General features: G+C 71.2%; 118 protein-coding genes, 4 tRNA genes and 2 pseudogenes (1 of these 124 running past the window's edge). 38 read left to right on the forward strand and 86 right to left on the reverse strand.

Going from position 1 to position 111377, the window contains the following annotated elements; translation table 11 throughout:
- The 30 genes and pseudogenes from K7862_RS10335 to rpsJ all read right to left on the reverse strand — a co-directional run.
- Positions 1 to 303, reverse strand: a pseudogene (locus K7862_RS10335) (DNA-directed RNA polymerase subunit alpha); the annotation flags it as partial.
- A gap of 131 nt (positions 304 to 434) precedes the next feature.
- Positions 435 to 1061, reverse strand: coding sequence for a 30S ribosomal protein S4 (gene rpsD / locus K7862_RS10340; RefSeq protein ID WP_222962190.1), 627 nt, complete (start codon positions 1059 to 1061; stop codon positions 435 to 437).
- A 26-nt stretch (positions 1062 to 1087) separates the two neighbouring features.
- On the reverse strand, positions 1088 to 1492 hold the full coding sequence (gene rpsK, locus K7862_RS10345) for a 30S ribosomal protein S11 (RefSeq protein WP_093786119.1): 405 nt from the start codon (positions 1490 to 1492) through the stop codon (positions 1088 to 1090).
- Positions 1493 to 1562: 70 nt separating this feature from the next.
- Positions 1563 to 1943, reverse strand: coding sequence for a 30S ribosomal protein S13 (gene rpsM, locus K7862_RS10350; RefSeq protein ID WP_222962191.1), 381 nt, complete (start codon positions 1941 to 1943; stop codon positions 1563 to 1565).
- A gap of 193 nt (positions 1944 to 2136) precedes the next feature.
- Positions 2137 to 2250: a 50S ribosomal protein L36 gene (gene rpmJ, locus K7862_RS10355; RefSeq protein ID WP_003956441.1), complete on the reverse strand. Its 114-nt coding sequence runs from the start codon at positions 2248 to 2250 to the stop codon at positions 2137 to 2139.
- Between the two features lie 28 nt (positions 2251 to 2278).
- Positions 2279 to 2500: a translation initiation factor IF-1 gene (gene infA / locus K7862_RS10360; protein ID WP_003956442.1), complete on the reverse strand. Its 222-nt coding sequence runs from the start codon at positions 2498 to 2500 to the stop codon at positions 2279 to 2281.
- A gap of 153 nt (positions 2501 to 2653) precedes the next feature.
- Complete coding sequence (gene map / locus K7862_RS10365; RefSeq protein ID WP_222962192.1) at positions 2654 to 3490, reverse strand: type I methionyl aminopeptidase; 837 nt, start codon at positions 3488 to 3490, stop codon at positions 2654 to 2656.
- 152 nt (positions 3491 to 3642) lie between these two features.
- Positions 3643 to 4296, reverse strand: coding sequence for an adenylate kinase (locus K7862_RS10370; RefSeq protein WP_222962193.1), 654 nt, complete (start codon positions 4294 to 4296; stop codon positions 3643 to 3645).
- Entirely contained in the window at positions 4296 to 5612 is a 1317-nt protein-coding gene (gene secY, locus K7862_RS10375) for a preprotein translocase subunit SecY (protein WP_222962194.1), read from the reverse strand. Before secY ends, K7862_RS10370 begins: the two co-directional genes overlap by 1 nt.
- Positions 5613 to 5834: 222 nt before the next feature.
- Complete coding sequence (gene rplO, locus K7862_RS10380; RefSeq protein WP_069462142.1) at positions 5835 to 6287, reverse strand: 50S ribosomal protein L15; 453 nt, start codon at positions 6285 to 6287, stop codon at positions 5835 to 5837.
- A 2-nt stretch (positions 6288 to 6289) separates the two neighbouring features.
- The gene (rpmD, locus tag K7862_RS10385; RefSeq protein WP_037912396.1) at positions 6290 to 6472 is read right to left on the reverse strand and encodes a 50S ribosomal protein L30; all 183 of its coding nucleotides are present in this window, start codon (positions 6470 to 6472) and stop codon (positions 6290 to 6292) included.
- A complete protein-coding gene (gene rpsE, locus K7862_RS10390) occupies positions 6472 to 7077 on the reverse strand; it encodes a 30S ribosomal protein S5 (protein WP_031524774.1) in 606 nt (201 codons plus the stop codon). The genes rpmD and rpsE overlap by 1 nt, the downstream gene beginning before the upstream one ends.
- A gap of 44 nt (positions 7078 to 7121) precedes the next feature.
- Positions 7122 to 7505 carry a 50S ribosomal protein L18 gene (rplR, locus tag K7862_RS10395; RefSeq protein WP_222962195.1) on the reverse strand — a complete coding sequence of 128 codons (384 nt, stop codon included), beginning with the start codon at positions 7503 to 7505 and terminating at the stop codon, positions 7122 to 7124.
- 2 nt (positions 7506 to 7507) lie between these two features.
- Positions 7508 to 8047, reverse strand: a complete 540-nt coding sequence (gene rplF / locus K7862_RS10400; RefSeq protein WP_222962196.1) for a 50S ribosomal protein L6 — start codon at positions 8045 to 8047, stop codon at positions 7508 to 7510.
- 21 nt (positions 8048 to 8068) lie between these two features.
- Positions 8069 to 8467 (reverse strand): 30S ribosomal protein S8, encoded by a 399-nt coding sequence (gene rpsH / locus K7862_RS10405; protein WP_093713219.1) that lies wholly within the window; start codon positions 8465 to 8467, stop codon positions 8069 to 8071.
- Positions 8468 to 8693: 226 nt separating this feature from the next.
- Complete coding sequence (locus K7862_RS10410; protein WP_030890724.1) at positions 8694 to 8879, reverse strand: type Z 30S ribosomal protein S14; 186 nt, start codon at positions 8877 to 8879, stop codon at positions 8694 to 8696.
- A gap of 3 nt (positions 8880 to 8882) precedes the next feature.
- A complete protein-coding gene (rplE, locus tag K7862_RS10415) occupies positions 8883 to 9443 on the reverse strand; it encodes a 50S ribosomal protein L5 (protein WP_069462146.1) in 561 nt (186 codons plus the stop codon).
- Positions 9443 to 9766 carry a 50S ribosomal protein L24 gene (rplX, locus tag K7862_RS10420; RefSeq protein WP_222962197.1) on the reverse strand — a complete coding sequence of 108 codons (324 nt, stop codon included), beginning with the start codon at positions 9764 to 9766 and terminating at the stop codon, positions 9443 to 9445. The genes rplE and rplX overlap by 1 nt, the downstream gene beginning before the upstream one ends.
- Before the next feature lie 3 nt (positions 9767 to 9769).
- Positions 9770 to 10138, reverse strand: a complete 369-nt coding sequence (gene rplN / locus K7862_RS10425; protein ID WP_069462148.1) for a 50S ribosomal protein L14 — start codon at positions 10136 to 10138, stop codon at positions 9770 to 9772.
- A 110-nt stretch (positions 10139 to 10248) separates the two neighbouring features.
- Positions 10249 to 10536: a 30S ribosomal protein S17 gene (gene rpsQ, locus K7862_RS10430; RefSeq protein ID WP_222962198.1), complete on the reverse strand. Its 288-nt coding sequence runs from the start codon at positions 10534 to 10536 to the stop codon at positions 10249 to 10251.
- Positions 10536 to 10760, reverse strand: a complete 225-nt coding sequence (rpmC, locus tag K7862_RS10435) for a 50S ribosomal protein L29 (protein ID WP_222962199.1) — start codon at positions 10758 to 10760, stop codon at positions 10536 to 10538. The genes rpsQ and rpmC overlap by 1 nt, the downstream gene beginning before the upstream one ends.
- Entirely contained in the window at positions 10760 to 11179 is a 420-nt protein-coding gene (rplP, locus tag K7862_RS10440) for a 50S ribosomal protein L16 (RefSeq protein ID WP_069462151.1), read from the reverse strand. Before rplP ends, rpmC begins: the two co-directional genes overlap by 1 nt.
- 7 nt (positions 11180 to 11186) lie before the next feature.
- Positions 11187 to 12020, reverse strand: a complete 834-nt coding sequence (gene rpsC / locus K7862_RS10445; protein WP_222962200.1) for a 30S ribosomal protein S3 — start codon at positions 12018 to 12020, stop codon at positions 11187 to 11189.
- Positions 12020 to 12367 (reverse strand): 50S ribosomal protein L22, encoded by a 348-nt coding sequence (gene rplV, locus K7862_RS10450; protein ID WP_222962353.1) that lies wholly within the window; start codon positions 12365 to 12367, stop codon positions 12020 to 12022. Before rplV ends, rpsC begins: the two co-directional genes overlap by 1 nt.
- A gap of 47 nt (positions 12368 to 12414) precedes the next feature.
- Entirely contained in the window at positions 12415 to 12696 is a 282-nt protein-coding gene (gene rpsS, locus K7862_RS10455) for a 30S ribosomal protein S19 (protein ID WP_014054167.1), read from the reverse strand.
- A 12-nt stretch (positions 12697 to 12708) separates the two neighbouring features.
- The gene (rplB, locus tag K7862_RS10460; protein WP_222962201.1) at positions 12709 to 13545 is read right to left on the reverse strand and encodes a 50S ribosomal protein L2; all 837 of its coding nucleotides are present in this window, start codon (positions 13543 to 13545) and stop codon (positions 12709 to 12711) included.
- A gap of 47 nt (positions 13546 to 13592) precedes the next feature.
- The gene (gene rplW / locus K7862_RS10465) at positions 13593 to 13919 is read right to left on the reverse strand and encodes a 50S ribosomal protein L23 (protein WP_222962202.1); all 327 of its coding nucleotides are present in this window, start codon (positions 13917 to 13919) and stop codon (positions 13593 to 13595) included.
- Entirely contained in the window at positions 13919 to 14569 is a 651-nt protein-coding gene (rplD, locus tag K7862_RS10470) for a 50S ribosomal protein L4 (protein ID WP_222962203.1), read from the reverse strand. The genes rplW and rplD overlap by 1 nt, the downstream gene beginning before the upstream one ends.
- A 4-nt stretch (positions 14570 to 14573) precedes the next feature.
- Positions 14574 to 15218: a 50S ribosomal protein L3 gene (gene rplC / locus K7862_RS10475; RefSeq protein WP_222962204.1), complete on the reverse strand. Its 645-nt coding sequence runs from the start codon at positions 15216 to 15218 to the stop codon at positions 14574 to 14576.
- A 14-nt stretch (positions 15219 to 15232) separates the two neighbouring features.
- Complete coding sequence (gene rpsJ, locus K7862_RS10480) at positions 15233 to 15541, reverse strand: 30S ribosomal protein S10 (protein WP_014144312.1); 309 nt, start codon at positions 15539 to 15541, stop codon at positions 15233 to 15235.
- Positions 15542 to 16070: 529 nt separating this feature from the next.
- On the opposite strand from rpsJ, the gene K7862_RS10485 reads away from it, so the two are divergent.
- Complete coding sequence (locus tag K7862_RS10485) at positions 16071 to 17861, forward strand: PIG-L family deacetylase (protein ID WP_222962205.1); 1791 nt, start codon at positions 16071 to 16073, stop codon at positions 17859 to 17861.
- A gap of 129 nt (positions 17862 to 17990) precedes the next feature.
- Here K7862_RS10485 and tuf read toward each other — a convergent pair whose 3' ends face one another.
- The 6 genes from tuf to K7862_RS10515 all read right to left on the reverse strand — a co-directional run bounded on the left by tuf (position 17991) and on the right by K7862_RS10515 (position 23670).
- Positions 17991 to 19184: an elongation factor Tu gene (gene tuf / locus K7862_RS10490; RefSeq protein ID WP_222962206.1), complete on the reverse strand. Its 1194-nt coding sequence runs from the start codon at positions 19182 to 19184 to the stop codon at positions 17991 to 17993.
- Positions 19185 to 19354: 170 nt separating this feature from the next.
- A complete protein-coding gene (gene fusA, locus K7862_RS10495) occupies positions 19355 to 21481 on the reverse strand; it encodes an elongation factor G (RefSeq protein ID WP_222962207.1) in 2127 nt (708 codons plus the stop codon).
- A gap of 39 nt (positions 21482 to 21520) precedes the next feature.
- A complete protein-coding gene (gene rpsG, locus K7862_RS10500; RefSeq protein WP_222962208.1) occupies positions 21521 to 21991 on the reverse strand; it encodes a 30S ribosomal protein S7 in 471 nt (156 codons plus the stop codon).
- A gap of 2 nt (positions 21992 to 21993) precedes the next feature.
- Positions 21994 to 22365, reverse strand: coding sequence for a 30S ribosomal protein S12 (gene rpsL, locus K7862_RS10505; RefSeq protein ID WP_014144289.1), 372 nt, complete (start codon positions 22363 to 22365; stop codon positions 21994 to 21996).
- A gap of 340 nt (positions 22366 to 22705) precedes the next feature.
- Positions 22706 to 23149 carry a DUF1707 and DUF4190 domain-containing protein gene (locus tag K7862_RS10510; protein WP_222962209.1) on the reverse strand — a complete coding sequence of 148 codons (444 nt, stop codon included), beginning with the start codon at positions 23147 to 23149 and terminating at the stop codon, positions 22706 to 22708.
- 50 nt (positions 23150 to 23199) lie between these two features.
- Complete coding sequence (locus tag K7862_RS10515; protein WP_222962355.1) at positions 23200 to 23670, reverse strand: helix-turn-helix domain-containing protein; 471 nt, start codon at positions 23668 to 23670, stop codon at positions 23200 to 23202.
- A 217-nt stretch (positions 23671 to 23887) separates the two neighbouring features.
- On the opposite strand from K7862_RS10515, the gene K7862_RS10520 reads away from it, so the two are divergent.
- The 7 genes from K7862_RS10520 to K7862_RS10550 all read left to right on the forward strand — a co-directional run bounded on the left by K7862_RS10520 (position 23888) and on the right by K7862_RS10550 (position 27795).
- Positions 23888 to 24343 (forward strand): hypothetical protein, encoded by a 456-nt coding sequence (locus tag K7862_RS10520; RefSeq protein ID WP_222962368.1) that lies wholly within the window; start codon positions 23888 to 23890, stop codon positions 24341 to 24343.
- The gene (locus K7862_RS10525; protein WP_222962210.1) at positions 24340 to 25122 is read left to right on the forward strand and encodes a hypothetical protein; all 783 of its coding nucleotides are present in this window, start codon (positions 24340 to 24342) and stop codon (positions 25120 to 25122) included. The genes K7862_RS10520 and K7862_RS10525 overlap by 4 nt, the downstream gene beginning before the upstream one ends.
- Positions 25122 to 25313 carry a hypothetical protein gene (locus K7862_RS10530; RefSeq protein WP_222962211.1) on the forward strand — a complete coding sequence of 64 codons (192 nt, stop codon included), beginning with the start codon at positions 25122 to 25124 and terminating at the stop codon, positions 25311 to 25313. Before K7862_RS10525 ends, K7862_RS10530 begins: the two co-directional genes overlap by 1 nt.
- Before the next feature lie 373 nt (positions 25314 to 25686).
- On the forward strand, positions 25687 to 26097 hold the full coding sequence (locus K7862_RS10535; RefSeq protein WP_222962212.1) for a hypothetical protein: 411 nt from the start codon (positions 25687 to 25689) through the stop codon (positions 26095 to 26097).
- Positions 26098 to 26275: 178 nt separating this feature from the next.
- Positions 26276 to 26860 (forward strand): phage tail tube protein, encoded by a 585-nt coding sequence (locus tag K7862_RS10540; protein ID WP_222962213.1) that lies wholly within the window; start codon positions 26276 to 26278, stop codon positions 26858 to 26860.
- A 240-nt stretch (positions 26861 to 27100) separates the two neighbouring features.
- The gene (locus K7862_RS10545; protein WP_222962214.1) at positions 27101 to 27391 is read left to right on the forward strand and encodes a hypothetical protein; all 291 of its coding nucleotides are present in this window, start codon (positions 27101 to 27103) and stop codon (positions 27389 to 27391) included.
- Positions 27392 to 27486: 95 nt separating this feature from the next.
- Complete coding sequence (locus tag K7862_RS10550; protein WP_222962215.1) at positions 27487 to 27795, forward strand: hypothetical protein; 309 nt, start codon at positions 27487 to 27489, stop codon at positions 27793 to 27795.
- A gap of 45 nt (positions 27796 to 27840) precedes the next feature.
- Here the strand turns inward: K7862_RS10550 and K7862_RS10555 are convergent, their stop codons facing one another.
- Positions 27841 to 28800, reverse strand: a complete 960-nt coding sequence (locus tag K7862_RS10555; RefSeq protein WP_222962216.1) for a hypothetical protein — start codon at positions 28798 to 28800, stop codon at positions 27841 to 27843.
- Positions 28801 to 29076: 276 nt separating this feature from the next.
- On the opposite strand from K7862_RS10555, the gene K7862_RS10560 reads away from it, so the two are divergent.
- The 12 genes from K7862_RS10560 (at position 29077) to K7862_RS10615 (ending at position 40188) form a co-directional block, all read left to right on the forward strand.
- The gene (locus tag K7862_RS10560; protein ID WP_222962217.1) at positions 29077 to 29232 is read left to right on the forward strand and encodes a hypothetical protein; all 156 of its coding nucleotides are present in this window, start codon (positions 29077 to 29079) and stop codon (positions 29230 to 29232) included.
- Between the two features lie 958 nt (positions 29233 to 30190).
- Positions 30191 to 31390, forward strand: a complete 1200-nt coding sequence (locus K7862_RS38435) for a phage tail family protein (protein ID WP_372461553.1) — start codon at positions 30191 to 30193, stop codon at positions 31388 to 31390.
- Complete coding sequence (locus tag K7862_RS10570) at positions 31387 to 32652, forward strand: hypothetical protein (protein ID WP_222962219.1); 1266 nt, start codon at positions 31387 to 31389, stop codon at positions 32650 to 32652. Before K7862_RS38435 ends, K7862_RS10570 begins: the two co-directional genes overlap by 4 nt.
- A gap of 126 nt (positions 32653 to 32778) precedes the next feature.
- Positions 32779 to 33699, forward strand: a complete 921-nt coding sequence (locus K7862_RS10575; RefSeq protein ID WP_222962220.1) for a phage distal tail protein — start codon at positions 32779 to 32781, stop codon at positions 33697 to 33699.
- A gap of 76 nt (positions 33700 to 33775) precedes the next feature.
- Entirely contained in the window at positions 33776 to 34969 is a 1194-nt protein-coding gene (locus K7862_RS10580) for a hypothetical protein (RefSeq protein ID WP_222962221.1), read from the forward strand.
- A 90-nt stretch (positions 34970 to 35059) separates the two neighbouring features.
- Complete coding sequence (locus tag K7862_RS10585) at positions 35060 to 36151, forward strand: hypothetical protein (RefSeq protein WP_222962222.1); 1092 nt, start codon at positions 35060 to 35062, stop codon at positions 36149 to 36151.
- Positions 36148 to 37353, forward strand: a complete 1206-nt coding sequence (locus K7862_RS10590; protein WP_222962223.1) for a hypothetical protein — start codon at positions 36148 to 36150, stop codon at positions 37351 to 37353. The genes K7862_RS10585 and K7862_RS10590 overlap by 4 nt, the downstream gene beginning before the upstream one ends.
- Entirely contained in the window at positions 37353 to 38060 is a 708-nt protein-coding gene (locus K7862_RS10595; RefSeq protein ID WP_222962224.1) for a hypothetical protein, read from the forward strand. The genes K7862_RS10590 and K7862_RS10595 overlap by 1 nt, the downstream gene beginning before the upstream one ends.
- A gap of 28 nt (positions 38061 to 38088) precedes the next feature.
- Positions 38089 to 38466: an ATP-binding protein gene (locus K7862_RS10600; protein WP_222962225.1), complete on the forward strand. Its 378-nt coding sequence runs from the start codon at positions 38089 to 38091 to the stop codon at positions 38464 to 38466.
- Between the two features lie 101 nt (positions 38467 to 38567).
- Entirely contained in the window at positions 38568 to 39449 is an 882-nt protein-coding gene (locus K7862_RS10605) for a peptidoglycan-binding protein (RefSeq protein ID WP_222962226.1), read from the forward strand.
- A gap of 33 nt (positions 39450 to 39482) precedes the next feature.
- Positions 39483 to 39929, forward strand: a complete 447-nt coding sequence (locus tag K7862_RS38440) for a hypothetical protein (RefSeq protein ID WP_372461551.1) — start codon at positions 39483 to 39485, stop codon at positions 39927 to 39929.
- Complete coding sequence (locus K7862_RS10615; protein ID WP_308011928.1) at positions 39922 to 40188, forward strand: hypothetical protein; 267 nt, start codon at positions 39922 to 39924, stop codon at positions 40186 to 40188. The genes K7862_RS38440 and K7862_RS10615 overlap by 8 nt, the downstream gene beginning before the upstream one ends.
- A gap of 126 nt (positions 40189 to 40314) precedes the next feature.
- On the opposite strand, the gene K7862_RS10620 is transcribed toward K7862_RS10615, so the two are convergent.
- The 7 genes from K7862_RS10620 to rplK all read right to left on the reverse strand — a co-directional run bounded on the left by K7862_RS10620 (position 40315) and on the right by rplK (position 52220).
- On the reverse strand, positions 40315 to 44214 hold the full coding sequence (locus K7862_RS10620) for a DNA-directed RNA polymerase subunit beta' (RefSeq protein ID WP_222962227.1): 3900 nt from the start codon (positions 44212 to 44214) through the stop codon (positions 40315 to 40317).
- A 95-nt stretch (positions 44215 to 44309) separates the two neighbouring features.
- Positions 44310 to 47795 carry a DNA-directed RNA polymerase subunit beta gene (gene rpoB, locus K7862_RS10625; protein WP_222962228.1) on the reverse strand — a complete coding sequence of 1162 codons (3486 nt, stop codon included), beginning with the start codon at positions 47793 to 47795 and terminating at the stop codon, positions 44310 to 44312.
- A gap of 556 nt (positions 47796 to 48351) precedes the next feature.
- Positions 48352 to 48738 carry a 50S ribosomal protein L7/L12 gene (gene rplL / locus K7862_RS10630; RefSeq protein WP_222962229.1) on the reverse strand — a complete coding sequence of 129 codons (387 nt, stop codon included), beginning with the start codon at positions 48736 to 48738 and terminating at the stop codon, positions 48352 to 48354.
- A gap of 112 nt (positions 48739 to 48850) precedes the next feature.
- Entirely contained in the window at positions 48851 to 49381 is a 531-nt protein-coding gene (rplJ, locus tag K7862_RS10635; protein ID WP_222962230.1) for a 50S ribosomal protein L10, read from the reverse strand.
- A gap of 287 nt (positions 49382 to 49668) precedes the next feature.
- The gene (locus K7862_RS10640) at positions 49669 to 50646 is read right to left on the reverse strand and encodes an SCO4651 family lipoprotein (RefSeq protein ID WP_222962231.1); all 978 of its coding nucleotides are present in this window, start codon (positions 50644 to 50646) and stop codon (positions 49669 to 49671) included.
- A 140-nt stretch (positions 50647 to 50786) separates the two neighbouring features.
- On the reverse strand, positions 50787 to 51512 hold the full coding sequence (gene rplA / locus K7862_RS10645; RefSeq protein WP_222962232.1) for a 50S ribosomal protein L1: 726 nt from the start codon (positions 51510 to 51512) through the stop codon (positions 50787 to 50789).
- Positions 51513 to 51785: 273 nt separating this feature from the next.
- Positions 51786 to 52220 carry a 50S ribosomal protein L11 gene (gene rplK, locus K7862_RS10650; RefSeq protein ID WP_069462611.1) on the reverse strand — a complete coding sequence of 145 codons (435 nt, stop codon included), beginning with the start codon at positions 52218 to 52220 and terminating at the stop codon, positions 51786 to 51788.
- Between the two features lie 192 nt (positions 52221 to 52412).
- Between rplK and K7862_RS10655 the strand changes: the two genes are divergently transcribed.
- Positions 52413 to 53210 (forward strand): SGNH/GDSL hydrolase family protein, encoded by a 798-nt coding sequence (locus K7862_RS10655; protein ID WP_308011929.1) that lies wholly within the window; start codon positions 52413 to 52415, stop codon positions 53208 to 53210.
- Positions 53211 to 53336: 126 nt separating this feature from the next.
- On the opposite strand, the gene nusG is transcribed toward K7862_RS10655, so the two are convergent.
- From nusG to K7862_RS10670, 3 genes are all read right to left on the reverse strand, one after another.
- Complete coding sequence (gene nusG, locus K7862_RS10660; protein ID WP_222962234.1) at positions 53337 to 54227, reverse strand: transcription termination/antitermination protein NusG; 891 nt, start codon at positions 54225 to 54227, stop codon at positions 53337 to 53339.
- Positions 54228 to 54303: 76 nt separating this feature from the next.
- Positions 54304 to 54597, reverse strand: coding sequence for a preprotein translocase subunit SecE (secE, locus tag K7862_RS10665; RefSeq protein ID WP_222962235.1), 294 nt, complete (start codon positions 54595 to 54597; stop codon positions 54304 to 54306).
- Between the two features lie 97 nt (positions 54598 to 54694).
- Positions 54695 to 54767 (reverse strand) — tRNA-Trp (locus K7862_RS10670).
- 170 nt (positions 54768 to 54937) lie between these two features.
- Here K7862_RS10670 and K7862_RS10675 point away from each other — a divergent pair.
- Positions 54938 to 56197, forward strand: a complete 1260-nt coding sequence (locus K7862_RS10675; protein WP_222962236.1) for a pyridoxal phosphate-dependent aminotransferase — start codon at positions 54938 to 54940, stop codon at positions 56195 to 56197.
- 79 nt (positions 56198 to 56276) lie between these two features.
- The gene (locus K7862_RS10680) at positions 56277 to 57371 is read left to right on the forward strand and encodes an adenosine deaminase (RefSeq protein WP_222962237.1); all 1095 of its coding nucleotides are present in this window, start codon (positions 56277 to 56279) and stop codon (positions 57369 to 57371) included.
- Between the two features lie 83 nt (positions 57372 to 57454).
- Here the strand turns inward: K7862_RS10680 and K7862_RS10685 are convergent, their stop codons facing one another.
- The 8 genes from K7862_RS10685 to K7862_RS10720 all read right to left on the reverse strand — a co-directional run bounded on the left by K7862_RS10685 (position 57455) and on the right by K7862_RS10720 (position 62477).
- Positions 57455 to 58510, reverse strand: a complete 1056-nt coding sequence (locus K7862_RS10685) for a UDP-N-acetylmuramate dehydrogenase (protein ID WP_222962238.1) — start codon at positions 58508 to 58510, stop codon at positions 57455 to 57457.
- Between the two features lie 189 nt (positions 58511 to 58699).
- Entirely contained in the window at positions 58700 to 60151 is a 1452-nt protein-coding gene (locus K7862_RS10690) for a DHA2 family efflux MFS transporter permease subunit (protein WP_222962239.1), read from the reverse strand.
- Positions 60152 to 60225: 74 nt separating this feature from the next.
- A complete protein-coding gene (locus K7862_RS10695) occupies positions 60226 to 60780 on the reverse strand; it encodes a TetR/AcrR family transcriptional regulator (protein WP_222962240.1) in 555 nt (184 codons plus the stop codon).
- Positions 60781 to 60949: 169 nt separating this feature from the next.
- Positions 60950 to 61378, reverse strand: coding sequence for a MaoC family dehydratase (locus K7862_RS10700; RefSeq protein ID WP_222962241.1), 429 nt, complete (start codon positions 61376 to 61378; stop codon positions 60950 to 60952).
- Positions 61378 to 61848 carry a MaoC family dehydratase N-terminal domain-containing protein gene (locus K7862_RS10705; protein WP_222962242.1) on the reverse strand — a complete coding sequence of 157 codons (471 nt, stop codon included), beginning with the start codon at positions 61846 to 61848 and terminating at the stop codon, positions 61378 to 61380. Before K7862_RS10705 ends, K7862_RS10700 begins: the two co-directional genes overlap by 1 nt.
- A 188-nt stretch (positions 61849 to 62036) precedes the next feature.
- A complete protein-coding gene (rpmG, locus tag K7862_RS10710; protein WP_004571794.1) occupies positions 62037 to 62201 on the reverse strand; it encodes a 50S ribosomal protein L33 in 165 nt (54 codons plus the stop codon).
- Positions 62202 to 62285: 84 nt separating this feature from the next.
- Positions 62286 to 62358: transfer RNA gene (locus tag K7862_RS10715), tRNA-Met, on the reverse strand.
- Positions 62359 to 62404: 46 nt separating this feature from the next.
- Positions 62405 to 62477 (reverse strand) — tRNA-Thr (locus K7862_RS10720).
- A 276-nt stretch (positions 62478 to 62753) separates the two neighbouring features.
- Here K7862_RS10720 and K7862_RS10725 point away from each other — a divergent pair.
- Positions 62754 to 64001 (forward strand): amidohydrolase family protein, encoded by a 1248-nt coding sequence (locus K7862_RS10725; RefSeq protein WP_222962243.1) that lies wholly within the window; start codon positions 62754 to 62756, stop codon positions 63999 to 64001.
- Between the two features lie 9 nt (positions 64002 to 64010).
- Positions 64011 to 64670, forward strand: a complete 660-nt coding sequence (locus tag K7862_RS10730) for an NAD(P)H-binding protein (protein WP_222962244.1) — start codon at positions 64011 to 64013, stop codon at positions 64668 to 64670.
- An 88-nt stretch (positions 64671 to 64758) separates the two neighbouring features.
- Here K7862_RS10730 and K7862_RS10735 read toward each other — a convergent pair whose 3' ends face one another.
- From K7862_RS10735 to K7862_RS10745, 3 genes are all read right to left on the reverse strand, one after another.
- Positions 64759 to 65730, reverse strand: a complete 972-nt coding sequence (locus K7862_RS10735; RefSeq protein WP_222962245.1) for an aldo/keto reductase — start codon at positions 65728 to 65730, stop codon at positions 64759 to 64761.
- A 403-nt stretch (positions 65731 to 66133) separates the two neighbouring features.
- The gene (locus K7862_RS10740; RefSeq protein ID WP_222962246.1) at positions 66134 to 66487 is read right to left on the reverse strand and encodes a hypothetical protein; all 354 of its coding nucleotides are present in this window, start codon (positions 66485 to 66487) and stop codon (positions 66134 to 66136) included.
- 527 nt (positions 66488 to 67014) lie between these two features.
- A tRNA-Tyr gene (locus tag K7862_RS10745) sits at positions 67015 to 67096 on the reverse strand.
- Between the two features lie 409 nt (positions 67097 to 67505).
- Between K7862_RS10745 and K7862_RS10750 the strand changes: the two genes are divergently transcribed.
- A complete protein-coding gene (locus K7862_RS10750; protein WP_075017196.1) occupies positions 67506 to 67994 on the forward strand; it encodes a YajQ family cyclic di-GMP-binding protein in 489 nt (162 codons plus the stop codon).
- 55 nt (positions 67995 to 68049) lie between these two features.
- On the opposite strand, the gene K7862_RS10755 is transcribed toward K7862_RS10750, so the two are convergent.
- From K7862_RS10755 to K7862_RS10815, 13 genes are all read right to left on the reverse strand, one after another.
- Positions 68050 to 68508 carry a peroxiredoxin gene (locus tag K7862_RS10755; RefSeq protein WP_222962247.1) on the reverse strand — a complete coding sequence of 153 codons (459 nt, stop codon included), beginning with the start codon at positions 68506 to 68508 and terminating at the stop codon, positions 68050 to 68052.
- Positions 68509 to 68690: 182 nt separating this feature from the next.
- Positions 68691 to 69083 (reverse strand): YccF domain-containing protein, encoded by a 393-nt coding sequence (locus K7862_RS10760; protein ID WP_222962248.1) that lies wholly within the window; start codon positions 69081 to 69083, stop codon positions 68691 to 68693.
- Positions 69080 to 69940 (reverse strand): zinc metalloprotease HtpX, encoded by an 861-nt coding sequence (htpX, locus tag K7862_RS10765; RefSeq protein WP_222962249.1) that lies wholly within the window; start codon positions 69938 to 69940, stop codon positions 69080 to 69082. Before htpX ends, K7862_RS10760 begins: the two co-directional genes overlap by 4 nt.
- A gap of 160 nt (positions 69941 to 70100) precedes the next feature.
- Positions 70101 to 71732 carry an NADH-quinone oxidoreductase subunit N gene (locus K7862_RS10770; protein ID WP_222962250.1) on the reverse strand — a complete coding sequence of 544 codons (1632 nt, stop codon included), beginning with the start codon at positions 71730 to 71732 and terminating at the stop codon, positions 70101 to 70103.
- On the reverse strand, positions 71732 to 73264 hold the full coding sequence (locus tag K7862_RS10775; protein WP_222962357.1) for a complex I subunit 4 family protein: 1533 nt from the start codon (positions 73262 to 73264) through the stop codon (positions 71732 to 71734). The genes K7862_RS10770 and K7862_RS10775 overlap by 1 nt, the downstream gene beginning before the upstream one ends.
- A 42-nt stretch (positions 73265 to 73306) precedes the next feature.
- The gene (locus K7862_RS10780; protein WP_222962251.1) at positions 73307 to 75304 is read right to left on the reverse strand and encodes an NADH-quinone oxidoreductase subunit 5 family protein; all 1998 of its coding nucleotides are present in this window, start codon (positions 75302 to 75304) and stop codon (positions 73307 to 73309) included.
- A complete protein-coding gene (nuoK, locus tag K7862_RS10785; protein ID WP_222962252.1) occupies positions 75301 to 75708 on the reverse strand; it encodes an NADH-quinone oxidoreductase subunit NuoK in 408 nt (135 codons plus the stop codon). Before nuoK (K7862_RS10785) ends, K7862_RS10780 begins: the two co-directional genes overlap by 4 nt.
- Entirely contained in the window at positions 75708 to 76280 is a 573-nt protein-coding gene (locus K7862_RS10790; protein WP_222962253.1) for an NADH-quinone oxidoreductase subunit J family protein, read from the reverse strand. The genes nuoK (K7862_RS10785) and K7862_RS10790 overlap by 1 nt, the downstream gene beginning before the upstream one ends.
- Complete coding sequence (locus tag K7862_RS10795; RefSeq protein WP_222962254.1) at positions 76277 to 76921, reverse strand: NuoI/complex I 23 kDa subunit family protein; 645 nt, start codon at positions 76919 to 76921, stop codon at positions 76277 to 76279. The genes K7862_RS10790 and K7862_RS10795 overlap by 4 nt, the downstream gene beginning before the upstream one ends.
- A gap of 2 nt (positions 76922 to 76923) precedes the next feature.
- Complete coding sequence (locus K7862_RS10800) at positions 76924 to 77886, reverse strand: complex I subunit 1/NuoH family protein (protein WP_222962255.1); 963 nt, start codon at positions 77884 to 77886, stop codon at positions 76924 to 76926.
- Positions 77883 to 78950 carry an NADH-quinone oxidoreductase subunit C gene (locus tag K7862_RS10805; protein ID WP_222962256.1) on the reverse strand — a complete coding sequence of 356 codons (1068 nt, stop codon included), beginning with the start codon at positions 78948 to 78950 and terminating at the stop codon, positions 77883 to 77885. The genes K7862_RS10800 and K7862_RS10805 overlap by 4 nt, the downstream gene beginning before the upstream one ends.
- The gene (locus K7862_RS10810; RefSeq protein WP_222962257.1) at positions 78947 to 79588 is read right to left on the reverse strand and encodes an NADH-quinone oxidoreductase subunit B; all 642 of its coding nucleotides are present in this window, start codon (positions 79586 to 79588) and stop codon (positions 78947 to 78949) included. Before K7862_RS10810 ends, K7862_RS10805 begins: the two co-directional genes overlap by 4 nt.
- Positions 79579 to 79947, reverse strand: coding sequence for an NADH-quinone oxidoreductase subunit A (locus K7862_RS10815; RefSeq protein ID WP_222962258.1), 369 nt, complete (start codon positions 79945 to 79947; stop codon positions 79579 to 79581). The genes K7862_RS10810 and K7862_RS10815 overlap by 10 nt, the downstream gene beginning before the upstream one ends.
- Positions 79948 to 80175: 228 nt before the next feature.
- On the opposite strand from K7862_RS10815, the gene K7862_RS10820 reads away from it, so the two are divergent.
- On the forward strand, positions 80176 to 81408 hold the full coding sequence (locus K7862_RS10820; RefSeq protein ID WP_222962259.1) for a sensor histidine kinase: 1233 nt from the start codon (positions 80176 to 80178) through the stop codon (positions 81406 to 81408).
- 199 nt (positions 81409 to 81607) lie between these two features.
- The gene (locus K7862_RS10825; RefSeq protein WP_262412947.1) at positions 81608 to 82945 is read left to right on the forward strand and encodes a sensor histidine kinase; all 1338 of its coding nucleotides are present in this window, start codon (positions 81608 to 81610) and stop codon (positions 82943 to 82945) included.
- 124 nt (positions 82946 to 83069) lie between these two features.
- On the opposite strand, the gene K7862_RS10830 is transcribed toward K7862_RS10825, so the two are convergent.
- Positions 83070 to 84026, reverse strand: a complete 957-nt coding sequence (locus K7862_RS10830; protein WP_222962261.1) for a quinone oxidoreductase family protein — start codon at positions 84024 to 84026, stop codon at positions 83070 to 83072.
- Between the two features lie 156 nt (positions 84027 to 84182).
- Between K7862_RS10830 and K7862_RS10835 the strand changes: the two genes are divergently transcribed.
- The 4 genes from K7862_RS10835 (at position 84183) to rarD (ending at position 89222) form a co-directional block, all read left to right on the forward strand.
- Positions 84183 to 84842 carry a LuxR C-terminal-related transcriptional regulator gene (locus K7862_RS10835; RefSeq protein WP_308011935.1) on the forward strand — a complete coding sequence of 220 codons (660 nt, stop codon included), beginning with the start codon at positions 84183 to 84185 and terminating at the stop codon, positions 84840 to 84842.
- Between the two features lie 183 nt (positions 84843 to 85025).
- A complete protein-coding gene (locus tag K7862_RS10840) occupies positions 85026 to 86966 on the forward strand; it encodes a 2-oxoacid:acceptor oxidoreductase subunit alpha (protein ID WP_222962263.1) in 1941 nt (646 codons plus the stop codon).
- A complete protein-coding gene (locus K7862_RS10845) occupies positions 86959 to 88029 on the forward strand; it encodes a 2-oxoacid:ferredoxin oxidoreductase subunit beta (RefSeq protein ID WP_222962264.1) in 1071 nt (356 codons plus the stop codon). Before K7862_RS10840 ends, K7862_RS10845 begins: the two co-directional genes overlap by 8 nt.
- 233 nt (positions 88030 to 88262) lie before the next feature.
- Positions 88263 to 89222 (forward strand): EamA family transporter RarD, encoded by a 960-nt coding sequence (rarD, locus tag K7862_RS10850; protein ID WP_222962265.1) that lies wholly within the window; start codon positions 88263 to 88265, stop codon positions 89220 to 89222.
- 25 nt (positions 89223 to 89247) lie between these two features.
- On the opposite strand, the gene K7862_RS10855 is transcribed toward rarD, so the two are convergent.
- The 5 genes from K7862_RS10855 to K7862_RS10875 all read right to left on the reverse strand — a co-directional run bounded on the left by K7862_RS10855 (position 89248) and on the right by K7862_RS10875 (position 94516).
- On the reverse strand, positions 89248 to 89661 hold the full coding sequence (locus K7862_RS10855; protein ID WP_222962266.1) for an SRPBCC family protein: 414 nt from the start codon (positions 89659 to 89661) through the stop codon (positions 89248 to 89250).
- A gap of 152 nt (positions 89662 to 89813) precedes the next feature.
- On the reverse strand, positions 89814 to 90809 hold the full coding sequence (locus K7862_RS10860; protein WP_222962267.1) for an ABC transporter permease: 996 nt from the start codon (positions 90807 to 90809) through the stop codon (positions 89814 to 89816).
- Positions 90796 to 91761: an ABC transporter ATP-binding protein gene (locus K7862_RS10865; RefSeq protein WP_222962268.1), complete on the reverse strand. Its 966-nt coding sequence runs from the start codon at positions 91759 to 91761 to the stop codon at positions 90796 to 90798. The genes K7862_RS10860 and K7862_RS10865 overlap by 14 nt, the downstream gene beginning before the upstream one ends.
- Positions 91762 to 91829: 68 nt before the next feature.
- Positions 91830 to 93083 carry a LolA family protein gene (locus tag K7862_RS10870; protein WP_222962269.1) on the reverse strand — a complete coding sequence of 418 codons (1254 nt, stop codon included), beginning with the start codon at positions 93081 to 93083 and terminating at the stop codon, positions 91830 to 91832.
- Between the two features lie 413 nt (positions 93084 to 93496).
- Positions 93497 to 94516 carry a polyprenyl synthetase family protein gene (locus K7862_RS10875; RefSeq protein WP_222962270.1) on the reverse strand — a complete coding sequence of 340 codons (1020 nt, stop codon included), beginning with the start codon at positions 94514 to 94516 and terminating at the stop codon, positions 93497 to 93499.
- Between the two features lie 428 nt (positions 94517 to 94944).
- Between K7862_RS10875 and egtA the strand changes: the two genes are divergently transcribed.
- The 4 genes and pseudogenes from egtA to egtD all read left to right on the forward strand — a co-directional run bounded on the left by egtA (position 94945) and on the right by egtD (position 99725).
- Entirely contained in the window at positions 94945 to 96309 is a 1365-nt protein-coding gene (gene egtA, locus K7862_RS10880) for an ergothioneine biosynthesis glutamate--cysteine ligase EgtA (protein ID WP_222962271.1), read from the forward strand.
- 273 nt (positions 96310 to 96582) lie between these two features.
- Positions 96583 to 97890, forward strand: a complete 1308-nt coding sequence (egtB, locus tag K7862_RS10885; protein WP_308011931.1) for an ergothioneine biosynthesis protein EgtB — start codon at positions 96583 to 96585, stop codon at positions 97888 to 97890.
- A pseudogene (locus K7862_RS37460) lies at positions 97890 to 98522 on the forward strand (class II glutamine amidotransferase domain-containing protein); the annotation flags it as partial. The gene egtB and the pseudogene K7862_RS37460, both read left to right, overlap by 1 nt.
- 225 nt (positions 98523 to 98747) lie before the next feature.
- Positions 98748 to 99725: an L-histidine N(alpha)-methyltransferase gene (egtD, locus tag K7862_RS37465; RefSeq protein ID WP_262412967.1), complete on the forward strand. Its 978-nt coding sequence runs from the start codon at positions 98748 to 98750 to the stop codon at positions 99723 to 99725.
- A 102-nt stretch (positions 99726 to 99827) separates the two neighbouring features.
- Here the strand turns inward: egtD and K7862_RS10895 are convergent, their stop codons facing one another.
- Positions 99828 to 100340 (reverse strand): DinB family protein, encoded by a 513-nt coding sequence (locus K7862_RS10895; RefSeq protein WP_222962274.1) that lies wholly within the window; start codon positions 100338 to 100340, stop codon positions 99828 to 99830.
- Between the two features lie 58 nt (positions 100341 to 100398).
- Here K7862_RS10895 and K7862_RS10900 point away from each other — a divergent pair, with 58 nt between their 5' ends.
- Both K7862_RS10900 and K7862_RS10905 read left to right on the forward strand, forming a co-directional pair.
- Positions 100399 to 101223 carry a class I SAM-dependent methyltransferase gene (locus K7862_RS10900; protein WP_222962275.1) on the forward strand — a complete coding sequence of 275 codons (825 nt, stop codon included), beginning with the start codon at positions 100399 to 100401 and terminating at the stop codon, positions 101221 to 101223.
- A gap of 17 nt (positions 101224 to 101240) precedes the next feature.
- Entirely contained in the window at positions 101241 to 101741 is a 501-nt protein-coding gene (locus tag K7862_RS10905; RefSeq protein ID WP_222962276.1) for a hypothetical protein, read from the forward strand.
- Positions 101742 to 101844: 103 nt separating this feature from the next.
- Here the strand turns inward: K7862_RS10905 and nuoN are convergent, their stop codons facing one another.
- The 8 genes in view from nuoN to K7862_RS10945 are tightly spaced (at most 13 nt apart) and all read right to left on the reverse strand, a layout consistent with a single transcriptional unit that may run on beyond the window.
- Positions 101845 to 103503, reverse strand: coding sequence for an NADH-quinone oxidoreductase subunit NuoN (gene nuoN, locus K7862_RS10910; RefSeq protein WP_222962277.1), 1659 nt, complete (start codon positions 103501 to 103503; stop codon positions 101845 to 101847).
- Positions 103500 to 105107 carry an NADH-quinone oxidoreductase subunit M gene (locus K7862_RS10915; protein WP_222962278.1) on the reverse strand — a complete coding sequence of 536 codons (1608 nt, stop codon included), beginning with the start codon at positions 105105 to 105107 and terminating at the stop codon, positions 103500 to 103502. Before K7862_RS10915 ends, nuoN begins: the two co-directional genes overlap by 4 nt.
- Before the next feature lie 7 nt (positions 105108 to 105114).
- Positions 105115 to 107019, reverse strand: a complete 1905-nt coding sequence (gene nuoL / locus K7862_RS10920; protein ID WP_222962279.1) for an NADH-quinone oxidoreductase subunit L — start codon at positions 107017 to 107019, stop codon at positions 105115 to 105117.
- 13 nt (positions 107020 to 107032) lie between these two features.
- Positions 107033 to 107332 carry an NADH-quinone oxidoreductase subunit NuoK gene (gene nuoK, locus K7862_RS10925; RefSeq protein ID WP_069461686.1) on the reverse strand — a complete coding sequence of 100 codons (300 nt, stop codon included), beginning with the start codon at positions 107330 to 107332 and terminating at the stop codon, positions 107033 to 107035.
- The gene (locus K7862_RS10930) at positions 107329 to 108240 is read right to left on the reverse strand and encodes an NADH-quinone oxidoreductase subunit J (protein ID WP_222962358.1); all 912 of its coding nucleotides are present in this window, start codon (positions 108238 to 108240) and stop codon (positions 107329 to 107331) included. The genes nuoK (K7862_RS10925) and K7862_RS10930 overlap by 4 nt, the downstream gene beginning before the upstream one ends.
- Positions 108240 to 108914: an NADH-quinone oxidoreductase subunit NuoI gene (gene nuoI, locus K7862_RS38445; RefSeq protein ID WP_372461552.1), complete on the reverse strand. Its 675-nt coding sequence runs from the start codon at positions 108912 to 108914 to the stop codon at positions 108240 to 108242. Before nuoI ends, K7862_RS10930 begins: the two co-directional genes overlap by 1 nt.
- Entirely contained in the window at positions 108907 to 110304 is a 1398-nt protein-coding gene (gene nuoH / locus K7862_RS10940) for an NADH-quinone oxidoreductase subunit NuoH (protein ID WP_222962280.1), read from the reverse strand. The genes nuoI and nuoH overlap by 8 nt, the downstream gene beginning before the upstream one ends.
- On the reverse strand, positions 110301 to 111377 hold the final stretch of the coding sequence (locus K7862_RS10945) for an NADH-quinone oxidoreductase subunit G (RefSeq protein ID WP_222962281.1). 1425 nt of this gene lie beyond the right edge of the window; 1077 of the gene's 2502 nt are visible here — the last part of the coding sequence; the start codon falls outside the window, past its right edge — the gene reads right to left on this strand; it ends in the stop codon at positions 110301 to 110303. The genes nuoH and K7862_RS10945 overlap by 4 nt, the downstream gene beginning before the upstream one ends.

Raw genomic sequence — 111377 nt, forward strand, 5'->3', positions numbered from 1 at the left:
CCCCTGCTTGCGCAGGTACATCACGACCGGCTCGTCGTGCTCCGAGGAGACGACCAGCTGCTTGATGTTGAGGATGACGTCGGTGACGTCCTCCTTGACGCCCGGCACGGTGGTGAACTCGTGCAGGACCCCGTCGACCCGGATCGAGGTGACGGCGGCACCCGGGATCGAGGACAGGAGCGTACGGCGCAGGGAGTTGCCGAGGGTGTAGCCGAAGCCCGGCTCCAGCGGCTCGATCACGAACCGGGAGCGGAACTCGTCGACGACCTCTTCGGTCAACGAGGGACGCTGAGCGATCAGCATGTGTTCGGTCCTTCTGTCGTGGGCGCCCGCTATTTGACGCCCCCTGTACTACGAGGGTACGGGCGGCACGGACCGGATCCCCCGAAAGGGGCCCGGAACCGTACCGCCCGTGACCGTGAGCGCTGCTCCGTTTACTTGGAGTAGAGCTCGACGATCAGCTGCTCCTGCACCTGGGTGTCGATCACCTGGCGCTCGGGCAGGCTGTGCACGAGGATCCGGAGCTTGCCGGCGTTCGCCTCCAGCCAGGCCGGGACGGTCTTCTCGCCGGCCTCGCCCTGGGCGACCTGGAACGGAACCAGGCTCCGGGACGACTCGCGGACCTCGACGATGTCGTTCACGGCGACGCGAGCCGACGGGATGTCGTTCTTGCGGCCGTTGACGGTGATGTGTCCGTGACGCACCAGCTGACGGGCGTGGTCGCGGGACTTGGCGAAGCCGGCCCGGTACACCACGTTGTCGAGGCGGGACTCGAGGATGCGCAGAAGGTTCTCACCGGTCTTGCCGGTCTTCTGGTTCGCTTCCTTGTAGTAGTTCACGAACTGCTTCTCGAGGACACCGTAGATACGCGCGCACTTCTGCTTCTCACGCAGCTGAAGCAGGTACTCGCTGTCCTTGGTGCGCCCGCGCCCGTGCTCACCCGGGGGGTAAGGACGGATCTCGATCGGGCACTTCGCGCTCTCGCACTTAGCTCCCTTGAGGAAGAGCTTCTGCTTTTCCCGACGGCAACGCTTGCAGTCGGCCCCGGTGTAACGCGCCATTGTCTCGTATCTCCTGTATCAGCTGGTCAGACGCGGCGGCGCTTCGGCGGGCGGCAGCCGTTGTGCGGGGTCGGGGTGACGTCCTGGATGGACCCGACCTCGAGGCCGGTGGCCTGCAGCGAGCGGATCGCGGTCTCACGGCCGGAGCCGGGACCCTTCACGAAGACGTCGACCTTGCGCATGCCGTGCTCCTGCGCGCGGCGGGCGGCCGACTCGGCGGCCATCTGCGCGGCGAAGGGGGTGGACTTGCGCGAGCCCTTGAAGCCGACGTGGCCGGCGGAGGCCCAGGAGATCACGTTGCCCTGCGGGTCGGTGATCGAGACGATGGTGTTGTTGAACGTGCTCTTGATGTGGGCGTGCCCGTGAGCGACGTTCTTCTTTTCCTTGCGGCGCACCTTCTTGACTGCGCCCTGACGGCCCTTAGGAGGCATGTCCTGGTTTCTCCCGGTGGAGGTGGTCGGTCCTACAGCGAAGACCGCTTATGGCGTGGTCCGCTGAGGACTACTTCTTGCCCGGCTTCTTCTTGCCGGCGATCGCGCGACGCGGGCCCTTACGGGTGCGGGCGTTGGTGTGAGTGCGCTGGCCGTGCACCGGCAGGCCGCGACGGTGGCGCAGACCCTGGTAGCAGCCGATCTCGACCTTGCGGCGGATGTCAGCCTGGATCTCGCGACGGAGGTCACCCTCGGTCTTGAAGTTGGCGTCGACGTACTCGCGCAGCTTGACGAGGTCTTCCTCGGTCAGGTCGCGGACGCGGGTGTCCGGGTTCACACCGGTTTCCTTCAGCACCTGCTGCGAGAGCGAGCGGCCGATGCCGAAGACGTAGGTGAGGGCGATCTCCACGCGCTTCTCGCGCGGAAGGTCAACGCCTGAAAGGCGTGCCATCTTCTGGGCTCCTGATGATTGCGGAGGTCTTCCACAGCACCGGATCCCGTTCGCCGTATGAGGTACGAGTCGGGTCCCCGGCCTCCTCCGGGGGTGTCATCGCCCTGTCGTGCCCAGGGGCGGGGCGATGGGTGCTGCGTATGTACATGTTGTGCGTCGCGCGAAGTCTGCGAATGCAGGTCGGTCGGTCGCGTCAGCCCTGGCGCTGCTTGTGGCGCAGGTTGTCGCAGATGACCATGACCCGGCCGTGACGGCGGATCACCTTGCACTTGTCGCAGATCTTCTTGACGCTCGGCTTGACCTTCATGGGTCTGAGGTTCTCCGGGTCGTGAGATCTACTTGTATCGGTAGACGATCCGTCCGCGCGTCAGGTCGTAGGGAGACAGCTCCACGACGACCCGGTCATCCGGCAGGATCCGGATGTAGTGCATCCGCATCTTGCCGCTGATGTGCGCGAGGACCTTGTGACCGTTCTGCAGCTCCACCTTGAACATCGCGTTCGGCAGAGACTCGATCACGGTGCCCTCGATTTCGATGGCGCCTTGCTTTTTGGCCATGTCCTGCTTTCGGGATCGGCTACCGGGGTCGGCTCCGGACATGCCGGAAGACACGCGGGGCCGACGTATGAGTCTACGCGAGGCTTCGCCGAAACACGAATCGGGAAGTCTGCCCACGCAGAGTGATCGCTACGCCTCCCGGGGGGCGCGGCGTCAGGCGAGCGGGTCGGGTGCCGCGGTGATGCCGAACTCGGCGAGCTTGGCCCTGCCGCCGTCGGGCGCGGTCAGCACCAGGGGACCCTGCTCGGTCAGCGCGATGGAGTGCTCCCAGTGCGAGGACCAGGAGCCGTCGTCGGACTTCACCGTCCACTCGTCCTCGAGCACGTGGGTGTGCGGGGAGCCGAGGGTCACCATCGGCTCGATCGCCAGGCATACCCCGGGGACCAGCTTGATCCCGCGGCCGCGCTTCTTGGTGACGTAGTTCAGCAGGTGCGGGTCCATGTGCATCTGGCTGCCGATGCCGTGGCCGCCGTACTCCTCGACGATGCCGTACTTGCCGGTGGCCGGCCGCGGCTGGCGGCGGATGTAGGTCTCGACGGCGCGGGAGATGTCCTCCAGCCGGTTGCCCTTGCGGAACGCGGCGATGCCGGCCCACATGGACTCCTCGGTGACCCGGCTCAGCTCGATCAGCTCGGGCGCGTGGCCGGACCCGACGAAGCAGGTGAAGGCCGCGTCGCCGTGCCAGCCGTCGACGATCGCGCCGGCGTCGATGGCGATGATGTCGCCGTCCTTGAGCACGGTCTCGCGGTCGGGGATGCCGTGCACGACGACGTCGTTGACCGAGGTGCAGATGTTCCCGGGGAAGCCGCCGTAGCCGAGGAAGTTGGGCTTGGCGCCGTGGTCGGCGATCACCTTGGCGGCGATCTCGTCCAGGTCCTTGGTGCTGGCGCCGGGCACCGCGGCAGCGCGCGTCGCCTCGTGGATCGCCGCGACGACCAGCCCGGCCGCACGCATCTTCGCGATCTGCTCCGGGGTCTTGATCTCCACCATCGCGGCTGACGCCTTCCTCACCCTGTACCGGCCCCGGGAGACCGGGGTTTCCTGCCTGTTCAACCATACGGCCGTGGCGCCCTCGCGGGCACCACGGCCGTATGCCGTGCTCTCTCTCCGGCCGGCCCCGCCGGGGCCGGCACCGCGCGCGGCTACTCGCCGCGGTGCAGGGCCGCCATGGCCCGCTGCGTCACCTCGGCCACCGCGCCGAGCGCGGAGATGGTGACCACGAGGTTCTGCTGCTTGTAGTAGTCGATGATCGGCTCGGTCTCGCGGTGGTAGACCTCGAGACGGTTGCGCACCTTGTCCGGGGTGTCGTCCGAGCGCTGGTACAGCTCACCGCCGCACGTGTCGCAGACGCCCTCGACGGCGGGAGGCGTGTAGTCGACGTGGAAGACGTGCGCGCTGTCGTTGCGGCACACCCGGCGGCCGGCGATCCGCTTGACCACCTCGTCCTCGGGGACCTCCAGGTCCAGCACGCCGTCCAGCGCGATGCCGTGGGACGCCAGGTACGCGTCCAGCGCCCGCGCCTGGAACTCGTTGCGCGGGAATCCGTCGAGCAGGAAGCCGTCTGCGGCGTCGGCCTGGTCGAGCCGGTCCTCCGCCATGCCGATGGTGACCTCGTCGGGCACCAGGTCGCCGGCGTCCATGAAGGACTTGGCCTTCTTGCCGAGGTCGGTGCCCTGGCTGATGTTGGCGCGGAACAGGTCACCCGTGGAGATGTGCGGGATCGACAGGTTCTTGGCGAGGAACGCGGCCTGCGTCCCCTTGCCGGCGCCGGGCGGCCCGACCAGGACGATTCGCATCAGCGGAGGAACCCTTCGTAGTTACGCTGCTGGAGCTGGCTCTCGATCTGCTTCACGGTCTCCAGACCCACACCGACGATGATGAGGATGCTGGTGCCGCCCAGCGGGAAGTTGCCGTTGCTCCCGTTGAAGATCGCGATGGCGACCGTCGGAACGAGGGCGATGAGACCCAGGTACAGCGAACCCGGCCACGTGATGCGGTTGAGCACGTAACTCAGGTATTCGGCGGTGGGGCGGCCTGCCCGGATACCCGGGATGAACCCACCATACTTCTTCATATTGTCGGAGACTTCTTCGGGGTTGAAGGAGATCGCGACGTAGAAGAAGGCGAAGAAGACGATCAGCAGGAAGTAGGCGGCCATGTAGATCGGGTGGTCGCCCTTGGTCATGTTGCGGCTGATCCACTGCGCCCAGCCGGCCGTCGATCCGGAGAACTGGACGATGAGCGCCGGGATGTAGAGCAGCGACGAGGCGAAGATGACCGGGATCACACCCGCCTGGTTGACCTTCAGCGGAATGTAGGTCGACGTGCCGCCGTAGGAACGCCGGCCGATCATGCGCTTCGCGTACTGCACCGGGATGCGGCGCTGGGCCTGCTCGACGAAGACCACGAGGCCGACGATCGCGAGGCCGATGGCGATGACCGCGAGGAACTCGACCCAGCCGCCGGCGATCTTGCCGGAGACCTTGATCGCCCACAGCGAGCCGGGGAAGCCGGCGGCGATGGCCACGAACATCAGCAGCGACATGCCGTTGCCGACGCCGCGGTCGGTGATCAGCTCACCGAGCCACATGATCATCACGGTGCCCGCGGTCATGCAGGTCACCATGGTGATGGTGGTGAAGATCGACTGGTTCGGGACGATCTGCGAGGCCTGGGTGCAGTTCGAGAACAGGCTGCCGGAGCGGGCGGTGGCCACCAGGCCGGTGCCCTGCAGCACGGCGAGCGCCACCGTCAGGTACCGGGTGTACTGCGTGATCTTCGCGGTGCCGGCCTGGCCCTCCTTCTTGAGGGCCTCGAGACGGGGGATCACGACGGTCAGCAGCTGAAGGATGATGCTGGCCGTGATGTACGGCATGATCCCGAGCGCGAAGATCGTCAGCTGGAGCAGCGCGCCGCCGCTGAACATGTTCACCAGGCCGAAGAGGCTGTTGTTGCCCTTCGTGTCCTTGATGCACTCGTTGACCACGGTGTAGTCGACGCCCGGCACCGGCACATGCGCGCCCAGCCGGTAGACCACCACGATGCCCAGCGTGAAGAGCAGCTTCTTGCGCAGGTCGGGCGTCCTGAACGCCCGGGCGAACGCGGTGAGCACGGTGCCTCCTGCACCCCCCGCGCCACGGCGGAAGGACGGTCTGATGAGGTTCGGGAAAGAGCAGCGTTGGCCACCTTACCGGCGAGGCGGCCCCGGTGAGAATGACCAGCCGCCCGCCAATGGCCCCGGCCCTGCCCACAGTCGGGGCACAGAAGCCGGTGAAGCGCCGAACCGGGGATGCCCGATGGTGCTGGACATCCCCGGTTCGTTGTGACACAGACCTCAGACGAGCTCGGTCACGCTGCCGCCGGCGGCGGCGATCTTCTCCTTGGCGGAGCCGGAGACCGCGTCGACGGTCACCTGCAGCGCCACGGAGACCTCGCCGGTGCCGAGCACCTTGACGAGCTGGTTCTTGCGCACGGCACCCTTGGCGACCAGGTCGGCCACGGTGACCTCACCACCCTCGGGGTAGAGGGAGGCGAGCTTGTCCAGGTTGACGACCTGGTACTCGGTGCGGAACGGGTTCTTGAAGCCCTTGAGCTTCGGGAGACGCATGTGGAGGGGCATCTGCCCACCCTCGAAGCGCTCCGGAACCTGGTAGCGGGCCTTGGTGCCCTTGGTGCCACGACCGGCCGTCTTGCCCTTGGACGCCTCACCACGACCCACGCGGGTCTTGGCGGTCTTGGCGCCGGGGGCCGGACGGAGGTTGTGGATCTTGATCGGGTTGTCACCCATGATCAGTCGACCTCCTCGACCGTGACGAGGTGGCGGACGGTGTGGACCATGCCGCGGATCTCCGGGCGGTCCTCCTTGACCACCACGTCGTTCAGCCGCTTCAGGCCGAGCGAGCGCAGGGTGTCACGGTGGTTCTGCTTGCTGCCGATGTAGGACTTGGTCTGGGTGACCTTCAGACGCGCCATCAGACACCCACCCCGGCACGCGCACGCAGCAGGGCCGCCGGCGCGACGTCCTCGATCGGCAGACCACGACGGGCCGCGATCTCCTCGGGCCGCTGCAGGCCCTGGAGCGCCGCCACCGTGGCGTGCACGATGTTGATCGCGTTGTCCGAGCCGAGGCTCTTGGACAGCACGTCGTGGATGCCCGCGCACTCCAGCACGGCACGCACCGGGCCACCGGCGATCACACCGGTACCGGGGGAAGCCGGCTTGAGCAGGACGACGCCCGCGGCCTTCTCGCCCTGGATGGGGTGCGGGATGGTGCCCTGGATACGGGGGACCTTGAAGAAGTGCTTCTTGGCCTCCTCAACACCCTTGGCGATGGCGGCCGGCACCTCCTTGGCCTTGCCGTAGCCGACACCCACGGTGCCGTCACCGTCGCCCACCACGACCAGCGCGGTGAAGCTGAAGCGACGACCACCCTTCACAACCTTGGCGACGCGGTTGATCGCGACGACCCGCTCGACGTAAGCGGTCTTCTCGGCCTGCTGGCCGCCGTCCCGCCTGTCCTTACGGTCCCGTCGCTCGCCGCCACCGGCACCGCTTCCGCGGCGCTGGGGTCCAGCCATTGGAATTACCTCTCTATCGTTTTCCGCTAGCTAACGGAACCGGCTCAGAACTTCAGGCCGGCTTCGCGGGCGGCGTCCGCCAGGGCGGCGATGCGCCCCGCGTACTGGTTGCCGCCACGGTCGAACACGACAGCCTCGACGCCCTTGGCCTTGGCACGCTCGGCCACGAGCTGGCCGACCTGCTTCGCCTTGGCGCTCTTGTCGCCTTCGCCGCCGCGGATGGACGTGTCGAGGGTCGACGCCGACGCGAGCGTGTGGCCCGCGAGGTCGTCGATGACCTGCGCCACGATGCCGCGGTTGGACCGCGTCACCACCAGGCGCGGGCGCTCGGCCGTACCCGAGATCCGCTTGCGGACCCGGATGTGGCGGCGCTTGAGAGCGGCACCCTTGTAGGCCTTGCCCTTGGCGATCTTCACACCGTATGCCATGGCTACTTACCAGCCTTTCCGACCTTGCGGCGGATGACCTCGCCGGCGTACTTGACGCCCTTGGCCTTGTACGGGTCGGGCTTCCGCAGCTTGCGGATGTTGGCGGCCACCTCGCCGACCTTCTGCTTGTCGATGCCCTCGACCGTGAACTTGGTGGGGGACTCGACCTTGAAGGAGATCCCCTCGGGGGCCTCGACGAGGATCGGGTGGCTGTAGCCCAGCGCGAACTCCAGGTTGGAGCCCTTCGCCTGGACGCGGTAGCCGACACCGCTGATCTCGAGCGCCTTGCTGTAGCCCGCGGTCACGCCGGTGATCATGTTCGCCACCAGCGTGCGGGACAGGCCGTGCAGGGCCTTCGAGACACGCTCGTCGTTCGGACGGGTGACGAGCAGGGTGCCGTCCTCGCCCTTTGCGATCTCGATCGGCGCGGCGACGGTGTGGGTGAGCGAGCCCTTGGGGCCCTTCACCGCGACCGTGCGGCCGTCGATGGTGACGTCCACTCCGGCGGGAACCGAGATGGGCAGCTTGCCGATGCGCGACATTGCTATACCTCGCTTTCCCGGTTACCAGACGTAGGCGAGGACTTCCCCACCCACGCCCTTCTTCTGCGCCTGCTGGCCGGTGAGCAGACCGTGCGACGTGGAGATGATCGCCACGCCCAGGCCGCCGAGCACCTTCGGCAGGTTGGTGGACTTTGCGTAGACCCGCAGACCCGGCTTGCTGATCCGCTTGATGCCGGCGATCGAACGCTCGCGGTTGGGGCCGAACTTCAGCTCGAGGACGAGGTTCTTGCCGACCTCGGCGTCCTCGACCTTCCAGCCGGTGATGTAGCCCTCCTGCTGGAGGATCTCCGCGATGTGCGACTTGATCTTGCTGAACGGCATCACGACATCGTCGTGGTATGCCGAGTTCGCGTTCCGCAGACGCGTCAGCATGTCTGCGATGGGGTCGGTCATGGTCATGAGTTGGCCCTGGGCCTCTCTCGCCGGGGTTTCCAGGTGCTCCGTCCCTCTCCCCGAGAGGTACCCGCGGGGCGGGTACGTCGGGACGGGTGCGATGCGGTGGACCTACGGCGTAGTAAGTCGATGCGGGCGGCGAGCGCCCAACCCTTCTACCCTACGGGATGAAAGGCTGGGGTCTCGCCGGCCATCTGCTTACCGAGAGCTTCCGGGAATCCCCTGTCGGGGACTACCAGGAGCTCTTGGTCACGCCCGGCAGCTCGCCGCGGTGAGCCATCTCACGAAGGCACACACGGCACAGGCCGAACTTGCGGTACACGGAGTGCGGCCGGCCACAGCGCTGGCAGCGGTTGTAGGCGCGCACAGCGAACTTGGGCTTGCGAGCGGCCTTGGCAATGAGAGCCTTCTTCGCCACGGCTCACGCCTCCTTGAACGGGAAGCCGAGGTGACGAAGGAGCGCGCGGCCCTCAGCGTCGTTGGTCGCCGTGGTGACCACGGTGATGTCCATACCCCGGACGCGGTCGATCTTGTCCTGGTCGATCTCGTGGAACATGACCTGCTCCGTGAGACCGAAGGTGTAGTTGCCGCGGCCGTCGAACTGCTTGGGGGACAGACCGCGGAAGTCGCGGATGCGCGGGAGCGCGAGCGACAGCAGGCGGTCCAGGAACTCCCACATGCGGTCACCGCGGAGGGTGACGTGGGCACCGATCGGCTGACCCTCACGCAGCTTGAACTGCGCGATGGACTTACGGGCCTTGGTGACCTGCGGCTTCTGGCCGGTGATCGTGGCGAGGTCGCGGATGGCGCCCTCGATCAGCTTGGAGTCGCGGGCGGCGTCGCCCACACCCATGTTGACCACGATCTTGGTGAGACCGGGGATCTGCATGACGTTCTCGTACTTGAACTCGTCACGCAGCTTGCCCGCGATCTCCTCGCGGTAGCGCGTCTTCAGACGCGGTGCCGTAGTGGTGGCAGTCATCAGATGTCCTCACCGGTCCGCTTGGCAACACGGATCTTGTTGCCCTCGTCGTCGAAGCGGTAGCCGACGCGGGTCACGACCTTCTTGCCGTCCTTCTCAACAACCAGCTGCACGTTGCTGATGTGGATCGGCGCCTCGGTGGTGATGATGCCGCCGGTCTTGGAACCGCGGTCGGTCTGGCCGGCCTTGGTGTGCTTCTTGACCCGGTTGACACCCTCGACCAGGACGCGGTCCTGAGCCGGGTAGGCCACGATGACCTTGCCCTGCTTGCCCTTGTCCTTACCGGTGATGACCTGGACCAGGTCGCCCTTCTTGATCTTCATCGGTTACAGCACCTCCGGCGCGAGCGAGACGATCTTCATGAACTTCTTCTCGCGCAGCTCACGGCCCACCGGGCCGAAGATACGGGTGCCACGCGGGTCGCCATCGTTCTTGAGGATGACGGCCGCGTTCTCGTCGAAGCGGATGTACGAGCCGTCGGCACGGCGGCGCTCCTTGACGGTGCGCACGACGACAGCCTTGACGACCTCGCCCTTCTTCACGTTGCCACCGGGGATCGCGTCCTTGACGGTGGCGACGATGACGTCACCGATGCCCGCGTAGCGGCGACCCGAGCCACCGAGAACACGGATGCAAAGGATCTCCTTGGCACCAGTGTTGTCGGCGACGCGAAGTCGCGACTCCTGCTGGATCACGTCTATCTCCTGTTTGTCGCGTCGGTTCCCGGCGGGGGCGTGTTGCCACGCCCACCGCCGAGCCTGACGGAACGGTCCTGAGCGGACACCCGCTCAGGGATTACTCGGCCTTACTTGGCCTTCTCGAGGATCTCCACGACGCGCCAGCGCTTCGTCGCCGAGAGCGGCCGGGTCTCCATCAGGAGGACGCGGTCGCCGATGCCGGCGGCGTTCTGCTCGTCGTGCGCCTTGAGCTTGTTGGTGCGGCGGATGACCTTGCCGTACAGGGCGTGCTTGACACGGTCCTCGACGGCGACCACAACGGTCTTGTCCATCTTGTCGCTGACCACGAGACCCTCACGGGTCTTGCGGAAGCCGCGCTGCTCGTCGGTCGTCTCAGTCACATTCTTCTCGCTCATCAGGCGCTCTCCACCGTCTCGATGCCCAGCTCGCGCTCACGCATCAGGGTGTAGATCCGGGCGATGTCCTTACGGACGGTCTTGAGCCGGGAGTTGTTCTCCAGCTGTCCGGTGGCCGCCTGGAAACGGAGGTTGAACAGCTCCTCCTTGGCCTCACGCAGCTTGCCGACGAGCTCCTCGTCGCCCAGCTGGCGCAGCTCGGTCGCCGTGGTACCGGCCGCCATCACAGCTCACCTGCCTCGCGCCGCACGATGCGGCACTTCATCGGAAGCTTGTGCGCGGCGCGGGTCAGCGCCTCACGAGCAACCTTCTCGTTCGGGAAAGACAGCTCGAACATCACCCGACCGGGCTTGACGTTCGCGATCCACCACTCCGGCGAACCCTTACCGGAACCCATGCGGGTCTCGGCCGGCTTCTTGGTGAGCGGACGGTCCGGGTAGATGTTGATCCAGACCTTGCCGCCACGCTTGATGTGACGGGTGATGGAGATACGAGCGGACTCGATCTGCCGGTTGGTCACGTAGGCGGGGGTGACGGCCTGCAGGCCGTACTCACCGAACGCCAGCTCCGTGCCGCCCTTGGCCATGCCGTCGCGCTTCGGGTGGTGCTGCTTGCGGTGCTTGACCCTACGGGGGATCAGCATGGGTTACTCAGCCTTCCGTTCCGGGGGTCTCCGCGGCCGGAGCCTCGACGGCGGCAGTGGCCTCGGCCTTGGGGGCCGAAGGAGCACTGTCACCCTGAGGACGACGGCCACGGCCACCGCGCTCGCCACCGCGGCGCTGCGGACGCTCGTTGCCCCCACCACGGGCCGGACGGTTGCCGGCGCGGGCGGCGGCGTTGTCGGCGCGGACCTCGGCGATGTTCTTGACGTCGCCCTTGTAGATCCACACCTTCACACCGATGCGGCCGAAGGTGGTCTTGGCCTCGAAGAAGCCGTAGTCCACGTTGGCGCGCAGGGTGTGCAGAGGCACCCGGCCCTCGCGGTAGAACTCCGAGCGGGACATCTCGGCGCCGCCGAGACGGCCACCGCACTGGATCTTGATGCCCTTGGCGCCGGCCTTCAGCGTGCCCTGCATGCTCTTGCGCATGGCACGGCGGAAGGAGACGCGGGAGGAGAGCTGCTCGGCGACGGCCTGGGCCACCAGCTGAGCGTCCATCTCCGGGTTCTTGACCTCGAGGATGTTCAGCTGGACCTGCTTGCCGGTCAGCTTCTCCAGGTCACCGCGGATACGGTCGGCCTCCGCGCCGCGACGGCCGATGACGATGCCCGGCCGGGCGGTGTGGATGTCGACGCGCACACGGTCACGGGTGCGCTCGATCTCCACCTTGGAGATGCCCGCCCGCTCCATGCCCTGCGTCATCATCCGGCGGATGGCGACGTCTTCCTTGACGTAGTCCTTGTACAGCTTGTCGGCGTACCAGCGGGACTTGAAGTCCGTGGTCACCCCGAGGCGGAACCCGTACGGGTTAACCTTCTGGCCCATTACCGGGTCCCTTCCTTGCTGGCGACGACCACGGTGATGTGGCTGGTCCGCTTACGGATCCGGTAGGCGCGGCCCTGGGCACGCGGACGGAACCGCTTCAGGGTCGGCCCCTCGTCCACGTACGCCTCGCTGATGTACAGCGACTCGGCGTCCGTGTGGTCGTAGTTGTGCGCGGCGTTGGCAATGGCGCTGTCGAGCACCTTGCCCACCGGCACGCTCGCGGCCTGCGGCGTGAATCGCAGGACCGCCTGAGCCTCCGTGGCGTTCATGCCACGGATGAGGTCCACCACGCGGCGGGCCTTCATGGGCGTGACGCGGATGTACCGCGCCTGGGCCCTGGCTTCCATGGTTGTCCCTTCAGTGTCTGTCATGGTCTGGCGTTCCTTGCCGCTGATCAGCGACGACGCGACTTGCGGTCGTCCTTCTCGTGGCCGCGGAAGGTGCGGGTCGGCGCGAACTCGCCGAGCTTGTGGCCGACCATCGACTCAGTGACGAACACCGGGACGTGCTTACGGCCGTCGTGCACCGCGATCGTGTGGCCCAGCATCGCCGGGACGATCATCGAGCGGCGGGACCAGGTCTTGATGACGTTCTTGGTGCCTGCTTCGTTCTGGACGTCCACCTTCTTGCTCAGGTGGTCGTCGACGAAGGGCCCCTTCTTGAGACTGCGCGGCATCTACACCCGCTCCTAGCGCTTCTTGTTCGTCTTGCGGCGGCGGACGATGTACTTGCTGCTCGCCTTCTTGGGAGAGCGCGTACGGCCCTCCTGCTGGCCCCACGGGGAGACCGGGTGGCGACCACCGGAGGTCTTGCCCTCACCACCACCGTGCGGGTGGTCCACCGGGTTCATGGCGACACCACGCACGGTCGGGCGGACGCCCTTCCAGCGCATACGGCCGGCCTTGCCCCAGTTGATGTTCGACTGCTCGGCGTTGCCGACCTCACCGATGGTGGCGCGGCAGCGGACGTCGACCATCCGGACCTCGCCGGACGGCATGCGAAGGGTGGCCATGTTGCCTTCCTTCGCCAGCAGCTGCACCGAAGCGCCCGCGGAGCGGGAGATCTTCGCGCCGCCGCCGGGCCGCAGCTCGATCGCGTGGATCGTGGTACCGACGGGGATGTTGCGCAGCGGCAGGTTGTTGCCCGGCTTGATGTCGGCGTTGGCGCCGTTCTCGATCCGGTCACCCTGCTGCAGGCGGGCCGGCGCGAGGATGTAGCGCTTCTCGCCGTCCGCGTAGTGCAGCAGCGCGATGCGCGCGGTGCGGTTGGGGTCGTACTCGATGTGCGCGACCTTGGCGGGCACGCCGTCCTTGTCGTGCCGACGGAAGTCGATCACACGGTAGGCGCGCTTGTGGCCACCGCCCTGGTGGCGGACGGTCACACGGCCGGCGTTGTTACGGCCGCCCTTGCTGTGCAGCGGGCGGACCAGCGACTTCTCCGGCGTGGACCGCGTGATCTCGACAAAGTCGGCGACGCTGGAGCCACGACGGCCCGGAGTCGTCGGCTTGTACTTGCGGATACCCATTTCTCAGTCCTCGGAATATTCCGGACTTCGACTCGATCCGGCCTCCGTCAGGAGACCGGGCCGCCGAAGATGTCGATGCGGTCGCCCTCGGCGAGGGTCACGATGGCGCGCTTGGTGTTGGCACGCTTGCCGAAACCGGTGCGGGTGCGCTTGCGCTTGCCCTGCCGGTTGATCGTGTTGACCCCGGTGACCTTGACCTGGAAGACCGCCTCGACGGCCTGCTTGATCTGGGTCTTGTTCGCACGCGGGTCGACGACGAACGTGTACTTGTTCTCGTCCAGCAGCGCGTAGCTCTTCTCGGAGACCACCGGCTTGACCAGGACGTCACGGGGGTCCGTGTAGGTCTTGCTGGTGATCGCGGTCTGCTCGGCCATCAGGCGTCGCTCCCTTCGGTTTCGGCGGCGCCGTTACCGGTGAAGCGGTCGAAGGCGGCCTTGGTGAAGACCACGTCGTCGGAGACGAGCACGTCGTACGTGTTCAGCTGGCCGGCGTCCAGGATGTGCACCTGCGGCAGGTTGCGGGCCGACAGCCACGCGGCCTCGTCGGCACGCTCCACGACCAGGAGCAGGTTCTTGCGCTCGCTGATCTTGCCGAACAGCGTCCTGGCCGACTTGGTCGACGGGGCCTCGCCCTCGACGATGCCGGTCACGACGTGGATGCGGTTGTGGCGCGCCCGGTCGGTGAGGGCGCCACGCAGCGCGGCGGCCTTCATCTTCTTCGGGGTCCGCTGCGAGTAGTCGCGCGGCACGGGGCCGTGCACGACGCCACCGCCGGCGAACTGCGGCGCACGGGTCGAACCCTGACGGGCGCGGCCGGTGCCCTTCTGGCGGTACGGCTTCTTGCCACCACCGCGGACCTCGCCACGCGTCTTGACCTTGTGCGTGCCCTGACGGGCAGCGGCCAGCTGCGCGACGACGACCTGGTGGATCAGCGGAATGCTGATCTTGGCGTCGAAGATCTCGGCCGGGAGCTCGACGGTCCCGGCGGTGTCGCCGGCAGGCGACAGAAGGTTAATGGTGCTCATATCCTCAGGCCCCCTTGGCCGCGGTGCGGACCAGGACGAGGCCGCCGTTCGGACCGGGAACCGCGCCCTTGATGAGCAGCAGGCCCTTCTCCGCGTCAACGGCGTGGACGGTCAGGTTCTGGGTGGTGACCCGCTCGTTGCCCATGCGACCCGCCATACGGAGGCCCTTGAACACGCGACCCGGGGTGGCGCAGCCGCCGATGGAGCCCGGGGAGCGGTGCTTGCGCTGCACACCGTGGCCCGCGCCGAGGCCGCGGAAGTTGTGCCGCTTCATGACACCGGCGAAGCCCTTGCCCTTGCTCTTGCCGGTGACGTCGACCTTGACGCCCGCCTCGAACACCGAGGCGGTGATCTCCTGGCCGAGCGAGTACTCGCCGGCGTCGGAGGTGCGCAGCTCCACCAGGTGGCGGCGCGGGGTGACGTCGGCCTTCGCGAAGTGGCCCTTGAGGGGCTTGTTCACCTTGCGCGGGTCGATCTCGCCGAAGGCGATCTGGACCGACTCGTAGCCGTCGGTGTCGTTGGTACGCACCTGGGTCACGACGTTGGGGCCGGCCTTGACGACGGTCACGGGGACGACACGGTTGTTCTCGTCCCAGACCTGGGTCATGCCGAGCTTCTCGCCCAGGATGCCCTTGATCTGCTTAGCCATCTTCTCCGCGCCTCTCAGAGCTTGATCTCGATGTCGACGCCGGCCGGCAGGTCCAGGCGCATCAGCGAGTCAACGGTCTTGGGCGTCGGGTCGAGGATGTCGATCAGGCGCTTGTGCGTCCGCATCTCGAAGTGCTCGCGCGAGTCCTTGTACTTGTGCGGCGACTTGATGACGCAGTACACGTTCTTCTCAGTGGGCAGCGGCACCGGGCCCGCGACCTGCGCACCAGTACGGGTCACCGTCTCGACGATCTTCTTCGCCGAGGAGTCGATGACCTCGTGGTCGTAGGCCTTGAGCCGGATGCGGATCTTCTGTCCCGCCATGGCTACTCCGTAGTCCTTGTCTCTATATACGCCCTGGCATCCGCTTCCCCGACCCACGCGGTCGGGCGTGTCGCGCCCCTCGCACATGATTTTCCGCATGGGAAAGCCCTGAGCCAGGGGGTTGCGTGGGAGAGGTTCCCACCGGATGCCTGGTCGGAGCCGCGCTGGTGCTTCCCGGAAGATTCCCGTACGTCCGCCTCAGCGCTGCCCAGAGGGCAGATAAGGCGACGAGTACTGTGGGACTCGCTTCCGGTCCCCCCGACGGGAGGCGCGCAGCATCGGCGCTCGACCGAGCAACTTGGCTAGTGTGCCATATGGGACATGCGCCGCGCCAATCGGGCCCGGCAGCATACCCCGCCCCCCCATCAGGTCAAACCCAGGCCTTCCGAACCACCCCCACGGACAAGCCCCGTTGGGCTCCGCGCCCCACAACGGCGCCGCGCGCGAAGGCCGGGCCGGCACCCGGCACCCGGCACGGATCACACCCCGTGGAGGGAACGCTTCCGCCCCCACAGCACTCAGACGGCGTGTGAACGACACGTCACCGAGACCGCCGTCCCGCCGGGCGCTGCTGGGTGCCGCGGGCGCTGCGGCAGCCGGCTTCGCGCTGACCGGGTGCGGCCCGAGCGGCCCGCGGCCGAGCCCGCCGGCCGCGCCCGCGGCCCCCCAGTCCTACCGCACGGGCGCCGCGCCGCTCGTCCTGCAGATCCTCGCGCACCCCGACGACGACCTGTACTTCATGAACCCGGACACCCTGCACACCCTGCAGTCCGGGGTGCCCGTGGTGTCGGTGTACGTCACCGGGGGCGAGTCGACGGGCGTGAACCACGAGCCGGACGAGAAGCGCAAGCACCGGCACCGGCACGACCGGGGCGCCTACTCCTCCGCGCGGCACCAGGGACTGCGCCAGGCGTACGCCACCATGCTCGGGCTGCCGCACTTCACCCCCTGGCGCCGCGAGGTCGTCACGCTGCTGCCGGGCGAGGGCCCCTTCGCCGAGGTCGACACGCTCTCCAACGGGCGGGTCAAGGCGACCCTGGTGTTCCTCCAGGTCTCCATGCACGAGCCGGACCCCGGCGCGAGCCTGCCGCTGATGTGGGCGAAGCCGGGCGTCACCCTGCCGTACGTGGTCGCCGAGGGCGCCCCCTCCCCCGCCGACCAGGCCGGCCAGTGGACGCACGACACCCTGGTCGCCGCGCTCGCCGGGCTCCTCGACCACTACCGGCCGACGCTCATACGCACCCTCGACCCGGACCCCGACATACAGGTCCACGACCGCACCCACCCCAAGGACAGCGACCAGCCCGGCTACTCCGACCATCGCGACCACACCGCCGCCGCCCTCTTCGCCTGGAAGGCCGTCACGCACTGGGTGTCCCGCGCGACCACCCGCGACGGCGTCGCCCCGGACTTCGGCACCGCCGTCTACCGCGGCTACTACAACCAGCGCTGGCCGTTCAATCTGCCGCCCGCCACCGTCGCCCTCAAGGGCCGGCTGCTCTTCCAGTACGGCGGCGACGAGAACTGGGCCTGCGGCAACCCCGGCGGCTGCGGCGACTACGGTCAGGGCCGCAACCAGCCGATGACCAACCGCAAGGGCTGGGTGCGCTCCACCCACCAGCGCTATCCCGCCACCCCGCCCACCGCCGTCACCGGCACTCCCGGCCGCCGCACGTCCTTCGAGGTCCGCGGCACCCGCGTGGTCCGGCGCGCGGAGACCGCGGCGGGCGTCTGGGGGCCGCCGCAGGACCTGGGCGGCGGGCCGCTGGCACCCGCCCTGTCCGCGGTGCCCCAGCCGGACGGCGGCACGCTGCTGTTCGCCCTGCGGTTCGCCGCCCTGGAGGGCAACGGCGGGCCCAACACCCGGGACGTCGTGCAGTGGCGCGCGGGCCGCTGGACGTCACTGGGCAACCCCGAGCGCGGCGACCGCGCCCGGCGCACAGGGGCGCCGGTCGCCCTGACCACACCCGACGGGCGGGTGCACCTGTTCGTCAGGAACGCCTCCAAGGGACTGAGCACCCGCGTGCTCGACGCGACCGGCTGGGGTCCCTGGCAGGACCTGCGCGGCGGCGAGATCCAGGAGGGCCTGGCCGTGCTCACCGACCGGTCCGGCCGCGCGCACGTGCTGGCCGCCGGCCACGACACGATCCACCACTGGGCGCAGGAGCTGCCGGGCGGCCCGGTCGTCCTCCGGCCGCCGACCGGACTGCCGCGCCCCGGCGACCATCCGGTGGCGGTGCCCACCCCGGACGGGGCCATAGACGTCACCTACCGCCGCCCGGCGAGCACCCGCTTCGTGCACGCCCGTATCGCCGTCTGAGCCGGACCCGTGCCGGGCCCTCGCCCGGCCCGGGTCCGGCGGCGGACCCCGCCCGGACACGCCGAAGGGCCCCGAGTGCCGAAACACTCGGGGCCCTTCGTACGGCTCAAGCCCGCAGCGGGGCCGAGGTCACTTGTTGATCTTGGTGACCTGGCCGGCGCCGACGGTCCGGCCACCCTCACGGATGGCGAACTTCAGGCCCTCCTCCATGGCGATCGGCTGAATCAGCTGAACCGACATGGCGGTGTTGTCGCCCGGCATGACCATCTCGGTGCCCTCGGGGAGGGTCACGACGCCGGTCACGTCCGTGGTACGGAAGTAGAACTGCGGGCGGTAGTTGTTGAAGAACGGCGTGTGGCGGCCGCCCTCGTCCTTGGACAGGATGTACGCCTGCGCCTCGAACTCGGTGTGCGGGGTGACCGAACCCGGCTTGATGATGACCTGGCCGCGCTCGACGTCCTCGCGCTTGATGCCGCGGAGCAGCAGACCGACGTTCTCACCGGCCTGGCCCTCGTCGAGCAGCTTGCGGAACATCTCGATGCCGGTGACCGTGGTGGTGGTCTTCTCCTGCTTGATACCGATGATGTCCACGGTCTCGTTGACCTTGAGGATACCGCGCTCGATACGACCGGTGACGACGGTGCCACGACCGGTGATCGTGAAGACGTCCTCGATCGGCATCAGGAACGGCTTGTCGACGTCACGCTCGGGGGTCGGGATCGCCTCGTCCACGGCGGACATGAGGCTGAGGAGCTTCTCGCCCCACTCCTTGTCGCCCTCGAGGGCCTTGAGCGCGGAGACGCGCACGACCGGCAGGTCGTCGCCCGGGAACTCGTACTCGGAGAGCAGCTCACGGACCTCGAGCTCGACGAGCTCCAGGATCTCCTCGTCGTCCACCATGTCGGCCTTGTTCAGGGCCACCACGATGTAGGGGACGCCGACCTGGCGGGCCAGGAGCACGTGCTCCTTGGTCTGCGGCATCGGGCCGTCGGTCGCGGCGACCACCAGGATCGCGCCGTCCATCTGCGCGGCACCGGTGATCATGTTCTTGATGTAGTCCGCGTGACCGGGGCAGTCGACGTGGGCGTAGTGACGCGACTCGGTCTGGTACTCGACGTGCGCGATGGAGATGGTGATACCGCGCTGGCGCTCCTCAGGAGCCTTGTCGATCTGGTCGAAGGCCGAGGCCTCGTTCAGGTCCGGGTACGCGTCGTGCAGCACCTTGGTGATCGCCGCGGTAAGCGTGGTCTTACCGTGGTCGATGTGACCGATGGTGCCGATGTTGACGTGCGGCTTAGTCCGCTCGAACTTCGCCTTCGCCACTGGGGTCCTCCTGGGAGTGGATCTGTACGCCTTGCTTCATCGGCGCCAGGTGATCTTTGCTGGATTGCCGACTGCCGGGGTATCTCCGGTACTTCCGGTACGAACGCACCGGAAATACCCCGAAGCCTGCTGTCAAGCCTAAAGGGTGGGGCACACCGCCAAAGGCGGTGTTACTCGCCCTTGGCCTTCGCGATGATCTCCTCGGCGACGTTCCGCGGAACCTCGGCGTAGGAGTCGAACTGCATGGAGTAGCTGGCCCGGCCCGAGGTCTTCGACCGCAGGTCACCGACGTAGCCGAACATCTCCGACAGCGGAACCAGGCCCTTGACGACCCGGGCGCCGCTGCGCTCCTCCATGGCCTGGATCTGGCCACGGCGGGAGTTGAGGTCGCCGATGACGTCACCCATGTAGTCCTCGGGCGTGGTGACCTCGACGGCCATCATCGGTTCGAGGAGAACGGGGCTGGCCTTGCGCGCGGCCTCCTTGAAGGCCTGCGAGCCGGCGATCTTGAAGGCGAGCTCGGAGGAGTCGACCTCGTGGAAGGCGCCGTCGTGCAGGATGACCCGCACGCCCACCATCTCGTAGCCGGCCAGGATGCCGAACTTCATGGCCTCCTGCGCACCCGCGTCCACCGACGGGATGTACTCGCGGGGGATGCGGCCACCGGTGACCTTGTTGACGAACTCGTAGGAAGCGTCGCCGCCCTCGATGGGCTCGATGCCGATCTGCACCTTCGCGAACTGACCGGTACCACCGGTCTGCTTCTTGTGGGTGTAGTCGACCCGCTCGACCGCCTTGCGGATGGTCTCGCGGTACGCGACCTGCGGCTTGCCGACGTTGGCCTCGACCTTGAACTCACGCCGCATACGGTCGACCAGCACCTCGAGGTGCAGCTCGCCCATACCGCCGATGATGGTCTGGCCGGTCTCCTCGTCCGAGTGGACCTGGAAGGAGGGGTCCTCCTCCGCGAGACGCTGGATGGCGACACCCAGCTTCTCCTGGTCGCCCTTGGACTTGGGCTCGATCGCGACCTGGATGACCGGCGCCGGGAAGTCCATGGACTCCAGGATCACCGGGTTCTTGTCGTCGCAGAGCGTCTCACCGGTGGTGGTCTGCTTCAGGCCCATGACGGCGACGATGTCGCCGGCGCCCACCGAGTCGATCTCCTCACGCTTGTTCGCGTGCATGCGGTAGATCTTGCCGATGCGCTCCTTCTTGCCCTTCACCGAGTTCAGCACGGCCGAACCCGCCTCGAGGCGACCGGAGTAGATCCGGACGAAGGTGAGCTTGCCCAGGTGCGGGTCGCTCATGATCTTGAAGGCCAGAGCCGACAGCGGCTCCCCGTCCGACGGCTTGCGCGTCACGACCTGCTCCGCGTCGTTCACCGCGTGGCCCTCGATGGCCTCGATGTCGACGGGAGAGGGCAGGTAGCGCACGACCGCGTCGAGCAGGGGCTGGACGCCCTTGTTCTTGAAGGCGGTGCCGCAGAACACGGGGGTGACGGTGGTACCGCCGCCCTTGCCGGAGTTGATGGTGATGCGGCGGATCGCCGCGTACAGCTGCTCCTCGGAGGGCTCGGTGCCCTCGAGGTACAGCTCCATCATCTCGTCGTCGTTCTCGGCGACGGCCTCCAGCAGCTTGCCGCGCCACTCGTCGGCCGCCTCGGTGTGCGTGGCCGGGATGTCGACGACGTCGTACATCTCGCCCTTGGTCGCCTCGGCGGACCACACCAGGGCCTTCATCTGGACGAGGTCGACCACGCCCTTGAAGTCGGCCTCGGCGCCGATCGGCAGCTGCATGACGATCGGGGTCGCGCCCAGGCGGTCCACGATCATGTCGACGCAGCGGTGGAACTCGGCGCCGGTGCGGTCGAGCTTGTTGACGAAGCAGATGCGGGGCACGCCGTAGCGGTCGGCCTGCCGCCAGACCGTCTCGGACTGCGGCTCCACACCGGCGACACCGTCGAACACCGTGACGGCGCCGTCGAGGACGCGGAGCGAACGCTCCACCTCGACGGTGAAGTCGACGTGGCCCGGGGTGTCGATGATGTTGATCGTGTGGTCGACATCATTCAGCGGCCAGTGACAGGTCGTCGCGGCGGACGTGATCGTGATGCCGCGCTCCTGCTCCTGCTCCATCCAGTCCATCGTGGCAGCGCCGTCGTGGACTTCACCGATCTTGTAGGAGACACCGGTGTAGAACAGGATCCGCTCGGTGGTCGTCGTCTTGCCCGCGTCGATGTGGGCCATGATCCCGATGTTGCGGACCCTGGCCAGGTCAAGCGAAGTGGTGGCCATGTGGCTCAGTCTTCTCTCGGTTCTCGATGGGGTTGCTGACTACCAGCGGTAGTGCGCGAAGGCCTTGTTGGACTCGGCCATCTTGTGCGTGTCCTCGCGGCGCTTCACGGAGGCGCCCAGACCGTTGCTGGCGTCGAGGATCTCGTTCATCAGCCGCTCGGTCATGGTCTTCTCGCGACGGGCGCGGGAGTAGCCGACCATCCAGCGCAGCGCCAGCGTGTTCTGGCGGCCCGGACGGACCTCGACCGGCACCTGGTAGGTCGCGCCGCCGACGCGGCGGGACTTGACCTCAAGGGTCGGCTTGATGTTCTCGAGCGCGCGCTTCAGCGTGATGACCGGGTCGACCCCGGCCTTCTCGCGAACGCCCTCGAGAGCGCCGTACACGATGCGCTCGGCGGTGGAGCGCTTCCCGTGCAGGAGGATCTTGTTGACGAGGGACGTCACCAGCGGGGAGCCGTAAACCGGGTCGACGATGACCGGGCGCTTCGGGGCGGGGCCCTTACGAGGCATTCTTACTTCTCCTTCTTGGCGCCGTAGCGGCTGCGGGCCTGCTTACGGTTCTTGACGCCCTGCGTGTCGAGCGAACCGCGGATGATCTTGTAGCGAACACCCGGCAGGTCCTTCACACGGCCACCGCGCACGAGCACGATCGAGTGCTCCTGCAGGTTGTGGCCCTCACCCGGGATGTAAGCGGTGACCTCGATGCCGCTGGTCAGACGCACACGCGCGACCTTACGCAGCGCCGAGTTCGGCTTCTTCGGGGTGGTCGTGTACACACGCGTGCAGACGCCGCGGCGCTGGGGCGAGCCCTTCAGCGCGGGCGTCTTGTTCTTCTCGACCTTGTCCTGCCGGCCCTTTCGGACCAACTGCTGGATCGTAGGCACCGTTTCTCCGGTTTCTGTGTGCCGATCTCGATAAAACTAACCTGGGGACCGACCCACGCGGTCGGGTGTGTCGCGCACCCCGCACGTATTCCGAAAGCCCCGGAAGAGTGCGGAGTGGCGGGTGTCACGGGCCTCGGGGTTCCCATGCGGTCCGATGGCACGCACAAGAACCCGGGCACACCCCAGGCACAAAGTCAGAGAGTACCTAGCCCACCTGCTCCGGTCAAAACAGATGGTGACCGGCTTCCCGGCGCAAATCCCGGCGGCTTGCGCACAGACATCCACCATACGGCCGGGAAGCGGCCGGCGGGTTTCCGGGGAACGCCGCCGTCACGCTCCGTCACCCCGGGTCCTGGGCCACCACGACCAGGAGCACGACGAAGAGGGTGAGGAAGACCAGCATCACGGCCGAGACGAGATACCCCAGCACGAGCCCGGCCACCGCCAGACCGTCCCCCTGCTCGCCGGTCCGCCGTATCTGCCGGCGGGAGATGTGGCCCAGCACCACGGCGGGAACCGCCGGCAGCCCCAGGAAGGTGCCCGCGATACCGCACACCAGGGAGGCGACCGCGTAGGCGTTGGTGCGCGACGACCCCGTCACGGGAGGACGGAACGGCATCGGCCGCGGCACGTCGGAGACCAGCACGTCCAGTTCCCGGTAGGTCCGCGCCCGGTAGAGGCGCTCGATGCGCTCCTCGTACTCGCCCTGCGTCAGCCGGCCCTCGGCGAAGGCGTCCTTCAGGACCTCCGCCACGCGATCGCGATCCGCATCCCCGGCGAGCATGTCTCCATCATGCCTCCGCCGGGCGGTCTTTGACGGCCCGAACGCGGCGGTCAGTCCGAACCGGCGGGGTTGCCCATGCGGCCGCCCTGGTCGCCCGAGGCCTCCGCCTCCCCCGGCAGGAACTGGCCCACGACCCGGACGAACATCTTGCGCTGGTCGGCCGGGACGCCCAGCACCTCGGCCAGCTCCTCCAGGGACGGAGGACGGTCCGCGCTGGCCGGACGTCCGCCGACCGCGGCCGCTCCGGCGGCCGGCAGCGGCAGTTCCTCGGCGGTCAGCCGCCCCGAGCGGATGAGCATGTCCCGCACCGGGACGCCCAGGACGCGCGCCAGCCGCCGGGTGGTCTCCAGATCGGGCATGCTCTGCCGCTGCAGCAGCCGCGTCACCGCCGCGCGGTGCACCCCGGCGTCGTCGGCGATCCGCGACTTGCCGCCGCCGCGCGGACTGTCGATGTCGTAGCCCCGCCGGCGCATCAGCTCTTCGATCCAGGCCGCGAAGGCATCCAGTTCATTAGAGGTCATGCCTGCCTGCCTCTCCATGGGTCCACCATCGTAGCGCGCTTGCGCGCACGGAATTACCAGCTATGAGCGGGACACCTTCCCATGGACGCCATCATTCCGGGAAAACCGGGGGGCCGGGTGGCCACGATGTGAAGATTAGTTGCGCGTCCGCGCGCAATCTGCGACGGTGAGGGCGCTCCCGGGCCACCCGTCCGGGTCCTCTCCCCAGGGAGGTCAGATGTCCCTACCCGTCATGACCCGGCAGACCCAGCAGACGCAGCAGACCGAGCGAACCCGGCAGACCCGGCATACACAGCCCTCCGCGGCTCCGGCGCCCGGGGCGGCGACGGCCGCCCCGCACGGCACGGCCGTCGCCGCCGTCTGGTCCGCGCGGCCGGCCTGCGCCGGACTCGACCCGGGCGTGGTCTTCGCCCGCCGCGCCAAGGACGCCGCCCCCGCCCTGCGCGCCTGCGCACGCTGCACCCTGCACCAGGCCTGCGAGGCCGTGGTGGCCCCGGCCGAGACCTGGTTCGACGGCGTGTGCGCCGGGCGGCTGTGGCGCAACGGCCGCCCGGTCGCGGCCCTCGACGCCCGGTCGCCCGCCCCGGGGCCGCTCCCGGCGCCGTCCGCCCGGGCCGGCTCCACCACCCCTGCCGGGCCCGCGCTCCGGTCCGTCCGGCGGGAGCGCCCGTGACGCACCGGACCACCTCAGACGCCGCCGTCTGGATCGGCACCCTGATCAGCCAGTTCCCCGAGCTGGTGGTCGAGCTCGCGCCCGGTTCCGGTTCGCCCGCCGCCCGCGGCGCGGGCACGGCCGACGGTTCGCACGACCCGCTCGACCGGCTGACCGACGCGCACCGCGAGCGCCTGGCGCGGCGCCGCGAGGACGAGCGCCGCGACGCCCTGCTGCTCCAGCAGCGCCACGGCCTGGCGGTGCCCGGTCACAGCGCCGCGCCGATCCGCCTGCACATCTCCGACACCATCCGCGACGTCACCGACGGCGTCGTGGAACTCGACGAGGCCGTGCACGCCAAGCTGGGTCTGGGGCGGCCGCGCCGCGCCGGCGTCCCCGAGCGGCTGCGGCGCGTCGCCGCGCTGCTCGACGGCGTGGCCGCCGACCCCGTCCTCGCGCGGCACGTCCGCGACGAGACGAGGCGGATGGCCCGCCGGGTCGCCCGCGCCCTCGGCGACACCGAGGCGCTGGTCCGGCTGCCCGGGCGCTGCCCCTGGTGCGACTCCGTCTCCCTGCGCTCCGCGCCGGCCCACGGGACCGTGCTGTGCGTCAACCCGGCCTGCCGCTGCGACGATCCCGCCTGCGGCTGCCACGACGACCCGGCCTACCGGCACCTGTGGTCGCAGGACGCGTGGGACGCGCTGGAGGTCGCGGCCCAGGTACCGGCCCAGGTACCGGCTCAGGTCTCCGCTCAGGTCTCCGCCCAGGGAGCGGCACCGCGGGGAGGGGAGGTCCGGTGATGGCGCGGCCGACGCTGATTCCTGGGACGCTGGCCGCCCACGAGGCGGGCGTCGTCCCGGCGACCATCCGCAAGTGGGTGCAGCTCGGGCATCTGCGGCCCGCCGGACGGTCGGGGCGGACGCTGATGTTCCGCCTGGAGGACGTGTTCGCCGCCGAACGGGCCGCACGCCGCAAACCGACGCCGCCCTGACCCGGCCGCCCGGCCGGGCCCCACCGAGGGACGCCGCCCGAGCACCATGCGTGCGCGTACGCACCCCCTGTCCCTGCCGCCCCTCTCCCGGGCCCCTTGAACGCCCCGCCGCGCCCCACCCGCGGCGGGGCGTTCGTCGTGCGGGGAGAGCCGGTCGGAGAGCCGGAAGGAAAGTCAGCGACCGTATGAGTTGCGCGCGCGCACGATCTCAATCACACTGAATGCAGCGGCGGAGCTGTGCCCGGGACCGGGGACGGCCCGCCGTTCGTCGTTCCCGGGCACAGCCGGGCCGGACCCGCGCTCGTGCCCGGGCCGGGCCGGAACCGCGCCCACGGCACGTCTCCCCATCCGCCGCCGTCCGAGGTGACCCGCCATGACCACACCACCCCCGAGCACCTTCCCCGACGTCGAGGCGATGGTCGTCGACGTCCTGAAGGCCGATTCCGGCCTGTCCGCCGCGACGGTCGCGGTCCACCCGCCGGCCGGGTTCGACGGCACGCAGCCCGTCGTCCTGGTCAACCGCCGCGGCGGCGCCTGGATCAGCGACCTGCACCTGGACCAGCCGCTGATCGAGCTGGAGTCCTACGGTCCGGACAAGACCACCGCCCTGAACCTGGCCAACGCCGGGCGCCACGCGCTCCTCGGCGCCGCGGGCCACGTGTACGGCACCTCGCGCGTCACCGAGGTGCTGGAGCAGGACGGGCCGCACTGGCTGCCCGACTACGTCTACAGCGGGGCCAACCGCTACGTGACCCTGCTCAAGGTCTTCATGACCGGCTCCTGACGCCCCCGCGCGGCGCCTCCGCACCGAGGAGGACGCCGCCCCCAAGACCGGGCCCCGCCGTCGGCGGGGCCCTCGCCGTGTCCGCAGCCAGCCGGCCCGGCACCGCCCCCCGGGGCAGCACCCCGCGCACCACCCACCCGGCACCACCCAGCGCACATCCCCTGACAAGGAGACAACCATGGCAGTCGCAGGCAACAACAGCTCCGAGATCCGCGTCGCCGGCACCGGCCGCATCCTGGTCGCCGCGGTCGGCGCCCTCGCCCCGACCGACACCGGCACCCCCTGGGACGCGGCCTGGACGGACCTCGGCTACACCTCCGCCGACGGCGTCACCTTCAGCAAGAAGGACAAGCTCGACCCCGTCGACACCTGGCAGGCCGTCAGCCCGGTCCGCTTCATCTACTCCGACCGCGAGCTGACCCTGAAGTTCTCGCTGATGCAGTTCAACGGCGACACCTTCCCGCTCTACATGGGCGGCGGCAAGGTGGCGGCCCCGGACGCGACCAAGCCCTCGGTCCAGGGCTACCAGCTGGGCGACGGCCCGCAGTTCGACGAGCGGGCGCTCGGCCTGGAGTTCTCCGACGGGACCGACGTCACCTACCGGTTCGTCATCCCGCGCGGCCAGGTCACGGCGACCGACGACATCAAGCTGGCCCGCAAGGCCGCGGCCCTGCTCGGTGTCACCTTCACCGCGCTGTCCAACGGCCCGTCCGCCCCGCTGGCGAGCTTCGTCATGACCGACCCGGCGTACACGGCGAGCTGATCCGGCACCGGCCGCGGCTCCGCGGCCGGACCCCCGGGGGTGGCGGGCCCTGTGCCCGCCGCCCCCGCCCGCGCGTCCCCCGCTCCACCGCGCACCCGCTCCCCCGCGCACCACGCCAGCGGCGCTCCCGAGCGGAGCGCCCCGCACGCACAGCGCCCCCGCACCACCGCTCGCCGCGCCTGCGCACTTCCCCCGGCGCCGCGTCGTCACGCGCGCGTCACCCCGAAGAGAGGAACTCCCATGGCCGCCTTCAACGTCAACGCCGCCCGCGCCCAGCGTCTCGAAGCACTGGGCCGCACCTGGTCCTTCGACCTCGACGGCGAGACCTTCGAGCTCCCGACCGAGCTGAGCCGGACGACCGCCAAGGCGCTGCGCAGGCTCGACGACAGCGACATCGACGGGCTGCTGCGCCTGCTGCTCGGCGAGCAGCAGTTCGAGCGGTTCAACGCCTGCGACGTCACCATGCAGGACGTCGCCGCGATCCTGGAGGCCTACGGCAAGGAGACCGGGCTCGGCCTGGGGGAAGACTGAGCCTCGACGCGTTCGCCGAGGAACACGCCGAGGCCCTCGAAGCCGACCTGCTCCGCTTCTACGGCGCCGACCTGCTCGACTGGCACCGCGGCCGGATGACCTCGCGCCGGCTGTCGGTCCTGGTCCGGCATCTGCCGCGGGACAGCGCCGTCGGCAGGGAACTGCACGGCGAGGCCGCCGAGTGGTCGGTGGGCGACCATCTGCTCGCCGCGGCCGTGGACCATCTGGCCGCGGCGAACTGGATGTTCGCCTGCGTGAACACCGCCGAGGACGCCGACCAGCCGGACCCGCCGGAACCGGTCCCCCGCCCGGGGGCCGGCGCGGACGGGCCGGACGCCGCGGATTCCGCGGGCGCCCGCCCGGCGCAGCCGTCACCCAACGAGCTGGCCGGGTTCTTCCACTGAGCGGCCGGCGCGGCGGCCGGCGCCCTGCGGGGGCCCGGACGTCCGCTACGCCGGCCCGTCCGGCGGCGGTGTGCCGTCCGGCCCCCGGCCGGGCGGCCGCTGCGGCGGCGCCAGGCGCGGGATGGTGGGCGCGCGCGACCAGCGGCTCTTGGCCGGGAGCGAGGGCCGCGGCGGCTGCGGCGCCCGCTGCTGTCCGGCGCTATCCGGCCGGCCGGTCACCTCGCCGTGCGACCGGGTCGCGGACGGCTCCTCGCCGTGCGCCGGCTCGTCCTCGTCGCGACCGCCGTGTGCCGAGTCGTCGTGGGCGTGCGGACCGGACGGGCGCTGCCCGCCCGTCCCCGGCCGGACGTCCCGGCGGGCCGTGCCGTCGACCTGGCCGGCCCCGGGATCCGGGTCCGGCCGCGTCTCGCGGCCGGGGCCGTGACCCCGGTCCTGCGGCACGTCGTACCCGGGGGCACGGCCACGCTCCTGGGCCGCGTCACGGCCGGCGCCGTACCCGCGGTCGCGGTCGGCCTCCGGTCCGGTGTCGTGCCCGGCGTCCAGACCGCCGTCCCAGCCGTTGACGCCGTTGACGCCGTTGACGACGGCGTCGTCGGCGGACGGGTGCGGCGCCGGATGCGCGTACTGCCGGGCGACCGGGAACGGGATGACGTCCCCGGGGCCGTTCAGCACCCGCAGCGGCCGCCACCGTCCGAGCCATCCGTCCCGGCGGGCGGCCGCCACCCGGGGCGTGAACTCCGCGGCGGCGTCCTGCCATCCGGCGGCATAGGCGTTCAACTCCCGCCGCTCGGCCTCCGTCCGGGCCATCGCGACCACGCCGGCCGGGCCGTGCAGCGCGATGAGCTGCCCCAACCTGGCCATCAGGCGCGGGAGTTCGTCCTCCCAGTCGGCCTGTGCGACCTCGTCGTCGCACGTGTCGTATCGGTCATGGCCGTTCGTCTGGCCATCGGGGACCCCGTCGTCCCACTGCCCGTCCAGGACCTCATGGTCGTGCAGGGCGTCCATGTCGCCCCGGTCCCCGAACGATCCGGGCTCGAAACTCCGCCCGGGTCCCACCCCACTGTCCCCACCCACCAGCATCACCCTCGGCTCCGTACCCCCCGTGCGGCGTGCCCACCCGCTGGCCCGGTGTCACTTCCTTTCCTCTTTGCTGCCGCGCCTGACCTGGAACTTCACACGCTGCACACAAGACGCTCAAGTTTACCCCTCGCCGCCCAGGCACCCCAGACCCGCGGACACCTGTTCGACGCGGGCGACGGCTCAACGGAAAGCGGTGGACACGTGCCCGTGGAACCCGTCTCGCATCCCTCCACCCCGGAACCCGACCCCCCGGTCCTCACCCTGACGCGCGCCGAACTCCACGCCCGCGAAGCCCGCGCCTACGCCGCCGGCTGGCGCGACGCCCTCGCCGCCGCCCGCCCCGCGCCGCAACGGTAACCCGACTGACGGCTGATCAACATCACTTTGTACGCCGCGAGTTGGTCTCACCGCAGGCCCCGCTTCACCGGCCGAGCGCCCGCCGTCCGACCCCGGCCGCCCCGCGGCCGAAGGAGGCACCATGACCACCGCATCACCCGAGCAGGTCCTCACCGACTTCCGGCAGGGCCTCGCGAACACCACCACGGAGGTCCAGCTCTCGCTGGGCAAGGTCGAGCAGTCCATCACCCGCGTCGGCAAGGCCGTGACGGGCGTCGCGCGGTCCGTCGACACCCTGAACCGGGCCGTCACCCGGCTCACCGGATCCACCGCCGCGCTCGGCAGGTCCGTCGCGACCGTCGCGGCGTCGCTGGCCGCGAGCATCGAGAAGCCGCTGGCGAAGATCGGCGCGGCCGTCACCGCGCAGATCAAGAAGATCGTCGCCGGCGTCGGCCGGGCCGTCGCCACCGAGGTCGGCGCGACGCTGACCAAGATCGGCGCCTCCGTCAAGCGGCTCGGCACCGACATCGCCTCGGCCGTCACCAAGCCGCTGGGCACCATCACCACGGCGATCGCCAAGGCCGGCAAGTCGGTCGGCGCGGTGGCCAAGCAGATCGCCACCGACATCGCCGCTGCGATCAAGAAGGTCGGCACGTCCGTCAAGGGCCTGGGCACCGACATCGGCGAGGCCGTCGCCAAGCCCATCAGGACCGTGGCCGGCGCCATCGGCTCGGTGGGCGACGCGATCGGGAAGATCGCCACCGGCATCAAGGACGTCGTCTCCTCGATCGACGGCATCGGGGACGCCATCGGCAACATCGGCGACGGCATCCGCAAGGTGGCCGACGCGGTCCGCGACGTCGGCTCGTCGCTGCGCAACTTCGCCCAGTCCGTCGGCAGCACGGGCAAGAACATCCGGTCGCTGGCCTCCTCGCTGCTCACCCTCGGTAAGGCCCTGGTGCAGCTCGGCCGCGACGTGGTGACGTTCGCCGGCTCGCTGAAACAGGCGGTCGGCTCGCTGCGGGAGTTCGTCACCCAGGCCACGGCCGCCGGGCGCTCGGTGAAGACCCTCGGCACCGACGCGGGCTCCGCGGACGGTCAGCTGAAGAAGCTCAAGACCTCCGCGCACGGTTCGGCCGGCGACCTGAAGACCATCAAGTCCGCCGCCGACCAGGCCGAGAAGTCCATGACGAAGGCCGGCCGCACCGGGACGACCAGCGGCAGGAGCCTGGGCACCTTCGAGTCCGGCGCCAAGAAGGCCGGCAAGGGCATGGACGGCCTCAACAAGTCCATGAAGGGCAACCTTCTCGGCCTGCTGCTGCAGCTGCTCACGCCGCTGATCCAGAAGGTCGTCGACATGGCGCTGCACTCCAGGACGATGCAGCAGGTCATGCAGAAGGCGTTCAGCGTCATCCGGTCGGTGATCAGCGCGGCGATGAAGGTCGTCGGCCCGGTGATGAAGGAGGCCGGGGCGCTGGTCAAGCAGGTCTGGAACGGTATCAAGTCCGCGATCACCACCGTGGTCAAGGCCGTCGCGACCGTCATCTCGACCTACTTCACGATCTACAAGACGGTCATCACCACCGTGCTCAAGGCCGTCAAGGCCGTGGTGAGCAGCGCCTGGAACGGCATCAAGAGCGTGATCTCCCCCGTGGTGAACTGGGTCAAGTCGGCGATCCCGCAGGCCTTCCAGGCCGTCAAGGACAAGCTGTCCAGCATCTGGGGCGGGCTCAAGGGCATCGCCGGGAACGCGTTCAGCGGGATCAGGAGCGCGGTGTCCGGACCCATCAACGGCGTCATCGGGCTGATCAACCGGGCGATCGGCGCGCTCAACAGCGTGCACGTGTCGATCCCCGGCTGGGTGCCCATGGTCGGCGGCAAGTCGTTCGGCGTGCACATCCCGACCATTCCGATGCTGGCCGCGGGCGGCGTCGTGATGCCGCGGACGGGCGGCGTCCCGGCGATCCTGGCCGAGGCCGGCGAGGCCGAGGCGGTGCTGCCGCTGAGCAAGCTGAACCGGCTGCTGGCCGGCAGCGCCGCGAACCGCACCGGGTTCGCCGCCACCGCGGACGCCGGCACCGGCTCGGCGCTGCACATCGAGAACTACTACGCCGCCAGCACCGGTGACGCGCAGAGCACCGCGAACTCCCTGATGTACCTCGCGAAGGCCCGCGGATGAGCGCCGAAGGCGCCTCGCTGGGCGGCGTCGGCGCCGCCGTGGACCTGATGCTGCTGCCGGCGGTGGCGGCCCGCGGGCCGCTGGACGCCCTCGGCGCCGCCCTGACCGGCGCCCGGGAGACCGCCGGCCGGATCCGCTCGTCCGCGGGCGAGGCCGTGGGCATCCTGCGGCAACTCAAGGCCGAGGCCGACGCGGGCGCCCGCAGTGTCGTCGCCGCCGCACGCGGCGCCACGTCGGCCGCGACCGGCCTGACGTCCCTGTCGGCGTCCGCGAAACGGATCAAGACCGGTCTGCGCGCGCTCGACGGGAAGGTCGGCGGCCTGCTCTCGCTGGTCAGCGGCATGGTGCTGGCCGTGCCCCAGGTGGCCAAGCTGATGGACGCCTTCGGCAAGGCCATGACGATCGCGTCCGCGGTGATGACGGCGGTCAACCTGCTGTCGAGGACGACGCCGATCGGCGCGATCACCGGCCTGCTGCTGCCGCTGGCCTCGCAGCTCATCGACCTGGCCGTCAACTCCGAGACCGGCCAGAAACTCATGGAGCAGGTCGCGACGGCCGTGCTGCAGGGCATCCCCGCCCTGCTGAAGATCATGGGGCCGGTCCTGAAGATCGCGGCGACCGTCGTCGGAACGTACTTCACCGTCTATCTGACCGTGGTCGTCGACGTCCTCAAGGTCCTCGCCGCGGTCGTCAAGGGCGGTTTCGAGGTGATGCACGCCCTGCTGACCGGCGACGTCGGCCGGCTGCGCTCCATCGCCTCCGGGGCCCTCCAGGGGCTGCGGGACGCGGTGCGCCCGGTGACCGACTGGTTCACCCGCGGCATCCCGGACGCCTTCACACGGGTGAAGGACGCCGTCTCCCACGCGCTGAGCGCCGCCGGCGGCATCCTCGAGACCGGCGCGCAGAGCGTCGCCGGCGTGGCGAAGGCGCCGCTGCAGGGGCTGATCGCGTTCGTCAACTGGATCATCCGCGGCCTGAACAAGCTCAGCTTCTCCTTCCTGGGCAAGCACTTCGGCGTCCACCTCTCGGAGATCCCGATGCTCGCCGAGGGCGGCATCGTGCTGCCCGGCGCCGCGCAGGACGCGCACCGCGTCCTGCCGCTGACCGCCCTCGACCGGCAGCTCGCCCTCGCCGCCTCGCTGCACCGCACCCGGCCCGCGACCGGCCGGCGCCGGATCCAGCAGTACCGCGAGACCGCCACGCTCGGCGCCCGCGGGACCGCCGAGGAACTGCTGTTCCTCGCCGCCCTGCCCGCCGCGTGACCCGGCCGCGCCGCGCCGCGCTGCCGTCAGGCCGCCCGTCGGCACAGGTCAGCCCACCTCTCAGCCCACCCCCTCAGCCCACCGCTGAGCCCACACAGACGCATCCCCAAGTGAGGTGACGGCCCGATGGCCGAGACCCAGACCACGTACACCGACGACGTACCACCCGGCTCGCTGATCACCCAGGACGGGCAGATCCAGTGGGCCGGCCTGCTGATGGGACCCGGCACCTCCTTCGGGGTCGACAGCAGCGGGCTGACCGGCTGGGAGGACCTGCCGGAGATCCAGAGCGGTGACGCCGACCGGCCCACCGACCACGGCGCCTGGCCCGGCGCCCGCTACGCCAAGTCCCGCCTGGTCGGCGGCCAGGTGTGGCTGCTGCCCGACCCGGTGGGCGGCGAGGACGCCGCGCTGGACACCGTCAGGACGCTGCGGCGGGCGCTGGCGCTGCGCGACGAGGAACGCTGGCTCGCGGTCCGCGTCCACGGCGAGACCCTCGCGGTGCGCGCCCGCGTCAACCAGCGGGTGATCCCGACCGACCAGGCCTACGCCACGCAGGGCGTGGCCAAGGCCGCGGTGCAGTGGATCGCCACCGACCCCCGCCGCTACCAGCCCACCGAGCGGGTGGTCGGCACCCCGCCGCCGGAGCCCGAGGTCGGCCTGACCTGGCCGCTGGTGTGGCCGCTGGACTGGGGCCAGGCCACCAGCACCGGCGACGTCATGGCGGAGAACGACGGCTCGGCGCCAGCGCACCCGGTGATCACCTTCCAGGGGCCGTGCGCCCGGCCGTCGGTGACGCAGCAGGGCACCGGGCGCAAGCTGAGCTACGACATCCAGCTGGCGGACACCGACCAGCTCGTGGTGGACACCGGCGAGGGCACCGTCACCCTCAACGGCACCGCGTCGCGCCGCTACACCGCGACGCCGGACAGCGGCCCGGAGGAGCTCTTCACCTTCGACTCCGGCGTGTCCGAGCTGTCCTTCCGTGCCGACACCAGCACCCCCGCCGCGCGGATGACCGTGACCTGGCGCAGCGCCGAGTGGTGACCCGGACACCCCCGCCCCGGGCCGCCCGGTCCGCCGGGGCCCGCCCCGACCCGACCTCCCCGAACGGAGTGACCCCATGAGCGCGACCGTACGATCGTCCTGGCTGCTCGACAGCGGCCAGACCCGCGAAGACACCCGGCTCACCCAGCTCGGCGCGACGCTGCCCGCCGATCCGGTGAAGGTGCAGAGCGGCATCCTGCCCGGCTCCACCGACGGCGGCGCCTCCCGTGTGGGGGCGTTCTGGCTCAAGAACCAGACGGCCATGGGCGCGACCGTGCTGCCCGGACGCGCCGTCATCCAGGGCCTGGCGACGCAGGGCGCCTACGCGGTGACGCTCGCCGAACCGGTCGTCCTGACCTTCCAGGACGGCGAGCAGCAGGACCGCATCGACCTGGTGTGCCTGCAGGTCCTGGACTCCTCCTACGACTCCAGCGTGCAGACGTCCGTGAGTCTGCAGATCATCAAGGGCCAGTCCGGCGCGACCCCGCAGCCGCCCGCGCTGCCGGCCCTCGCGCTGCCGCTCTACCACGTCCGGGTCCCGGCGGGCGCCAGCGCGGGCAACACCGGCATCCTGTGGGCCTCGGCCGTCGAGGACCTGCGGGTGACGACCGTCTCGACCGGCGGCGTCCTGCCCGTGTACGGCAACACCGCGGTGCCCGGCGCCTACTACGGCCAGCTGCGCGACCGCGGCGACCTGCTGGAACGCTGGGAGAACGGCGCCTGGGTCGCGTACTCGCACGCGCTGGGCGGCATCATCCCGACCGGGTCCGGCATAGCGCCCACCTACGTCGGCCAGTACCGCGACAGCAGCGGCAAGCTGCAGCGCTGGAACGGCACGGCATGGGACACCGTGCTCCCGGTCACGCTGGCGTTCGTGAACTCGGCGGACGCCGGCAGCGTCTCCTCCACGACGTACGGGACCGTCCTGGGCGACCGGCCGGCGGGCGCGTTCACCGCCTCGTTCACCGCGCCGCCCACCGGCGCGGTGCTGGTGACGCTGGGGGCCGCGATCCACACCACCGGCGACAACGCCACGACCGGTTACATGACCGCGCAGGTGACGCAGGGCAGCACCGTGATCGCGGCCGCCAGCGACGACCGGGCCGCGCTGGGGACGGGCGCCTACTCGACGTCCGCGGTGACCACCTTCCGGGTCGGCGGACTGACGCCCGGCGCGGCCAGTCAGGCCACGGCGTACTTCCGCTCGACCGATGCCACGAAGAGCACCTGGTTCGACAACCTCTTCATCCGCATCGAGCCCGCGGTGTAGCCCCGCGGGCCCGGGCCCGGCACCCCCCCGGTGCCGGGCCCCCGGCACGCCCGCCACCGGTCCGATCGACCTCTCGTGCAAGGAGACCCCATGACCGTCCGCAGTTCCTGGCTGCTCGACAGCGGCCAGACCCGCCAGGACACCCGTCTGTCGCCCCTGGGCACCTTCACCCCCACCTCCCCGCTCGCCACCCGCTCCGGCGTCATCCCGGGCTCGGCCGACGGCACCACACGCCTGTCCGGCTTCACCGCCACCGGCACCGGCATGACCGTCACGGTCTTCCCCGGGCGGGCCGTCGTCCAGGGCTCCGAGCTGCAGGGCGCGTACCCGGTGGCGCTGACCGAGCAGGTGTCCCTGACCGTCCCGGACGGCGACCCGCAGCCGCGGATCGACCTGATCGTGCTGCGCGTCTACGACAACCTCTTCGACTCCAAGGGGCTGTACGAGGCGTCGGTGGAACTGATCGGCGGCGCCGCCGGCCCCCTCCCCCAGCCGCCGCCGCTGCCCGCCGGCGCGCTCGCGCTCTACCAGATCACCGTCCCGGCCGGGGCGAGCGCCGGCACCAAGCCCATCCAGTGGGAGACCGCGCTGAGCGGGCAGCGCACCGCCACCGTCGCGGTCGGCGGCATCCTGCCCGTCACCAGCGACACCACGCCCGGCGCCTACCCCGGCCAGTACCGGGACGCGGGCGGTTCGCTGCAGCGCTGGGACGGCACCGCCTGGCAGCCGTACCCGCCGGTGCCGCAGTGGCAGGACTGGACACCGGTGTGGACCACCTCCACCGGCAGTGCCCCGCCCTCCTTCGGCAACGCGCAGCTCAAGTGCCGGTACGTCCAGGACGGCCCGACCGTGCACGCGAAGGTCGACATCCAGTTCGGCAGCAGCACCGTCTTCGGCGCAGGCGCGACCTACTCCGACAACTGGACGTTCTCACTGCCGGTGCCGGCCGTGGCCGGTGTGGCCGGCGGGGGCTTCGCCGAGATGGAGGCCAATTCCGCGGGCTCGATCTGCATCGCCCGGCTCTACGTGCTGGACACCCATCACTGGGGCCTGGCCACCTCCTCCGGCCGGGTCGACGGCACGGCGATCACCACCACCGGCTACGTGGACTCCGTCACCCCCTGGATCTGGGCGAACCAGCACACCATCCGGGGGACCTTCAGCTACGAGGCGGCGGTATGAGCACCCCCGCCGGCCCGGTGACCACCCCGTACCGGGCGATCTTCTGCGACCTGCGCACGGACGAGACCATCGACGTCCTGCCGCTGTCACAGGTCTCCTTCGACGACTACATCGGCAAGCCCGGCTCGCTGGACGGCACCATGCCGCTGCCCAACGCCGCGCTGGCCGCCCGGGCCCAGCACGTGGTGGAGGGCCGCACCGCGGTGTACATCGAGCGCGGCGGCGACCTGTGGTGGGGCGGCATCGTCTGGACCCGCACGCTGGCCAGCGACACCTCGGGCATCCTGACCCTCGGCATCCAGGCGGCGACCTTCGACTCCTACGCCGCTCGCCGCGTCATCCGCCGCCCGCTGGCGTACAACCAGATCGACCAGCTGCAGATCGTCCGCGACCTGTGGGACTACATGCAGAAGCCGCCGCCGGGCGACCCCCAGGGCCCCGGCGACCCGGGCACCCCGGCCGACCCGTTCTACGGCGGCGACATCGGCGTCACCTACGACGACTGGGGCTCCACCGTCTTCACCTCGGCGTCCTGGAACGACGGGGACGAGACGGTCGTCGCCGACGCCGTCGACACCCTGGCGAACACCGACACCGGCTTCGAGTACCACATCGCGGTCTACCGCGACCCGGTCACCGGCCTGCGGGTACGGCGGCTGCAGCTCGGCCGCCCCGACGACACCGACGCGTCGCCGACCGGGCAGGTCGCCAAGATCCGCAACGGCACCACCGACCTGGTCCTGGACCAGCCCGGCGCGATCCTGTCGTACACGCTGCCCTACGACGCCACCCGCGGCGGCACCACCGCCCGGGCCCGCGGCGCGGACGTCAGCGACGACCAGTCGACGCAGGGCGGCCCGATCATCTGCCCGGAGGTCGTCGCCGCGGACCTGCTGCAGGGCGGCTTCCCGCGCATCGACCTGTCGTCGGACAACAGCACGGTGACCGACGTCCCGACGCTGACCTCGCTCGCCAAGGCCCAACTGGCCACGTCCCGCGGGTCGGTGATGATCCCCGACATCGTCATCCGGCTCGACGACCTGGTGCCGCCGGCGCTCCTCGGCCGCACCGCCCGGGTGCGGATCACCGACCCCTGGTTCACCGACGGGCTGGACGCGCGCTACCGGATCATCGGCGTCAAGGTCACCCCGCCCGAACGCGGCGCGCCGGAGACCGCGGAACTGTTCCTGGAGGACGTCTGATGCCCGCACTCCCCGAGGACATCATCGACCGGCTCCGCGCCCTGGAGAGCCGCGTCAAGCAGCTCTACACCGCGGCCAACAGCCGCCCGCCGCTGAACAAGTTCACCAACGGCACCCTCCAGGTCTTCGCGCCCGGCGCGACCGACCCGATCTTCGAGGTGGGCCACGGCACAGGCCAGGAGTACGGGCTGTCGCTGCGGCGGCAGACCGGGGAGCCGGTGCTCGACGTGTGGAGCGGCTCCGCCTCGGCCACCGCCACCACCCTGCAGCCGTTCCGCATGCACGACCCCTTCGACCACGAGCTGATCTCGGACGACATCAAGACCGGCGGCCTGGCCCGGCCCTGGCTGGCCATGCTCGCCCCGCAGGACACCTCCCACCCGCACTGGCCGCAGACCACGGCGACGACGTGGACGACGGTCGCCCGCTCGCAGAACCCCCTGTGGCAGCCGAAGATGCGGCTGCTGATCGCCACGGCCACCTCCACCGGCGCCACCGGGCAGGTCCGCGTGCTGGTCAACGGCACTCCCTGGGGCGACCCGGTCAACGCCGGCGCCAACCTGGACCGCACCGACTTCACCGTTCCCGCCGCGAGCTTCACGACGGCCTTCGGCACCTCGTTCACCGTCGAGATCCAGGCGATGCTCACCAGCGCCGCCGGAACGATCTACGCCCAGACGGTGGCGATGTACGGCACCCAGTCCTGACGTCCCTCCAGCACGAGGAGATCCAGCCATGGACATCGACACCACCCAACCGTGGGGCGTCGCGATCGACTACGCGGGCCGCGCCACCGTCACCGACTCCGGGCACACCGTCTTCCTGCGGATCTACGACAACAGCCTCGACCCGGTCGCCGAACCCGACTCGCTCACCGGGCAGTACCCGCCGGTGTACGTCACCGCGCAGATCAGCGAGGACGGCGACCTCGGCAGCCAGGTGCGCGGCTTCGGGCAGATCGTGGTCCCGCCCACCGGCACCGACCCGGTGACCCCGGACCAGCGGGCCGCCCAGTCCGCGGTGGCCGCCGCCGTCGCCGACTTCGACGCCCGCGTCGCCGCTTACGCGGCGCTGTGCACGCAGTGGACCGCCACGCCGCCGACCGGCGGCTGACCCGGCGGCCCGCCGCACCCACACCGCTCCCGGCCCGCCCGGCACGCCCGGGCCCGCCGGGAGCACCCCTTCTGGGGACCACCCACCTCGGGAGAACCACCATGGCCACACCCCTGTCCGCCGACGTCCTGGTCGCGGCCCTGAAGCACGAGGGCGTCACCGTCGTCGAACACCTCGGCTGGCGCACCCACAACCGCGCCGGCCACGGCCCCTGGGGGCCGGTGCACGGCGTCGTCATCCACCACACCGTCACCTCCGGCACCGACGGCAGCGTCGCCCTGTGCTGGAACGGCCGGTCCGACCTGCCGGGTCCGCTGTGCCACGGCGTCATCGCCAAGGACGGCAGCGTCCACCTGGTCGGCAACGGCCGCACCAACCACGCCGGGCTCGGCGACGGCCAGGTCCTGGCGGCCGTCGTCGCCGAACGCCCGCTGCCGGCGCCGCGCGTCAACGACACCGACGGCAACCGGTCCTTCTACGGCTTCGAGTGCGTCAACATGGGCGACGGCAAGGACCCCTGGCCCGAGGCCCAGCTCGACGCCATCGAGCGGGTGTCGGCCGCGATCTGCCGCGCCCACGGCTGGCACGCGCCCTCGGTCATCGGCCACAAGGAGTGGACCGACCTCAAGGACGATCCGCGCGGCTTCTCCATGGACACCCTGCGGTCCCGGATCGCCACCCGCCTGGGACACGCCGCCGCCGGTACCGCCACGCCTCCCCCGCCCGCTCCCGCGTACCAGCCCTACCCCGGAGCCGAGTGGTTCAGGAAGCAGCCCGACTCCCCGATCGTCACCGCCATGGGCCGGCGGCTGGTCGCCGAGGGCTGCTCGGCGTACCGCGTCGGTCCCGGCCCGCAGTGGAGCCAGGCCGACCGTGACAGCTACGCGGCCTGGCAGCGCAAGCTCGGCTACCGCGGCGCCGACGCCGACGGCTGGCCCGGAGCGTCCTCGTGGGCCGCGCTGAAGGTCCCCCGGACGGCCTGACCACTGTCATCCCCGAAGCGAAAGGTGGACACCATGTCCGATGCCGCACAGCGCACCCTGCGCACCGTCGTCCAGACGCTGGTCGCCGTGTGCGTGCTGCTGCCGTCCGCGGTCTCCTCGTCCGGGCTGACGGCGACGCTGCCGTGGGCGGCGGGCGCGGTCGCGGTCGCCGGCGCGCTCAGCCGGGTGATGTCGCTGCCCGGGGTCCAGGCGCTGCTCCCGTCGTGGCTCGGCACCGGCCCGGCCGTCAACGGGGACCGCGCGCTGCGTGCCCTGCCCGACCCCGCGCCCGTCGACGCAGACGGGAACGCAGACGGGAACGGAGACGGTGATGCGCCCGCCGCCTCCGACGGCGATGCCGCGGCGGCCGCGCCCAAGGCCGGTTTCGGCTTCACCGCCGGCACCGCGCCCGCGGCCGCGTCCGGCGGCGGCACGCAGGGCGGGACCGACGGCGGAACCGAGGAGGGCAGCGGTGCTTGATGACCGGAGTCTGTCCGATCCGGCCACCGTGGCCCTGGAACTGGAGCGGCTGCGCGGCACCGTGGAGGCCGGCTTCGCCCGGGTCGACGGCGCTCTCGCCCTGCTCGTCCAGCGCAGCGACCAGACCGACCGGCAGCTCGCCGACCACGAGGCCCGCCTGGACTCGCTGGAGCGCGCCCGCTGGCCGCTGGCCAGCATCGGCGCGCTGGCCGCGGTGGCGACGGTCGTGGTGGCGGCGCTGGAGATCCTGGCGCACTGAGCCCGGCCCGCCGGGCCGCGCCGCCGGCGGACGGCACGCACGAAAAAGGGGGCGGCGCCCCGGGACCGAGTCCCGGGGCGCCGCCCCTTTTCGCGTTGCGCGCTCTCCTGCCGGAGGCTGCGACGGTCAGCCGTTGTACGGGCCGTAGTCGTAGTCCTCCAGGGGCACGGCCTGGCCGGACCCCGTGCCGAACGGGCTGTAGTCGATGTCGTCGTAGCCGACGGCCGAGTACATCGCGGCCTTGGCCTCCTCGGTCGGCTCCACCCGGATGTTGCGGTAGCGGGACAGGCCCGTACCGGCCGGGATCAGCTTGCCGATGATGACGTTCTCCTTCAGGCCCAGCAGCGAGTCCGACTTGGCGTGGATCGCCGCGTCCGTCAGCACCCGGGTCGTCTCCTGGAAGGACGCCGCCGACAGCCACGACTCGGTGGCCAGCGACGCCTTGGTGATACCCATCAGCTGCGGACGACCCGAGGCCGGGTGACCGCCCTCGGAGACCACACGCCGGTTCTCGGTCTCGAACCGGCCGCGCTCGACCAGCTCGCCGGGCAGCAGCTCCGCGTCGCCCGACTCGATGATCGTCACCCGGCGCAGCATCTGCCGGATGATGATCTCGATGTGCTTGTCGTGGATCGACACACCCTGCGAGTTGTAGACCTTCTGCACTTCCTGCACCAGGTGGATCTGCACCTGACGCTGGCCCAGGATGCGCAGCACGTCGTGCGGGTTGGTGGCACCCACGGTCAGCTTCTCGCCGACCTCGACGTGGTCGCCCTCGCCCACCAGCAGACGGACACGCTTGGAGATCGGGTAGGCGATCTCGTCGGCGCCGTCGTCCGGGGTGACGACGATCTTCTTGGTCTTCTCGGTCTCCTCGATCCGCACCCGGCCGGCCGCCTCGGAGATCGGGGCGACACCCTTCGGGACACGGGCTTCGAAGAGCTCGACGACACGCGGCAGACCCTGCGTGATGTCCTCACCGGCGACACCGCCGGTGTGGAAGGTACGCATGGTCAGCTGGGTACCGGGCTCACCGATCGACTGGGCCGCGATGATGCCGACGGCCTCGCCGATGTCCACCAGCTTGCCGGTGGCCAGCGAACGGCCGTAGCAGTACGCGCAGGTGCCGACGGCCGACTCGCAGGTGAGGATCGAGCGGGTCTTGACCTCCTCGACACCGTGCTGGATGAGCTGGTCGATCAGCACGTCGCCCAGGTCGACGTTGGCGGGGGCGATGACCTTGCCGTCCACCACGACGTCCTCGGCGAGCATGCGCGCGTACACGCTGGTCTCGACGTCCTCCGTCTTGCGCAGCGAGCCGTCCTCGCCGCGCTCGGCGATCCGCAGCTTCAGACCGCGCTCGGTGCCGCAGTCCTCCTCGCGGATGATGACGTCCTGCGAGACGTCCACCAGACGACGGGTCAGGTAACCCGAGTCGGCGGTACGCAGCGCGGTGTCGGCCAGACCCTTACGGGCACCGTGCGTGGAGATGAAGTACTCCAGCACGGACAGGCCCTCACGGAAGGACGCCTTGATCGGACGCGGGATGGTCTCGTTCTTGGCGTTCGAGACCAGACCACGCATACCCGCGATCTGACGCATCTGCATCATGTTTCCGCGGGCGCCCGAGTCGACCATCATGAAGATCGGGTTGGTCTTCGGGAAGTTGGCGTTCATGGCCGCGGCAACCTCGTTGGTCGCCTTGGTCCAGATGCCGATGAGCTCGTCCGACCGCTCCTGCTTGGTGATCAGACCGCGCTCGTACTGCTTCTGGACCTTCTCGTCCTGCGCCTCGTAGGAGGCGATGATGCCCTTCTTGGCCTCGGGCACCACGACGTCGGAGATGGCCACGGTCACGCCGGACCGGGTCGCCCAGTGGAAGCCGGCCGCCTTCAGGTTGTCGAGCGTCGCCGCCACGATGACCTTCGGGTAGCGCTCGGCGAGGTCGTTGACGATCTCGGAGAGCTGCTTCTTGCCGACCGCGTAGTCCACGAACGGGTAGTCCTCGGGCAGCAGCTCGTTGAAGAGCGCGCGGCCCAGGGTCGTCCCCAGCCGGATGCTGTCGCCCAGCTGGTACGGGTCCTCACCCTCGGCGGGCTCCGGCGGGGTCCAGCCGCGCGGCGGGACGGTGCCCACCGGGAAGCGGATCTCGACCGGCGCCTGCATCGACAGCTCGCGGTTGTCGAACGCCATGATCGCCTCGGCGGTCGACCCGAACGCCCGGCCCTCGCCCTTGACCTCGCGCTCCTCGGAGTCCGTGGTCAGGAAGAACAGGCCGAGCACCATGTCCTGGGTCGGCATGGTGACCGGGCGGCCGTCGGCCGGCTTGAGGATGTTGTTCGAGGACAGCATCAGGATGCGGGCCTCGGCCTGCGCCTCCGCCGACAGCGGCAGGTGCACGGCCATCTGGTCACCGTCGAAGTCCGCGTTGAACGCGGTGCAGACGAGCGGGTGGATCTGGATGGCCTTGCCCTCGACCAGCTGCGGCTCGAAGGCCTGGATGCCCAGGCGGTGCAGGGTCGGCGCACGGTTCAGCAGCACCGGGTGCTCGGCGATGACCTCTTCCAGCACGTCGTACACGACCGTGCGGCCGCGCTCGACCATGCGCTTGGCCGACTTGATGTTCTGCGCGTGGTTCAGGTCCACCAGGCGCTTCATCACGAACGGCTTGAAGAGCTCCAGCGCCATGGCCTTGGGCAGGCCGCACTGGTGCAGCTTGAGCTGCGGGCCGACGACGATCACCGAACGGGCGGAGTAGTCGACGCGCTTGCCGAGCAGGTTCTGACGGAACCGGCCCTGCTTGCCCTTGAGCATGTCGGACAGCGACTTCAGCGGACGGTTGCCGGGGCCCGTCACCGGGCGGCCGCGGCGGCCGTTGTCGAAGAGCGCGTCGACGGCCTCCTGGAGCATGCGCTTCTCGTTGTTCACGATGATCTCGGGCGCGCCGAGGTCGAGAAGCCGCTTCAGGCGGTTGTTGCGGTTGATGACGCGGCGGTACAGGTCGTTCAGGTCGGAGGTCGCGAAGCGGCCACCGTCGAGCTGCACCATCGGACGCAGGTCCGGCGGGATCACCGGGACGCAGTCCAGCACCATGCCGTTGGGCTTGTTGGTGGTCTGCAGGAACGCCGAGACGACCTTGAGGCGCTTGAGCGCACGGGTCTTCTTCTGGCCCTTGCCGGTGCGGATGATCTCGCGGAGGCGCTCGGCCTCCTCGTCCAGGTCGAAGGACTCCAGGCGCTTCTGCAGCGCCGCGGCACCCATCGAGCCCTGGAAGTACGTGCCGAAGCGGTCGCGCAGCTCGCGGTAGAGCAGCTCGTCGCCCTCCAGGTCCTGGACCTTGAGGTTCTTGAAGCGGGCCCACACCTCGTCGAGCCGGTCCAGCTCGCGCTGGGCGCGGTCGCGCAGCTGCTTCATCTCGCGCTCGGCGCCCTCGCGCACCTTGCGGCGCACGTCGGCCTTGGCGCCCTCGTTCTCGAGCTCGCCGAGGTCCGCCTCCAGCTTCTTCTGCCGGCCCTCGACGTCGGCGTCGCGGCGCTGCTCGACCTGCTGGCGCTCGACGGAGACCTGGGCCTCCAGCGACGGCAGGTCGCGGGTGCGGCGCTCGTCGTCCACCCACGTGATCATGTACGCCGCGAAGTAGATGACCTTCTCCAGGTCCTTCGGGGCGAGGTCCAGCAGGTAGCCGAGGCGCGACGGAACACCCTTGAAGTACCAGATGTGGGTGACCGGCGCGGCCAGCTCGATGTGGCCCATCCGCTCACGGCGCACCTTGGCGCGGGTCACCTCGACGCCGCAGCGCTCACAGATGATGCCCTTGAAGCGGACACGCTTGTACTTGCCGCAGTAGCACTCCCAGTCCCGGGTGGGGCCGAAGATCTTCTCGCAGAAGAGCCCGTCCTTTTCCGGCTTGAGGGTGCGGTAGTTGATGGTCTCCGGCTTCTTCACTTCGCCGTGCGACCAGGTCCGGATGTCGTCCGCGGTGGCGAGGCCGATCCGCAGCTCGTCGAAGAAGTTGACGTCGAGCACTGTGTCGTCAATCCCTCTCAGGGTTGATTCTCAAATGGTCTGAACGGGTCGTGGGGTCCGCCCGGCCCTCGGGTGGAGGGCCGGGCGGCTACCCGTCAGACCTCTTCGACGCTGCTCGGCTCGCGCCGGGACAGGTCGATTCCGAGCTCTTCCGCGGCGCGGAACACGTCCTCGTCGGTGTCCCGCATCTCGATGGACATGCCGTCCGAGGACAGCACCTCCACGTTGAGGCAGAGGGACTGCATTTCCTTGATGAGCACCTTGAAGGACTCGGGAATGCCGGGCTCGGGGATGTTCTCGCCCTTGACGATGGCCTCGTACACCTTCACGCGGCCGAGGACGTCGTCGGACTTGATGGTCAGCAGTTCCTGGAGTGCGTATGCGGCGCCGTACGCCTCCAGCGCCCACACCTCCATCTCGCCGAATCGCTGCCCGCCGAACTGCGCCTTACCACCCAGCGGCTGCTGGGTGATCATCGAGTACGGACCGGTGGACCGGGCGTGCAGCTTGTCGTCCACCAGGTGGTGCAGCTTCAGGATGTACATGTACCCGATCGAGATCGGGTCCGGGAACGGCTCGCCGGAGCGGCCGTCGAACAGCCGTGCCTTACCGGAGGGCAGGACCAGGCGGTCGCCGTCGCGGTTCGGGATCGTCGACTCGAAGAGACCGGCGATCTCGTCCTCGCGGGCACCGTCGAAGACCGGGGTGGCCACGTTGGTGTCCGGGGCGACCTGGTCGGCCTCGATGGCCTGCAGGCGGCGCGCCCACTCCTCGCCGATGCCGGAGACGTCCCAGCCCTGCTTGGCCAGCCAGCCCAGGTGGATCTCCAGCACCTGTCCCGGGTTCATGCGGGACGGGACGCCGAGCGGGTTGAGGATGATGTCGACCGGGGTGCCGTCCTCCAGGAACGGCATGTCCTCGACCGGCAGGATCTTGGAGATGACGCCCTTGTTGCCGTGGCGGCCGGCCAGCTTGTCGCCGTCGGTGATCTTGCGCTTCTGCGCCACGTAGACGCGCACCAGCTGGTTCACGCCGGGCGGCAGCTCGTCGCCCTCCTCGCGGTCGAAGACGCGCACGCCGATGACCTTGCCGGTCTCGCCGTGCGGCACCTTCAGCGAGGTGTCGCGGACCTCACGGGCCTTCTCACCGAAGATCGCGCGCAGCAGCCGCTCCTCCGGGGTCAGCTCGGTCTCGCCCTTCGGGGTGACCTTGCCGACCAGGATGTCGCCGGCGACCACGTCGGCGCCGATCCGGATGATGCCGCGCTCGTCGAGGTCGGCCAGCACCTCCTCGGAGACGTTCGGGATGTCCCGGGTGATCTCCTCGGGGCCCAGCTTGGTGTCACGGGCGTCGACCTCGTGCTCCTCGATGTGGATCGAGGACAGGACGTCGTCCTGCACGAGGCGCTGCGACAGGATGATCGCGTCCTCGTAGTTGTGGCCCTCCCACGGCATGAACGCGACCAGCAGGTTCTTGCCGAGCGCCATCTCGCCGTCCTCGGTGGACGGGCCGTCGGCGAGCACCTGGCCGGCCACCACGCGGGCGCCCTCGTCCACCAGGACCTTCTGGTTGAAGGAGGTGCCCTGGTTGGAGCGGTTGAACTTGGCGATCCGGTAGGTGGTGTACGTGCCGTCGTCGTTGGTGACCGTGACGTAGTCGGCGGACACCTCCTGGACCACGCCGTCCTTCTCGGCCTTGATCACGTCGCCGGCGTCGACCGCGCAGCGGTACTCCATGCCGGTGCCGACCAGCGGCGACTCCGCCTTGATCAGCGGCACGGCCTGGCGCATCATGTTCGCGCCCATGAGGGCGCGGTTGGCGTCGTCGTGCTCGAGGAACGGGATCATCGCGGTCGCGACCGACACCATCTGGCGCGGCGAGACGTCCATGTAGTCGACGTCGTCACCGGGGATGTAGTCGATCTCGCCGCCACGGCGGCGGACCAGCACGCGGGACTCGGCGAACCGCAGGTCGTCGGTGAGCGGCGCGTTGGCCTGCGCGATGACGAAGCGGTCCTCCTCGTCGGCGGTCAGGTAGTCGACGTCGTCGGTCACGACACCGTCGACGACCTTGCGGTACGGCGTCTCGATGAAGCCGAACGCGTTGACCCGCCCGTAGGAGGCCAGCGAGCCGATCAGACCGATGTTCGGGCCTTCCGGCGTCTCGATCGGGCACATGCGGCCGTAGTGCGAGGGGTGGACGTCACGGACCTCGAAGCCGGCCCGCTCACGGGACAGACCACCAGGGCCGAGCGCGTTCAGGCGGCGCTTGTGCGTCAGGCCCGACAGCGGGTTCGTCTGGTCCATGAACTGCGACAGCTGGCTGGTGCCGAAGAACTCCTTGATGGAGGCGACGACCGGCCGGATGTTGATCAGGGTCTGCGGCGTGATCGCCTCGACGTCCTGGGTGGTCATGCGCTCGCGCACGACGCGCTCCATCCGGGCCAGACCGGTGCGGACCTGGTTCTGGATGAGCTCGCCGACGTTGCGGATGCGGCGGTTGCCGAAGTGGTCGATGTCGTCGACCTCGACCATGATCGAGCGGCCCGAGGCGCCGACCGTCTCGGCCTCACCGGCGTGCAGCTTCACCAGGTACTTGATGGTGGCGATGACGTCGTCGGTGGTGAGCACGCCGGCGTCCAGCGGCTCGTCCGCGCCGAGCTTCTTGTTGACCTTGTAGCGGCCGACCTTGGCCAGGTCGTAGCGCTTGGGGTTGAAGTACAGGTTCTCCAGCAGCGTCTGCGCGGCCTCCTTCGTCGGCGGCTCGCCCGGGCGCAGCTTGCGGTAGATGTCGAGCAGCGCGTCGTCCTGGCCCTGGGTGTGGTCCTTCTCCAGGGTGGCGCGCATCGACTCGTACTCGCCGAACTCCTCGAGGATCTGCTCGGTGGTCCAGCCGAGCGCCTTGAGCAGCACCGTGACCGACTGCTTGCGCTTGCGGTCGATGCGGACACCGACCATGTCGCGCTTGTCGATCTCCATCTCCAGCCAGGCACCCCGGGACGGGATGATCTTGGCGGAGAAGATGTCCTTGTCGGACGTCTTGTCGATCTGGCTGTCGAAGTAGACACCCGGCGAGCGGACCAGCTGCGAGACGACGACACGCTCGGTGCCGTTGATGCAGAAGGTGCCCTTGCTCGTCATCAGGGGGAAGTCACCCATGAAGACGGTCTGGGACTTGATCTCGCCGGTCTCGTTGTTGGTGAACTCGGCGGTGACGAAGAGCGGGGCGCCGTACGTGAAGTCGCGCTCCTTGCACTCGTCGAGCGAGTTCTTCGGCGGCTCGAAGCGGTGGTCACGGAACGTGAGTGACATCGACCCGGAGAAGTCCTCGATCGGGGAGATCTCCTCGAAGATCTCCTCCAGACCGGACTTCCTGGGGACGTCCTGCCCACTTTCCAGGGCCGCCTCGACCCGGGCCTTCCACGCGGCGTTGCCGAGCAGCCAGTCAAAGCTCTCGGTCTGGAGTGCGAGGAGGTTCGGAACTTCGAGCGGTTCACGGATCTTCGCGAAAGAGATGCGCAGCGGGGCAGTGCTTGCGCCGTTGTTCGAATTGGCAGTCGAGGCGTTGCGCGAGGCGGCCAAGAGGGGGTCCTTCCGAGGGCTCGGACTCACTACGCGCATACCGGTCCGCCCCTGAGCGTTGAGGAAAAGCCCTGATGACAGGCTTCCTCAGTGATGCTCAGACAGGGGCATGCCGCTGGTGACGGGCCAGGCAGCAGCTAACAGGCAGCGCAAAGGGTCAGTGTAGCCACTTGGCCCACTGATGTCCAGGCTGAGATTCGGAGTACCGAATCGTCGCCCCCTCTGCCCGTCTCGCGGGCCCGGCTCCCCCTCGGAATCGGGACCCGGATCCGCTCTCGTCACGCTGCATCCCCATGCATTCCCGCATCTCCGCCGATCCATGCATCGGACCCACAAGAAGGTGCCGGAGCCGCGGGGAGTCCTGGCGAACCCTGCTGCGACCTGCTGCCTGCGGCGCCCCGGCCCGTTCCGACCCGTGCGGCGACGCGTCCTGAGAATTGCGCGATGCGTGCCGTACGTCAAGGGCCTGCCGTCCGGGAGATCGAAAACGCCCGAGGGCGGCCACCCGATCGGGTGGCCGCCCTCGGGCGGGTGGAGCAGGCGCTCCCCGGAGGTGTTACTTGACCTCGACCGAGGCGCCGGCGCCCTCGAGCGCCTCCTTCGCCTTGTCCGCGGCCTCCTTGTTGGCCTTCTCCAGGACGGGCTTCGGGGCGCCGTCCACGAGGTCCTTGGCCTCCTTCAGACCCAGGGAGGTCAGCTCGCGCACGACCTTGATGACCTGGATCTTCTTGTCGCCGGCGCCGGTGAGGATGACGTCGAACTCGTCCTTCTCCTCGACGGCCTCGGCGGCGGCGGCACCCGCGCCACCCGCGGCCGGGGCGGCGGCGGCGACGGCCGCGGTGACGTCGAACTTGTCCTCGAACGCCTTCACGAACTCGGAGAGCTCGATGAGGGTCATCTCCTCGAACTGCGCGAGCAGGTCGTCCTGGCTGAGCTTCGCCATGGTGGCGGTCCTTCCACTAATTCGGCTGGTGCCGGATGTACATGTCGGCGGGCAGTCGGCCCGCTGTGACCGGTGCCTGCTAGGTCAGGCGGTGGTCAGAGTGCGAGCCGAATTACTCGGCACCGCCCTGCTCGGCCTTCTTGGCGCGAAGCGCGTCCGCGGTGCGGACGAACTTCGAGGGAAGCGCCTGGAAGAGCGCGGCAGCCTGCGACTGCTTGCCCTTCAGGGCGCCCGCCAGCTTGGCGAGCAGAACCTCGCGGGACTCGAGGTCCGCAAGCTTCTTGATCTCGTCGGCGGACAGCGCCTTGCCGTCAAGGACACCGCCCTTGATGACGAGAGCGGGGTTGTCCTTGGCGAAGTCGCGCAGACCCTTCGCCGCCTCGACCGGGTCACCGGTCACGAAGGCGACGGCCGACGGACCCGCGAACAGGTCGTCGAGCAGGTTGATCCCGGCCTCGTTGGCCGCGATCTTGGTCAGCGTGTTCTTCACCACGGCGTACGTGGCGTTCTCACCGAGCGAACGGCGCAGCGTCTTGAGCTGCGCCACGGTGAGACCGCGGTACTCGGTCAGCACTGCGGCGTTCGAGGAGCGGAACTGATCCGTCAACTCGGCAACCGCGGCAGCCTTGTCGGGCCTCGCCATGAGTCTCGGCCTCCTTCCGGGTGATTGCGGACCGCCCGGCAGTGAAGGAGGGGACTCGAAACGACGAACGCCCCGGGCGCAGGCGCACGGGGCGTGACTCGACGGAAGTGACGAGCACTCCCGGAGTAACGTTCCAGAGTCACCTGCGCGGGCCGTCCGCATCCAGCGGATCCTTCGGCCGTCCCACCCCGAGCGGGGCATGACGGCAACCAGCGGTCTTTGGCTTCCCCGAGAGATTACGGGACCCGCCCCCCGCGGGGCAAATCGCCCCCGGGAGGCCGGGCCGCTCAGGCCTTCGCGGGGGTCCGCCCGCCGGGCCGCTCAGGCCTTCGCGGGGGTCCGCCCGCCGGCCAGCTCGGCGAAGTCAGCTCGGCGAAGTCCGCGGTGTCGGACGCCGGCGGAGCCGTCACCCGTACGGTCAGCCCGAAGTGGGCGTAGTAGACGGTGGCGCTCATCGTGCCGGACTTCGTCGTCGTCCGGGTCACCGCCTTGACCGGCAGGCCGTCCTTCGACACCCAGAGGTCGATGGACTCGGTCGACGCCCCCTCGGCGCGGAGCTGCTCCCTGAGCTTGGCCCGGTCGGCCGCGCTCACCCCGGGCACCTGCCGGTCGGCGATCTGCGCGGTGTCCAGCGTGCCCGTGTAGTGGGTGGCCGTCACCCCGCGCACGTTCTCCACCCCGACCTTCCGCACGTTCGGCGAGGAGAGCGCCAGCTGGACCGACTGGGCCGGGTCCGCGTTCTTGGCCATGCCCTTCACGTACGAGCCGCTCGCGCCCGCCCGTGCCGAGAGGTCGTTCCAGCCGTAGCGGATCCAGTGCTTGCCGTGGAGCTGCGCGGTGATCGCGGGCACGCTCATCCGCACGTAGTACGCGTCCGGCGTGTACCTCACCTGCTCGGTGGTCGACATGCCCTGCTTCCGCAGCATCGACGCGAGCCGGCCCCCGGTGAAGCTCATCGTCATGGCCGAGTGCACGCCGTCCGACCAGTCGTACGCGCCCTTCATCGTCATCGACATGACGTTGCCGTACGACAGGGTGCTCTCGACCGCGGCCGAGTGGACCGTGCCGGTCTTCTTCTGCACGAGCGCCAGCGCCTGGACGGCCTGCGTCGTGACGTCGCGGCCGGCCGGGGTGGCGGCCGGCTTCCCCGCGGGGATCGTGGCGCCGCCGGACGAGGCCGAGGTGCCCAGCGGCCCGCAGGCGGCCAGGGACAGCAGGACGGCGGCGGAGGCCGCCGCGGACGCGGCGGCTCGGACGGTACGCATGGGTTCCCCCCCAACGCGTGGGAGGCCCGCTGCCCCCCGGAGCAGCGGAACCCTATCGCACACCCCGCGCAACGCGGCGGCGCCCCGCGCCCGGATGACCGGGAGCGGGGCGCCGCGGGAAACGCTGCGAACCCCGGGCGTCAGACGGACGCCGGGTCCTCCTCGACGAGGAGGTTGCGGGTGCGGTTCGGGTCGACCTGGATGCCGGGGCCCATGGTCGTGGAGACCGCGGCCTTCTTGACGTACCGGCCCTTGGCCGCGGACGGCTTCAGACGCAGGATCTCGTCCAGCGCCGCCGCGTAGTTCTCCACCAGCTTGGAGTCGTCGAAGGACACCTTGCCGATGATGAAGTGCAGGTTCGAGTGCTTGTCGACGCGGAACTCGATCTTGCCGCCCTTGATGTCCGTGACCGCCTTCGCCACGTCGGGCGTCACGGTGCCGGTCTTCGGGTTCGGCATGAGGCCACGGGGACCGAGCACGCGGCCCAGGCGGCCGACCTTGCCCATCAGGTCCGGGGTGGCGACGACGGCGTCGAAGTCCAGCCGGCCCTTCGCCACCTCGTCGATCAGTTCGTCGGAGCCGACGATGTCGGCTCCCGCGGCTTCCGCGGCCGCGGCACGGTCACCGGTCGCGAAGACCAGGACCCGGGCGGTCTTGCCGGTGCCGTGCGGGAGGTTCACGGTGCCACGGACCATCTGGTCGGCCTTGCGCGGGTCGACACCCAGGCGGAAGGCGACCTCGACGGTCGAGTCGAACTTGGTGGTCGCGGTCTCCTTGGCGAGACGGACGGCCTCCAGGGGCGCGTACAGGCGCTCCCGGTCGATCTTGGCGTCCGCAGCGCGGAGAGACTTGCTGCGCTTGCTCACTGCTGCTCCTACGTTTCTCGGAGTCGTGGTCCAGGCCGAGCAGGCCCTGCCACTGGTGCTTGGTCGTACGGGGTGATCACGCGAACGAAGGCGTCAGCCCTCGCCTCATTTCGCTCGGGCTTCCTGCTCGCTCGCTCCGCGGACGGCCTCGTTCCTCGGCCGGCCACTTCGCGAGCTCGGGCGTCAGCCCTCGCCTCATTTCGCTCGGGCTTCCTGCTCGCTCGCTCCGCGGACGGCCTCGTTCCTCGGCCGGCCACTTCGCGAGCTCGGGCGTCAGCCCTCGACCGTGATGCCCATCGAACGCGCGGTACCCGCGATGATCTTCTCCGCGGCGTCCAGGTCGTTCGCGTTGAGGTCGGGGAGCTTGGTGGTGGCGATCTCCCGGACCTGGTCGCGCGTCAGCTTGGCGACCTTGGTCTTGTGGGGCTCGCCGGAGCCCTTGTCCACGCCCGCGGCCTTCAGGATGAGCTTCGCGGCCGGCGGGGTCTTGGTGATGAACGTGAAGGTCCGGTCCTCGTAGACCGTGATCTCCACCGGGATCACCATGCCGCGCTGCGACTCGGTGGCCGCGTTGTAGGCCTTGCAGAACTCCATGATGTTCACGCCGTGCTGGCCCAGCGCGGGGCCGACCGGCGGGGCCGGGTTGGCCGCACCAGCGTTGATCTGGAGCTTGATCAGCCCCGTGACCTTCTTCTTCTTGGGAGGCATTGCTCTCTCTCCGGGTCTTGTTGAGAGTTTCCATGCCTGCGAGCAGGCATACCGCACCACGATAACGGGTAACGCCCCGTGCTCCTAATGAACGAAGGGTCTACGCGTGGAGAATCTTTGACATGAACACTTCCCATGGCCGGGTTCCGCTTGCTACTAAGTGGTAGCCAGCTTTCCTGCCATGGAGGTTCCGTGAGACTGACCAAGTCGTTAGCAGCCTTCGCCACACTCGTCCTCGCCGTCGTCTTCGGCGTGGTCGCCGCAGGTCCGGCCAACGCGGCCGGGCCTGCTTACGTGGCACTGGGGGACTCGTACTCGGCCGGCAACGGCGCGGGGAACTACGACAGCGCCAGCGGCAACTGCCACCGCAGTTTCAGCGCGTACCCCTACCTGTGGAAGAACGCGCACTCCCCCTCCTCGTTCGCCGACACCGCGTGCTCGGGTGCGGTGACGACGGACGTGACCAACAGCCAGCTCGGTCCGCTCAACTCCTCGACCGGCCTGGTCTCGATCACCATCGGCGGTAACGACGCGGGCTTCTCCGACGTCATGACCACCTGTGTGACCGGCTCCGACAGCGACTGCGTCAACCGCGTCAACACGGCCGAGAACTACGTCAGGAACACCCTCCCGGCCCGGCTGGACGCCACCTACAACGCGATCCGCTCGCACGCGCCCAACGCGCGGGTGGTCGTGCTGGGGTACCCGCACATGTACGACCTGTCGGCGTGGTTCTGCGTCGGCCTGAGCGACACCAAGCACCAGAAGATCGACGAGGCGTCGGACGTGCTCGACTCCATGCTCGCGTCGCGTGCCGCCGCCCACGGCTTCGCCTGGGGTGACGTGCGCTCCACGTTCAACGGCCACGAGCTCTGCTCCGGCGACGACTACCTGCACTCCCTGGTCGTCTCCCCGAGCTGGGAGTCCTACCACCCCACCGCCACCGGCCACTCCGCCGGCTACTACCCCGTCCTCAACGCCAACGACTGACCCTTTCTCCACCCCCGCCAGGGCCCACCCCTGGCGGGGGTCAACCGGCCTCGGCGCCGCCGATGCGAAAGAGCCCCCGTCCAACGGCGAACCGCTGGGCAGGGGCCCTTTCGGAGCTGAGAGAACCTAGTTCTTCTGGATCTGGTCGAAGCTGAGCTCGACCGGGGTCTCGCGGCCGAAGATCTCGACGAGGCCCTTGACCTTCTTCGAGTCGGCGTTGATCTCGTTGATCGTGGCCTGCAGGGTGGCGAAGGGGCCGTCGGTGACGGTGACCGAGTCGCCGACCTCGAAGTCCAGCACCTGGACCTCGACCTTGCGCGGCTGAGCGGTGCCCTCGGCGATCGCCGCGGCCTCGGCGGCGGCCTCCACCTCGGGGGCGAGCATCTTGACGATCTCGTCCAGCGTCAGCGGGTACGGGTCGTAGGCGTTGCCGACGAAGCCGGTGACACCCGGCGTGTTCCGGACGACACCCCACGACTCGTTCGTCAGGTCCATGCGGACCAGCACGTAGCCGGGGAGCTTGTTCTGCCGGATCGTCTTGCGGTCGCCGTTCTTGATCTGGACGACCTCTTCCTGCGGCACCTCGGCCTGGTAGATGTACTCCTCGACGTTCAGCGAGACGGCGCGCTGCTCGAGGTTGGCCTTCACCCGGTTCTCGTAACCGGCGTAGGTGTGGATCACGTACCACTCGCCGGGCAGGGTCCGCAGCTCCTCGCGGAACGCCGCGACCGCGTCCACCGGCTCGGCGGCCTCGCCGTCACCGGAACCCTCGGGCGCCTCCGCGGCTTCGTCGTCGGCGGCCTCGGCCGATGCGCCGTCCTCGACGGATGCGCCGGCCTCCGCGGACTCGTCCTCGTCCGCAGCCTCGGTCTGCGACGCCTCAGCGGACTCCGCGGCCTCGTCGTGCTCGGCGGCCTCGGCCTCGCCGTCCGCAGCCTCGACGGACTCGAGAGCGAGCTCGTCGCCTTCGGCAGACTCGTCGGTGGCGGCGCCGTCGTACACGTTCGGGTCAGACACGGTGACTGCTTCTTCCTGACTTCGTGGGGTGGTTCGTGCGGGCGGGCACCTCGAAGGCGGGCGCCCCCCGCGGGGATCAGCCGAAGACGTGCGAGACGAGCTTCGAGAATCCCCAGTCAACCACGCTGACGAACGCGATGATGACCACAACGAAGACAATCACCACGGTGGTGTACGTCATCAGGTCGTTGCGACTCGGCCAGACGACCTTGCGGAGCTCCGCGATGATCTGGCGGTAGAAGAGAGCGAGGCGGCCGAGGGGACCCTTCTTGCCGCGCTTGCCTCCGCGGCGGCCCTTCTTCTCGGTCTCCTGGTCATCCTGAGTCGTGCCAGGCTCAGGGACGTCGATGGAGTCCGTGATCTCAGTCACTCGTCCTCACCTGACTCCGGTCGTGGCCATGCCGCGCCCGTCGCGCGGTACGGCGAGTGCTTATCCTGCCCACGCCCTAGGTGCCGGACGCGTGGAGCAGGGCCGGAGGGACTTGAACCCCCAACCGCTGGTTTTGGAGACCAGTGCTCTACCAATTGAGCTACGACCCTTCGACTCCCCCAACGTACAGCAGCTCAGCCGTCGGGAGGGCCATCGACGGATGAGTGTACGTGTTCAGCGGCTCCCCGTCGAACGCCTTGCTTCCGATAAGCCCGAACGGGGTCGTTCAACCCCTGGAACTCCCGTGCCGAGGGCCCTCCAGGTCTGGGACCATGCAGACATGAGCGCAGCTACTCCCGCAGCCACTCCGTCAGAACCGCCGGCCGGTCCGGCGACCCAGCGGCGGGTATCGGCCCGCGTCGGGTCGATCTCGGAATCCGCGACCCTCGCCGTGGACGCCAAGGCCAAGGCCCTCAAGGCCGCCGGGCGCCCGGTCATCGGCTTCGGCGCCGGCGAGCCCGACTTCCCCACGCCCGGCTACATCGTCGAGGCAGCGGTGGAGGCGTGCCGCAACCCGAAGTACCACCGCTACACGCCGGCCGGCGGCCTGCCCGAGCTGAAGGCCGCCATCGCCGCCAAGACGCTCCGCGACTCCGGCTACGAGGTCGACGCCTCCCAGGTGCTGGTCACCAACGGCGGCAAGCAGGCCATCTACGAGGCGTTCGCCGCCATCCTTGACCCGGGTGACGAGGTCATCGTCCCCGCGCCGTACTGGACCACGTACCCCGAGTCGATCCGGCTCGCGGGCGGCGTGCCCGTCGAGGTCGTCGCCGACGAGACCACCGGCTACCGGGTGTCGGTCGAGCAGCTGGAGGCGGCCCGCACCGCGCGCACCAAGGTCGTGCTGTTCGTCTCCCCGTCCAACCCGACCGGCGCCGTCTACAGCGAGGCCGACTCCGAGGCCATCGCCCGCTGGGCCGTCGAGCACGGCCTGTGGGTGCTCACCGACGAGATCTACGAGCACCTGATCTACGGCGACGCGAAGTTCACCTCGCTGCCGGCGATCGTCCCCGAGATCCGCGACCGCTGCATCGTCGTCAACGGCGTGGCGAAGACGTACGCCATGACCGGCTGGCGGGTCGGGTGGATCGTCGGCCCCAAGGACGTGGTGAAGGCCGCGACGAACCTGCAGTCGCACGCGACCTCCAACGTCTCCAACGTGGCCCAGGTCGCCGCGCTGGCCGCCGTCACGGGCGACCTGACGGCCGTCGCCGAGATGCGCGCCGCGTTCGACCGCCGCCGGCAGACCATCGTGCGGATGCTCAACGAGATCGACGGCGTCGTCTGCCCGGTCCCCGAGGGCGCGTTCTACGCCTACCCGTCGGTGAAGGCGCTGCTCGGCAAGGAGATCCGCGGCAAGCGCCCGGCCACCTCCAGCGAGCTGGCCGCCCTCATCCTCGACGAGACCGAGGTCGCGGTCGTGCCCGGCGAGGCGTTCGGCACCCCCGGCTACCTGCGGCTGTCCTACGCGCTGGGCGACGAGGACCTGGTCGAGGGCGTCTCCCGGCTGCAGAAGCTGCTCGGCGAGGCGACCGACTGACGCCCGCTTTCCTTTTCGGGTGGCCCCCGTTCGGAGAAACGGGTTCCGGGCGGGGGCCGTCGTGGAGCAGGATCTTGGAATGGAAAGCACGGCACGTACGGCCCGGGAAGTCCGGCGCCTTCCCAAAGCACACCTGCACCTGCACTTCACCGGGTCGATGCGGCCCGCCACCCTGCTGGAGCTGGCCGACCGCGACGGGGTCCACCTGCCCGAGGCGCTGACCTCGGGCGAGCCGCCGAAACTGCGCGCCACCGACGAGCGCGGCTGGTTCCGCTTCCAGCGGCTCTACGACATCGCCCGCTCGTGCCTGCGCACCCCGGAGGACATCCAGCGGCTGGTCCGCGAGGCCGCCGAGGAGGAGGTGCGGGACGGTTCGGGCTGGCTGGAGATCCAGGTCGACCCGACCTCGTACGCGCCGCGGCTCGGTGGCCTGATCCCGACCCTGGAGATCATCCTCGACGCGGTGCACACCGCCTCGCGGGACACCGGGATCGGCATGGCCGTGGTCGTCGCCGCCAACCGCATGAAACACCCGCTGGACGCCCGCACGCTGGCCCGCCTCGCGGTCCGCTACGCCGACAGCGGGGTGGTCGGCTTCGGCCTCTCCAACGACGAACGCCGGGGCCTGGCACGGGACTTCGACCGCGCCTTCGCCATCGCCCGGGAGGGCGGCCTGCTGGCCGCCCCGCACGGCGGGGAGCTCGCCGGGCCGTCCAGCGTCCGCGACTGCCTGGACGACCTGCACGCGCAGCGGGTCGGCCACGGGGTGCGGGCCGTGGAGGACCCGGCGCTGCTGCGCCGGCTCGCCGACGCCGGTGTGACCTGCGAGGTCTGCCCGGCCTCCAACGTCGCCCTCGGCGTCTACGAGAAGGCCGAGGATGTCCCCCTTCGGGTGATGTTCGAGGCCGGCGTGCCGATGGCGCTCGGGGCCGACGACCCGCTGCTGTTCGGCTCGCGGCTGGCCGCCCAGTACGAGATCGCCCGCGAGGTGCACGGCTTCGGTGACGACGAACTGGCCGAACTGGCCCGCCAGTCGGTGCACGCCTCCCGCGCCCCGCAGGACGTCCGTGAGCGGCTGCTCGGCGGCATCGACGACTGGCTGGCGGCGCCGCCCGGGGCCGGCGAGTCCGCGGGAGCGGCGCCGGGGGTGGCGCCGCGGGCGGCACGGGGGTGACGGTCGGGCCCGGGCGCGGCCCGGGCCTCTCTTGGCCGGACGGCCGGACGGCCGGACGGCCGGACGGTCAGACGGTCAGACGGTCAGAGCCGGACGCCCACCGTCACAGGCTCGTTGACCAGGGTCACGCCGAACGCGGCGCGGACGCCGTCGCGGATCTCACGGGCCAGCGTCAGCAGGTCCTGCGCGGTGGCGCCGCCCCGGTTGGTGAGGGCCAGCGTGTGCTTGCCGGAGAGCCTGGCGGGTCCCGTGCCGTGGCCCTTGGTGAACCCCGCCTTGTCGATCAGCCAGGCAGCCGACAGCTTCGTACGGTCGGTGCCGTCCGGGTACGCGGGCGGGGTGACGTCCGCGCCGAGCCGGGCGTGCGCCCGCTCCAGGAACGCGGCGTACTCCTGCGGGTCCAGCACCGGGTTGGTGAAGAACGAGCCGGCCGACCAGGTGTCGTGGTCGTCCTCGGCCAGCACCATGCCCTTGGCGGAGCGCAGCGCCAGCACGGTCTCCCGCGCCTTGGCCAGCGGCACCCGGTCGCCGGCCTCCACGCCGAGCGCCCGGGCCGTCTCGGGGTACTTCACGGGTGCGGACATGCCGCCCGCGTCCTCCAGCCCGAACCGCACCCGCAGCACCACGTGCCGCGCCGGGTCGGCCTTGAAACGGCTGTGCCGGTAAGCGAAGCCGCACTCCCCACCGGCCAGCGTCACCGTCTCGCCGTGGAGGCGGTCGTACGCGACGACCTCGGTGATCGTGCTGGACACCTCCTGGCCGTAGGCGCCGACGTTCTGGATCGGGGTGGCGCCGGCCGACCCCGGGATCCCCGCCAGGCACTCGATTCCGGCCAGTCCCTCGCGCACGGTGGCCGCGACCGCGTCCGACCAGTTCTCCCCCGCGGCCAGCTCCAGCCGCGTACCGCTCAGGGTCACGCCCTGCGTGGCGATGCGGATGGCGGTGCCGTCGAACCCCTCGTCGGCGATCAGCAGGTTGCTGCCGCCGCCGATCAGCAGGACGGGCTCCTGGCGGGCGTCGGCCGCCCGCACGGCCTCGACCAGCTCGTCGTCCGTCCGGGCCGTCACGAGGCGGGCGGCCGGCCCGCCCACGCGGAAGGTGGTGAGGGGGGCGAGGGGGGTGTTCTCCATAACGTGCACCGTTTCATTATGTCCAAGGGGTGATCCGTGGGGCTCGGGCAGCCAGGCCTCGGCTTTTTTCACCCACCCCCCACCCGGTGCTCCCTTACGCCGGGCTCGGGACTCCGGTGATGGCGTCGGGGCGTCGGCGGCTGCCGGCTGGTGGGGGGTGAATCAGGTACAGCCGGGCGGAGGCAGCGCTGCCCGAGGCTAACGCGCCACCGTCACCGCGGCCCGAGCCGACCCCGGCACCCCCTCCTTCCGCAGCGCCGGCGGCACCGCCCGCCCACCCCGCGGAAGGAGCAGCGCGGCCACCACGGCCGCTCCCAGCACCCCGGCCCCCACCCAGAGCGCCGGCGTCAGGCCGGCGACGAACTGCGCCGGCGCCCCGTAACCCCCGTTCGCCGAGAAGATCGAGCCGAGGACGGCGATGCCCAGCGCCCCGCCCACCTCGCGCAGCGCGTTGTTCGCCCCGGAGGCGATCCCCTGCTCGGGGCCACGGACGCTGGACATGACCAGGTTGGTGGCCGGCGCGATGAACAGCGCCATGCCCGTACCGCTGATGATCAGCGCGGGGAGCTGCGCCAGGTAGGAGACGTCGGGCGAGATCACCAGTGCGAACCACGCGAGTCCGACGGCCTGCAGCGCGAGTCCGGCCGCGACGACCGGGCGGCCGCCGATCCGGTCGGAGAGGAAGCCGGCGATGGGCGCGACGATCATCGGCATGCCGGTCCACGGCAGCATCCGCAGACCCGCCTCGGTGGGCGAGTAGCCGACGACGTTCTGCAGGAACTGGCTGAGCAGGAAGATCGAGCCGAACATGCCGGTGAACATCAGGCCGCTGGCCGCGTTGATCGCGGAGAAGGCCCGGCCGCGGAAGAGCCGCATGGGCAGCATCGGGTTCCGGGCCACCACGCCGTGCCGGATGAACGCGGCGACGAGGATCGCGCCGCCGATGAGCCCGCCGAGCACCCGGGCGCTGGTCCAGCCGTGCGAGGTCGCGTTGACCAGGGCGAAGACGATGCCGAACAGGCCGAGGCTGACCAGGGCGGTGCCGCGGCCGTCGAGCCGGGCGCCGGGTGCGGTGGACTCGGCCAGCCGCAGGCGGGCCAGCGGGACGAGGGCGATGCCCAGCGGCACGTTCAGCCAGAAGATCCACTGCCAGGACAGGTGCTGGGTGAGGCTGCCGCCGATGAGCGGTCCGCTGGCGACGGCCAGTCCGTTGACGGCGCCCCAGATGCCGAAGGCGGCGCCACGGCGTTCCGCGGGCACGGCCGCGGTGAGCAGGGTGAGGGTGAGCGGCATCATGATCGCCGCGCCGACGCCCTGGACAGCGCGGGCGGCGATCAGTTCGCCGATGCCCGGGGCCATCGCGGCCGCGGCGGACGCGCCGGTGAAGACGCCGAGTCCGATGACGAACAGCCGGCGGCGGCCGAACCGGTCGCCGAGCGCCGCGCCGAACATGAGCAGGACCGCGAAGGTGAGCGTGTAGGCGTTGACGGTCCATTCGAGGTCGGACAGCGCGCCGCCGAGATCCTTGCGGATGGACGGGAGCGCCGTGGTGACGACGAGGTTGTCGAGCGCCGCCATGAAACCGGCCACGCTGGTGATGATGAGCGCCCAGGCGGCGGAGCCGGGCCGTCGTGCTGCTTGCTGGTTCATCGTTTCCCCTGAGTTAGTTATTGATGACTAACTTTTACGGTCATGAAGAAGCCCGGACGGGCCGGGCCCGCGGGTCACTCGGGCCGCGCCGACTCGTAGAACCCCTCCCAGTTGCGGTGGCCGGCCGGATACCCCAGGCAGACCAGCGTGTTGACGAGCATCCCGTAAGCCAGGAACTGCGTCGTCTCGTCCACGTCCGCGCCGAGCTCGATGTGCACGGCGTCCCACAGCTCCTGCCAGGCGCGGCGCACGGCCTCGCCGAACTCGCGGTCCCCCTCGGCCTCGGCGGCGGCCACCGCGACGTACGTCTGCATCTGCATCAGCAGGCGCTCGGGGTCGTCGTGGATCAGTTTCTGGTAGGCGGTGGCCATGGCGCCCAGGCGCTCCTCCACCGGCAGCCCCTTGGCCGCCTCGGTGAACACCTCGGTCGTGGTGGCGATGCAGTACTGCGACGCCGCCAGGAAGATGGCCTGCTTGTTCGGGAAGAGCCGGAAGAGGTACGGCTGCGAGACGCCCACGCGGCGCGCGATCGCCTCGGTGGAGGTGCCGTTGTACCCGCCGTGGGCGAACTCGCTCATCGCCGCACGGATGACGCTCTCGCGCCGCTCCTCTGCGCTCATCCTGACCATGGATCCTAAGTTAGTGGCCAATCACTACCTAGTCAAGACGGACGCATGGGTAAGGGGCGCCCCGCAGCGAGGACGCCCCTTACCCGGCTGTATCGAAGGCCCGGCCAGCCGTCAGGCCGACCGGCCGGACGGCCGGTTCGTCAGGCCGACCGGCCGGACGGCCGGTTCGTCAGGCCAGACGGACGACGGCGCGCGACATGCCCAGGACCTTCTGGCCGGCGCTCGTCGCGGTCAGGTCCACCCGGACCCGGCGGTCGTCCAGCTTCGCGGCGACCTTGGCGGTCACCTCCACGACCGCGCCCTGGTCGTCGTTGGGCACGACGACCGGCTTGGTGAACCGGACGCCGTACTCCACCACCGCGCCGGGGTCGCCCACCCAGTCGGTCACGACGCGGATCGCGGAGGCCATGGTGAACATGCCGTGCGCGATGACGTCGGGCAGACCGACCTCCCGGGCGAACTTCTCGTTCCAGTGAATGGGATTGAAATCACCGGAGGCGCCCGCGTAGCGGACCAGGGTGGCCCGGGTCACCGGGAAGGTCCGGGCCGGCAGTTCGGTGCCGACCTCGATGTCGTCGTACGCGATCGTGGCCGCCATCACGCCTCCCCGCCCGTCGTGTCCTCGCCCGCCGCCCGCGCGACCAGCTTCGTCCAGGCGGTCACCACGTGCTCGCCCGACTCGTCGTGGACCTCGCCGCGGATGTCCAGGATGTCGTTGCCGGCCAGCGACTTGATCGCCTCGATGGTCGAGGTGACGGTCAGCAGGTCGCCCGCCCGCACCGGCCGGGTGTAGGCGAACTTCTGGTCGCCGTGCACCACGCGGCTGTAGTCCAGCCCCAGGTCGGGGTCCTGGACCACAACGCCGGCCGCCTGGAAGGTGATCGCGAAGGGGAAGGTGGGCGGTGCGATGACGTCGGGGTGCCCGAGCGCCTTGGCCGCCTCCCGGTCGGTGTAGACCGGGTTCGCGTCGCCGATCGCCTCGGCGAATTCGCGGATCTTCTCCCGGCCGACCTCATAGGGGTCGGTGGGCGGATAACTGCGCCCGACGAAGGACTGGTCCAGGGCCATCGGCACCTCCGGTGCGGAAACGTCGCCAGCGAAAAGGTCGTTGTCGCGGCAAACCGCGAGGCCGCCCCCGGTGTGTGACACGGGAACGGCCTCGTGGTGAAGTTACGGCCTGGCGCGTACGGCGGTGTGACCCGGCTGGACCGGGATCGCCATGCCCGCCGTACTGCGGCAGTGCGGGGAACGGAGCGTCAGCGCGTTTCGCGGTGCGCGGTGTGCGCGTTGCAACGCGGGCAGTGCTTCTTCATCTCCAGGCGGTCCGGGTCGTTACGCCGGTTCTTCTTGGTGATGTAGTTCCGCTCCTTGCACTCCACGCAGGCCAGCGTGATCTTCGGGCGGACGTCGGTGGCGGCCACGTGAGTGCTCCTTGACGAACAGGTGAAATGAACACAGGAATAGTAGCCGACCGAGGGACCGAACCCGCAATCGGCTACGGAGAGTAGCGGCGACCGGACTTGAACCGGTGACACAGCGATTATGAGCCGCTTGCTCTACCGACTGAGCTACGCCGCTTCGATGAACTGGCCCCCGCCATGACAGCGGGGAACCGATCCACCAGAGCCCCAATACGGAATCGAACCGTAGACCTTCTCCTTACCATGGAGACGCTCTACCGACTGAGCTATTGGGGCGAGCGAGGAAGACATTACACGGTCCGCAGCGATACGTGAAATCCGTATCCGGCAGGGCACATCGGGCCCCTCGGACACGTGAACCCGGCCGTCCGGGACCGCCACACCGGTACGACTAATCCGCACCTTCCGGGTCGTACCGGTCAGTCGCGGCACCGCGCCCTAGGCTCGGTCCGCGTGATCTTGCCTCCCGACGACGCCCGCCCGCCCGGCCTTTGCTGACGTCGGACCTCTGCCGACGCCGGACACGGCCGAGCCCGCACCCGGAGGAGCGCGATGACCGACAGCCCCCGTGACAGCCGGCACGAGACCGCCGAGGAGACCGCCACCCTGCTGCTGTGCGGGGCGCGGCTCGTCGACGGCCGGATCGTGGACGTGCGCCTCAGCGGGCCGCGGATCGAGGCCGTCGGCACCGCCGGCAGTCTCGGCGCGGTGTCCGGCCGTTCGGGCCGGGCCGCCGAGGGCGCCCGGATCGACCTGCGCGGCTACCTGCTGCTGCCCGCACCCGTCGAACCCCACGCCCACCTCGACCTGGCGCTGACCGCGGGCGGCCCCCCGTCGGGCGATCCGGAGGACGTCCAGCGCCGGGCGATCGAGGCGGCGCTGCTCCAGCTCGGCCACGGCGCCACCGCCGTCCGCTCCCATGTGCGGATCGGCGACGTCCAGGGGCTGCAGGACCTGGAGGCGGTGCTCGCCGCCCGCCGGGCGCTGCGCGGACTGGTCGACGTGCAGGTGGTCGCGGTGCCGCGGCTGCTCACCGGCGCGGCCGGCGCCGACAGCTACGCGATGCTGCGGGACGCGCTGAAGATGGGGGCCTGCGCGGCGGGCGGCTGTCCCGACCTCGACCCGGACCCGAGCGGGTACGCGGAGGCCGTGCTGTCGCTCGCCGCCGAGTTCGGGGTGCCGGTCGACCTGCACACCGCGGCCGACGACCCGGCGCGGCTGGCCCGGCTGGCGGCGATGGCCGGCGGGATGCGGCCCGGCGTCACCCTTGGTCCCTGCCACGGCCTGGGCGCCCTGCCGTCCCAGGTGGTGACCGCGACCGCCGAACGGCTGGCCGCCGCGGGCGTCACGGTGGCCGCGCTCCCCCAGGGCGGCTGCGCGCTGACGGACCGCGGCGGCGTCGCGCCGGTCCGAGCGCTGCGGGCGGCGGGCGTCCGGGTGTGCGCGGGCAGCGGTTCGCTCGGCGACCTCGGCAACCCGGTGGGCCGCGGCGACCCGCTGGAGGCGGCCTTCCTGCTGGCCTCGCACGGCGCCTGCGGGCCACTGCGGTCGTACGACCTGATCAGCGGCCAGGCCCGGGCGGCCCTCGGCCTGTCCGACGTCCGCGTGGAGGCCGGTTTCCCCGCCGAGTTGCTCGCGGTGCGCGGCGACGGCGTGGCCGCGGTCCTCTCCCTGGGCTACAGCCGGATCGTCATCCACCGAGGCCGCGTGGTCTCCCGCACCAGCGCCGTCCGCGAGTACTGCGACTCGGCGGGTGAGACGCCCCTCGACCTCCCACGTCAGGCGCACCGCGAGGCGTAACGTCGCGGCATGCGTACGGTGATCGCAGGTGGACACGGACAGATCGCGCTGCGGCTGGAGCGGCTGCTCACGGCACGCGGCGACAGCGTGGCCGGGCTGATCCGCAACCCGGCCCAGGCGGACGACCTGAGGGCGACGGGCGCCGAGCCCGTGGTGCTGGACCTGGAGTCGGCGAGCACCGACCAGGTGGCGGCCGTGCTGCGGGGCGCGGACGCGGCGGTCTTCGCGGCGGGCGCGGGCCCGGGCAGCGGGGTCGAACGCAAGCAGACGGTCGACCGTGACGCGGCGGTCCTGCTCGCGGACGCGGCCGAGAGCGCCGGCGTGCGCCGGTTCCTGATCGTCTCCTCCATGGGCGCGGACGCGCGGTCCGAGTATGCCGACGAGACCTTCCGCGCCTATCTGCGGGCCAAGGGCGCGGCCGACGACGCGATCCGCGCGCGGGACGGGCTGGACTGGACGGTCCTGCGGCCGGGCGCGCTGGTCAACGACGCGGGCACCGGCCGCATCCGGCTCGCGCCGAGCACCGGCCGCGGCTCGGTCCCCCGGGACGACGTCGCCGCGACCCTGGTGGCGCTGCTGGACGCCCGGAACACGGTGGGCGCGACCCTCGAACTGGTCTCCGGCGAGTCCTCGATCGACGAGGCGGTCCGGGCGGTGACCTCGGGCTGAGGCCCGCCCGGGGGCGCCGGCGGATCGTCAGAGGTGGCCGGCGCCCGGACGGTCCCGGGTGGAAGCGGTGCGCCCGCCCCCGTGACGGTCACTGGTAGAAGTTGCGCTCCCAGCGGTGCTTGGCGAGCTTCGCGAGGGTGTCAGCGCAGAGCAGCACCCCGTCGCTGACGGCCACGTTGCGCTCGACGTTGCGGACGCTGCGCATGCCCGGGATCACGGTGGAGACCGCGGGCGCGCTCAGCACGAACCGCAGCGCGGCCTCCGCCACCTCCTCGGTGCCGATGCCCAGGTCGGCGGTCAGCGCGTCGACGTGCGCCTCGACCTGGGCCGGACGGTCGCCCTTGAAGTAGCGGTTGCGGAAGTCGCCTTCGGGGAACGTGGTGCCGGCCGTGATGCGGCCGGTCAGCCCGCCCTCGTCGAGGGCGACGCGCACGATCACGCCGACGCCGTGCTCCTCACAGGCCGGGAACAGCGCGTCGGCCGGCGCCTGGTCGAAGATGTTGTAGATGACCTGCACGCTGTCGACGACGCCGCTGCGGACCAGGGCGAGGGCGTTGTCCGGCTCGTGGTCGTTGATCGACACCCCGAACTGGCGGATCAGGCCCTCCTGCTTGAGCTCCGCGATGGTCTCCAGCCAGTCGCCGCGGCCCACCCACTCGTCGCTCCAGACGTGGAACTGCAGCACGTCGAAGTGGTCGAGGCCGCTGGCCCGCAGACTGGTCCGCAGGCTCTCGCGGATGTGCGAGCCGGGGAACGTCTCGGCCGGGTCGAGGCCCGCGGGCGCCGGCCAGACCCCGTTGAGCGGCGGCACCTTGGTGGCGACCAGCACCTCGCCGTCGCGGCCGGCGCGCTCGCGCACCACCTGGCCGACGATCCGCTCGCTCTCGCCGTAGCCGCGCGCGGTGTCGATCAGGTTGACGCCGAGGTCGAGCGCCCGGTGCAGCGCACGCAGCGACTCCTCCTCGGTGGCCCCGATCCAGGCGGACTCCCCGATCCCCCAGGCTCCGTAGCCGATCTCCGACACCTGCAGGCCGCCGCGGCCGAGCGGGCGATAGCGCATGAGGACTCCTCGCGCGAGTGATCACGTCATGGACCGGGTGAAGATAGCAGCAGCGTGTGACGGGCCGGGGAGCGTCGGGCGGCGCGTGCGGTCCGGCTCTTCGTCACGGGCCGTTTCGGCTCGCGCGGCCCGGACGCGTGCTCTCCGCGGATCGGGCCCGGCCCCGGGTGCGCCCCGCCGACGGGGGCGCGGCGGGGCGCAGCGGGGGGTGGGGCCACCATGCACCCGCGGTCAAAGGTGTGGCCATACGCCAATCGGCGCAGAGGAAGGGGTTCCGCATCCCCGGGCTCCCCGCCCCGCGTGACGGGAACTCAGGAAGCAGGTCGCGTGGTGGGCAGTGCTGTCGCGCGGCGCTGCCGACGTGTGTTCGCGCGCCGCGGAGCCATGCGCACCCGCACGTGCGTCAGAAACCCCGGCACTGGGCGCTCGCGAAGGGGCCGGTGGCGGTGGCGGTGTAGGTCTTGCCCTGGACGGCCACCGAGCACGTCGCGGTTCCGCCCGAGGAGCCCAGGGTGACGGTCAGGGCGCCGCCCTTGGAGAAGCCGGTGGTGGTGACCACCTTCTGCCACGGGAGCACCACACCCGTCTGGCGGGCCGCGGTGATGACCTGGTTGTCCCAGGTGGAGTAGGTGACGTCCACGTTGTGGGCCGAGCCGGTCACGCTGTAGCGGACGGAGACGGGCTGTGAGGACTCGTGGTGGGCGAAGGTGGCGAGGGCGGCGATGCCGGCGACGACGACCACCGCCACGGCCAGCACGATCCACGGCCACTTCCGCCGGGGCGGCGGGTTGAGGTGGTGACCCCCGGGCGGGGGCGTGCCCGGGGCCGTACCGCCCTGCGGCGGGTGGCTCCCCTCCGAGGGCGTGTCCGGCGACCCTGCGACGTGGGGTGCTCGCTCCGGCGGGGGTTCCTGCCCTGACGTCGGCACACTCATTCATTCAGGGTGCGACGGGCTGCCGCGTCCTGCGACCGGAGCGGGGCGGCCGTGCCGGTGTCCGGAGCCGCCCGCAGGTGGACCAGCCGCGGTGCCGGCGAGTCATACCGGCTCCGCGGCTGCCTGTTCCCACCACAGGAGGACCGGGACAGCCCGCACATCCGCCCAAGCACAGCGGGCCGTCCCGGCTCCCCCGTCTTCTGACCGCTCCCGCGGACCTCATGCATCACGTCACCACCCGCCGGCGCACCACCCGGAGGAGCCCAACTCCCGCAGGACGGCGGCCCGAACACGAAGAAACCCTCCCCGGCCAGCATCACTGCTGGTCAGAGAGGGTTTCTCCCTAAGCGTGGCGGCACGTGGATTCGAACCACGGTAGGCTAAGCCGACGGATTTACAGTCCGCTCCCATTGGCCACTCGGGCATACCGCCATGGGACGACGCCCTGGAGCCGGATCCGCTGAGGCGGTGCTCCGTGGCGACGACGTAAACGATACCCGATCCTCAGGGGTGGTTCGCCACCGGATTGATCAGGGCTCGGGCGGGGGAGATGGCTAGGTCCTGCCTGGCAAATAGCGCCGTCCGCCCGAAGGGCGGGGCCCGCGGCGTCTGGTGCGTGCGATCGCAAGGCGGAGGGAGGAGAGCGCAGCGGGCTGCGCTGACGACCGACAACGCAGCGAGCGTGCGTGCCAGACACCGCGGGACAGGCGGGATTTGCCAGGCAGGGCCTAGGCTTCGGGGTGGCGGTGCCGGGTCCGGAGACGGGGCCGGGGCCGCGGACGGCACCCCGGTGCCGCACCCAGGGAAGAAGCAGGGAACACAGCCAAGGAGCCCACAGAACATGGCCGACTCCAGTTTCGACATCGTCTCGAAGGTCGAGCGGCAGGAGGTCGACAACGCCCTCAACCAGGCCGCCAAGGAGATCTCGCAGCGGTACGACTTCAAGAACGTCGGGGCGTCGATCTCGTGGTCGGGCGAGAAGATCCTCATGGAGGCGAACTCCGAGGAGCGCGTGAAGGCGATTCTGGACGTCTTCGAGACCAAGCTGGTCAAGCGGGGGATCTCGCTGAAGGCGCTGGACGCGGGTGAGCCGCAGCTCTCCGGCAAGGAGTACAAGATCTTCGCGTCGATCGAGGAGGGCATCTCCCAGGAGAACGCCAAGAAGGTCGCGAAGATCATCCGTGACGAGGGCCCGAAGGGCGTCAAGGCCCAGGTCCAGGGCGACGAGCTGCGGGTCAGCTCGAAGAGCCGGGACGACCTCCAGGCCGTCCAGGCGCTGCTGAAGGGCAAGGACCTCGACTTCGCCCTGCAGTTCGTCAACTACCGGTGATCTGCCGATAAGCCCGGTCCCGGGGCGGCGGCCACCCGCCACCGCCCCGGCCGCCTCAGGCGGCCGTCAGCTCCCGCACGACGCGGAGCGCCTCCTCCACGTGCGGCCCGATGTTCGCCATCGACGAGAACGTGTGCCGGATGACGCCGTCCCGGTCGATGACGAAGGTGATGCGCCCCGGGACGACGCCGAGCGTCGTCGCCCCGTACTGCTTCCGCACGGCCCGGTCCTTGTCGGACAGCAGGATGAACGGCAGTTCGTGGCGGCCGGCGAACTTCTCGTGCGACTCGACGCTGTCCGAGCTGATCCCGATGACCTCGGCGCCGGCGTCGCTGAAGCACTCGTAGTTGTCGCGGAAGCTGCATGCCTCCGCCGTGCAGCCCCGGGTGTTGTCCTTCGGGTAGAAGTAGAGCACCACGACCCTGTCGGCCAGCTTCTCGCTGAGCGTGACCGGCGCCCCCGACTGGTCGGGGAGCGTGAAGTCCGGTGCCGTCTCGCCGACTTGCAGGCTCATCGCCATCTCCTTGGCTCGTGACCGCGGCGCCGGCGCCGCGGCTCACGGCCATCCTCGCGCACCGGGCGGTCCTGCCGTTACCCGCGGTCGCGGCGCCGGCGCCCGCCGCCGCAGGCGCAGCGCTTTCCACCCTCGGAGTCAGCGCCTACCGCCCCCGGAGCCGGCGACGGCCGGCCTCGGGGTCAGCGCGTGGCGAACGGCTGGTCCGTGGGCACGATCTCCCGGCCCAGCGGCATCAGCGACAGCGGCAGCAGCTTGAAGTTCGCGATGCCGAACGGGATGCCGATGATCGTGATGCACAGCGCGACCCCGGTGACGATGTGGCCCAGGGCCAGCCACCAGCCGGCCAGGATCAGCCACAGCACGTTGCCGATCAGTGAGCCGGCGCCCGCGTCCCGGCGTTCGACGGTGGTGTAGCCGAACGGCCACAGGGCGTAGACGCCGATCCGGAAGGCCGCGATGCCGAACGGGATACCGATGATCGTGATGCAGAGAATGAGCCCGGCCACGAAGTAGCCGAGGCACATCCACAGACCGCACAGCACCAGCCATATGACGTTGAGGATGGTCTTCATCGTGTGGGCCCTGCCATTTCCTGGAGTCGCGCGATGCGATCGGCCATGGGCGGGTGGGTGGAGAACAGCCGCGAGACGTCGCCCGGACGAAAGGGGTTGGCGATCATCAGGTGGCTGGTGGTCTCCAGCTCCGGACGCGGCTGCAGCGGGAGCTGCTTGGTTCCAGTCTCCAGCTTGTGCAGCGCCGACGCGAGGGCGAGCGGATCTCCGGTGAGCCGGGCGCCCGACGCGTCCGCCTCGTACTCCCGCGACCGGGAGACGGCCAGCTGGATGAGCGAGGCGGCCACCGGGCCGAGGATGGCGAGCAGGAGCAGGCCGATGATGCCCGGCCCGTCGTCGTCCTCGGAGCGTCCGATCGGCAGGAACATGGCGAACTGGGCCAGGAAGACGATCGCCGAGGCGAGGGCGCCGGCGACCGAGGAGATGAGGATGTCCCGGTTGTAGACGTGGCTCAGCTCATGGCCCAGGACGCCGCGCAGCTCCCTCTCGTCGAGGATGCCGAGGATGCCGGAGGTGCAGCAGACCGCGGCGTTGCGCGGGTTGCGTCCCGTGGCGAAGGCGTTCGGCGCGTCCGTGGGCGATATGTACAGCCGGGGCATGGGCTGGCGGGCGCTGGTCGACAGCTCCCGCACGATGCGGTACAGCGCGGGTGCCTCGAACTCGCTGACCGGCCGGGCGCGCATGGCCCGCAGCGCGAGCTTGTCGCTGTTCCAGTAGGCGTAGGCGTTGGTGGCCAGGGCGATGACGAGGGCGATGATCAGTCCGGTACGGCCGAACAGGCTGCCGATGAACAGGATGAGTGCGGACAGAACGCCGAGAAGTACGGCGGTCTTCAACCCGTTGTGCCGGCTGTGCACGGTGCGCCCTCCAAGGTGTGCTGCGGGGGAACCTCCCCCTCAGGAGAACCTCCTGGTCTGGTCAACGCCACCCGAGCGCCGTTAGTTCCCTTGTGCGCACGCTGCGCGACGACCCCGCCGGTCTCCCCCGCAACAGGCGGCACCGGAAGGTGCCGCCGGGCTACAGCAGGGTGCCCTGGGCGTAGCGCAGCACGAGCTGCGGCGCTCCGGACAGCGCGATGCCCGCGACGGTGGTCAGGGCGATGGCCACGGCCAGGCCGAGAGGCGTCCCGCCGGCCGCTGCCCCCGCCGCAGGTGCCGCGGCACCGGCTGCCCCAGGCGTCTGCCCCGGGACCGCGCCGGCAACCCGGCCGCCGCCCGAAGCGCCCTCCGCACCCCCGCCGCGCACCGCGGCGCCCACCGCGGCCTGGTCCGGAGCCGCTTCCGTACGGGTGAACAGCAGCGCGGTCCACCGCAGGTAGTACACCAGGGCGATCACGACGTTGACGGCCATGATCACCGCGAGCCAGCCGTGCTGGGCGCCGACCGCGGAGGAGAAGACCGCGACCTTCGCGAACAGACCGATGACGCCCGGCGGCAGACCGGCCAGGCAGAGCAGGAAGAAGGCGAGCGCGAGGGCGGCGAGCGGACGGCGCCCGTACAGCCCGCGGTAGTCGGCGAGCCGGCCGCGCGGCGCCGTACGGGTGACCAGGGCGGCGACGGCGAACGCCCCGAGGTTCACCACGCCGTACATCAGCGCGTACGCCACCGTGGTGCCGATCTCGTGCGCGGGGTCGTGCGCCGAGGAGGCGGCGGCCATCGGCACCAGCAGATAGCCCGCCTGGCCGATGGAGGACCAGGCCAGCAGGCCGACGGCGCCGCGTTCGGCGTCGGGCCGCTGCCGCAGGGCGCCGACGTTGCCCACGGTCATGGTGAGGGCGGCCAGCACCCCGAGCGCCGGGCCCCACACGTCCGCGTACGGCCGGAAGGCGACGACCGTGAGCAGGATCAGCCCGGAGAAACCGGCCGACTTGCCGACCACCGACAGGTACGCGGCGACCGGCAGGGGCGCGCCCGTGTAGGTGTCGGGCACCCAGAAGTGGAAGGGCGCGGCGGCGAGTTTGAAGGCGAAGCCGACGAGGGTGAGGGCCACGCCCACCTTGGCGAGGTGGTCGAGCTGCCCCGGGGTGTGGCCGAGGGCGTGCGCGACCTGGGACAGGTTGACGGTGCCGGTGGCCGCGTACACGAAGCTGATGCCCAGCAGGGACACGGCCGTGGCGGTGACCGAGGTGAGGAAGAACTTCAGGGCGGCCTCGCCGGCCAGCCGGTCACCGCGGCGCAGCGCGACCAGGGCGAAGGCCGGAAGCGTGGTGACCTCCAGCGCGACGATCAGCGTGATCAGGTCGCGGGAGGCGGGCAGCAGGGCACCGCCCGCGGCCGAGGAGAGCAGCAGGAACCAGTACTCGCCGCTGGGCAGCGTGCCGGTGGCGTCCGTCGTGCCGGTGGTGAGCGACAGCAGGACGGTGAGCAGGGCGCCGCCGAGCACCAGGGCCTGGACGACGAGCGCGAAGTGGTCGGCGGTGTACGAGCAGGCGGCGCCCGGGGTCTGGCAGAAGGTGCTGCGGTGGCCGTCGCGCAGCGGCACCAGGGTGAGGGCGGCGGCCAGCAGCCCGGCGGCGGACAGCCAACCGAGCAGGGCCTTGCGCTCCGGCGGCATGAACAGGTCGGCGACGAGCACCACCAGGGCCAGCGCCGCCGGGATCACCACCGGCGTCACCGCCACCCAGTCGACGGACTGCACGAGCGACGGCATCAGTTGCCTCCGAACAGGGTGCGGACGGCCGGTTCGGTGAGGCCGAGCAGGACGGCGGGCCACAGCCCGGCGACGACGGTGAGGGCGGCGAGCGGGGTCCAGGCGGCGAACTCGTAGCCGCGGACGTCCGCGAGGACGGGCCGGGCCTCGGCGGTCTCCCGGTCGCCCATGCACACCCGGCGGAGCACGGTCAGCAGGTAGGCGGCGGTGAGCAGGGTGCCGAAGGCGGCGATCGCCGTGAACGTCAGATAGGCCGGCCGGCTGAGTCCCGCGGCGGGCTTGAAGGACCCGAACATCGCGAGCATCTCGCCCCAGAAGCCGGCCAGGCCCGGCAGTCCGAGCGAGGCGACGGCGGCGAAGGCGAGCAGCCCGCCCAGGCGGGGGGCGCGGCCGTAGAGGGCGGCGCCGGTGCGGCCGGACAGCTGGTCGAGGTCGCTGGTGCCGTAGCGGTCCTTGACGGCGCCGACGAGGAAGAAGAGCAGGCCGGTGATGAGGCCGTGGGCGATGTTGGCGAACAGGGCGCCGTTGACGCCGGTCGTGGTCAGGGTGGCGATGCCCAGCAGCACGAAGCCCATGTGGCCGACGGAGGAGTAGGCGATCAGCCGCTTGAGGTCGCCGCCGTTGCCCTGCCGGGCGAGCGCGAGGCAGGCCAGCGATCCGTAGACGATGCCGATGACGGCGAACGCGCCCAGGTAGGGGGCGTAGGTGTGCATGCCGCCCGGGGTCTCGGGCAGCAGGATCCGCACCATGCCGTAGGTGCCCATCTTCAGCAGCACGCCGGCCAGCAGCACCGAGCCGACGGTCGGGGCGGCGGTGTGGGCGTCCGGCAGCCAGCTGTGCAGCGGCCACATCGGCGCCTTCACGGCCAGACCGAGACCGACCGCGAGAGCCGCGATCAGTTGCGTGGAGTGACTGAGATGTGACCCGTTGTCAGTGGCGAGTGTCACCATGTCGAACGTGCCCGCTTTCACGCCGATGAGGAGCAGGCCGAGCAGCATGATCACGGAGCCGAGGACGGTGTACACGATGAACCGCAGCGCCGACCGTTCGCGGTCCTGGCCGCCCCAGCGGGCGATGAGGAAGTACATCGGGATGAGCACCGTCTCGAAGGCCAGGAAGAACAGCATCAGGTCGAGCACGGCGAAGGTGGCGAGGGTGCCCGTCTCCAGCAGGAGCAGCAGCGCCACGAACGCCTGGGGCCCCAGGCCCTTGGGCAGCGAGAAGCAGGAGTAGAGCGCGCACAGGAAGGTCAGCAGCGCGGTCAGGACGAGGAGGGGGAGCGAGATGCCGTCGACGCCGAGGTGGAAGTGGATCCGCAGCGCGGGGATCCAGTCGAGGTCGGTGGTGGCCTGCATGGTGCCGGGGTGGTCGTGGTCGAACCCGGCGGCGAGCACCACCGCGAGGACGAGCACGGCGCCGGTGACGATGACGCCGAGGCCGAGCAGGGCCTGCTCACGGGTGCGGCCCATGCGCAGCGCGCTCGGGATCGGCAGCAGGGCGCCCGCGGCACCGAGCAGCGGCAGCCCGAGCATCGCCACGAGGACGTACTGGAGGGCGGTGTCGTTCACGGGATCTCACGCTCCGACGGCGACGATGACGGCGAGGACGACCGCACCGGCCAGCAGCGCGCCGAGGTACGTCTGGACGTTTCCGGTCTGGGCTTTGCGGACGGCCGCGCCGAGCAGCTTCGGTGTGCCGCCGGCGCCCTTGACGTAGGTCTCGACGACGTCGCGGTCCAGGAAGCGCACCAGGCTCGCGGCGGCGAGCACCGGCCGCACGAACAGCACGCCGTAGACGGCGTCGAGGTGGAAGCCGTGGGCGGCGGACCGGTGCAGCGGCCCGAGCAGCAGCCGGCCGGGGTCGCCGAGGTCCTCGGCGGACGCCACGTCGCCGTACACCTCGGCGTGCGTGTCGATCGCCTCGGCCTCGACGAGGGCGGGCTCGGCGTCGGCGGGTTCCGCGACGACGGCGCCGATCGGGTTGGCCCCGCGGATCGCGGCGGTGCCCTGCCAGGCGGCGTAGGCGACCAGCACGCCGACGGCGGCGAGTCCCGTGCCCAGCACGGAGGTGGTCAGCACCGGGCCGAGCCCGTCACCGGAGGGGCCGCCGAACCAGTGGGGCAGCTCGCGGTAGGTGAGCCCGCCGAACGCCACGGTGGGCAGCGCCAGCACCCACAGCACGGTGGTCATCGCCAGGGGCTGCCGGCCGTGGTCGGGGACCTCCGGGCCGCTGCCGCGGAAGGCCAGCAGGAACAGGCGGGTGGCGTAGGCGCCGGTGAGCACGGCGGTGACCAGGGCCGCCACGAGCACGGTCCAGCCGACCGCGGAGGGCACGTGCGCGGTGTCGCCGGCCGAGGCGTGCTCGGCGGCCCGCAGCACCGACTCCTTGGAGAAGAAGCCGGAGAGCGGGGGCAGCGCGGCGAGGGACGCCAGGGACAGGCCCATCGTCCACAGGGCGTCGGGGATGCGCCGGCCCAGGCCGCCCATGCGGGACATGGCGGTCAGCGAGTTGGTGCCGGCGGCGTGGATGACGACACCGGCGCCGAGGAAGAGCAGCGCCTTGAAGGCGCCGTGGGACAGGAGGTGGAAGACCGCGGCCCGGCGGTCGCCGACGGCCAGGGCGCCGGCCATGTAGCCGAGCTGGCCGATGGTCGAGTAGGCCAGCACGCGCTTGATGTCGTCCTGGGCCAGCGCGGCCAGGCCGGAGCCGATCATGGTCACGGCGGCCATCGCCGCGAGCACCGCCAGTGCCGCGGCGGAGGCGGTGAACACCGGCAGCAGCCTCGCCACCAGGTAGATGCCGGCGGCGACCATGGTCGCGGCGTGGATCAGCGCGGACACCGGGGTGGGGCCGGCCATCGCGTCGGGCAGCCAGGTGTGCAGCGGGAACTGCGCCGACTTGCCGGCGACCCCGGCGAGCAGCAGCAGGGCGACGACCGTCGGGTGGTGCAGCCGCCCGTCGGCGGCGGCCGCCAGGATGCCGTTGATCCGGAAGGTGCCGGCGTCCGCGCCGAGCGCGAACACGCCGATCAGGAAGGGCACGTCGCCCAGCTTGGTGACCAGGAACGCCTTGATCGAGGCCGCCCGGGCGGTCTCGGTCTCCCAGTAGTGGCCGACGAGGAAGTACGAGCAGATGCCCATGACCTCCCAGCCGACGAGCAGCACCATCAGGTCGCCGGTGTAGACGACGAGCAGCATCGCGGCGGTGAACAGGGACACCAGCCCGGCGTACGACGGGTAGCGCGGGTCGTCGCGCAGATACGCCAGCGAGTAGACCTGCACACAGGTGGCGACCAGGCCGACCAGGACGGCGATGAGGACGGAGAAGCCGTCCAGGTGCAGGGCCAGGTCGACCGGCACCGAGCCGGTGGTGGCGAGCCGGTGGGCCGCGTCGGTGGGGGCGCCGGTGCCCTGCCGCGCGGCGACGACCGCGGCGAGCACGAACGAGGCGGCGGTGGGCAGTACGGCGAGGGGCCGGACGAAGCCGGGAGCGCTCCGGCCCAGGAGCAGGCCGGCCGCCGCGCCCAGGAACGGCAGGAGGGGGACGAGCGCGGCTAGGGCGGTCAGGGTCACGCGGTGGCCTCTGCCTTCTCGTCGCCGGCGGTCGTGCCGGGCCCGTCCGGGTCCTCGCCGGCCCCGGGCCGCCCGGTGCCGTCCCCGCGGGGTCCGGCCGGGTCGGCGAGGGCGGTGAGGCGGTCGATGTCGGAGCTGCCGCGGTTGCGGTAGACCAGCAGCACGATCGCCAGTCCGAGGCCGATCTCGGCGGCGGCGATGGTGATGGTGAAGAGGGTGAGCGCCTGGCCGGCGTGCAGGGTGTCGCGGAGCCACACGTCGAAGGCGACCAGATTGAGGTTGACGGCGTTGAGCATCAGCTCGACGGACATCAGGACCAGGATCGCGTTGCGCCGGGCGAGCACGCCGTAGACCCCGACGCAGAAGAGCAGTGCGGCGAGGACGGCGGGATAGGCGAGGTGCATTACTCCGTCTCCTTGCCGCCGTCTGTGCGGCGCGAGAGCACGATCGCGCCGACCAGCGCGGCCAGCAGCAGCACCGACAGCGCTTCGAACGGCAGCACCCAGTGCCGGAACAGGCTGGTGCCGGTGGCGTGCGAGGTGCCCTGCACGGCGCCGTGCAGGTTGATCCAGGTGGAGCGGAAGGCGTCCACCACCACCCACACCAGGGTGACCGCGGCCGCTCCGGCGACCCCGACGGCCACCCACCGGTTGCCCGAATCGGCGTCCGGCGAGCGGCCGATGGGCGCCTTGGTGAGCATGAGCCCGAACAGCAGCAGCACGACGACCGAACCGACGTAGATGAGCACCTGGACCCAGGCGATGAACTCGGCGGTGAGCAGCAGGTACTCCACGGCCAGGCCGCCGAGCGCGACGACCAGCCACAGCGCGGCGTGCACCAACTGCTTCGTGGTGACGGTCAGCAGGGCGGCGCCGAGGGTCGCGAGGCCGACCAGGACGAAGGTGATCTCGACGCCGGTGGGTGACAGGAAGCCCGGGTGGTGGGCGGCGGCGGCCAGCACGGTGCCGGGGTTCATGCGTCGCCCTCCCCCGGCCGCTGCTCCCGGCCCTCGTCCTGGTCCTGCTTCTGGTCCTGCTTGTTGTCCTGCTTCAAGTCCTGCTTCAAGTCCTGCTTGTCGTCCTGTTCCTGCGCGGCGCGGGCCGCGGCGGCCTTCTCCGCGGACTTGCGGGCGGCCGCGATCTCCTTCGGTTCCTCGGCCGCGGGGTCGAGGGCCGGCGGGGCGGGCACGGTCCACATCCACTCGCGCAACTTGTCGCGCTCATGGGTCAGATCGAGGATGTCGGTCTCCGCGTACTCGAACTCCGGTGACCAGAACAGCGCGTCGAAGGGACACACCTCGATACAGATACCGCAGTACATGCAGAGCGAGAAGTCGATGGCGAACCGGTCGAGCACATTGCGGCTGCGCTCCCGTCCGCCGGGCGCGGCCGGCGGCACCGTCTCCTTGTGGGAGTCGATGTAGATGCACCAGTCGGGGCACTCGCGCGCGCACAGCATGCAGACCGTGCAGTTCTCCTCGAACAGCGCGATCACGCCGCGCGAGCGGGGCGGCAGTTCGGGCTGCGCGTCCGGGTACTGCGCGGTGACCGACCGCTTCGTCATCGTCTTCAGGGTGACGGCCAGGCCCTTGGCCAGACCGGATCCGGGGATACCCATGACTACGAGATCACCACCTTGACGACGCCGGTCAGGGCGATCTGGGCGAGGGACAGCGGGATCAGCACGGTCCAGGCGAGCTTCTGGAGCTGGTCCTCGCGCAGCCGCGGGTAGCTGACCCGCAGCCAGATGACCACGAACGCCAGCACCGCGGTCTTCAGCAGGGTCCACAGCCAGCCGACGCTGCCGGCCCAGGGGCCGTGCCACCCGCCGAGGAACAGCACGGTGGTCAGCCCGCACAGCACGACGATCCCGGCGTACTCGGCGAGCAGGAACAGGGCGAACCGCAGTCCGGTGTACTCGGTGTAGGCGCCGAAGATGATCTCGGAGTCGGCCACCGGCATGTCGAACGGCGGCCGTTGCAGCTCGGCCAGGCCCGCGCAGAAGAACACCAGGCCGCCGACGAGCTGCCACAGCGTCCACCACCAGTGGTACGACTCGACGATCCCCGGCAGCGACAGGGTGCCGGCCGCCATCGCCACCGAGGCGGCGGCCAGCAGCATCGGCAGCTCGTAGGCCATCAGCTGGGCGGCGGTGCGCAGGGCGCCCAGCAGCGAGAACTTGTTCGCCGAGGCCCAGCCGGCCATCAGCGAGCCGAGCACGCCGACGCCCATCACGGCCAGCACGAAGAACAGCCCGGCGTCCAGCGCCTGGCCGACGAAGCCGTGCGGGCCGACCGGGATCGCGATCAGCACCAGCAGGTACGGCAGCAGGGCCACGGCGGGCGCGAGCTGGAAGACGCGGCGGTCCGCGTCGGCCGGGACGACGTCCTCCTTCTGCGCGAACTTCACCCCGTCCGCGACGAGCTGGGCCCAGCCGTGGAAGCCGCCCGCGTACATCGGGCCGAGCCGCCCCTGCATGTGGGCCATCACCTTGTGCTCGGTCTGGCCGACGACCAGCGGCAGCACGAGGAACACGACGAGGACGGCGATCAGCCGCAGCACGACGTCGAGCGTGTCGTTCAAGCGGAATCGCCTCCGGCGCGGTGTTCGTCGTCTTCCTCGGCCCCGTCCGAGCCGCCGGCCCCCCGGTTCTCGCCTCCGGCGCGGTGCCCAGCGCCCGGTTCGGCCTTGCCCTTGGCAGGAGCTTCGCCTCCGGCGCGGGGTTCGGCCTCCGGCCCGGCTTCGCCTCGGGCGGCGGGCCCGGCATCCGGTTCGGCCTTGCCTGCGGCAGACGGTGCGAGTCCGGCGCGGGGCTCGGGCTCCCGCCCGGTTTCGCCTCCGGCAGGAGACTCGGCAGCTCGCTGGTGTTCGGGGGCGGGGCGGGGGCTGGACCAGGGGGCGTCGCTGGTGGCGGGACGGCGGGGCGGGCGCTCCGCGGGGGCCTGGCTGGCGGAGCCCTCGGCGGCGGTGCGGGTGCGGCGGGGCGGGCGCTCGGCGGGGGGCTGGCTGGCGGAGCCCTCGGCGGCGGTGCGGGTGCGGCGGGCCGGGCGTTCGGCGCGGGTCGGGGCAGGGGGGAGCTGGCCCTTGAGGGGGCCCCATTCGTTGGGGTCGGGCACGCCGGGCGGCAGCATCTGCCGCCGCTTGGGCCCGCCGTCGTGGGACTCCCCCGGCTCCTTCGCCCCGGGCCACGCCTTGGCCACACGGGCGGCCAGCACGAAGTCCTTCCGCAGCGGGTGCCCCTCGAACTCCGGGGGCAGCAGCAGCGGCGCCATGTCGGGGTGCCCGGCGAACTCGACGCCGAACATCTCGTGGGTCTCGCGCTCGTGCCAGGCCGCGCCGGCGTAGACGTCGGTCGCCGTGGGCACGGCGGGCGCCTCGTGCGGGACGGTGGTACGCAGCATCAGCCGGCGCACGCCGCCCTCGATCCGCACCACGTGGGCACAGATCCGGAACCCGGTGCCGGGCTCGTCGACCGCGCTGAGCCAGTCGAAGAAGGTGCAGCCCAGCCCGTCGCGGGCCACGGTCAGCGCCGCGATCCACGACGCGGGCGGCACGTCGACGGTCAGCAGGCCGTACGCCTCCGCGGCCGTCGCGCCCTCGCCGAAGATCTCCGCGTCGGCGTCCGGCAGCCGGTCGAACCCGGTCACTGCCCACCCGCTTCCGGGGCGGCGGGCGGCTGGACCAGTCCGCTGGTGAGCGCCGCGGCGTCGGGCCGGCCGGCGGCGGGGCCGGAACGGTACCGCTCGCCCAGCGACTCGCGGGCGATCTTCTCCTGCAGCTTGAGGATGCCCTGCAGCAGCGCCTCGGGCCGCGGCGGGCAGCCGGGCACGTAGACGTCGACGGGGATGATCTGGTCGACGCCCTTGGTGACCGAGTACGAGTCCCAGTACGGGCCGCCGCAGTTGGAGCAGGCGCCGAAGGAGATGACGTACTTCGGCTCGGGCATCTGCTCGTACAGCCGCTTGACGGCCGGCGCCATCTTGTCGGTGACCGTGCCGGAGACGACCATCAGGTCGGCCTGCCGCGGGCCGGGCGCGAACGGGATCACGCCCAGGCGGATGAAGTCGTGCCGCGCCATGGACGCGGCGATGAATTCGATGGCGCAGCAGGCCAGGCCGAAGTTGAAGACCCACAGGCTGTAGCGGCGGCCCCAGTTCAGGACCACCTTCATCGGTTCGGGTGCCAGCCGGGCGAGCGGGCCCAGCCGGCGCGGTTCGGGCAGCAGCTGTGCGCCGGACCCGCCGGGGGTTCCCGCGGCCGGTGCGGCGCCGGGTGTCACGTCCATTCGAGTACGCCCTTCTTCCAGGCGTAGAGCAGTCCGACGGCCAGGAAGCCGAGGAACACGAACATCTCCACCAGCGTGGTCCCGCCGAAGCCGGGTGCGGCGAAGACGGTGGCCCACGGGAAGAGGAAGATCGCGTCCACGGCGAAGATCACATAGAGGTACGAGTAGACGTAGTAGCGGATCTGGGTGTGCGCCCAGCCCTCGCCGACCGGGTCGACCCCGCACTCGTAGGTGAGCAGCTTCTCCGGCGTCGGCGCCACCGGCCGCAGCAGGTGCCCGGCCGTGAAGGCCGCCGTCACGAAGAGCACTCCGACGACCGCGACCAGGCCGACGACCGCGTAGCCGTGGAAGTAGTCCACGTCCGTCCGCTCCTCGTTCCCTCGTGTGCCGTGGTGTCCAGTGATCCCGAGGGATCTTTAGACGATTTATACGGAGGGAGTCTAGGCCCTGGCTTCACCGGCCCTTCCGGCCGCCCGGAATGCAGGCCCGCCCGGCCCTCACGTACCCGCTGACCGGGGGATAACCCCACCTCCGTCGGAGCGCGCACCCCATGGCGCGCGCGGCCTCCGTCCCGGCAGGCTTGGGGCATGAACGCCTCGCCGCACCCCGGGCCGACCGGGCAGCCCTCCCTCCATCCTGACGCCCCGGGCGGCACCATCGACCGGCTGCCCCCGCCGCGGATGGCCTTCGACGCCGTGACCTGGAAGGAGATCGCCTTCCTGCTGCTGAACCTGCCGGTGGTGATCGTCGGCTTCGTGTACGTGGTCACGGTGCTCGCGGTGGGTCTGGGCCTGTCGGTGACGGTGATCGGGCTGCCCCTGCTGGCGTTCGGCCTGATCGGGTGCCGGGGCCTCGGCTCGCTGGAGCGGGCCAGGGCGCGGACGATGCTGGGCGTGCACGTCGACGAGCCGCGGCCGCTGCGACCGGGCAGGCTGGGCTTCCTGCCGTGGCTGTGGGCGTCGCTGAAGGACCCGGTCGCCTGGCGGCACGCGCTGTACTTCGGCTGCCGGCTGCCGTGGGGCATTCTGACCTTCACGGTCACCCTGACCTCGCTGTTCGTGCTGTGGCCGGTGCTGCCCTTCCTCGCCCGGGGCATGGCCACGGTGGACCGGGCGATGGTGCGCGGGCTGCTGCAGCCGTCGAGCGAGCTGGAGATGCGGATCGCCGAGCTGGAGTCGGACCGCGGGGTCGTGGTGGACACCGCGGCGGCCGACCTGCGGCGCATCGAGCGGGACCTGCACGACGGCGCCCAGGCGCGGCTGGTGGCGCTGGCCATGGGCCTGGGCCTGGCCAAGGAGAAGCTGCTGGAGGACCCGGAGGCGGCGGCGCAGATGGTCGGCGAGGCGCACGGCGAGGTCAAGCTCGCCCTGCAGGAGCTGCGTGACCTGGCCCGCGGCATCCACCCGGCGATCCTCACCGACCGCGGCCTGGACGCCGCCCTGTCGTCGGTCGCCTCGCGCTGCACGGTGCCGGTCGCGGTCAGCGTGGATCTGCGGGCCAGGCCCGCGGAGGCGATCGAGGGCATCGCGTACTTCACGGTCTCCGAGCTGCTGCAGAACGTCTCCAAGCACAGCCGGGCCCAGCGCGCCTGGGTGGACCTGTGGCGGGCCGACGAGCGGCTGATGATCCAGGTGCGGGATGACGGGCAGGGGGGTGCCGACACGTCGTCGGGATCGGGGCTCGCGGGCCTGGCGGAACGGCTGGGCTCGGTCGACGGGCTGTTCGTGGTGAGTTCGCCGCCGGGTGGCCCGACGGTGGTGACGGCCGAACTGCCGTGGCGCGACCGCGACTTCCGCAAGCCGGCGCCGGCCAGGCGCTGACCCGCGGACGCCGCGAGCCCGCGCACCGGCCGTGGCCCGGCGAGCCCCAGGTCACCCGGGGTGCCGCGGGACCTTCCGGCAGCCGCCGCGAGGTAGGGGTAGCCCCACCCCGAAGAGGCCGATCCGCACCATGGGTGGCCGGGCCGCGCCGGGCCACTCTGGGGACATGACGAGCAGTGCTGAAAGGACGGTCCCCACGATGGCTGACGGCTTCTCGCCCCTGGAGCGCGAGCGCGGGGACGCGCGCGAGCACCTGCTGCCGGCCGCGCTGCGTGCGCCCTTCGAGGCGCGGACCTGGCGCGAGTTCGGCTATCTGCTGCTGAACCTGCCGATGGCCGTCGTCGGCTTCGTGTGGACCGTGACCATGCTCTCGGTCGGCGCGGGCCTGCTCATCACGTTCGTCGGGCTGCCGGTGCTGGCGCTGGCGCTGGGCGGCTGCCGGGCGATCGGGGCGGTGGAGCGGGCCAGGGCGCGGTCGCTGCTGTGGCTGGAGGTCGACGAGCCGGGGCCGGTCGCGCGCCGGGGACGCGGCGGCCTGCTGTCCCGGCTGGGCGCGCAGCTCGGCAGCGGCGTCAACTGGCGGCACGTCATCTACACCCTGGTCCACTTCCCGTGGGGGATCTTCACCTTCTCGGTCGCCATCAGCCTCTTCACCTACGGCTGGGGCCTGCTGACCTACCCGCTGTGGCGGTGGGTGTTCCCGGTCTACTTCGGGCAGGACGGTCTGCAGGTGTACGGCAGCGCCGACGGCCACCACGGCTGGTGGCTGCACACCCCGGCCGACATGGTGCTGTGCGTGGTGGCCGGCGGCACGCTGGTGCTGGCCGGACCGTGGATGATCCGCGGGATGGCGCACGTCGACCGGATACTGGTGTCCGGGCTGCTCGGCCCCTCCAGGCTGGCCGACCGCGTCACCGAGCTGGAGTCGGACCGCGGCGCGGTGTTCGACACCGCCGCCGCCGACCTGCGGCGCATCGAGCGGGACCTGCACGACGGCGCCCAGGCGCGGCTGGTGGCGCTGGCGATGGACCTGGGCCTGGCCAAGGAGAAGCTGCTGGAGGACCCGGAGGCGGGCGCGGCCATGGTGGACGAGGCGCACAGCGAGGTGAAGATCGCCCTGCAGGAGCTGCGCGACCTGGCCCGCGGCATCCACCCGGCGATCCTCACCGACCGCGGCCTGGACGCGGCGCTGTCGGTGGTGGCCACCCGCTGCACGGTGCCGGTGTCGGTCACCGTCGAGCTGCCGGCGCGTCCGGTGCCGGCCATCGAGGGCATCGCCTACTTCACGGTCTCCGAGCTGCTGCAGAACGTCTCCAAGCACAGCGGGGCGTCCCGCGCCACGGTGGACGTCTGGCAGGTCGAGGACCGGCTGATGCTGCAGGTGTCGGACAACGGACGCGGCGGGGCCTCGCTCAGCGGGGGCTCGGGCCTGGCCGGGCTCGCGGAGCGGCTGGACTCGGTCGACGGGGTGCTGGTCGTCGACTCCCCCGCCGGCGGCCCCACCCGCGTCACCGCCGAACTGCCCTGGCGGGTCTGAGAACCGCGGCGCCGCGGTGCGGACGGCTCGCGCACCCCGGACAGCTCCCGGGCGGCTCCCCCGCAGGTCCGCGCCCCGGACGGATACCGGACATCTTCCGCGCCCCGGCCGGCTGCCCCTGTCCTCAGGACGCGACCGTCAGCAGCGTCTTGCCCGTGTTGGTGCCCGCCTGCAGGGACGCGTGCGCCTCGGCGGCGCGGGCCAGCGGCAGTTCGGCGGTGACGTCGAGGCGGATGGCGCCGGAGGACAGCAGCGACAGGGCGGACAGGGCGTGGGCGCGGACCCGGGCGGGCGTCCGGCGGGCGAGGTCGCCGATGTTGTAGCCGGCCACGGACCGGTTGTTCTTCCACAGCGGGAGGACCGGCAGGGCCAGGTCGGGGTGGCGGGCGGCCTCGCCGTAGACGACGAGCCGGCCGAAGGGCGCCAGCACCCCGAGGCTGGCCAGCCGGGTCGGGCCGCCGACGGGGTCGAGGACCACGTCGACGTCGGACACGTGGTCGGCGAAGGAGTCCCGCGGGTGCAGCGCGTCGTAGCCGAACCGCTTGGCGTACTCGGCCTTGGCGGGCGAGCCCACCGTGCCGTGGACCGCGGCCGCCCCGAGCGCGCGGGCGATCTGGGCGGCGGCCGAGCCGACGCCGCCGGCCGCGGCGTGGATGAGGACGGTGTCGCCCGCGGCCAGCCGTGCCGCGCCGGCCAGGACCCCGTAGGCGGTGGTGAGCACCATGGCGCCGCCGCCGTCGCGCAGCGATATGCCGTCCAGCGGGAAGGCGAACTCGGCAGGGGCCACGGCGTACTCGGCGTAGCCGCCGCCGGAGGGCAGGAAGGCGGCGACGGGGTCGCCGATGGCCAGGCCGGTCACGCCGGGTCCCAGGGCGGCGATCTCGCCGGACGCCTCCAGGCCGGGCACCTCGACCCCGTCGGGCGGTCCGAAGTCGCCCAGCCGGTGCTGGACCTCCCCGTAGTTGACGCCGGCGTACGCGACGCGGATCAGTACCTCACCGGGGCCGGGTGCGGGGATCGGCAGCTCCACCTGCCGCAGGACCTCGGGACCGCCGATGACGTCGAAACCGACCGCGCGCACACGTTCTCCTCTCCCGGGCGCCGCCGGATCGCGGCCTCCCCCTCGCTTGGCGGGCGCAACCTTGCCCACCGAAACGGTATTCCCCATTCACCCGCCGATGCTGGGATGCTGGGCGAGACGGTTCGGAAACGGGGGACGGAAACGGTGGAGGACAGGGTGCGGGTGGTCATCGCCGAGGACTCGGTACTGCTTCGGGAGGGCCTGACCCGCCTGCTGACCGACCGCGGCCACGAGGTGGTCGCGGGCGTCGGCGACGCGGAGGGCCTGCTCAAGGCGGTCCGCGAGCTCGCCGACCAGGGGAGTGCGCCGGACGTGGTGGTCGCGGACGTGCGGATGCCGCCCACGCACACGGACGAGGGCGTGCGCGCGGCCGTGCAGCTGCGCCGTGACCACCCGGCCGTGGGCGTGCTGGTGCTGTCGCAGTACGTGGAGGAGCGGTACGCGACCGAGCTGCTGGCCGGCAGCAGCCGCGGCGTGGGCTATCTGCTCAAGGACCGGGTGGCCGAGGTCCGCGAGTTCGTGGACGCGGTGGTCCGGGTGGCCGAGGGCGGCACGGCGCTGGATCCGGAGGTGGTGGCGCAGCTGCTGGGCCGCAGCCGCAAGCAGGACGTGCTGGCCGGGCTGACCCCGCGCGAGCGCGAGGTGCTGGGCCTGATGGCCGAGGGCCGGACGAACTCCGCGATCGCCCGGCAGCTCGTGGTGAGCGACGGCGCGGTCGAGAAGCACGTCAGCAACATCTTCCTTAAGCTCGGCCTGGCACCGAGTGACGGGGATCACCGCAGGGTCCTGGCGGTTCTGACCTACCTCAACTCGTGAACTGCTGACACCCTGTCTAACAAGACTGACAACGCCGGGTTCCACCGCGACCAGAGGTCCGGCGCGGCACGCGGCACCCCCCCCGCCGTCAGCTCCATGCCACATTTCGGGACGGTACGGGGAAGGTGACCCTTACCGACGTACGATGACCGGGAGCCGCCGCCTCGAAGGAGGTCCGTTTCAGTGACCAGCCAGGTCAGCAGCCCCACCGCCCCGGGAAACCAGCCTGCGTCCGCGGGTGTCCTGGGAGAACAGCGCCAACCGGCCAAGGAGACCAAGCGGCTCGACCGGGTGATCATCCGGTTCGCCGGTGACTCCGGGGACGGCATGCAGCTCACCGGGGACCGCTTCACCTCCGAGACCGCCTCGTTCGGCAACGACCTGTCGACGCTGCCGAACTTCCCGGCCGAGATCCGTGCCCCCGCAGGCACCCTGCCGGGCGTCTCCTCGTTCCAGCTGCACTTCGCCGACCACGACATCCTCACGCCCGGGGACGCCCCGAACGTGCTGGTGGCGATGAACCCGGCGGCGCTGAAGGCCAACCTCGCGGACCTGCCGCGCGGCGCCGAGATCATCGTCAACACCGACGAGTTCACCAGGCGGGCGCTGCAGAAGGTCGGATACGCCGCCAACCCGCTGGAGGACGGCTCACTGGAGGGCTACTCGGTCCACCCGGTGCCGCTGACCACGCTGACGCTGGAGGCGCTCAAGGACAGCGGGCTGGCCCGCAAGGACGCCGAGCGCGCGAAGAACATGTTCGCGCTGGGCCTGCTGTCCTGGATGTACCACCGGCCGACCGAGGCCACCGAGACGTTCCTGCGGAAGAAGTTCGCCAAGAAGCCGGACATCGCCGAGGCCAACGTCGTCGCCTACCGGGCGGGGTGGAACTTCGGCGAGACCACCGAGGACTTCGCGGTCTCCTACGAGGTGCAGCCGGCCGCCAGCGCGTTCCCGGCCGGCACCTACCGCAACATCTCCGGGAACCTGGCGCTGGCCTACGGGCTGATCGCCGCCTCCTCGCAGAGCGAGCTGCCGCTGTTCCTGGGCTCGTACCCGATCACGCCCGCCTCCGACATCCTGCACGAGCTGTCGCGCCACAAGAACTTCGGCGTGCGCACCTTCCAGGCCGAGGACGAGATCGCCGCCATCGGCGCCGCGCTGGGCGCGGCGTTCGGCGGCTCGCTGGCGGTCACCACCACCTCGGGTCCCGGCGTGGCCCTGAAGTCCGAGACCATCGGTCTGGCGGTCAGCCTGGAGCTGCCGCTGCTCGTCGTGGACATCCAGCGCGGCGGCCCCTCCACCGGCCTGCCGACCAAGACCGAGCAGGCCGACCTGCTGCAGGCGATGTACGGCCGCAACGGTGAGGCGCCGGTCCCGGTGGTGGCGCCGGCCACGCCCGCCGACTGCTTCGCCGCCGCGATGGAGGCCGCGCGCATCGCGGTCACCTACCGCACGCCGGTGTTCCTGCTCTCCGACGGGTACCTGGCCAACGGCTCGGAGCCGTGGCGGATCCCGGAACTGGAGGAGCTGCCGGACCTTCGGGTGCAGTTCGCCACCGCGCCGAACCACACGGCGGCCGACGGCACCGAGTCCTTCTGGCCCTACCTGCGCGACCCGGAGACGCTGGCCCGCCCGTGGGCGGTGCCCGGCACCCCGGGGCTCGAGCACCGCATCGGAGGCATCGAGAAGCAGGACGGCACGGGCAACATCAGCTACGACCCGGCCAACCACGACTTCATGGTCCGCACCCGGCAGGCCAAGATCGACGGGATCGCGGTGCCGGACGTGGTGGTCGACAACCCGGACGGCCAGGCCGACACGCTCGTCATCGGCTGGGGCTCCACCTACGGGCCGATCACCGCGGCGGTCCGGCGGATCCGCCGCGAGGGCGGGCACATCGCCCAGACGCACCTGCGGCACCTCAACCCGTTCCCGCCCAACCTCGGTGAGGTCCTCGCCGGCTACCGGCGGGTGATCGTGCCGGAGATGAACCTCGGCCAGCTCGCCCACCTGCTGCGGGCGAAGTACCTGGTCGACGCGCGGTCGTACACCCAGGTCACCGGACTGCCGTTCAAGGCCGAGCAGTTGGCGCAGGCCATCGTGAAGGAGAGCGTGGATGTCTGAGGCGCTGGCTCTGGTGCCCAAGGCCGAGGCCCAGCAGAGCATGAAGGACTTCAAGTCCGACCAGGAGGTGCGCTGGTGCCCCGGCTGCGGGGACTACGCGATCCTGGCGGCGGTGCAGTCCTTCATGCCGGAGCTGGGACTGGCCCGCGAGAACGTGGTGTTCGTCTCCGGGATCGGGTGCTCCTCCCGCTTCCCGTACTACATGAACACCTACGGCATGCACTCCATCCACGGGCGCGCCCCGGCGATCGCGACCGGCCTGGCCGCGTCCCGGCGGGACCTGAGCGTGTGGGTGGTCACCGGTGACGGCGACGCACTGTCCATCGGCGGCAACCACCTCATCCACGCGCTGCGGCGCAACGTCAACCTGAAGATCCTGCTGTTCAACAACCGGATCTACGGTCTGACGAAGGGCCAGTACAGCCCCACCTCCGAGATCGGCAAGATCACCAAGTCCACACCGATGGGCTCGCTGGACGCGCCGTTCAACCCGGTGTCCCTGGCCCTGGGCGCGGAGGCGAGCTTCGTGGCCCGCACCATCGACTCCGACCGCAAGCACCTGCAGGGCGTGCTGCGCGCGGCGGCCGCCCACCCGGGCACCGCGCTGGTGGAGATCTACCAGAACTGCAACATCTTCAACGACGGCGCCTTCGACACGCTCAAGGAGAAGGGGACCGCCCAGGAGGCGCTCATCCACCTCGAGCACGGGCAGCCGATCCGCTTCGGCGCCCCCGCCGAGGACGGACTGGGCTCCAAGGGCGTCGTCCGCGACCAGGCCACCGGCGACCTGCGGGTGGTCGACCTGACCGCCGACGGTGTGGACGTCACCCAGGTGCTGGTGCACGACGCCCACGCGGCGTCGCCCACCACCGCCTTCGCGCTGTCCCGGCTGGCCGACGCCGACACGCTGCACCACACCCCGATCGGTGTGCTGCGCGACGTCGACCGTCCCGTCTACGACACCGACATGGCCGAGCAGCTCGAACAGGCCGTCGTCCAGAACGGCAAGGGCGACCTCGCCAAGCTGCTCGCCGGCGGCGACACCTGGACGGTGGCCGGCTGACCGGCTGAGCGCGTACCCGCCGAAGCGGCGCCCGGAGGACCGGGCGCCGCTTCGCCGTTTCCGCCGCGCCGGTCAGGCCCGCGGCGGCGGAGGAAGGGCGCGGAGGGAGAGAGCGCGGACCCACCAGGGGTGTCATGACCGTTCTGTGAAACGGGCCTGGCATGGGCGCCGGGTCGGCCGCTACCTTCGGAGGGCCGCGCGCCGACCGCACGGCGGGAGGAGGACGGGTTTCCATGGGCGAGCAGCGCGCGGGACTGGTGTACGGCTTCGCGGCGTACGGCATGTGGGGCCTGTTCCCGCTGTACTGGCCGCTGCTCGAACCGGCGGGGGCGCTGGAGATCCTCGCCCACCGGATGGTGTGGTCGCTGGCGGTCGTGGCGCTCATCCTGCTGGTGCTGCGACGGTGGGCCTGGGTCGCCGAACTCGTCCGCCAGCCGCGTCGGCTGGCCCTGGTGGCGCTGGCCGCGACCGTGGTGTCGGTGAACTGGGGCATGTACATCTGGGGCGTCAACTCCGGCCACGTCGTGGAGACCGCGCTCGGCTACTTCATCAACCCGCTGGTCACCATCGCCCTGGGCGTGCTGGTGCTGCACGAGCGGCTGCGGCCGGTGCAGTGGACGGCGGTCGGCATCGGCGTCCTGGCGGTGGTGGTGCTGACCGTCGGCTACGGGCGCCTGCCGTGGATCGCCCTGTCGCTGGCGTTCTCCTTCGGCGTGTACGGGCTGGCGAAGAAGAAGATCGCGATGGGCGGCCTGGAGTCCCTGGCGGCCGAGACGTCCGTGCAGTTCCTGCCGGCCCTCTGCTTCCTCGTCGTGCTCGGCGCCCGCGGCGACTCGACGTTCACCCACCACGGGGCGGGACACGCCTCGCTGCTGGCCGCGTGCGGTCTGGTGACGGCGCTGCCGCTGGTCTTCTTCGGCATGTCGGCGACGCGGCTGCCGCTGTCGACCATCGGCCTGATGCAGTACCTCGCGCCGGTCTTCCAGTTCGTGATCGGGCTGGTGCACTTCCACGAGAAGATGCCGCCCGAGCGCTGGGCCGGCTTCCTGCTGGTGTGGGTGGCGCTGGTGATCCTGAGCTGGGACGCGCTGCGGACGGCCCGCAGGGGCCGGGCGGCGCTGCTCGCCGCGGCGGCGGAGACCGGAGCCGCCCCGGCGGTGGTGGAGCGGCCGGAGGCCGCAGCGGAGGCCTGATCCCGGGCGCTCCCGGGTCAGGTGGTCAGCGCCGGGCGGGGACGAGCCGGGCGGTGACCTCGTCGAGCACGGACTTCCAGTGCTCGCGCTGCCGGGCGCGCTCCGCCGCGTCGGCCAGGCGCTCCTGGTGGAAGCGCAGGACCGTGCCGCCGGCCGAGGGGGCCATCGCCACCTGCACGGTGGTCTCGTGGTCCCAGCCGGGCGGCCGCCAGGTCAGCCGGATCCCCTCCTGCGGGCGGTATCCCCGGATCTCGCCGCGGGTGCCGTCCGCGGTCTCGTAGGGCTCGCCCTGGGCCGTGGGCAGGGCGCCCCGGCCCAGCCACAGGGCCAGCCCCTCCGGGCCCGCGACGAAGTCCCACACCGCGGCCGGGGGAAGCGGGAGCTTGCGGGAGACGCCGATCTCCCAGCCCGCGTCGAGCGTCAGTCCGGTGGGCGCCATGGCTGCTCCTCCGCTCGGTGACGTGGTGCACGTCCACCGCCCATCATGAACCGGGCCACTGACAAGCGCCCTGACCGGCCGGAACGACGCCGACGCCGTGCCTCCGACGGGCCGGGGCCGGGCCGGTAGTCCGCGCGGCGCCGGGCCGGGCCTCAGGCCGTGATGTCGCGCGAGGTGAACCGGGCCCAGGCCGCCGAGCCGAAGACCGCCGCGTAGAGGGCCTGCAGGCCGAGGTTCTTCCCGATGCCCGTCCAGCTCACCGGATCGCGCAGGATGTCGGCGAAGCTCAGCCAGTAGTGCGTGAACAGGTACGGCTGGACGACGTGCAACTGCGGGAAACTGTCGACGATCTGGACCGTGATCAGCAGGCCGACGGTCGTCGCCATCGCGCCGATGCCGCTGTCGGTGAGGGTGGAGATGAACAGGCCGAGCGCGCCGATGCCCACCAGCGACGCCGCCACCAGCAGGGCGATCAGCAGCGCCCGCGCCATCCCGGCGGACAGCGAGATGGACGTGCCGGACAGCGTGGTGACGTCCCCCACCGGGAACAGCGCGAAGCCGACGATCAGCGCGGACACCGCGGCCACCAGCGTGGCGGCCAGGCAGAACGCCAGCACCGAGACGTACTTGGCCACCAGCAGCCGGGTCCGGCCGGCCGGCGCGACCAGCAGATAGCGCAGGGTGCCGGCGTTCGCCTCGCCCGCGATCGAGTCGCCGGCGACGACCCCGACGGCCATCGGGAGGAAGAACGGCAGCGTCGCCGCCAGCCCGGCGAAGGTCAGGAACAGGCCGTTGTTGCTGACCTGTTCGATGAAGGCGGGGCCGCCGTCACCGCGGCCCCCGCCGCCCAGCGAGCCGCCGTTGCGGGTCTCGATGCGCACCGCGATCCCGACCAGCAGCGGGACGCCCGCGAGCACGGCGAACAGCGCCTGGGTGCGGCGGCGGCGGAAGACGGTGACGAGTTCGGAGCGGAACAGGCCGAGGGTCCAGCCCGGCCTCGGCGCCCGCACGGCCACGGGTCCGGCGGCAGGTCCGGTCGCGGGTCCTGCCACGACGCCGGCGTCGGCGCCGGTGTCTGTCCGGCCTCCGGTCGCGTCCCCGGCAGGCGGCGGCCCCGGCTGCCCGGCCCTCGGTTCAGCCCGCGACATCGAAGCCCTCCCCCGTCAGGGCCACGAACGCGTCCTCCAGCGAGGCGCGTTCGAGGCCGAATCCGCGGACCCGCACCCCGGCGGCGACCAGCGCGGCGTTGATCTCGGCCAGGTCCGGCGGGTCGGCGGGCAGGTCGCCGGTGACCCGCTGCCCGTCGGTGGTCAGCCCGGTCACACCGTGCACCGCCAGCACGCGGGCCGCCTGGGCCGGATCGGGTCCGGTGACCGCCAGCCGCCCCCGGGTGCCCGCGGCCAGCTCGGCCACCGGTCCCTGGGTGATGAGGCGGCCGCGCGCCATCACGGCGGCGTGCGTGCACACCTGCTCGATCTCGTCGAGGAGGTGTGAGGAGAGGAAGACGGTGGTGCCGTCCGCGGCCAGCTCCCGGACCAGGCCGCGGATCTCCCGCATGCCCTGCGGGTCGAGGCCGTTGGTCGGCTCGTCCAGCACCAGCAGCTCACGCGGCTGCAGCAGGGCGGCCGCCAGGCCCAGCCGCTGCTTCATGCCGAGCGAGTAGGCCTTGGCGCGCTTTCCGGCCGCCGCGGACAGGCCCACCCGGTCCAGCGCGCCGGCCACCCGGGCCTTGCGGGTCCGCGGATCGGCGGTGGGGTCGGCGCTGTCGTACCGCAGCAGGTTGTCGCGGCCGGACAGGAAGCCGTAGAGGGCCGGGCCCTCGATGAGCGCGCCGACCCGCGGCAGCACGGACCTGCCCGCCCGCGGCATCGGGCTGCCCAGCACCCGGGCGCTGCCCGCGGTGGGGGCGATGAGTCCCATCAGCATGCGGATGGTGGTGGTCTTGCCCGAGCCGTTGGGCCCGAGGAAGCCGAAGACGCTGCCCCGCGGGACGCGCAGGTCGAGGCCGTCCACGGCGAGGGTGCCCCGGTACTGCTTGGTGAGACCCCGGGTCTCGATCACCACGTCGGCCGGCGGCTGCGCGGTGGACGGCTGTGCCATGCCTCTCCTTCACGGGCCGCCCCGGCCGCCGTCCCGCAGGCGCGGCGGGACGGCGGCCGGGCGGGCGCCTACTTCGCGGCGGCGTTCGCGGCGTCGGTCAGCGCGGACTGGGTGACGGCGCCGACGTAGAGCGTGCCGTTGTCCGTCAGCAGGGCGTTGACCAGCCGGGAGTGGAAGACCGTGCCGGTGCCGAAGGCTCCGGTGACCGGCTTGCCGAAGCTGTTCATCAGCGACTGGGCGCCGTGCGCCCGGTCCTTGAACTGCTTGCCGGCCTGGTCGCTGCCGGAGGACACGCCGGCGGGGGTGGTGACGACGGCGATGGAGTCCCAGCCCTTGCCGAGCACGGTGGGCTGCGCGTCCTTGCCGTTCATGTGGTCCTGCGGCGTGGGCGCGGTGCCCTCGTGGCCGGTCCGGGAGCCGCCCTCGGTGACCTTCACGCCCTTGGGCGCGGTGAAGGTGAAGGTGCTCGCGGACGGCGCGGAGAAGCTGACCTTGGTGTAGCCGACGTCGAAGACGGGCTTGCCGCCGCCCCGCGGCGTCACGGTCACCTTCAGCGGCACCCCCGTCCTGGCGTCCACCGCGATGTGGATCGAGCCGACCGTGGTGGTGTCCGCGTGCTGCGGGGTGACCACCAGCCCGTAGGCGTCGTGTCCGGCGACGCGGGCGGTGCGGTCCACGGTGATCGACGCGGTGCCGTCGGCGGCCTTCAGGATCTGCCGGGCGGCGTCCTGCGGGGTGGCCGGCACTCCCCCGGGCGGCTGGGTGTCCTGCCGGTCCCGGGCGTCCTGCGGCAGCGTCTGGTGGTACGCCTGGTCCGACGCGCTGTCGTACGCCCAGAGCTGGGCGCCGTTGTGGATGACGCTGTACTCGGCCGCGGACTCCAGGATCGAGATCTTCTGCCTGTCCGGGCCGTCGGCCGCGACATGCAGGGTGTGCGTGCCGGCCAGTAGCTGGGTGAGCTGGGACTGCGGCGCCGCGGGCGAGTCGCCGCCGCGGCCCGGCCCCCTGCCGACGCTCGCCGGACCGCCGAACATCGCCCCGCCCGCACCGGTGATCTGCGAGGGCAGGCCGAGGTCGGTGGTGATCTTGACCGTGCCGTCGACCGCGTCGGTGTGGGACGCGGCGATCTTCGTCAGGAGCTGCTCCACGGTGATCGAGGGCAGCGACGGGTTGCCGCTGTCCGCGAGGGCCGGGACCAGGCTGATGGTCGCGGCGGCCACGCCCGCGACGGCGACCGGCACGGCGTACCGTGCCGCTCTGCGGCCGCGTCCACTCCCCGGCACGTCCTCGTCGTCGTAGCGTGCCGGTTGGATCGGTGCCATTGCGTTCCTACCTCCGTCGTCAGCGGCGGTCAGTTGCCTCGCACTCGTCCACTCCCCGGGCCCATTGTCGCCCGGTCCGCCGTGAAGTGGTGTATCCATCACACCAAAACGGCCAACCCGGCACATCAGCCCGCGGATGCAACCCGGTGTACGCCCGCGGGATGACACAACACCCCTGGTGTACCCCGGGAAGAGGCGTCGACTCCCCGGCTGGGCTCGGGGGTGAATCGGGGTCGCCTCAGGGCCGGGACGCGGAACCCGCGTGTCGCGGCGGGCGTCCGAGCCCCCGTCAACCGGCCCCGGACGCACGGGCGTCGGGGGCAGGAGGTGCGGACCGGTCCGGGCGGCGGGAGGCTGTCAGCGGCAGACGGGCAGCGGGAGGCGCTCAGCGGCAGACGGGCGGCGGGAGGCGGTCAGCGGGTGCGGTGCACCACCGCGTCGCACAGGGTGGCCAGCGCGTACTTGGCGGGGTTGTCCGGCAGCGGCTCCAGCAGCGCCCGGGCCTCGTGGGCCAGTTCCAGGGTGTCGCGGCGGGCGAGCTCCATGGCGGGGTGGCGGCGCAGCAGCGCAAGGGCCTCGGCGTGCCGGGCGTCGTCGGTCAGGTCGCCGTCGAGCAGTTCGTTGAGCCGGCGGTCCTCGGCGGAGGCGTCGCTGCCGGACTGCGCGTACCAGCGGCGGACGTGCAGCACCGGCAGGGTGGGGATGCCCTCGCGCAGATCGGTGCCGGGGGTCTTGCCGGACTCGTGGCTGTCGCTGGCGATGTCCAGGATGTCGTCGGCGAGCTGGAAGGCCGCGCCGATGCGCTCGCCGAAGGCGCTGAGGATGCGGACCACCGACTCGCCGGCGCCGGACATCATGCCGCCGAAGCGGCCGGAGACCGCGACCAGCGAGCTGGACTTGCCGGCGATGACCTCCATGTAGTGGTCGAGCGGGTCGTGGCCGTCGCGCGGCCCGACGGTCTCCATGATCTGGCCGGTGACCAGCCGCTCGAAGGACTCGGCCTGCACCCGGACCGCCTCGGGCCCGAGGTCGGCGAGCAGGTGGGAGGCGCGGGAGAACAGGAAGTCGCCGGTGAGCACGGCCACCGAGTTGCCCCAGCGGGCGTTGGTGCTGGGCACCCCGCGCCGGACGGTCGCCTCGTCCATCACGTCGTCGTGGTAGAGCGTCGCCAGGTGGGTGAGCTCGACCACGACCGCGGCCGGGACCACGCCCGGGGCGTGCGGATCGCCGAACTGCGCCCCGAGCATCACCAGCAGTGGCCGGAACCGCTTGCCGCCCGCCTCCACCAGATGACGGGCCGCGTCCGTGATGAACGGCACGTCGCTCTTGGTGGCCTCCAGGAGGCCCTCCTCCACGGCTGCGAGACCGGTACGGATGTCGGCCTCAAGGGCCTCGTCCCACACGCTCAGCCCGAAAGGCTCGACGACGGTCACGAGGGGTACTCCTGTCGCTGATCTGACTCCAGGCTGGCAGTGCAGCCCGACGTCTCCCTGGCTCTGGCGGCTCTGAGCTTCCGGCGCAGCCTGGTGCTGCTCATACCGGCAGGGTAGCCGGTCACGTGTGGATCACCGTCGTCGCCTGGCACTGCACCGGGCCGCACCCGGTCACTGTACGTATAATCCTGATTACCTGAATTGCAGGCTTTTGTCCGACTCGTAAGGATGACAGGAGGGGCCCTGGAGACAGCAGCGCGGTGAAGGCCCGATTGCACACTGCTGTCGGCTTGGCCCCGGTGCAGTGTTCCTCGTTCCGTAAGACCGTTCCGCACCTCGGACAACTACACTCGCCAGAGCAACTTGTGACATGTCCTCGCTTCGGGCGCCGCGAACCGGCGCCCGACCTGGAGAGAGGAGGTGGATCGATGGCAGGCCGCTTTGACGACCTCGACGACGTCGGGGGGATCGAAGAGGACGAGGCGGAAGCGCACGTGCGCGGGGTCTGTTTCAAGACCGGTCCGCCCGAACGTACCGGTGTGGAACTGGAGTGGCTGGTACAGGACCGCTCCGACCCCCGTGAACTGATACCCGTCGACCGGCTGGACGCGGCCCTCGCGCCGGTCGAGGCTCCCGGGGCGCTTCCCCGGGGCAGCAGGATCACCCGCGAGCCGGGCGGGCAGGTGGAGCTCAGCTCCGCACCCGCGACCGGGCTCGGCGCGTGCGTCGAGGCGATGGCCGCCGATCTCGCCGTACTGCGCGAAGCCGCCGACCGGGCCGGACTGGTCCTCGTCGGCCGGGGGCTCGACCCCTTCCGCGACCCACCCCGTGTGCTGGACCATCCCCGCTACCGGGCGATGGAGTGCTTCTTCGACCGCGAGGGCCCCTGGGGCCGCACCATGATGCGGCGCACCGCGTCCCTGCAGGTCAACCTCGACTGCGGTGACGACTCCCCCGGCGTCTCCGGCCACCGCTACCGCTGGGCGCTCGCCCACCGGATCGGGCCGGTGCTCGTCGCCGCCTTCGCCAACTCACCCTTCCGCGACGGCCGCCCCACCGGATGGCTGTCCGCCCGCCAGGCCACCTGGGGGCGGATGGACCCCGGCCGCACCCGTCACCCCCGCCACCACCCCGACCCGGGCACCGCCTGGGCCGGCTACGCGCTGGACGCCCGGCTGCTGTGCGTCCGGGGCGCGGAACCCGGTGACGGCACGGAGAGCGGCGACGGCGCGGCCGCGGACTGGTCGGCGCCGGCCGGCCTGACCTTCCGGGGCTGGCTGCGCGGCGCGGTCCCCGGGCTGCGCCGCCCCACACTGGCCGATCTGGACTACCACCTCAGCACGCTGTTCCCGCCGGTCAGGCCACGCGGCTGGCTGGAGCTGCGGATGATCGACGCCCAGGACGGCGACGACTGGATCGTCGCGACCGTCCTGGCCGCGACCCTGATGGACGATCCCGTCGCCGCCGACGCGGCCTGGGCGGCCACCGAACCGCTCTGCCCCGGCAGCGGCCCCCTGCCGGGCCCCGTCCAGGTGCCCGAGGACGACCCCTTCGGCGTCCCGGCCGACCCTCTTCCGTCCGACGAGGTATGGCGGCGTGCCGCCAGGATCGGGCTGGCCGACCCCGATCTCGCCAAGGCGGCCCGCACCTGTTTCGCCGCCGCCGGGAGCGCGCTCGCCCGCGCCGGGGCGCCCGCCGCGCTGCGGCAGGCACTGACCGGCTTCGCCGAGCGCTACCCCGAACGCGGCCGATGTCCCGCAGACGACCAGTTGGACGCGCTGAGCCGCGCCTGACCCACTGGAAGGCTTCTCGTGACAAACCCTCGCACCACGAGCACCAGCACTGCCCGAAACACCGCCCCACCCGCATCTCCCGCATCTTCTGCATCAACCGCACCGGGGGCGCCGCCCGTCACACCGGCTGCGGACCCGGCTCCTGACGTGGCCACCGCGGCTGCGGACACGGCTGCGGACACGGCTTCGACCACGTCCGCGGGCGCCGCGGCATACGGGGCCCTGGCGGACCCCGGGGCCCTCGCCGGGTCCGCGGAGCCCGCGGAGCCGTCCGTGCGCGCCAGGGCGGCCCTGGAGGCCGCCAGACGGCGCACCCTGGCCCTCACCGACGCCGTCTCCGACGAGGACCTCGTCGCCCAGCACTCGCGGCTCATGTCGCCCCTGGTGTGGGACCTCGCCCACATCGGCAACCAGGAGGAGCTGTGGCTGGTCCGGGAGGCCGGCGGGCGTCCGGGGCTGCGCCCCGACCTGGACCACGTCTACGACGCGTTCCAGACCCCGCGCGCCGACCGGCCGGCCCTGCCGATGCTCGGCCCCGCCGAGGCCCGCGCCTACGCCGACGCCGTCCGGGCCGAGACCCTGGAGGTGCTGGCGGCCGCCGACACCTCGCCCGGCCAGGCCGAGCCGCTGCTGGCGGACGGCTTCGTCTTCGGGATGCTGGCCCAGCACGAGCAGCAGCACGACGAGACGATGCTGGCCACCCACCAGCTGCGGAAGGGCCCGCCGGTGCTGGACGCGCCCGCGCCGCCGCCCGCGCCCGCGGACGCCGCGACGCTGCCCCGCGAGGTGCTGGTCCCCGGCGGGCCGTTCGCCATGGGCACCTCCACCGAGCCGTGGGCGCTGGACAACGAGCGGCCCGCGCACACCGTCGAGGTCCCGGCCTTCTGGCTGGACACGGTGCCGGTCACCAACGGCGCCTACCGGGAGTTCATCGCCGCCGGCGGCTACCGGGACGAGCGGTGGTGGACGCCCGAGGGCTGGCAGCACGTCCAGGACACCGGGCTGGAGGCGCCGCTGTTCTGGTCCCGGGACGGCGACGGCTGGACGCGCCGCCGTTTCGGGCACGTCGAGCCGGTCCCGGACGACGAGCCGGTGCTGCACGTGTGCTGGTACGAGGCGGACGCGTACGCCCGCTGGGCCGGCCGGCGGCTGCCGACCGAGGCCGAGTGGGAGAAGGCGGCCCGGCACGACCCCGCGAGCGGGCGGTCCCGCCGCTACCCGTGGGGCGACGGCGACCCCCGCCCGGAGCACGCCAACCTCGGGCAGCGCCACCTCCAGCCGGCCCCGGCCGGCAGCCACCCGGCCGGGGCGGCGCCCAGCGGCGCCCGGCAGCTCATCGGCGACGTGTGGGAGTGGACGGCGTCCGACTTCACGCCGTACCCCGGGTTCACCGCCTTCCCCTACAAGGAGTACTCGGAGGTGTTCTTCGGCCCGGAGTACAAGGTGCTGCGCGGCGGGGCGTTCGGGGTGTCGCCGGTGGTGTGCCGGGGCACGTTCCGCAACTGGGACTACCCCGTCCGCCGGCAGATCTTCGCCGGTTTCCGCACCGCCAGGGACGCGGGCCCGGGCGAGGACGCCTGATGTGCCGGCATCTGGCGTACCTCGGGCCGCCGGTGCCGCTCGCGCGGCTGCTGACCGAGCCGCCGCGCGGCCTGTACGAGCAGGCGTGGCAGCCGCGCAGGCAGCGGTACGGCACGGTGAACGCCGACGGGTTCGGGGTGGGCTGGTATCCGGAGCCGTACCCGCGCGAGGGCGGGACGGACGGCCGGCCCGCGGGCCCGGCGCGGGAGCGGCACGACGGCCCCGGGGACAGCGGGGACGGTGACGAGACCTTCCCCCGGCCCGCGCGCTACCGGCGGGCCGTCCCGGTCTGGGCCGACGAGAACTTCACGGAGCTCACCCGCGCGGTGCGCAGCGGCGCCGTGCTGGCCGCGGTCCGCTCGGCCACCGCGGGCACCACGCAGGACGAGTCGGCGGCCGCTCCGTTCCGGGACGGGCGCTGGCTGTTCAGCCACAACGGCGCCGTCCCGGACTGGACGCGGCTGCCCACGTCGCTGCCGGCCGCCGAACTCCTGGCCATGGACGCGCGGTCGGACTCCGCGCTGCTGTGGGCGATGACCGCGCGCAGACTGCGGCAGGGCGAGCCGCCGGGCGGCGCACTGGCCGCCGTGGTCCGCGAGGTGGCCGCCGCCCGGCCCACCGCCCGTCTCAACTTCCTGCTCACCGACGGCCGTACGGTCGCCGCCACGGCGTGGGGCGACACGCTGTGGTACCGCACCGGCCCCGATCACGTGCTGGTCGCCTCCGAGCCCGACGACGCGCCCGGGCAGTGGCACGAGGTACCCGACCGCTCCCTGCTGCTGGCCACCACGGCAGGGGTCCGGGTCGTCGCGCTGCGCCCCGCGCGCAACGACAGCAGAGACAGCGAGGACACGATCATGACCGAGAGCCGCTTCACCCTCGAGGACCGGCTGCCCGCCGGCTACTTCACCGAGTCCCTCCGCGCGGACGTGCTGGCCGGTCTCGGCAGCTCGCCGCGCACGCTGCCGCCCAAGTGGTTCTACGACAAACGCGGCAGCGACCTGTTCGAGCAGATCACCCGGCTGCCGGAGTACTACCCGACGCGCGCCGAGCAGGAGATCCTCGAGCGGCGGGCGCCGGAGATCGCCGAACTGACCGGTGCCGCCACCCTGGTCGAGCTGGGCTCGGGCTCGTCGCGCAAGACCCGGCTGCTGCTGGACGCCCTCACCGCGGCCGGCACGCTGCGGCGGTACGCGCCGCTCGACGTCAGCTCGACGGCGCTCGCCGAGGCGGGCGACGCCATCTGCCGGGACTACCCGCAGCTCGAAGTGACCGCCACGGTCGCCGACTTCGAGCAGGACCTGGCGCTCTCCGACGAGCCGGGTCCGCGGCTGCTGGCCTTCCTCGGCAGCACCATCGGCAACCTCGACCGCGCGCAGCGGCTCGCCTTCTACCGCACCCTGTCGCTCGCGCTCAGCAGCGACGACGTGCTGCTGCTGGGGGCGGACCTGGTCAAGGACCCGGACGTGCTGGTGCGCGCGTACGACGACACGGCCGGCGTGACCGCCGAGTTCGACAAGAACGTGCTGCACGTGCTCAACCGGGAGCTGGGGGCGGACTTCGACCCGGCCGGCTTCGACCACGTCGCCCTGTGGAACACCGAGGAGGAGCGGATCGAGATGCGGCTGCGCTCCCGGACGGCGCAGACCGTGAAGATCCCCGAGCTCGACCTGTCCCTGGACTTCGCCCAGGCGGAGGACCTGCGGACCGAGCTGTCCTGCAAGTTCCGCCGCGAGACGCTCACCGAGGAGCTGCACGACGGCGGCTTCACGGTCCGCCAGTGGTGGACGGACGCGGCCGGGCGGTTCGCGCTGCTCCTCGCCGTGCCCAACTAGCCCCGGACCCCGTCCGGTCGGCTCCGGTCGGCTCCCGTCGGCTCCGGCCGTCCACCGGTTCGCCGGTGGGCGGCCGGCCGCCGCCGGGCGCCCGTACGGTCCTCAGGCGCCCACGACGCCGTCGACGCCCTCGCGGAGGAAGTCGGCGTGGCCGTTGTGGCGGGCGTACTCCTGGAGCATGTGGAACATCACCAGGCGCAGGGAGACCTCCTCCTCCCAGCGCGGCTGGTAGCCGACGGCGTCCAGCGACGCGGCGGCCTCCTCGATGCGCCGGGACCGGGCGACCTCCGCCTCCCAGGCGGCGAACGCCTCCGCGCGGGTGGACGCGCTCGCGTCGTAGGCGGCCTGGAAGTCCGCGGGCTTGTCCGACCACACCATGGGCGCGTCGTGGTCCTCGAACACCCGGCGGAACCAGGCGCGTTCGACCTCGGCCATGTGCCGGACCAGGCCGAGGAGGGTCAGGGTGGACGGCGGTGACGAGTGCTGCCTGAGCTGCTCGTCGGTCAGGCCCTCGCACTTCATCGCCAGGGTGGCGCGGTGGTAGTCGAGGAAGGCCCGCAGCGTCTCCCGCTCGCCGCCGAAGGACGGCGGTCCCACACGTGTGTCGGTAGTCATCGCCGCAGCGTATCCGGCGGCCGGGGAACCAGCGGCCCGGCCCCGGAGTTGGCGGATCATGGATGAATTCGACGCGTTCGAGCGGGAGATCTGGGCGGGCCGGGCCGAGGCCTACGCCCGCACCTTCGGACTGCTGTGCGCCCGGACCGTGCCCGCGCTGCTGGACGCGGCCGGTCTGCCGGACGACGGTTCGGCGAAGGGGCTGCGGCTGCTGGACGCCGGGACCGGGCCGGGCACGGTCGCGGCGGCGGCCTGGGCGCGCGGCGCGGTGGTGACGGCGATCGACGCCGAGCCGTCGATGGTGGAACGGGCCGCCGAGGCGGTGCCCGAGGCCGACGTGCGCCTCGCGGTGCTCCCGGAACTGCCCTTCGAGGACCGCGCGTTCGACGTCGCGGTGGCCAACTTCGCGGTCAACCACGTGGCCCGGCCGCGGAAGGCGGTCGCCGAACTGCGCCGGGTGGTGCGTCCCGGCGGCCGGATCGCCGTGACCGTCTGGGCCTACCCGCCCGCGCCCGGGCAGGCGCTGCTGGGCCGGGCTGCGGCGGAGGCCGGGGCGTCCCGCCCGGACGACATCCCGCAGGGGCTCGCCGCCGACCAGGACTTCCCCCGCACCGCGGAGGGCCTGTCCGCCCTCCTCGCCGAAGCGGGTCTGACGGACGCCCTGTGCACGCCGCTGCACTGGGACCACGTGGTCGACCCCGAGGTCTGGTGGGCCGGGGCCACGGCGGGGATCGGGTCCATCGCGCAGACCGTGAGCCGCCAGACGCCGGAGACCGTCGCCCGGATACGCGGCGCCTACGACGAGCTCTGCGGCGGCTTCCGGCGCCCCGACGGACTGCTGGCGCTTCCGCACAGGGCACTGCTCGCCCAGGGCGGCGTGTGAGCCGTACGCTCCCGGCCATGGGGACACGACGGACGGCCGCCCTCGGTGGCGGGATCGTGCTGCTGGGGGCGGCCGCGGCCGCGGTGGTCTGGATGACGGGCGGCGGCAGCGGTCACGCGGGACACGTGGACACCGCGGCGATGCAGCGGGACATGGCGCGCCGGCTGCCGGCGGGCTGGATCGGGCGGGTCACCGCCGGCGACGGCGGCGGCTACGACGTGTGGCTGCGGCACTCCGGGGACGCCGCGGCCGCCATCCGGTCGATGCGGGAGAACGACGTGATGGACATCAACGAGCCCGCCATGCTGACCCTGCTGCCCGACGGCGCCACGCGGGACACGGACTTCGTCTTCCACCTGACCGACACCTCCGGCGACGGCGACCTGATACGCGCCGCGGCCGGCCCGCACCACCCCGGCCGCACGCCGGTGCTGCTGCTGGCGAGCAGGGAGTTCATGCAGGCCGAGATCTCCATGGACATGCCCGCGACCATGACGCCCTTCGTCGTCGGCGGCTAGCCGGACGCCCCCGGACACCACGGCGAACGCGGCTGCCCCGGGCCCTCCCTCAGCGGGAGGAGGCCCGGGGCAGCGGATGCCGGAGGCGGCGCGGCCGGCGCCGTCAGCGGACGAAGACCCCCGCCTTGTCGGCCAGGTCCAGGAAGTACTGCGGCGCGAGGCCCAGCACCACGGTGACGGCGACACCGACGGCGATGGCCGTGGACGTCAGCGGGCTGGGCACGGCGACCGAGGGGCCGTCCGCCTTGGGCTCGCTGAAGAACATCAGGACGATCACCCGGATGTAGAAGAACGCCGCGATCGCCGACGAGATCACACCGACGATGACCAGCGGCATCGCGCCGCCCTGCGCCGCGGCCTTGAAGACCGCGAACTTCCCCGCGAAGCCGGAGGTCAGCGGGATGCCCGCGAAGGCCAGCAGGAACACCGCGAACACCGCGGCCACCAGCGGGGAACGCCGCCCCAGGCCCGCCCACCGCGACAGGTGCGTGGCCTCGCCGCCGGCGTCGCGCACCAGCGTGACGACCGCGAACGCGCCCAGCGTCACGAAGGAGTAGGCCGCCAGGTAGAACAGGACGGACGAGACGCCCGACTTGTCGATGGCGATCACACCGGCGAGGATGAAGCCCGCGTGGGCGATCGAGGAGTACGCCAGCAGCCGTTTGACGTCGGTCTGGGTGACCGCGATCACCGCCCCGATGACCATCGTGACGATGGCCACGCCCCACATGACGGGACGCCAGTCCCAGCGCATGCCCGGCAGCACGACGTACAGCAGGCGCAGCAGCGCGCCGAACGCGGCGACCTTGGTGGCCGCGGCCATGAAGCCGGTGACCGGGGTCGGCGCGCCCTGGTAGACGTCGGGCGTCCACATGTGGAACGGCACCGCGCCGACCTTGAACAGCAGGCCGACCGTCACCATCGCCAGGCCGATCAGCAGCAGCGCGTCGTTCTGCGTCGAGGACGCCAGCGCCGGCGTGGTCTTGGCGGTGCCGTCGATCACCGACGCGATGCCGGAGTAGGAGACGGTGCCCGCGTAGCCGTAGAGCAGCGCGATGCCGAACAGCAGGAAGGCCGAGGAGAAGGCGCCGAGCAGGAAGTACTTGACCGCGGACTCCTGCGACATCAGGCGGTTGCGGCGGGCCAGCGCGCACAGGATGTACAGCGGCAGCGAGAAGACCTCGAGGGCCACGAAGAGCGTCAGCAGGTCGTTGGCGGCCGGGAAGATCAGCATGCCGCCGACGGCGAACATCAGCAGCGGGAAGACCTCGGTGGTGGTGAAGCCGGCCCGCACCGCGGCCCGTTCCTGGTCACCGCCGGGCACCGCCGAGCCCTGCGCGGCGAAGGAGTCGACGTGCCGGCCGTGCGCCTTGGGGTCCAGCCGCCGCTCGGCGAAGGTGAACACCGCCACCAGCGCGACCAGCAGGATGGTGCCCTGCAGGAACAGCGCCGGGCCGTCGACGGCGACCGCGCCCATGGCCGCGATGTGCGCCTTGGTGGTGCCGTAGCCCTTCTCCGCCAGGGCGACGATCGCCGCGAACGCCGCGGCCAGGCCGACGACGGCCAGCCCGACCTGCGCGGTGTACCGCGACTTGCGCGGGAGGAACGCCTCGACCAGCACGCCCAGGGCGGCCACACCGAAGACGATCAGCGTCGGGGACAGCTGGGCGTACTCGATGTGCGGTGTGGGGAACTTCTCCGTGGCGGGCGCGGCCGTCGTCCACAGGCTGTGGACGGACGGCGCGATAGCGGATGCGCTCACTTCTTCGCCTCCAGCGCGGGCTTGGGGTCGGTCTTGTGCACGTCGGAGAGCGTGTGCTGGACCGACGGGTTGACGATGTCCGCCACCGGCTTGGGGTAGACGCCGAGGAAGAGCAGCAGCGCGATCAGCGGTGTGACGACCACGAGTTCACGTGCCTTCAGGTCGGACATGCCCGCGACGCCGGCCTTCACCGGGCCGGTCATCGTGCGCTGGTAGAGCACCAGCACGTACAGCGCGGCCAGCACGATGCCCAGCGTGGCGATGATGCCCAGCGCCGGGTAGCGGCTGAAGGCGCCGACCAGCACCAGGAACTCGCTGACGAACGGCGCGAGTCCGGGCAGCGACAGTGTCGCCAGGCCGCCGATCAGGAAGGTGCCCGCCAGGACCGGCGCCACCTTCTGCACCCCGCCGAAGTCCGCGATGAGCCGCGAGCCGCGCCGGGAGATGAGGAATCCGGCGACCAGCATCAGCGCGGCCGTCGAGATCCCGTGGTTGACCATGTAGAGCGTCGCGCCGGACTGGCCCTGGCTGGTCATCGCGAAGATGCCCAGGATGATGAAGCCGAAGTGCGACACCGACGCGTACGCGATCAGCCGCTTGATGTCCCGCTGGCCGACCGCCAGCAGGGCGCCGTACAGGACGCTGATCACCGCGAGCACCATGATCACCGGCGTGGCCCACTTGGACGCCTCCGGGAAGAGCTGGAGGCAGAAGCGCAGCATCGCGAAGGTGCCGACCTTGTCGACGACCGCGGTGATCAGCACCGCCACCGGCGCGGTCGACTCGCCCATCGCGTTGGGCAGCCAGGTGTGCAGCGGCCACAGCGGGGCCTTCACCGCGAAGGCGAAGAAGAAGCCGAGGAACAGCCACCGCTCGGTGGAGGTGGCCAGGTCGAGCTTGCCCGAGGCCCGGGCGTTCAGGATGTCCTGCAGCGCGAAGGTGCCGGTGCCGAGCTGCTTGGCGGTGGCCGCGTACAGCCCGATCACCGCGGCGAGCATGATCAGACCGCCGGCCAGGTTGTACAGCAGGAACTTGACCGCCGCGTAGCTGCGCTGCCGCGACGCCTCCTCCTCACCGCCGGCGTGCGCGCGGTCGCCGAAGCCGCCGATGAGGAAGTACATCGGGATGAGCATGGCTTCGAAGAAGATGTAGAAGAGGAAGACGTCGGTGGCCTCGAAGGAGAGCACCACCATCGCCTCGACCGCCAGGATCAGCGCGAAGAACCCCTGGGTGGGCCGCCAGCGCCGGTTGGGGCCGGTGACGTCCTCCAGCGGGTCGGCGTCGTGCCAGCCGGCCAGCATCACGAACGGGATGAGCAGGGCGGTCAGCGCGACCATCACGGCGCCGATGCCGTCGACACCCAGGTCGTAGTGGAGCCCGAAGCTCTTCACCCAGGTGTGCGTCTCGGTGAACTGGTAGCGGGCGCCCTGCGGGTCGAACCGGAACAGCGTGATCAGCGACAGCACCAGCGTGCCGAGGGAGAACGCCAGCGCCGTGTACCGGGCGGCCGCCTTGCGTGCGGCGGGCACGGCAGCCGTGACGATCGCGCCCGCCGCCGGCAGCGCGGCGGTGACCGTCAGGATGGGAAAAGAAGAGTCTGCCATGGCTTTTTCAGACCGCCCTCATCAGAAGGGTCGCGGCGACGACCACCGCGGTACCGCCGAGCATCGACACGGCGTACGACCTGACGTAGCCGTTCTGCAGCTTGCGCAGCCGGCCGGAGAGGCCGCCGACCGAGGCCGCGGTGCCGTTGACGACGCCGTCCACCAGGGAGTGGTCGAGGTAGACCAGCGAGCGGGTGAGGTGCTCGCCGCCGCGGACCAGGACGACGTGGTTGAAGTCGTCCTGCAGCAGGTCCCGGCGGGCGGCCCGGGTGAGCAGGCTGCCGCGCGGCGCGACCGCCGGAACCGGCCGCCTGCCGTACATCAGCCAGGCGATGCCCACCCCCACCACCAGGAGGACCAGCGTGCCCGCGGTGACCGCGCCGGTGCTGACCGGCGAGTCGCCCTCCGAGTACCCGGTGACCGGCTCCAGCCAGTGCACGAACCGGGAGTTGAGGGAGAACAGGCCGCCGGCGAAGACCGAACCGAAGGCCAGGATGATCATCGGGATCGTCATGACCGACGGCGACTCGTGCGGGTGCGGCTCGTGGCCCTCGGCGTCCGGGACCCAGCGCTTCTCGCCGAAGAAGGTCATCAGCATCACGCGCGTCATGTAGAACGCGGTGATCGCGGCGCCCAGCATCGCGCAGCCGCCGAGGATCCAGCCCTCGGTGCCGCCCTTGGCGAAGGCCGCCTCGATGATCTTGTCCTTGGAGAAGAAGCCGGACAGGCCGGGGAAGCCGATGATCGCCAGGTAGCCGAGGCCGAAGGTGACGAAGGTGATCGGCATGAACTTCCGCAGGCCGCCGTAACGGCGCATGTCCACCTCGTCGTTCATGCCGTGCATGACCGAACCGGCGCCGAGGAAGAGCCCGGCCTTGAAGAAGCCGTGGGTGACCAGGTGCATGATCGCGAAGACGTAGCCGATCGGGCCGAGCCCGGCCGCCATGATCATGTAGCCGATCTGCGACATCGTGGAGCCGGCCAGCGCCTTCTTGATGTCGTCCTTGGCACAACCGACGATCGCACCGAAGAGCAGCGTGACCGCCCCGACGGTGACCACCGCGACCTGGGCGTCCGGGGCGGCGTTGAAGATCGCGCCGGACCGGGTGATGAGGTACACGCCCGCGGTCACCATGGTGGCGGCGTGAATGAGGGCCGACACCGGAGTGGGGCCCTCCATCGCGTCGCCGAGCCAGGACTGCAACGGCACCTGGGCCGACTTGCCGCACGCGGCGAGCAGCAGCATGAAGCCGATGCCGGTGATCGTGGCGTGCTGCGCGGAACCCGCCTTGGCGGCGGCGGGCAGCACGTCGGCGAAGGTGAACGAGCCGAAGGTGGTGAACATCAGCATGATCGCCACCGACAGGCCGATGTCGCCCACCCGGTTGACCAGGAACGCCTTCTTCGCCGCGGTGGCCGCGCTCGGCTTGTGCTGCCAGAACCCGATGAGCAGGTACGAGGCGAGGCCCACGCCCTCCCAGCCGGCGTACAGCAGGAAGTAGTTGTCGGCCAGCACCAGCAGCAGCATCGCCGCGAGGAACAGGTTGAGGAAGCCGAAGAACTTCCGCCGGTTCTCGTCGTGCTCCATGTAGCCGATCGAGTAGATGTGGATCAGCGAGCCCACACCGGTGATCAGCAGCACGAACGTCATCGACAACTGGTCGAGCTGGAAGCCGACCTGGGCCTGGAAGCTCTCCACCGGCACCCAGGTGAACAGGGTCGAGGTCAGCGTGCGGTGGTCCGCGCTCTTGCCCAGCATGTCGGCGAAGAGCACCACCGCGAAGGCGAAGGACACCAGCGCGAGCAGCGTGCCGAGCAGGTGACCGCTGCGGTCGAGCCGCCGCCCGCCGATCAGCAGGACGGCCGCGCCCAGCAGCGGTGCCGCGACGAGCAGTCCGATCAGGGTTTCCACTGTCGCAGCCCCTCTACAGCTTCATGAGATTGGCGTCGTCGACCGAGGCCGAGTGGCGCGAACGGAAGATCGACACGATGATCGCGAGTCCGACCACCACCTCGGCGGCGGCGACCACCATGGTGAAGAAGGCGATCACCTGCCCGTCGAGGTTGCCGTGCATCCGGGAGAAGGTGACGAACGCCAGGTTGCAGGCGTTCAGCATCAGTTCCACGCACATGAAGACCACGATCGCGTTGCGGCGGATCAGGACGCCTGCGGCGCCGATGGTGAACAACAGCGCCGCGAGATACAGGTAGTTGGCCGGATTCACTTGGCACCCTCCTCGGCCCGGTCGGACGCGGACGTCGCGATCTCCCCGGCGCCGGTGACGTCCTCGGCCTTCAGGCCCTTGCGCCCGAGCCACTCCGCCGCGCTCTGGTCCAGGGCGGCCAGCCGCCGCATCGCGTCGGTGGACACGTCACGGATCTGACCGCGGTCGCGCAGCGTGGAACTGACGGACAGGTCGGAGGTCGAACCGTCGGGCAGCAGCGCGGGGATGTCCACCGCGTTGTGCCGCGCGTAGGTGCCCGGCGGGGGCAGCGGCGTGACCTGCAGACCGTCCCTGACGCGCGCCTCGGACAGCTCGCGCTGGGTGCGGCGCTCCTCCGTGCGCTCGCGGTGCGTGAGCACCATGGCGCCGACGGCCGCCGTGATCAGCAGGGCGCCGGTGATCTCGAACGCCCACACGTAGTTGGTGAACACCAGCCGGGCCAGCCCCTGCACGTTGCCGCCGGAGTTGGCCTGACCGGCGCCCGCGAAGGTGTCCAGCGAGGCGTTGCCGATGCCGGCGATCAGCAGGATGCCGAACCCGATACCGCAGCCCGCGGCCATCCAGCGCTGGCCCTTGAGCGTCTCCTTGAGGGAGTCCGCCGCGGTGATGCCGACCAGCATGACGACGAAGAGGAAGAGCATCATGATCGCGCCGGTGTAGACGACGATCTGCACGATGCCCAGGAAGTACGCGCCCTGCGCCAGGTAGAAGACGGCGAGCACGATCATCGTCCCGGCCAGCGACAGCGCGCTGTGCACGGACTTCTTCATCAGCACGGTGCCCAGTGCGCCGAGCACCGCGATGGTGGCGAGCACCCAGAACTGGACGGCCTCGCCGGTGGAGGTCCGTGACGTCGTGGCGGCGAGCTGCACGGCCGGCGACGACGCCAGGGTGGACAGGGCGGTCATCATGCCTCGGCCCCCGTTCCGGCCGGCGTGCCGGCCCCGTCGACCGTCGGCACGTGCTTGCCGTCGCCGCCGCCCTCGGCGCCGCCGGCGTTCTCCGTGGCGCCCTCGACGTTCTCGTCCGGCTTCTCGCCCTTGGAGACCGCCACCTGGCGGACCGTGCCCGGCGCCGCCTCGGTGACCTCACCGCGGTAGTAGTCGCCCTCGTCCATGCCCGGGAAGATGGAGTGCGGTGAGTCCACCATGCCCTCCTCCAGGCCCGCGAGGAGCTGCTCCTTGGTGAAGATCAGCGACTCCCGTGAGGAGTCGGCGAGTTCGTACTCGTTGGTCATCGTCAGCGCCCGCGTCGGGCAGGCCTCGATGCACAGCCCGCACAGGATGCAGCGGGCGTAGTTGATCTGGTAGACGCGGCCGTAGCGCTCACCCGGGGAGTAGCGCTCCTCGTCGGTGTTGTCCGCGCCCTCCACGTAGATCGCGTCGGCCGGGCAGGCCCAGGCGCACAGTTCGCAGCCGACGCACTTCTCCAGTCCGTCCGGGTGCCGGTTGAGCTGGTGGCGACCGTGGAACCGCGGTGCGGTGGGCTTCTTGTACTCCGGGTACTGCTCGGTCAGACGCTTCTTGAACATGGCCTTGAAGGTCACGCCGAAGCCTGCGACCGGGCCGAGGAACTCAGGCATCGCCGTCCTCCGTCTTCTCCGTCTCCGCGGCATCGGAATCGGATGCGCCGTTCGCGCCCACCAGTTGGGCCTGCGACCGGCTGGGGCGCCGCGGCACCCTCTCCGCCTGCTGTCCCGGCATGGGCGGCACCGGGTAGCCGCCCGCCATCGGGTCGAACCGGTCCGGGGGCGCCAGCGCGCCGCCCTCGGCCGCGCGCTTCCCCTCGCGGTCCCGGAACACGTCCACGAGCAGCGAGAGCAGCAGCAGTGCCAGCACCCCGCCGCCGATGTAGAGCACGATCTTGGTGAAGTCGTAGTTCTCGTTGCGCATCGCGCGGACCGCGGCCACCAGCATCAGCCAGACCATCGAGACCGGGATGAGCACCTTCCAGCCGAGCTTCATCAGCTGGTCGTAGCGGACCCGGGGCAGCGCGCCGCGCAGCCAGATGAAGCCGAACATCAGCAGCTGGTTCTTGACGACGAACCAGAGCAGCGGCCACCAGCCGTGGTTGGCGCCCTCCCAGAAGGTGGAGATCGGCCAGGGCGCCCGCCAGCCGCCGAGGAACATGATCGTGGCGACCGCGGAGACCGTCACCATGTTCATGTACTCGGCGAGCATGAACAGGGCGAACTTGATCGAGCTGTACTCGGTGTTGAAGCCGCCGACCAGGTCGCCCTCGGACTCCGGCATGTCGAACGGAGCGCGGTTGGTCTCGCCGACCATCGTGGCGATGTACACCAGGAACGACACCGGCAGCAGGATCACGTACCAGCGGTCGTGCTGCGAGGCCACGATCGTCGAGGTCGACATCGAGCCGGAGTAGAGGAAGACCGCGGCGAACGACAGGCCCATCGCGATCTCGTAGGAGATCATCTGGGCCGACGCGCGCAGACCGCCGAGCAGCGGGTACGTCGAGCCGGACGACCAGCCGGCCAGCACGATGCCGTAGATGCCGACCGACGCGGTGGCCAGGATGTAGAGGATCCCGATCGGCAGGTCGGTGAGCTGCATCGCGGTGCGCTGGCCGAAGATCGAGATCTCGTCGTCGGCCGGGCCGAACGGGATCACCGCGAAGGCCATCGCGGCCGGGATGGTGGCGACGATCGGCGCGATGATGAAGACGACCTTGTCCGCCCGCTTGACGATCAGGTCTTCCTTGAACATCAGCTTCACGCCGTCGGCGAGCGACTGCAGCATGCCCCAGGGGCCGTGCCGGTTGGGGCCGATGCGCAGCTGCATCCAGGCCACGACCTTGCGCTCCCACACGATGGAGAACAGCACGGAGACCACCGCGAACGCGAAGCAGAAGACCGCCTTGATGACGATCAGCCACCACACGTCGTGGCCGAAGAACGAGAGGTTCTCCGTGGTGGCGGCGAGCTGGCTGCCGCCGGTGAACAGGGCGCTCATCGGGTAACCTCCGCGCTTTCCTCGGCGGCGGCAGGGGCGCCGATGCCGACGACCTGGCCCGGGAGGGCCCCGGTGTCCGACGCGACCCCGCCGCCGGCGGAGTTCAGCGGCAGCCAGACCACCCGGTCCGGCATCGGCGTGACCGCCAGCGGCAGCGTGGTGCTGCCGGCCGGGCCGGTCACGGTGAGCAGCCCGCCGTCCGCGACGCCGGCCTCGGCGGCCGCGGTCGCCGACAGCCGGGCGACGGCCGCGTGCCGGGTGGCGGCGAGCGCGTCGTCGCCCTCCTGCAGCAGGCCCCGGTCCAGCATCAGCCGGTGACCGGCGAGCACCGCCTGGCCCTGGTCGGGCCGCGGCAGCGGCACCGAGGACTCCAGCGGCGCACTGCCGCGCGCGCCCGACCAGGCGCCGAGGCGGTCGAGTTCGCTCCGCGCGTGCCGTACGTCCGGCAGGCCGAGCGCCACGTCCAGCGCGTCGGCGAGCATCGTCAGCACGCGCGCGTCGGGGAGCTGGTGCCGGGTGGTGGCCTGGTCGGGCTTGATCGCGGCCTCGAACATCCGCGCCCGGCCCTCCCAGTTGAGGAAGGTGCCGGCCTTCTCGGCGACCGCCGCGACCGGCAGCACCACGTCGGCCCGCTCGGTCACCTCGCTGGGCCGCAGTTCCAGGCTGACCAGGAAGCCCACCGTGTCCAGGGCGGTGCGGGCCAGCGCCGGGTCCGGCAGGTCCGCGACCTCGACACCGCCGACGACCAGCGCGGCCAGCTCCCCGGCCGCGGCGGCCTGGAGGATCTGGCCGGTGTCGCGGCCGAAGCGGGTGGGCAGCGCGGGCAGGCCCCACACCCGGGCGACCTCCTCGCGGGCCCGCGGGTCGATGACCGGACGGCCGCCGGGCAGCAGACCGGGCAGCGCGCCCGCCTCGACCGCGCCGCGCTCGCCCGCCCGGCGCGGGATCCACGCCAGGGTGGCGCCGCTGGCGGTGGCCAGCCGGATGACGGCGGTCAGCGCGCCGGGCACCGCGGCGAGCCGCTCCCCGACGAGGATGACCGAGCCCTGCGCCCGCAGCGCCTCGGCGGCCTG

This window comes from Actinacidiphila acidipaludis (assembly GCF_019890725.1).
Taxonomy (GTDB): domain Bacteria; phylum Actinomycetota; class Actinomycetes; order Streptomycetales; family Streptomycetaceae; genus Actinacidiphila; species Actinacidiphila acidipaludis.

Bases quoted from the DNA above. Each gene is read 5' to 3' on its own strand.
- rpsD (WP_222962190.1), bottom strand. From the start codon at position 1,061: ATGGCGCGTTACACCGGGGCCGACTGCAAGCGTTGCCGTCGGGAAAAG.
- rpsK (WP_093786119.1), bottom strand. From the start codon at position 1,492: ATGCCTCCTAAGGGCCGTCAGGGCGCAGTCAAGAAGGTGCGCCGCAAG.
- rpsM (WP_222962191.1), bottom strand. From the start codon at position 1,943: ATGGCACGCCTTTCAGGCGTTGACCTTCCGCGCGAGAAGCGCGTGGAG.
- rpmJ (WP_003956441.1), bottom strand. From the start codon at position 2,250: ATGAAGGTCAAGCCGAGCGTCAAGAAGATCTGCGACAAGTGCAAGGTG.
- infA (WP_003956442.1), bottom strand. From the start codon at position 2,500: ATGGCCAAAAAGCAAGGCGCCATCGAAATCGAGGGCACCGTGATCGAG.
- map (WP_222962192.1), bottom strand. From the start codon at position 3,490: ATGGTGGAGATCAAGACCCCGGAGCAGATCGCGAAGATGCGTGCGGCC.
- K7862_RS10370 (WP_222962193.1), bottom strand. From the start codon at position 4,296: ATGCGAATCGTCCTGGTCGGGCCGCCCGGCGCCGGCAAGGGGACGCAG.
- rplO (WP_069462142.1), bottom strand. From the start codon at position 6,287: ATGGGTGACAACCCGATCAAGATCCACAACCTCCGTCCGGCCCCCGGC.
- rpmD (WP_037912396.1), bottom strand. From the start codon at position 6,472: ATGGCGCGTCTGAAGGTCACCCAGACCAAGTCCTACATCGGCAGCAAG.
- rpsE (WP_031524774.1), bottom strand. From the start codon at position 7,077: ATGGCTGGACCCCAGCGCCGCGGAAGCGGTGCCGGTGGCGGCGAGCGA.
- rplR (WP_222962195.1), bottom strand. From the start codon at position 7,505: ATGGCATACGGTGTGAAGATCGCCAAGGGCAAGGCCTACAAGGGTGCC.
- rplF (WP_222962196.1), bottom strand. From the start codon at position 8,047: ATGTCGCGCATCGGCAAGCTGCCCATCTCGGTTCCCGCCGGAGTGGAC.
- rpsH (WP_093713219.1), bottom strand. From the start codon at position 8,467: ATGACCATGACCGACCCCATCGCAGACATGCTGACGCGTCTGCGGAAC.
- rplE (WP_069462146.1), bottom strand. From the start codon at position 9,443: ATGACTGCCACCACTACGGCACCGCGTCTGAAGACGCGCTACCGCGAG.
- rplX (WP_222962197.1), bottom strand. From the start codon at position 9,766: ATGAAGATCAAGAAGGGCGACCTGGTCCAGGTCATCACCGGTAAGGAC.
- rpsQ (WP_222962198.1), bottom strand. From the start codon at position 10,536: ATGAGCGAGAAGAATGTGACTGAGACGACCGACGAGCAGCGCGGCTTC.
- rpmC (WP_222962199.1), bottom strand. From the start codon at position 10,760: ATGGCGGCCGGTACCACGGCGACCGAGCTGCGCCAGCTGGGCGACGAG.
- rplP (WP_069462151.1), bottom strand. From the start codon at position 11,179: ATGCTGATCCCCCGTAGGGTCAAGCACCGCAAGCAGCACCACCCGAAG.
- rpsC (WP_222962200.1), bottom strand. From the start codon at position 12,020: ATGGGCCAGAAGGTTAACCCGTACGGGTTCCGCCTCGGGGTGACCACG.
- rplV (WP_222962353.1), bottom strand. From the start codon at position 12,367: ATGGAAGCCAGGGCCCAGGCGCGGTACATCCGCGTCACGCCCATGAAG.
- rpsS (WP_014054167.1), bottom strand. From the start codon at position 12,696: ATGCCGCGCAGTCTCAAGAAGGGGCCCTTCGTCGACGACCACCTGAGC.
- rplB (WP_222962201.1), bottom strand. From the start codon at position 13,545: ATGGGTATCCGCAAGTACAAGCCGACGACTCCGGGCCGTCGTGGCTCC.
- rplW (WP_222962202.1), bottom strand. From the start codon at position 13,919: ATGGCCGAGCAGACCGCGATCACCAGCAAGACCTACACGGACCCCCGT.
- rplD (WP_222962203.1), bottom strand. From the start codon at position 14,569: ATGAGCACCATTAACCTTCTGTCGCCTGCCGGCGACACCGCCGGGACC.
- rplC (WP_222962204.1), bottom strand. From the start codon at position 15,218: ATGGCTAAGCAGATCAAGGGCATCCTGGGCGAGAAGCTCGGCATGACC.
- rpsJ (WP_014144312.1), bottom strand. From the start codon at position 15,541: ATGGCGGGACAGAAGATCCGCATCCGGCTCAAGGCCTACGACCACGAG.
- fusA (WP_222962207.1), bottom strand. From the start codon at position 21,481: ATGGCCACCACTTCGCTTGACCTGGCCAGGGTCCGCAACATCGGGATC.
- rpsG (WP_222962208.1), bottom strand. From the start codon at position 21,991: ATGCCTCGTAAGGGCCCCGCCCCGAAGCGCCCGGTCATCGTCGACCCG.
- K7862_RS10510 (WP_222962209.1), bottom strand. From the start codon at position 23,149: ATGCTCGCCGGGGATGCGGATCGCGATCGCGTGGCGGAGGTCCTGAAG.
- K7862_RS10515 (WP_222962355.1), bottom strand. From the start codon at position 23,670: ATGACCTCTAATGAACTGGATGCCTTCGCGGCCTGGATCGAAGAGCTG.
- K7862_RS10520 (WP_222962368.1), top strand. From the start codon at position 23,888: ATGTCCCTACCCGTCATGACCCGGCAGACCCAGCAGACGCAGCAGACC.
- K7862_RS10530 (WP_222962211.1), top strand. From the start codon at position 25,122: ATGGCGCGGCCGACGCTGATTCCTGGGACGCTGGCCGCCCACGAGGCG.
- K7862_RS10535 (WP_222962212.1), top strand. From the start codon at position 25,687: ATGACCACACCACCCCCGAGCACCTTCCCCGACGTCGAGGCGATGGTC.
- K7862_RS10540 (WP_222962213.1), top strand. From the start codon at position 26,276: ATGGCAGTCGCAGGCAACAACAGCTCCGAGATCCGCGTCGCCGGCACC.
- K7862_RS10545 (WP_222962214.1), top strand. From the start codon at position 27,101: ATGGCCGCCTTCAACGTCAACGCCGCCCGCGCCCAGCGTCTCGAAGCA.
- K7862_RS10550 (WP_222962215.1), top strand. From the start codon at position 27,487: ATGACCTCGCGCCGGCTGTCGGTCCTGGTCCGGCATCTGCCGCGGGAC.
- K7862_RS10555 (WP_222962216.1), bottom strand. From the start codon at position 28,800: ATGGACGCCCTGCACGACCATGAGGTCCTGGACGGGCAGTGGGACGAC.
- K7862_RS10570 (WP_222962219.1), top strand. From the start codon at position 31,387: ATGAGCGCCGAAGGCGCCTCGCTGGGCGGCGTCGGCGCCGCCGTGGAC.
- K7862_RS10575 (WP_222962220.1), top strand. From the start codon at position 32,779: ATGGCCGAGACCCAGACCACGTACACCGACGACGTACCACCCGGCTCG.
- K7862_RS10580 (WP_222962221.1), top strand. From the start codon at position 33,776: ATGAGCGCGACCGTACGATCGTCCTGGCTGCTCGACAGCGGCCAGACC.
- K7862_RS10585 (WP_222962222.1), top strand. From the start codon at position 35,060: ATGACCGTCCGCAGTTCCTGGCTGCTCGACAGCGGCCAGACCCGCCAG.
- K7862_RS10590 (WP_222962223.1), top strand. From the start codon at position 36,148: ATGAGCACCCCCGCCGGCCCGGTGACCACCCCGTACCGGGCGATCTTC.
- K7862_RS10595 (WP_222962224.1), top strand. From the start codon at position 37,353: ATGCCCGCACTCCCCGAGGACATCATCGACCGGCTCCGCGCCCTGGAG.
- K7862_RS10600 (WP_222962225.1), top strand. From the start codon at position 38,089: ATGGACATCGACACCACCCAACCGTGGGGCGTCGCGATCGACTACGCG.
- K7862_RS10605 (WP_222962226.1), top strand. From the start codon at position 38,568: ATGGCCACACCCCTGTCCGCCGACGTCCTGGTCGCGGCCCTGAAGCAC.
- K7862_RS38440 (WP_372461551.1), top strand. From the start codon at position 39,483: ATGTCCGATGCCGCACAGCGCACCCTGCGCACCGTCGTCCAGACGCTG.
- rplL (WP_222962229.1), bottom strand. From the start codon at position 48,738: ATGGCGAAGCTCAGCCAGGACGACCTGCTCGCGCAGTTCGAGGAGATG.
- rplJ (WP_222962230.1), bottom strand. From the start codon at position 49,381: ATGGCGAGGCCCGACAAGGCTGCCGCGGTTGCCGAGTTGACGGATCAG.
- K7862_RS10640 (WP_222962231.1), bottom strand. From the start codon at position 50,646: ATGCGTACCGTCCGAGCCGCCGCGTCCGCGGCGGCCTCCGCCGCCGTC.
- rplK (WP_069462611.1), bottom strand. From the start codon at position 52,220: ATGCCTCCCAAGAAGAAGAAGGTCACGGGGCTGATCAAGCTCCAGATC.
- K7862_RS10675 (WP_222962236.1), top strand. From the start codon at position 54,938: ATGAGCGCAGCTACTCCCGCAGCCACTCCGTCAGAACCGCCGGCCGGT.
- K7862_RS10680 (WP_222962237.1), top strand. From the start codon at position 56,277: ATGGAAAGCACGGCACGTACGGCCCGGGAAGTCCGGCGCCTTCCCAAA.
- K7862_RS10690 (WP_222962239.1), bottom strand. From the start codon at position 60,151: ATGAACCAGCAAGCAGCACGACGGCCCGGCTCCGCCGCCTGGGCGCTC.
- K7862_RS10695 (WP_222962240.1), bottom strand. From the start codon at position 60,780: ATGGTCAGGATGAGCGCAGAGGAGCGGCGCGAGAGCGTCATCCGTGCG.
- K7862_RS10700 (WP_222962241.1), bottom strand. From the start codon at position 61,378: ATGGCGGCCACGATCGCGTACGACGACATCGAGGTCGGCACCGAACTG.
- K7862_RS10705 (WP_222962242.1), bottom strand. From the start codon at position 61,848: ATGGCCCTGGACCAGTCCTTCGTCGGGCGCAGTTATCCGCCCACCGAC.
- K7862_RS10725 (WP_222962243.1), top strand. From the start codon at position 62,754: ATGACCGACAGCCCCCGTGACAGCCGGCACGAGACCGCCGAGGAGACC.
- K7862_RS10730 (WP_222962244.1), top strand. From the start codon at position 64,011: ATGCGTACGGTGATCGCAGGTGGACACGGACAGATCGCGCTGCGGCTG.
- K7862_RS10735 (WP_222962245.1), bottom strand. From the start codon at position 65,730: ATGCGCTATCGCCCGCTCGGCCGCGGCGGCCTGCAGGTGTCGGAGATC.
- K7862_RS10750 (WP_075017196.1), top strand. From the start codon at position 67,506: ATGGCCGACTCCAGTTTCGACATCGTCTCGAAGGTCGAGCGGCAGGAG.
- K7862_RS10755 (WP_222962247.1), bottom strand. From the start codon at position 68,508: ATGAGCCTGCAAGTCGGCGAGACGGCACCGGACTTCACGCTCCCCGAC.
- K7862_RS10760 (WP_222962248.1), bottom strand. From the start codon at position 69,083: ATGAAGACCATCCTCAACGTCATATGGCTGGTGCTGTGCGGTCTGTGG.
- K7862_RS10770 (WP_222962250.1), bottom strand. From the start codon at position 71,732: ATGCCGTCGCTCGTGCAGTCCGTCGACTGGGTGGCGGTGACGCCGGTG.
- K7862_RS10775 (WP_222962357.1), bottom strand. From the start codon at position 73,264: ATGCTCGGGCTGCCGCTGCTCGGTGCCGCGGGCGCCCTGCTGCCGATC.
- nuoK (WP_222962252.1), bottom strand. From the start codon at position 75,708: ATGCACCTCGCCTATCCCGCCGTCCTCGCCGCACTGCTCTTCTGCGTC.
- K7862_RS10790 (WP_222962253.1), bottom strand. From the start codon at position 76,280: ATGAACCCCGGCACCGTGCTGGCCGCCGCCGCCCACCACCCGGGCTTC.
- K7862_RS10795 (WP_222962254.1), bottom strand. From the start codon at position 76,921: ATGGGTATCCCCGGATCCGGTCTGGCCAAGGGCCTGGCCGTCACCCTG.
- K7862_RS10810 (WP_222962257.1), bottom strand. From the start codon at position 79,588: ATGGACGTGACACCCGGCGCCGCACCGGCCGCGGGAACCCCCGGCGGG.
- K7862_RS10820 (WP_222962259.1), top strand. From the start codon at position 80,176: ATGAACGCCTCGCCGCACCCCGGGCCGACCGGGCAGCCCTCCCTCCAT.
- K7862_RS10825 (WP_262412947.1), top strand. From the start codon at position 81,608: ATGGCTGACGGCTTCTCGCCCCTGGAGCGCGAGCGCGGGGACGCGCGC.
- K7862_RS10845 (WP_222962264.1), top strand. From the start codon at position 86,959: ATGTCTGAGGCGCTGGCTCTGGTGCCCAAGGCCGAGGCCCAGCAGAGC.
- rarD (WP_222962265.1), top strand. From the start codon at position 88,263: ATGGGCGAGCAGCGCGCGGGACTGGTGTACGGCTTCGCGGCGTACGGC.
- K7862_RS10855 (WP_222962266.1), bottom strand. From the start codon at position 89,661: ATGGCGCCCACCGGACTGACGCTCGACGCGGGCTGGGAGATCGGCGTC.
- K7862_RS10860 (WP_222962267.1), bottom strand. From the start codon at position 90,809: ATGTCGCGGGCTGAACCGAGGGCCGGGCAGCCGGGGCCGCCGCCTGCC.
- K7862_RS10865 (WP_222962268.1), bottom strand. From the start codon at position 91,761: ATGGCACAGCCGTCCACCGCGCAGCCGCCGGCCGACGTGGTGATCGAG.
- K7862_RS10870 (WP_222962269.1), bottom strand. From the start codon at position 93,083: ATGGCACCGATCCAACCGGCACGCTACGACGACGAGGACGTGCCGGGG.
- egtA (WP_222962271.1), top strand. From the start codon at position 94,945: ATGGCAGGCCGCTTTGACGACCTCGACGACGTCGGGGGGATCGAAGAG.
- egtD (WP_262412967.1), top strand. From the start codon at position 98,748: ATGACCGAGAGCCGCTTCACCCTCGAGGACCGGCTGCCCGCCGGCTAC.
- K7862_RS10895 (WP_222962274.1), bottom strand. From the start codon at position 100,340: ATGACTACCGACACACGTGTGGGACCGCCGTCCTTCGGCGGCGAGCGG.
- K7862_RS10900 (WP_222962275.1), top strand. From the start codon at position 100,399: ATGGATGAATTCGACGCGTTCGAGCGGGAGATCTGGGCGGGCCGGGCC.
- K7862_RS10905 (WP_222962276.1), top strand. From the start codon at position 101,241: ATGGGGACACGACGGACGGCCGCCCTCGGTGGCGGGATCGTGCTGCTG.
- K7862_RS10915 (WP_222962278.1), bottom strand. From the start codon at position 105,107: ATGGCAGACTCTTCTTTTCCCATCCTGACGGTCACCGCCGCGCTGCCG.
- K7862_RS10930 (WP_222962358.1), bottom strand. From the start codon at position 108,240: ATGACCGCCCTGTCCACCCTGGCGTCGTCGCCGGCCGTGCAGCTCGCC.
- nuoI (WP_372461552.1), bottom strand. From the start codon at position 108,914: ATGCCTGAGTTCCTCGGCCCGGTCGCAGGCTTCGGCGTGACCTTCAAG.
- nuoH (WP_222962280.1), bottom strand. From the start codon at position 110,304: ATGAGCGCCCTGTTCACCGGCGGCAGCCAGCTCGCCGCCACCACGGAG.